The organism is Aquibacillus saliphilus, assembly GCF_020404745.1.
In the GTDB taxonomy this organism is placed as follows: Bacteria; Bacillota; Bacilli; order Bacillales; family Amphibacillaceae; genus Aquibacillus; species Aquibacillus saliphilus.
Genome location: NZ_JAIZAP010000019.1, coordinates 1 through 95,017, shown reverse-complemented (window position 1 = coordinate 95,017; position 95,017 = coordinate 1). Strand labels below are relative to the sequence as shown.

The following is a 95,017-nucleotide window of genomic DNA, read 5'->3' as shown; positions in this document are numbered from 1 at the left end:
TGAGTCAGAATGAATCCGGGGCGAGTGCGCATTCCGGGACGCTGAGTGAGAATAAAACCAGGGTGAGTGCGCATTCCGGGACGCTGAGTGAGAATAAAGCCGGGGTGAGTGCGCATTCCGGGACGACGAGTGAGAATGAATCCAAGGCGAGTGCGCATTCCGGGACGACGAGTGAGAATAAATCCGGGGTGAGTGCGCATTCCGGGACGCTGAGTGAGAATGAAACTAGGGTGAGCGCGCATTCTATAATTTTTGTGCCATAAGCAACAAATATTTCGGTGGGTCGAGTAACAGACATTTTCAAAAGACCATTCTACCATCAATGAACATCTTCATTGATGGTAGAATTATTGAATTTTGAAGTTGATTATTAGCTACGCTAGCCTGCGTTAATGAGGAAAAAGGAGAGAATAAGCTTTGACAAAATGGAATGTAGATGAGTTTGTTCAAGCAATTGTTAGTAAAACAGAATCCCAGTACGAAAAGAAAATTGATGAGGCAACAATAAATGAAGTTTACTACGCTGTCAGTGCAATTGTCAGTCAAGAAATAACTGGCAGCTGGACTAAAACAAAAGAAAGCTATCAAAAAAACAATCCTAAACAAGTTTACTATTTATCAATGGAGTTCTTAATCGGCGGGTTGTTAGAAAGTAATTTACTCAATAGTGGTATGTGGGAAAGTTGTAATCAGGCTCTGGTCAAGTTAGGATTTGATCCTGTTGAAGTGTACAGACAAGAACGCGATCCCGGTTTAGGTAATGGTGGTTTAGGCAGATTAGCAGCATGTTTTTTAGATTCGATGGCATCACTTCATTATCCTGGCCATGGTTACGGAATCCGTTATCGCTACGGGATGTTTGAGCAGCGTTTTATTAATGGTTATCAAACAGAACTTCCCGACTTTTGGTTGAAAAACCCCTATCCTTGGGAAACAAGACGTGATGAAGAAGCAGTATATATCGAGTTTGGCGGAACTGTACATATGCTTAAACGCAATGATGGATCACTTGAGTGTAAGTACGAAAACACCGATAAAGTTCTTGCTGTTCCTTATGACGTACCAGTTGTTGGCTATAAAAATCAAGTCGTCAACACACTACGTTTATGGAGCGCTGAACCTATTTTTGTTTCTAGTCAATCAAATACTGAAGACTACTACCGACATTTAGAACACAACCATTCAATCGAACAAATATCTGGAATTCTCTATCCAGATGATTCAAGTGAAGAAGGAAAACGATTGCGGATTAAACAGCAGTATTTCCTCGTCATCTCCAGTCTGAAAAGTATCGTTAAAGACTATAAATCAAACGTGCGTAAATCCTTAATTCATCTACCAGACTACGTTGTCATCCAAATTAATGATACACATCCAAGTTTAGCAATTCCAGAATTAATGAGAATGTTAATGGATGAGGAAGGTTTTGGCTGGGATACTGCTTGGCGTATTACCACAAAGGTTTTCGCCTATACCAATCATACAATTTTAAGCGAAGCACTCGAAAAATGGCCGATTGCGATGATTAAATCTCTTTTACCACGACTTTACATGATTATTGATGAAATAAATGAGCGCTTTTGTCAGGGAATTTGGTTCGATCATCCCGAGTTGCGTGATAAAATTCCGGACATGGCTGTCATCGCTGACAATCAAATCCATATGGCCAGACTTGCTATTGTAGGTAGCTTCAGTGTTAACGGAGTTGCTAAGTTACACACCGAAATTATAAAGACACAAGAAATGAAGGACTTTTACAAACTATATCCAAATCGTTTTAACAACAAAACAAACGGAATCACTCATCGGCGCTGGCTAGTGATGGCTAATCCACGTCTAGCAAATTTAATTACGGAGACAATTGGCTCGCGATGGATCAAACACCCTAGGGAACTAACGCATTTACTACGTTATACTAAGAACCGTCCATTTTTAGAAAAGCTCGGACAAATTAAACAACAAAACAAAAAAGATTTAGCGAAGTACATCCATAAAGCAACTGGAATTGTTGTCGATGAGCAGTCAATTTTCGATGTCCAAATTAAACGATTGCATGAATATAAACGTCAGTTACTTAATATATTTCATGTCATTTATTTGTACAACGAGTTAAAGGAAAACCCGCAACTAGACATTGTGCCAAGAACGTTTATCTTTGGAGCAAAAGCTGCACCTAGCTATTATTTTGCTAAAGAAGTGATTAAGTTAATCAACACAGTAGCATCAGTCGTCAATCATGACCCTTCAATAAAAGGAAAACTAAAGGTCGTTTTTCTTGAAAATTATAACGTCAGCTTAGCAGAGAAAATCATACCCGCAGCTGATTTGAGTGAACAAATATCAACAGCAGGCAAAGAAGCATCAGGAACAGGAAATATGAAAATGATGATGAACGGCGCCTTGACCATCGGAACCCTTGATGGAGCCAATATTGAAATTAAAAATTTAGTCGGTGATCCAAATATCTTTATTTTTGGACTTCGTTCCGAAGAGGTCTTCAACTATTATCAAAATGGTGAGTATAGTGCCAACGAAACCTATCAAAATGATGAAAGAATCAGCCGAATTTTACATCAGTTACGAGATGGAATATTTGGTCAACAAGACTTAGAGTTTAAGGATATTTATTACCATATTCTGTCTACCAATGATCCTTACTTTATTCTAGAAGACTTTGATGGGTATGTAGAAACACAACAACTCGTCGATCAAGCCTATCAACATGAATCAAAGTGGCTATCGAAAAGTCTTATCAACATTGCCCATTCCGGAAAGTTTTCAAGCGATCGAACGATTCAGGAGTATGCTACAGGAATTTGGAGGATTGAGAAGCAATAGTAAAGAGAACCTGCCCAAAAATAACAATGGAAACCTAGGGATAGCTGACCCTAGGTTTCCATTGTTTAGTTAACGAGAAATTTATTAATCAATAATTTCCCAATAAGCTGGTTTCACATTAAAGTTTTCATCAAAAACGAATGGAGCGTCTATTCCTAATCCATCATCACTGTACTCTTGTGCACGATCATCTAACCACGTATGATTGTCTGCAATACCCCAGAATGTCACACTACTGATTTTATCATCCAATTCCTCATATAATTCAAATAACTGGTTATAACGATCCGCCTGTTCTTCTAGAACTTCATTTGGAATTTCATCATAAGATTTATATTCACCAGTTGGCGGCCAGCCATAAAGACTAACATCTAACTCAGTAATCTGGTTATCTAACCCAAGGTCAGCAAACATGTTAATTGATTCTCTAGTGTCTTCAATTGAAGGCCAGCCTATTTGAACATGCCCCTGATGTCCGACTCCATCAATTGGTACGCCTTGTTCTAACATGTCCTTAACAAGGCCATACAGAGCATCTCTTTTATTTGGCACCTCAGTGTTGTAATCGTTGATGAAAAGTTTTGCATCCTCTCCACCGAATTTTCTAGCTGTTTCAAAAGCTGTTTTAATGTACTCTGTACCAGTAATTTGATACCACTTACTCTTACGTAGTTCTCCGTTATCATTAACTGCTTCATTGACAACGTCCCAAGCATCTATATCATCTCTATAACGCTTTACTATTGTTTTGATATGCTTTTTTAAGCGATTCAGCAAAATCCTTTTGTTCCTTTCACGTTTCCCAGGATTTGTTTCATTAATCATTTCATTACCTTGTTTGTCGATAAAGAACCATTCAGGCACTTGACTATGCCATACAAGGTTGTGAAAACGTACTTCCATATCATTCTCTTTAGCAAACTCGACAATTCTATCAGCTTCTTCAAAGTTAAACTTTCCTTCTTCTGGTTGAATTGAAATAGGTTTCATTACATTTTCAGCTACAATACTACTATAATGGTGTTTTAACATTTCGCCTTGAATTCCATCCAGTTGGTAAGGCTCAACAGCAGCTCCTATTGCGAAAGAATCTTGATATCTACTTTCTAACGGATTCACCTCCAATGCACTAACTGGTTTAGTCACCTCCTCAGCATAAGCTATATTAGCTCCGGCCGGTAAAATTAAGGATGCAGCTAGTACTGAAATAATGGGTTTTCGTAGAACTTTCAACATTTAAAAACTCCTTTTCTATTTTTGTAATGTTATATGACTGTTCTAACCAAACCTCCTTTTTTAAAAAAGTCACCAACAAACTAAAAGGATTCTATACAGTATAGAATCCGACCTCATTTGTAAGCACTTTCATTATAACTATCACAACTTCCTTTATCTACCAGATAAACTAAGTTTTTGCATATTTTGCTAATTCAGTAAATTAGCACCATTCGTCCATGCCTACTTATTAAAGTTTAAAAAACTGAACAGCCCTACCTATTTACTATATTCTCAATTTTTATCTGGTTATTATTTACCAGCACCTTTTTTTATTGATTTTCAAATGAAAATTGCATATAATTCCAATTAACTTTTTATTAGGGGAAATATTCAAAGAATAATTTTTTTCAAAAAAGAATAAAGAGCATTGTTAATTCTCTTCATGCTCTTTGTACTTTACTTTGCACCTATATAACCTCTATTATTTTTCACAATGTTACTAGCCTCTTCAAAATCAGTTTCTGAAACATCAAATTGAACTAGATAGGGGCTGAATTCATCTTCTCTGGATTCTGGTTTGAATATATCTATGATAATCTCTATTAACTCATGATGGTCAGTAGGAATTCTTTCAACAGACTCATTCTCGACGTGAATTGACTCAAGACTTGCCCTGACAGATTCTGCATCATTTTCTGTTTTAAAATATGCTTGGATATTTCTCATTTATCTTCCTCCTGTGATTTTTACTAGTATCGTTTCCTATTTAATAGCTTGGCATTCAGAAAATAGTTAAGAGAATATAATTGGATTAAAAACATGAATGCGCTTTTATTTAGCTTGTTAAGTTTAACCAGTTGCTTTCGAGTTTATCAACTGGCAAACTGGGGATAACAATAAAAATATAATAGAATCAGCAGGTGACTAAAATGATTGAGATAAAAACTTCTAAACTAAGCGACGGGGAATTCAATCGAGGTGTGTTTGCTACACGTGATATTAAAAAAGGAGAACTTATTCATGAAGCTCCGGTAGTTCCTTACCCGAATCACGAGCATGAATTCATTGAACAAACTGTACTTGATGACTACGTCTATGAATATGGAAAAAACCATACTGCGGTTGTCCTTGGTTATGGTATGCTCTTTAACCATTCCTATCAACCAAATGCTGATTATGATATTAGCTTTGAAAGCCACACATTTAAATTCTTTGCTCACACAGATATAAAGGCCGGCGAAGAGATATTAATTAACTATAATGGTGATGTTGATAACAAAGACCCACTATGGTTTAACATGGATGATCAGTAATTCTCGTTTTCGACCTAAGAATCGTGGTTGATACTGCATATTAATCTAAAAAACCACCTTATTGCATTTTATTGCAAAAAGGTGGTTTTTTGTTTACATGTTATATCAAAACCCGTTTCAATTTAAATACTTGATTGTTGTTCGTAATAATCTGCAAGAGTAATAATCATTGCACCCAACTTAGAGTTATTTGATTCTAATACACGTTCGACACCGTGTTTCTTTAGCTCATCTGCTGTAACTTGACCAATAGCGACTGCCAGGACATCTGTTCCAAATGCTTCTATTAAATCACTTTTCTCTGCCTCATTTAAAAACAGGTTTTGCACTTGTGTTTTACTTGTAAAAACAATTGCATCCAAAGTTTTATCCGTGACTAGTGTTCTTAAGTCCTCCACTATTGCCTCATCTGGTGGAAGGTAGAAATAAGGCATCGAGTGATACAAAGTTACCGGTAGTGCTGCAATTTGATTGACCACGTCTTGTTCATCTTTATTGTATGCCTGAAAGAAGAACTGATTTCCACTTATTTCATGACCATCTAAGTACTCTAATAACTCAGTCATCGTTCCACCTGGAGTAAGGAAAGTTGGTTTTAATCCCCACTTTTCCAACCAATTGTTTGTCTTATTTCCACGAATAGCTAGGTTAGCTTGTCTCAAAGCCTCGATAAACTCATTCTTTCGGCCTAGTCTTTTAGCGGCATGCTCCAATGCTTCTGCACCAATTCCCGTTGTAAGGATAACCCAATCAAATCGATTTTCAATTAAATGGTTAACATCTTGTTCTGCACTTTTTTTGTTCAATAATCTTTTTCCCTGAATCGATTTGATAACAGGATTTCCACCTTTGTCACTAATGATGATCCCGATTGCATCCGCTTGTTTATCTGCTGCAATACCAATCTGTTTACCTTTTAATTCACTCATAACTCACTACTCCCTATGACTACTAAATAATTAAATCTAACTCACATCTGTTACTACTAATTATGGCTGTGGACAGAAAACCTGTCCCCTTGTCCCACTTTAAGACAAATAGCCAAAAAGAACAAAGAAAACCGCCACCCTTTTATCATCTAGGTGACGGGTTTTCTACTTTGGATCAAAAGGCAAAAGCCTTAGGCGATGCACTCGCCCTATACCCGGTTTCGGATTAATTTAGCAATTTCCATCAGTACGACAGAGCCAAGAGCAATTCCTGTTGCAACTAACCACTCGTTAAAACCGAATGTCTCTGGAATAGAGAAAACGTCACGAGCGAATGGCAGGATTGTTATCGTGTAGAGTGCGAAACCAACAGCAACGGCTCCAATTACATACTTATTACTAAAGAATCCTGCTCCAAATACAGTCTGTGTAATTGAACGAGCTGCAAATGTTTGGAGTGTTCGTGACAGGATTAAAGTTGTAAACGCCATTGCGACACCCATTTCAGCTGAATGCTGCAGCCCAATGAAGTGCGAAACAATAACGGCAAGACCGATCAGGAGCCCACGTGTAATAACTGCTTGTAGGGTTCTCCCAGAGAAAATTCCTTCATCAATATCACGCGGTTTCCGGTTCATTACATCTGGTTCTTCTTTTTCCATACCTAGCGCAATCGCTGGTAAGGAATCATTAACAAGGTTGATAAACAGAAGTTGAAGCGCGGTAAATGGACTGGTCCAACCAGCAATTACTGCAAACAAAATTCCAATGATCGCACCCAAGTTACCTGCGAATAAATAACCAATCGCCTTTTTAATATTGTCGAATACAGTTCGGCCAACACCGACAGCATTAACAATCGAAACAAAATTATCATCGGTTAAAATCATTGCTGATGAATCCTTGGCAACATCGGTTCCACTACCCATCGCAATGCCAATATCTGCTTGCTTCAAGGCGGGCGCATCATTGACACCGTCCCCTGTCATCGCTGTTATCCGATCATTTTTTTGCCACGCACGGACAATTCTGATTTTGTTTTCTGGCGATACACGTGCGTAAACAGCGATTTGTTCTAGTTTCTCGTCTAGTTCTTCGTCTGACATTCCGTCAAGTTCCTGTCCTGTTAGTGCGATATCATCATCGTCCATTAGTCCTATTTGATGACCTATTGCTTCTGCAGTCGTTTTATGGTCACCTGTAATCATAACGGTACGAATCCCTGCTTTTCTTGCCTGTTCAATTGAACCATAAACCGCTTCACGTGGTGGATCCATCATTGCAGTTAGACCTACTAAGACAAGAACATTTTCATCCTCGTGATCAATTGTTGTTTTATCCTTTGAAAAATGCTTATATCCATATGCTAGTACTCGTAAAGCTTGCTTTGAGTAATCTTCATTCGCTTTTCTAAAGCGGTTCTTCCATTCATCTGTCATTGGTTGTTCTTCGCCATCAACCAATACGTAGCTAGCGCGTTCGAACATTACATCTGGTCCGCCCTTAGTTAGCAACAGCTTTCGATCATCAATCGTATGAAGTGTCGACATCAGTTTCCGTTCTGAGTCGAACGGCAGTTCAGCTTCGCGATCAAATTTTTCTCGAGTCTCATTATAATCTTGATTATTTTCATTCGAGAAATTAATTAAAGCAATTTCTGTAGGATCGCCTACCTCCTTGCCTTCATTATTAATATAAGAATCATTACAGAGCACTGCAATAGTAACGAGCAACTGTTCCGACTTACTCCAATCATCCGGACTATCCGGCAGACTCTCACTTGAGTCATTCCCGACAAAGTAATTCGTAACAGTCATTTTATTTTGCGTCAACGTTCCGGTTTTATCTGTACAAATCACACTAGTAGAACCTAACGTTTCAACAGCAGGGAGTTTTCGAATAATCGCATGTTGTTTTGCCATTTTATTGGTACCAACTGACATGACGATGGTAACAATTGATTGTAACGCTTCTGGTATTGCCGCCACAGCAACAGCAACCGCGAACATTAATGCATTTAGAATAGCTGTAGTTGTATCAACTTCCGTCTCACCAAACCATATACCTCCTACTTCGACCGCAAAAATCACAATACATAATAGTAGGATTCCAATTCCAAGCTTCTTACTAAATACATCTAATTTACGCTGCAATGGCGTTTGTTTTTGCTCAGCAGTTGACAGCATATCAGCAATTTTACCGACTTCTGTCTTTTCACCTGTTCCAGTAACAACAAACGTTCCTCGACCATAAACAACAAGTGAGCTACTAAACACCATATTTCTACGGTCACCTAGCACCGCTTCTTGTTCAATCTTTTCAGTGTGCTTTTCAACTGCTTCTGATTCGCCAGTAAGCATTCCTTCGTTTACCTTTAATGATCCACTCTCAAATAGTCGACCATCAGCCGGGATAAAGTCACCTGCTTCAAGTGAAACAATATCGCCAACGACAAGTTCTTTTGCAGCAATCGTTTGTTTCGTCTTACCACGGATTACTTTTGCTTCTGGTGCTGACATATCACGCAGTGCATCAAGTGAGCTCTCAGCTTTTCTTGTCTGTACAACACTAATAACCGAGTTGAGGAGAATGACAATAAAAATAATGATCGACTCAACCATTTCCCCGAGAATTAATTGCACACCAGCAGCAACTAATAAGACAATAACCATCGAATCTTTCAGTGTTTCTAAAAAAAGCTTCCAAACCGGAACTTTTTCCTTGTCCTCTATCTCATTATATCCATCTCGTTCGAGACGTCTTTTCACTTCTTCGGGTGTTAACCCCTCTCTTGATGATTCAGTCTGCCTTAAAACATCTTCAGTACTATTACGGTAAAAGTCCATTTGAACAACCCTTTCTTAAACTTACTGTTAGCTTTTTATCTAAAAATTAATCACGTATTTTTAAAACTCGGTATGTTCATTTAATATCAGGTTTTATATGTATTTTATACTACTACCCTAAAGTATGCAGGTAAAAAACACTCATTTTATGAAATCGACCGAAAACCACATAATTTTTTAACTAATAAATCAGATTTAAATTAATTTACTTTTCGGACTTTTTATAGATGTATTTAAATTTCGGTCAAACCGCTTTATACTATATTAATTGAAAAAAAAGAACCCTATTTTAACCTGAAATTATCAGAACATTTTTATTCTTATACTTTCTTTAGGACGAAAGGAGACTATATCTAATGAAAAAGAAACAAAACGGGCTACTCCAACGCGGTTTGGATGGTATCGAATTTTTAGGGAATAAACTTCCCCACCCAGTTACATTGTTTGCTATTCTGGCTCTGGCTGTTGTTTTACTTTCTGCTTTAATCTCTGCCACCGGAGTTAGCGTTGAACATCCTGGTAAAGACGGTGAAATGATCGAGGTAATGAACCTACTTAGCGTAGAAGGTATTCAATATATGTTCACCAGTATGGTTGATAACTTTATTAATTTCGCACCTCTTGGCGTTGTTCTTGCAACAATGCTTGGAATTGGACTAGCTGAGCGAACAGGCTTAATTAGTGCATGCTTACGCGGATTTGTATTATCGATTCCAAAAAGCTTAATAACAGCGGGCTTAGTTTTTGCTGGTGTTATGTCGAGTGTGGCATCTGATGCTGGATACGTAGTATTACCTCCGCTAGGCGCCGTTATTTTTGCCGCTCTTGGTAGACATCCGTTAGCAGGTTTAGCTGCAGCCTTTGCCGGTGTTTCCGCTGGTTTTAGTGCCAATCTGCTTTTATCAGCAACAGACCCGATGCTGGGCAATATGACAATTGAAGCAGCAAAAATTGTTGATCCTGCCTATGCAGAGACAATGAACATCGCGATGAACTATTACTTTATAATTGTTTCCGTATTTTTACTTACCTTCATCGGGGCTTGGGTAACAGAAAAAGTCATCGAACCACGGTTGGGTGCTTATAAGGGAGAATATAAAGAAGACTTAAAAGGCCTTGAACCACTTGAGAAAAAAGGACTAATCTATTCTGGCGTTGCCATCTTACTTGGATTAGTGGTGACAGCATTATTGATTGTTCCAGAAGGTGCTCCACTAAGAGCTGATGATGGCGGAATTATTCAATCACCATTCATGGATTCACTCGTACCAATTATTACGATTCTATTTTTCATCCCAGGACTAGTTTACGGAATGGTAACAAAGAATATCAAAAATGATAAAGACGTTGCCAATCACCTGACAGATACAATGGCCACCATGGGAATGTTTATTGTCTTAGCATTTACCGCTGGTCAATTTGTTTCCTTTTTTGCTGAATCAAATATGGGACTTTTAATCGGAGTTTATGGGGCCGAATTCCTTCAAAGCATTAATCTATCAGGGATACCGCTAATCCTTTTATTCATTGCAATCTCAGGATTTATCAACCTATTTATTGGTAGTGCTTCAGCCAAATGGGCGATGATGGCGCCTGTATTTGTTCCAATTATGATGCAGCTCGGTTACTCACCAGAAATGACACAAATGGCTTATCGAATTGCTGACTCAACAACAAATATCATCTCGCCACTCATGACCTATTTTGCGATTATCATTGCCTTTGCACAAAAGTATGATAAGAATATGGGTATTGGTACGTTAATATCAGTTATGTTTCCTTATACGATCTTCTTCACGATTGCTTGGACAATCATGCTCATAATTTGGATGCTACTTGGTATTGACCTTGGACCAGGATCGCCAATTTTCTATAATAATTAATAAGAAAAGCGCAGGGCGCCTTGTTAGCCTAGGGCAATAAGACGAACCTCTATGTGGCGTTCTTTGCCACAGAGAGGCTTGACTCAGGGACCTTAGGTGGGGGCATTCGAAATAAGCAAACCACTTATTTCCGGCTAGGCCCCGGAGCTAGACATTGAAGCGCAAAACTTTATAATTTATTACCATTAAACAAAAGTCCAGTAACCTATTAGCAGGTTACTGGACTTTTTACTTTCGATTTAATTTTGTGGAAATGGTTTTAACAATCTCCCTAACTAGGAATTACAGGTAGAACTACATGTGATGGATAGTCGGTTTGGTGATAAATCGTTTGTTTTGCTTTCACTAAAAAGGCGGTATCTAGTGTTGTATTTCCGGTATTTGGATTCACATCATATCTAGGAAAGTCGCTTGATGCAACTTCAATTCTGATTGAGTGCCCCGGCAAGAATACATTACTTGTTGCCCATAAATCAATTTCATACTTAACAACTTCGCCATTTAAGCTTGATTGTTCTTCTTTACCATTACGAAACTTCGCACGAACTACCCCATCGGTTAGATTATAAGCTCTACCATCTGGTAAAACATCAACTAATTTCGCAGTGAAATCAGTATCTTTCACATCTGTTGAGGCAAAGAGAACGACTTTAACCCAACCAGTTACCTCTAACCGCTCTTTTAATGGTTCCGACGTATATACTACGACATCATCTCTTTTTTCTAGCTCTGATTGGTCTAGTGGCCCTGCTCCTTTACCATTATAAAATAGCACGCCACCACCATTTGTTGGCACAGGGTGTTCTGGGTCATGGATATAGGTATCACGTTCATCTTTTTCAGGTAAGGTGGTCGTTAATTTTCCCGAAGTCATTTCAGTGTTTGCCTTTCCATCACTATCAAAATAGTAAGGAGTATAGACTGTCCGTTTAAGTGGCCACGCACTTTCAGAACGCCACACATTTTCGCCCATTACAAAGATTTTAACTGGATCCTCATCGTTTAAAAGCGAATCATTATCTGTTTTTAACCAGTGATCAAACCATTTTATGTGAAGTGATGTGATATCATCCTTGCCGTCAATCGAAGCCCCAGCGCTGTTGACACCAAAAGAACGTTCACCAAGCTCAGAGTTAAACATCCCATGACCCCATGGTCCGATAATTAACATTTGCTTCTTGTTAGCTTGGCTCATCTCTTGAAAATTTGTTAGTGTTTGCCCTAAAAAGTTATCATACCAGCCGGCAAGATGATAAGCAGGAACACCTAATCCAGCTCGATTGTCCTGACCAGCATTGGCCATTGCCTTTTTATTATATTGTTGAGTAATATAGTTGCTATATATTTCCTTCAGCTCTGGATGTTTCATAACTGGTGGCCATTCATTAATTGGTGTAAACCGATGCCAATCTTCAATTTGGTTCAAATCGTTGGTAATTTCTTTTAAAGTGTCCCCATATTCACTTCCTTGTTTTCGCTTTAAATAATCAGGTGCTATTGAATCCAGTATCCATGTTTCTGCTGCCGCTAATTCAAGTACACCATTTTTACCGAACGCTTCTTTAGAAATATTTCCCGTCATCGCTGGAAAGATTGCTTTTAATGAAGGTGGACGTTCAACCATCGCATATAGTTGTGTAAAAGCATAATAGGATAAACCAAACATTCCCACCATTCCATTAGAATAGGATAGGTTAGCAGCCCATTCTACCGAATCATAGCCATCTTTGCCTTCATTGGCAAACGGTTCAAACCCCCCTTCAGAAGCAAACCGCCCCCTGACATCTTGAATGATTACGACATAGCCCTCCATAGCCATTCGGATTGGATCTATGTAACGATGAGAGAAATCAGGGAGATTTTTATTATAAGGTAACCGTGTTAGAAGGACTGGATATTTACCAGTTGTGTTCGGACGGTAAATATTGGCATACAACGTAACACCATCCCTAACCGTACAAGGAACATCTCTATCAACCATTATTTGATTACGATCAGTCATCATCATCTTCCCTTTCGTTTATCTAATTATCAAAAAACATAGTATATAAAAATAGGTCTGTGCTGACATCTTTGTCAGCACAGACTAATTTAGACTTATTATTCATCAAGCATTTCATTTATTTTATCTTGATTGTTATCTATCCATTCCTGGGCTACTTCTTCTTTTTCCATACCTTCTTCTTCAATTTTCACAATCATTTTTTCCACTTCATCAATGGAGATATTCCAATTGCTTAAAAACTCATAGGCATCCGGAGCGTTTTCTTCCAATTCATTATTTGTAACAACATGAACGGAAGCTGTCTCAAAGTATCCTTGGTCCTCTTCAATTACTTTAATATCAAACTTGTTGAACATCGTGTGTGGACGCCATCCGTAAAAAACGACCGGCTCTTCGTTTTCCATTTTACGCATAGCTTGAGCAATCATTCCACCTTCAGAGGAGTTGACCTGCTCCATATCTAAACCATATCCTTCAATTAGTTCGTCAATAATCCCTGTCACACTTGCACCTTCTTCAATCCCGTACATTTCATTACCAAACTGATCTTCTTTACCTTTAATATCTGCAATGGAATTGATATCTTCCATATAAGTTGGAACTACCCAACCCGCATCAGCATTATCATAGCTCATTGCTGTATCTGCTATCGAGTCAGAATACTTCTCTAAATATACGTCATGAACAGGAAGCCAAGCATCCATGAATACATCAATATCACCACGTGAAAGACCAATGTAAACACTTCCTGCATCAGCTTGTGTTTGCTCTACCTCATAACCCATATCCTCTAGAACGATACTTGCAATTTCTGTTGGAGGTACAGTGCTTGTCCACGGAGTTACTCCCAATGTAATTGTCTGAGTTTGTTCCGTTTCTTCTTGACTGTCTTCTTTAGATGCTTCTCCATCTTGTGAACAACCAACAATTAATGCTAGTAATAATGCACTGATCGTACCAAATAATAGTTTTTTCATAATAACTCTCCTCATATATTTATTAAAATTTTTGTCCTAAACCTTGTGTGATTCGGTCTAATATAATTGCTATGACAACGATTGCTAATCCTGCAGTTAACCCAAGACCAACGTTAACCGTTGATATTCCTGCTAATACTGCCGAGCCAAGTCCTGGCGCTCCAATCATCGAAGCAACGACAGCCATAGATAGTGCTAGCATGATCGTTTGATTCACCCCAGCCATAATCGTAGGTACTGCGAGTGGAAGCTGAACTTTTAATAATAATTGCCATGGTGTTGATCCAAATGCTCTTGAAGCCTCGACTACTTCTTCTGGAACTTGATTGATTCCAAGCCTTGTCATTCGTACTGCCGGTGGAGTCGCAAATACAAAGGTTGCAATAACTGCCGGTACACCGCCAAGACCAAAAAGTAATATTGCTGGTATTAAATAAACAAAAATAGGTAATGTCTGCATAAAATCGAGTACCGGTCTTACAATTTGATCAACAACTTTATTCTTTGCACTAATAATTCCAACCGGAACTCCGATAATGACCGAAATAATTGTTGAAACAATTACAATGGCCACTGTTTGCATCGTCTCTGTCCAAAGTTCAACAGAACCAATATAAAGACATCCAACTAAAGTAAACAGCGCAATACCTTTACCAGCAAGCTTCCATGCTAGTAAAATTAATATAATAGCAAAAATTTCTGCCGGTATGGCAATTAGTAAATTCGTTACACCATCAATGAATGAGCTGAGTGCCACGCTGATGCTATCAAAGAAGCCACTCATTTCTGGGAGTAACCAACCATTGACAAAATTATTTGTCCACTCTTCTAAAGGGAAATGGAAGTAATTCATGGCGATACCACCTCATCTTTCTCTTTACCAAGCACTAATCCTGAAAGTATCGAAACACGCGAAATTATTCCAAGTAACTTTCCATCTTCTATTACGGTAATTGGATATTTTGCATCAACAGCAATTCCAAGTAAATCATTTAAGGCAGTGTCTGTCGTAGTTGAATAAATATCCTCAACAATTAGAACATCTTCCATTGGGATATTCTCTTTGTAAGCTCTAATCGCGTCATCAATCGTTAACAAGCCTTTGAAATTCTTTTCTTTATCGACAACGAAAATACTTGATGCGCCTACTTCTTCCATTTTTCTAACAGCGACACGTGGACCATCCTTAAATGTCGATAGTACTTCTGGTTTCTTCATCACGTGATGTGCTTCTAATACCTTAGAACGATCGACGTCCTTAACGAAATTAGACACATAATCATTCGCTGGATTCTCTAAAATTTGTTCAGGTGTTCCAATTTGAACAATTTTTCCATCCTTCATAATTGCAATCCGGTCACCAAGTTTTAAAGCCTCATCTAAATCATGGGTAATAAATAACACGGTTTTCCCTAATCTATCTTGTAGCTTTATCAGTTCATCCTGCATTTCTTTTCGAATAATCGGGTCTAAAGCACTGAATGCTTCATCCATTAACAAAATGTCGGTATCGTTGGTAAGCGCACGGGCAATACCAACGCGTTGTTGCATACCACCACTTAATTGGCTTGGATAACTAGATTCATAGCCTTTCAAACCAACATCGTCGATCGTTTGCATTGCTTTTTCTTCTCTTTCTTCCTTACTTACACCCTGGATTTCTAAACCATAGGCAACATTATGTAACACGGTTCTATGGGGCAATAAGCCAAACTTTTGAAAGACCATTCCTAACTTCTTACGTCTTGTTTCAATTAGGGTCGATTTATCCATCTTTGTAATGTCTTCTCCATCAATTAAAACTTCGCCATCGGTAGGCTCAATCAACCGATTAACTAATCGAATTAATGTAGATTTTCCACTACCAGATAGACCCATAATGACAAACGTTTCGCCAGCTTTAACAGTGAAACTTGCTTGGTTAACACCTACGGTCATCCCTGTATCGTTTAGAATATCGTCCTTTTGTTCTCCATTTCTCAATCGCTTAAGCCCTTGCTTGGGATGAGAACCAAAGATCTTCGTCAAATTATTCACTTCAATCTTATTCATCAACATTCCCCTCTCGTTACTGAAAATCCCTTTAACCAATAGTTCGTCATCTAAGACTATTGGATATGATGTTCCTATCTCTTTATTCCAATTCGTCTACCAACTTGCTTCGGAGACTCTAATTGTTTATCCTCATTCCAGATAGTTTCAATTGTTTCTGCAACAGATGCCGGAAAAGCAGCAGGTCTTTCCTGTTTCGTATCCATCCCCATTAACATCTGCTCACTCGTTGCAATTACATCACCCGAAGTATTTTTCATCGTGAAAAATACATGTAGACGTTTCTGATCAACATCGATTAGTTGCACAGTTACATCAAGCGCTTCATCCTTGTTTGCTTCTTGTAAATAACTTAGGTGCGTTTCTAACGTGTAAATGGTATAGGCATAATGATTGCGAGCCTCCGCATCTAAACCAATGAAACAGATCAATGAATCTACCGCTAGACTAAATACCTTTGCATAGGCTGCGTCATTCATATGCCCGTTATAGTCAACCCAATCACTTTGTACATGGTCTTGATAAAGAAACGGCTTGTTCTCCATTAGTTACGCCTCCTTTTTGAAAGTGGTTATTTTTTTACTAGACTGTTAGATTCTGGCCAGTAGTCTTCTACTAAATCAAGAAGTTTTACCAGAAATTCATTTCGTTTACTTTCAAGCTCAGAAATACTTGCATCTCCAGCATGACTTTCACAGCCTTCGATCACTTTTTCTTTTAAGTCTTCCGTTAGTTCAGGAGCCTCTAACTTCGTCCATGGAAGTTTAAGCGCCGGACCAAACTGCTCTAGCATATGACGCATGCCTTGGTCTCCACCAGCTAAATGGAAGGTTAAAAATGGTCCCATCTGGGCCCAACGTAATCCAGCACCATAAATGATTGCTGCGTCGATCTCTTCCGTTGTTGCTACTCCGTCATTAACAAGATGTAGTGCTTCACGCCACAATGCTTCCATTAAACGATCGGCAACATGTCCTTCAATTTCCTTATTTATAACAAGCGGCTTCATTTGAATTGATTGATAATAAGACTTTGCACGTTCCATCACACTAGCATCTGTTGCTTTGCCACCAACAAGTTCAACAAGCGGTAAAATGTAAACTGGATTAAATGGGTGTGCAACAATCACACGGCCTGGATACGTTAAGCCCTCTTGTAACGTAGAAGCCATTATTCCAGATGTACTAGAACCAATAATTGCTTCAGGTTTTGCGTATTGGTCAATGCTCGTTAACACGCTTTTTTTAACATCAAGACGTTCAGGTACATTTTCTTGAATCAAATCAGCATCTGCAACAGCCTCTTCAATTGTTTGAACAAACGTTAAACGATTCTGCGATGCACCCTTTTTAAGACCTAGTTGCTCGATAGATGACCAAACATTTTTAACAACTTGACGTGTTCTTTCTTCTGCTCCTTCAGCTGGATCAAAAGCAATAACGTCATATCCTTGTCCCAAGAACCTGGCAATCCAACCATTACCAATAACACCTGTACCTATCACTGCCACTCTTTTCATTTCATTCATTACTTATCTCCTCCACCTGGGATGTTTAAGCCATATTGTTGTCTAGCTTCTTTAGGTGTCATCACTTCCACACCGTTTCCATTTAACATATCAACAGCTTTATCAACGAGTTGATCATTTCGAGCAAATACACCTTTTGATAAATAGAGATTATCTTCTAACCCTACCCGAACATTTCCACCTAGCATTGCTGCTTGTGCCACGATTGGCATTTGCATTCTACCAATACCAAATGCAGACCAGTGGGCATCCTCAGGAAGTCTATCCTTCATATAAATCATGGTTTCCACGTCTGCTTCTGCTCCCCAAGGAATACCTAGACAAAATTGAAACATCGGATTATCATCAATTAATCCTTCTGCAATTAATTGTTTAGCGAACCGCAGATGACCTGTATCAAAACACTCAAGCTCAGGTTTGACACCACTTGCCTGAATTAACTTCGCTTGTTCTCTTAACCAATCGGTGGGGCTTATGTATATCATGTTGCCAAAATTAACTGACCCGCAGTCTAACGTACACATTTCTGGAAGTAGATCCCCTACCGGCTGATGTCGTTCTTCGGGCGTTTGGATATCGGTTCCATTTCCACCAGCAGCTGGTGTCGCTAAGCTAGGGATAAAGTCACCGCCACCTCCAGCTGTAATATTGATTATTACATCAGTTTCAAAGTCACGAATCCGGTCGACAATCTCGCGGTAGTGATTAACATCGTGGCTAATTCCCCCAGTTTTAGGATCACGAGCATGAACGTGAGCTACCGTTGCACCTGCTTTTGCTGATTCAATTGCTGCCTCTGCAATTTCTTTTGGAGTTACTGGAACATGAGAACTTTTTGCTGTTGTTTCTCCTGCTCCGGTAACTGCTGCCGTTAGTAAAACCTTATTTGCCATTAAATTCCTTCCTTTCATCTATCTATTAAATTAATTCGCTCTATAATTACTGTACCATCCGGACGGTCTTTTTTTACCACGTTTTAAACTATACCATCCAGACGGTAATGTTTGCAAACCAGATCCACCTTTGTGAGCGGTTTCTTAGGCTTTTTATTCAAAATTGAAGTAACCTGTAACTCTCTGATAGCAACGGATATAACTTTTTAAACAAAAAAAGTCGAAAAAATAAAAAAACATCATCCAAATAACGATAAAGGCGAATAGTTGTGAGTTTGGGGCGAATCTTTGCTGTTTTGAGGCGAATTAACGCAAGTTTGGGGCGAATAATCTGATATTAGAGGTGAATCCGCTAAAGTTTGAGGCGAATCAACGCAAAAAAGAGCCACATTATAGAGCGGCTCTTAGTCAGATATCTTATATTTTACATATATAATCATAATATCCTCAGTTTCAATATAAATCGTAACATTATATGGTAATCTTCAGCCTACGCTAGCTCAAATGGATACCGAACAGCTCCAGACTAACATTTGCATCATCGGAATCTATTTTTTCTGATGGTTCTTAGTTATTATTCATTTGCCCATTCTTTCAGTTTTTCATATACCAAATCTTTCGTGTCTTTTTCGATATGATATATATCAAATAACTCTGACAGCCATATTCCGTCAGTCGCTAACCGAATGATTGTTGCTTTTATTGGGTCAAGTCCATCATTTTCAATTTCATGTTGCCAATCCGTGTACAATTCTCGAATAGGATCCAGTAAGTTCGCATTGACTGCCTTGGCAGCGAGTAACCCTGAGTGCATATCTTTGTTTTGAAACGTCTGATTAAAAGTGACATCTACGTAAGCACGAACCCATTTCCCTTTATCAATTGGATCAGCTTCAGCGTTAGTAGCTATTTTTTCTCGGTAATTACCTGCTAAATGTTCAACCATACCTTCGACTAAAGCTTCTTTTGACGGAAAGTGATAGAGCAGTCCACCCTTACTTATTCCCGCTTCCTTTGCTGCAGCCTCCAACGTCAAATTGAAAATACCCTTTTCACTAACTATTTTTGATGCAGCATTAAGAATCTCAATCTTTCTAGAATTTCTGCTCATTCCAATCTCCTCTTTTACCAAATTATTAATTTTACTATACTACCTGGACGGTTTATTTTCAAATACTACCATAATTTTCAAATCTATGCTTCTTTGTAATTAAAAAATTAACACATTGCTACAGAGGAGATAGAATAAACTGCGCTATCTAATCATAGTGGGTAGCATATACACAGACTTATTGACACTACCAAATCAGGAGTGAATCCACTAACTTTTGAGGCGAATCAATTTAAAAAGGAACCAGATTCAGCGTTGCTCTTACTCGAATGGCTAATATTTTTCTGTAATTCTCTCAATTTCAGAATAAATCACAACATTTTATTCTAATCCTTGGCTACCACTTGTTCAAATTGATACCGAATAGCAGACTATCCTCTGCATCACCGAAATCTATCCTGGTTGTTCAGAGTTGTTATCTTTTCCCCAATCATTATACCTATTACCGGTCAAGACAATTAATTTTCCAAAACTTGATCCTTATCAATTTTTTAACTGCAGCTTCTTGTTAAAATTAGAGTGTGAAACTAGACGAGGAGTGATGACATGTTTCATGTTCTTTTGGTCTATACGAGTATGACTGGAAATACAGAGCAAATAGCAAAGCAACTTGTTTTCAACATCTCAGAATTTGAATGTATTAACTTAACTACAATCGATATTTTTGACTCCTATCCAGAGGAAATAGATGAATACGACGCGATAATAATTGGTAGCTATACATGGGGTGACGGAGACATACCAGATGAAATGTTGGATTTCTTTGAGGAGTTATCAGATTACAATATAAAAGGGAAAGCATTTGCCTTATTTGGCAGCGGAGAGCAATCGTATGAATACTTTTGCGGTGCTTTGGATACTTTTGAGGATCAATTAGATACGTGTGGTGCTTATCTCCCGCTTCCATCTTTAAAAATTGATATGGATCTTGACAAAGAAGATATCGAGGCATGTAAACAATTTACAAAGGACTTTTTAAATAAAGTTACTCTACTTGATAGTAAATTGGGTTAGAACAAAGATACAACCAACCGTCACAGGTCCAGGTGATGGTTGGTTGTTTTGCTTTTTCAAACAATGAATCGACTAAATTTCCAGTTTTTCTTCCATAGCTAGTTCATTTAATGGGCGACTAAAATAATACCCTTGAATGGAGTCACAGCCACTTTTCCTTAAGAAATGAACCTGTTCCTCTAACTCTACACCCTCTGCCAAGACAGATAAACCAAGTGATTTTCCTAATTGAATAATTGATAACAATAAGGCATTATCTCGCTCTGAGCTAGGAGTTTCTTTAACAAATGCCTGGTCAATTTTCAATGTGTCTATTGGGAGGTCCTTCAGATAATTAATCGATGAATAGCCTGTTCCAAAATCATCAATAGAAACTAATACCCCTATTTTTTTAAGTTCTTGAAGCTTTTCAATGATTACTGTCGGGTTAACTAACAGCGTTTCAGTAATTTCTAATTCTAAATATTGGGCAGATAGGCCCGTTTCCTGCAAAATCTTTTTGACAGATTGTGTGAAATGCGGATGCATAAATTGCACCCCAGAGACATTCACAGATACCGGAATATGTCGCAATCCTTTTTCTTGCCATTGCTTATTTCTTTTACATGCTTTTTTCAAAACCCACTCGCCAAGTTCAACAATAAAGCCGGTTTCTTCTGCAATCGGTATAAACTCAGCTGGGCTAATGACGCCTTTATCAGCATCCTGCCAGCGAACAAGAGCTTCCATCCCTACAATTTCAGCTGTATCTACTGCAACTTTAGGTTGATAATATATAAAGAACTCATCATTCTTAAGTCCGGTAGCAAAATTCTTCTCTATACTCATGCGCGTATTCAATTTATCCGCTAAATGATCATTGAAGTAACAATGGTTTACTAAGGAGTTAGTCTTAGCTTCTCTCATTGCAAGCGCAGCATAAGAAAGCAATTGTTCTGCATCAGTACAGTCAAAAGGATACTTACTTATTCCAATACTAAAATCAATAGCTACTTCTTCCCCAAGAATTACATAAGGTTTTGTAAGAACAGATTCAACTGCATATAAAACATCTTCTAAATTCACAGAATCAGATAGGGTATGTAGAACAATAAAATCATCAGCAAAACTTCGTGATATCGGGACATTTTTGAATACTTTTCTTAAACGATCGGCAACTTCAACAAGTACCGTATTGCTATCGGTTTCGCCATAGCTACTGTTTATATTTCTAAATCGATTGAGATTTATTCTGAAAACAGCACCTTGGGTTGAACCTTTATTTATATAAGTTTGTAGGGTCGATTTAAAGAACTCCAACTTCATTAATCCAGTTATTTGGTCAAAATTAGAAAGTTCTTTTATTTTTTGTTTGGCACCTTTTTCTTCTTCAATCTGTTTTGTAATGTCAAATTGTAGACCTATATAATAGAGAACTTCATTTCTCTCTCCCAAAATAGGACTTAGAATAAATTGATTCCAAAAATAACTTCCATCCTTTCGATAGTTTTTTAAGATAACCGTTTCTTGTTTATAGTCATTAATAGCATGGTGAATTTTATTAATTTGTTCTTTATCTGTTCCCGCGCCTTGAAGAAAGCGACAATTCTTCATTAACACTTCTTCTTTTTTATAACCGGTCATCTCGACAAAACCTTTATTGACATAGATTAGTGGTAAATCTTCTAAGTTCGCATCAACAATGGTCATGCCCACACCCATTGAATCAATTGTGTTAAGGAAATCAGATAACTTGATTACCGATTCGAAATCTGACATAAAGTTCATTTTATTCACATCCATTAACCCCTTTTTTTCATATCTATTTATTCAATTCTATTTTGGTTAACTTGAATATCCACATATTTTTTTAAAAGCGTTATGATTGACCTTATTTTATTTTAATATATTTTGACACATAAGGATAATTTACACGTCTAATAGGTGAAATCAAAAACGGAGGAATAATTTATGTCTAACATAAGATCAACAATATCCGACTGGTTTCATCAATATAGTCATGATGTTTATAATTTTTTGGTCTATTATACTGGAACGACAGATGTTGAGGATTTGGTTCAAGAGGTTTTTATTAAAGCAAGCAAAGGCATGGATTCCTTCGCAAACAAATCAAGTCCAAAAACATGGATTATTAGTATTGCGCGCAATGTTGCCATTGATGAAGCTAGAAAAAAGAAAAATAAGATTTGGAAAAATAGCCTGTCGTTTGATGAACAAATAGGGCAAGAAAAACAAGTAACTCCCGAAGAAATCCTTCTTAAAAATGAACAAAAAAAACAACTGTACAACGCGATTAATAAATCAAAACAAAGCTACCGTGATGTTCTAATTCTAAGAGGAATAAAGGGGCTCTCCGTTAGAGAAACTGCTGAGGTTTTAAACTGGAAAGAAACGAAGGTAAGAACAAATTACCGTCGCGCGATAAAAGCGTTAAAGCAGGAACAGTTGGGAGGATTTCAGAATGAATAAATTTGATCCAAATAATGTTGAGCAGGATCTAAGGGAATTCCCAGATCATAAACTGAGTCAATCTAGTCAAGAAAAAATTCATCAAAACGTAATGGCTTCTATTCAAAACGTTGAAAAAACGAAAAGGAGAGGAACTGTTATGAAAAAAACAATGGCTACAATTGCAAGTGTAGCAGCTCTAGTTTTGTTCATAATGTTAGGTGCGAACACATTTTTAAATAACAATGAAAATACTGGAGAAGGAAATCTAAATGCTAACAAGTCTCCCGTACAAGAAAATCAAGAAGAACAACAACCAACCGAATTTACTAAAAGTACAGCTAAAAAAGCTATGAAACAATACAGACAATCTTTTGTAACAATAGCTGATGCAGCAAATCAAGACGGTTTAATCACCGGCTTCGAATCAACAAGTGATATAATGAGCCATTTTACTGAAGTAATGTCAGAGGACCTTGCCTCATGGATGGTTGACTCTTATCTAAAAGAAGAGAGTGATGGCATCTATTTTATCGCTAAAGATGGACCCACCTGGTTGGCTGAGGATAAAGAATTTACAATCGAACAAGTAAACAACGACCATTATAAAATCATCCAAGAGCGTGATAATGAACTTCTAGGCAATATCGAAATGATTTTCCACTCTAAATTAAGTGATGGAGATTGGATAATTAGTGAAATTGACTCCAAAGAACTAGGGGCCAATGCTTCAACAAAGAAACAAGAACAAACCAATCCAGACACCTCCATTGAGGAAAAAGCACAAACCATTCTGCAAGCTATTAATAACAGAAATGCCGAGGTCCTAGCTAATCACGTCCATTCTGAAAAAGGACTACTCTTCTCACCTTATGTATTTGTAGAAGAAGATGCAGTCGTTATTAAGAAAACCAACGCCAGGACAATGCTAGATGATAATCAGGAATACCTCTTTGGACAGTTTGATGGTAGTGGGAAGCCAATCGAAATGACTATTAGTGAGTATTTTGAAGAATTCTTATCTATTGAAGCATTGCTTGATCCAGATGAAATCCTTGTTGATCAACCAAAACAACGTGGCAATACAATCAATAATATAAAAGAGGTCTTCCCAGATGCTAAAGTAGTAGAATTTTACCAATCTGGTTCAGAAGAATATGAAGGAATGGACTGGTCAAGTGTTAATCTTGTCTTCGAACAAAATCAAGATGGCGTTTGGAAATTAGTCGCAATCGTTAAAGACCAGTGGACAATATAGTTTAAATGTAATTAACCAAAGCATACAACGAGAAATCTCATTGTATGCTTTGATTTTTCAAGGAAACATAAATTATCCTTTTATTGATCCTTGCGTCATTCCTTCCACTATATACTTTTGACCTATAGCGAATAGTATTAATGTCGGGATAACGGAGATTACCGTCGCAGCTGACATAGCACCCCAGTCAATATCAAACTTTGTAATAAATGAATTCATTGCCACTGGTATTGTTTTAGCCTCTTCTTTGTCAATAAACATTATTGCCAAAAATAGTTCGTTCCAGCTTTGCACGAATGCAAAAATGAATGTTGCCGCAATACCAGGGAGCATTACTGGAAAGATAACTCTAAATAGTGCTCCAATTCGGCTACAGCCATCAATCATAGCCGCCTCTTCTAAGCTGGGCGGAATTCGTTCAAAAAAACTTTTCATGATAACCGTACAAAATGGAATCATCATTACAGTATAAATAAGAAATAATGAGGGTAATCGATTTAACAAATCCAAATTAGACATTAATAAATAGAGTGGTGCAAGTGCTATGAAGATCGGAATCATCTGTGTTATAAAAAAAGCAAAGATGACCTGATTTTTACCTATAAACCGAAATCGTGCAAGAACATATCCACCTAACATTGCTATAATTAATGCAAATATACCCGCTACTGTTGCAACGATTAAACTATTTACTATATAAACATTGAAGTTAGAGATCTGAAATATATTCGCATAGTTCTCAAATGTAATGGTTTCAGGCCAATACTTAATTGGAAATGTAAACATATCTTCTTTTGGTTTGAGTGATGTAATAAAAATCCAATATAAAGGGAATATCGAAAAAATAAGAAATACCCCTAAAAAGATAATCTTTGCAAGGCTTGGCCAGTTAATAATTTTCCGCATTTAAAAATCACCTGCTTTATCAAACTTTGTTGCCATTAAGTAGAAAATAGAGAACACGATTAAAAGTAAAATAATAATCAGCCCTGTAGCAGCTGCCTGTCCGTAATCTTGACCATAGATTATTTTCTCTAGCATAAAAGTGGAAAGAATATGAGTAGAACCAGCTGGTCCACCATTTGTCATTGCATAAATCAAATCAGGAAAGTTCAAAATCCAAATGACCCTAAGTAAAGCAGTCACTATAATGGTTGGTAAAATAAATGGTATAGTAATCTTTATTAATTCCTGCAGTTTATTTGCCCCATCCATTTTTGCAGCTTCATATAATTCTTCTGGAACCGATTGTAAAGCAGCCAAAATCATAATTGCGAAGAAAGTAATACCATACCAAATGTTTGCAATGATTACAGAAACCATTGCCCAATTTGGTTCTGACAAAAATGGTATTGGCGTTTCTATTAAATTCATTCTTATAAGTAAATCGTTTATTACTCCACTTTGTCCGTTATACATCCAACGCCAAATGATACCAATTAAAAATCCAGACATTGCCCACGGAAAAAAAACAAGGGCTTGATAAACACCGCGTCCCCTAAATCTTTTTTTAAGTAAAAGGGCCACAAAAAATCCAATTGACAATTGAAATATCAATGAAAAAAATATCCAATAAAAGCTATTAATTGTCGCCCTTCTGAATCCCGGATCGGCAAGTACTTGTTTGAAATTTTCAAATCCGATAAATTGAATGTTTGTCAAATCAAACAAGGAGTAACTTTGAAAGGCCATAATTGCTCCCTTTAATAAGGGATAGTAGATAAACAACGATACAAGAATAAGCGCTGGTAGCAGACTTAGAAAAATATATAATCCATGCTTATTCACTTTAAAAGTTGGTAAAACTCGAACTTCCTTTGGTTGAGGTTCTGGTTTCAAGTAGATAGCCTCCTTTATAAGAAAGGGTAGCAATTAAAATTACTACCCAAATTTCTCTTACTGTTGTTCCTTTTGATCTACCCAATAATCTGTCCATTTTTGTAAAGCATCTTCTATTGTTATATCTCCCAGTAATAGAGACTGGATATCCTTTTCAGCTACACCTCTATACTCACCCCAGCCCTTATAATCAACTGGACGATCGGCAATTAAGTATTCATCAGGCTTTGCATTCATCTCAATGTAAGAACTGAAATAACCCTCTTTAAAGAATGAATCATCCCCTGCACTTTTGTGAACTGGAATTAATGAATTGTTTTTAGCAAAATGCAAGTTTTGTTCTGGACTAGATAGGAAAGAAATCAATTTCCACGCCTCTTCTTTATTTTCTGAAAAAGCACCTATTCCCCAGCCTGCTGTTCCTGCTGTTTGTTGGGCAACCCCGGATGGTGTACCTTTAGGAAGTGGAGCAGTATCCCATGTACCTTCCTCCATATTTTCCTCTGCAGTAACAATAACTTCAGGATCTTGTATTAGCATAGCAGTCGTTCCAGAAGTAAAACCTTGAACCATTTCTGGATAACTCCAGCTAATTGAGTCTGGAGGAGAGGCGTCTTCATAGATTTTGACGAACATCTCAAGTGCGTCCACTGCCTCATCCGTAGTAAACATTGGTGAACCATCTTCTATGAAATAACCATCATCCTGCACTATATTTTCTCCGACATACGACCATGTCATAAATTCAACATAGTCCGATGATCCTGCTCCTCCTCTGAAGCTATACCCATAGCGATTTTGGGAAGGATCTGTTAATGTTGTAGCTGCATTATATACGTCCTCCCATGTCTCTGGAACGTCTAAACCAGCTTCTTCAAACCAATCTTTACGGTAAAATAATGTTTTTTCATAGATCCCATAAGGAATAAAATAGGGGATCTCATCAATTGATGTCGCTCCATGTTTTGCAATATCGTTCAATGAATCCCAGTTCTCCCACTCACTTGTATAAACAGATAAATCTTCAATAAAGCTGTTATTAGAAAATTGTTTAACTGTTTGGTCGCGTACTTCCAACACATCAATATCTTCTTCTGCCATCAGCATCTGAGAAATTTTTTCATCAGCGCTTTGCAATGGTGGCGAAATAAGTTCTACTTTTATCGTTGGATTTTCATCCTCAAAAGCTTCAATCATGCCTTTAAGCAATTCTGTTCTTGCCGGGCTAGTCAAACTTTCTACCATTCTTAATGTAACAGTATCGCTACCGTTATCCTGTTCAGTATCATCCTGATCATCACCTGTTGCATTATCATTACTACTACTGTCGTCACTACACCCAGAAATAATAATAAGAACCAAAATCATCGAAAAACATAGCACCAAACCTTTTGTAAGCTGATCCTTCATTCTAATTTTCCTCCTTTTTATGACTGATAAATTTATATAAAAAGAACATCCTTCTTATATCAGAGATTACGTAAGGCTTGATCGAGGTCTGCTATCAATTCTTCCTCATCTTCTAGCCCTACCGAAATTCTTATCAGGCCGGGATCAATGTTACTTTGTCTAAGTTGTTCGTAGTTCCGACCATTATTTGGGGACAATACTAAACTTTCAAACCCGCCCCAGGAGACGCCTATATTAAAATGCTCTAGTGCATTGATTGTTTTTTTGACATCTTCAAATTTACTAGAAACAAGTTCAAAACTAAGTAAGCCAGAATAACCTTTTAACATTTTCTTACCCAATTCATAATCGGGAGCTGATGTAAGTCCAGGATAGTTTACTTTTTTCACAGATTGATGATTTTCTAGAAAACGAGCTACCTTTAATGCATTTTCTTGATGCGCTTTCATTCTGATTGGTAGAGTTCGCATCCCTCGCATTAGTAACCAAGCTTCATATGGAGGCATAATACCTCCTAATAATTGGTATTCATTGTAAAAGATTCGTTCCATAAACGCTTCGCTTGTAATAAGTGCCCCACCAACAAGATCACTATGGCCACTGAGATATTTTGAAGCTGAGTGTACTACTACATCCACTCCTGATTCAATCGGATTCTGAAATATCGGGGTGGCCCAGGAATTATCAATAATGGTATTTAATTGTTTTTGTTTTGCCAATGCGGTCACTTCTGGAAGATCGATTATTTGAAAAGTCATCGTTGTAGGACTTTCTATGTAGATTAATTTTGTATTTGTTTTAATATGTGCTTCTATTTCTTCTATGTTCTTAGAAGTAACATTTGTGTGTGTTATCCCGAACTTTTCTAAGTAATTAAAAAGGTTTGTTGTCGGGCCATAAATGTTACTAATACTTAAAACATGTTCTCCCGTCTTCACAAACGATAAAATGGCTGCAGAAATAGCTGCCATTCCTGAAGAAAACAGCTTACACTTCTCTCCTTTTTCAAGAGAAGCAATTTTTTGTTCTACAATTTCAACGGTGGGATTTGTACCACGCCAATACAAATAATTGGTATGTTCAGATTCCATTGCCTCAAGGAACTTTTCATATGTATCATAGATAAAAAGAGAATTTTCATATATAGGAGGAACAACAGCACCATGGAATTTCTGATAATCATCACCTAGATGTGTAACTATTTGCTCATTTGACAACTTTTTCTTACTCACATTTATTCACTCCTCTCGATTAGAACAACTTTTCTAATATTTTCTTCTACAGAGTCAATAATCTTATTAAATTCTGCCAGTGCCTGTTCCTGATTTCTCTCTTTAATAGCTTCTAGCAATGTTTGATGAAAAGGAATAGAATCATCAAATATATCGTCTATTCCAAATGGTTGATTCCAGAATTTATTAAAAGTATCATGAACAGATTCAACTACACTTTCTAAAACAGGATTTTTAGAAGCCTTATAGATAGCTCTATGGAAGGCCAAGTCTACTTTGGAAGAATCCTCACCTAGTTTCTTTAGTCTAATTTGCTCATTCAAATGAATTTCTAATTCCTTTATATCCTCTTCATCAGCTCGAAAAACAGCAAGTTCAACAGCTTTTCCTTCAAGAGCTCTACGAAGTTCACTTGTATGTAACAAGAATTTCTTTTCATTTTCAACCTCAATTTTGGCTTCTATTCTCAATACGTCTCCATCTTTAACAAACACACCTTTACCATTGATGACCTCGACTATATTTAGGCCTTCAAGAAACCTCAATCCTTCCCTGACAGTCGACTTACTCACCTGAAATATATCTGTAAACTCAGCAACACTTGGTAATCGATCACCTTTTTTTATTTTATTTATTTTTATATATTTTTTTACTTCATCAACAATAATTTCATGAGAGGAAGCCCTCTTAATACTTTTCATTTCTTACTCCTTTCATTGGTCGCTTTTAAAACCAACCTATCACCTATCCACCTATCTGATAGGTATATTATATTCTTAGTTAATTGAATTATCAATAAATTTTTAAAATTGTGTTAATTTTAAATGAAATCTATTAACAACAAAAAAGGTACAAGTTATTAGGCGATGGTTCGCCTTTAACTTGTATCTCCGATAGAACCAATTTCAACTAGTAGATTTCTCCATAAAAATTTAACGTTTCAATTCCAACAACCGCTTCAACCCAACAGCCGGATCACCCTTTGGGAAATACTCTAATCCGACATAACCTTGATAACCTGTTTGATCAATTGCATGAAATATCTGATTATAATTTAGTTCACCATTATCTAGTTCATGTCTACCTGGGGTTCCAGCGGCATGAAAATGACCGATTAAATCGATGTTTTTTTCAATCGTTGCTATGATATTTCCTTCCGTAATTTGTTGATGATAAATATCGTAAAGAATTTTGATGTGCTTGGATCCTACCTGTTTGATAATATCAAAAGCTTCCTCTGATTCTGATAAAAAATAGCCTGGATGGTCTACCTCCAAGTTTAAAGGCTCTACCATTAAGGTTATATTTTCTTGTTCTAAAATAGGAACGCAAGCCTTTAGTCCATCAATCACGGATTGTTTTTGTTCTTGTCTGGACACATTAGGCAGTTCCTGTCCTACTTGAGAAATAAGTTTATGGCAATTTAATCTTTTGGCAGCTTCTATCGACTCTTTGAGTCCGTTTAGATAGTCTTGCCTTGCAGTTGAATCAACCAAACTAATAAATTTAGTACAAAATATAGAGACTTCCACTTCTTCTTCCTTCAGGATTTTCTCAAGCGACTCCAAATCCTTGTCCCACCAGCTCCAAAACTCAATGGTGCTATAACCTGATTCTTTACCATTGATTACGCTTTCATTAAAATCCTTATGATGGTAAAGTGCGTCAATACATACTGAAAATTTGATAACAAACATCCTCTCTTATTTTGTTACAATCGAATCAATTTCATAATTACCTTATGAAATTGACTAAATCTATTAATTAATTAGTTGACCGTTAATCATCGTCCATTGAATAGTGTAATTCGAATCTATCAATACGAGATCAGCATCTGCTCCGGTTAAAATGTTCCCTTTATCTTTTAATCCCAAAATACTTGCAGGCGTTGTGGAAGCCATATGAACGGCATCAACAAGTGAAATACCACTTTCGACTGTATTACACAAAGCTTGATCCATTGTAACCGTACTAGAAGCAAGGGTGCCATCATTCAGTCGCGCCACGCCATTTGATACAGTCACTTGATGTCCACCAAAGTCATACGTTCCATCGCCCATATACATTGCCTGAAGTGCGTCGGTAATTAAAGCAATTCCTGCTGGACCTTTGATACGATGCATCAACCGAACAACTGCTGGATGAAGGTGTACATTGTCAACAATTGCTTGCAAACTAACATGGGGTTCTTCAAAAGCTGCCACAACTAATCCCGGATCTCTGTGATGAATTGGCCGCATCGCATTAAAGCAATGGGTTACGTGACTCGCACCGATTGCAAACGCCTGTTTCGCCTGTTCATATGTAGCATCAGAATGTGCAAGTGAAACAATAATACCTTGCTCTTTTAAAAATTGAACCATTTCGATACCACCTGGTAATTCAGGTGCAATGGTTACCATTTTAATTAAACCATCAGCTTGCTTTAAAATCTCTTTCATTTCTGCTAGATCGGGATGTCGTAAATTATTTTCATCTTGCATCCCTTTTCTTTTGACATTTAAGTATGGACCTTCCAAATGGATGCCTACTATTTTAGCTCCTGGTTCTCTGCCAATTACCTTTTTTACATTGTTAATCATTTTAGTTAAATCCTCTAAGGAAGAAGTCACCGAGGTTGCCAGAAATGATGTACATCCCGTCATCGCGCATATCCGAGATACTTCTAAAATACTTTCCTCGGTCCCGTCCATCATATCGCAGCCACCTGCTCCGTGGATATGCACATCAACCATGCCAGGAATTAACAGCTGACCATCACCATCAATAATCTGGTAGTCATCAGGAATGTTACTACTTTTCTCATGTTCCACTTTTACTATTTTCCCTTGTTCTATCCAAATGCTTGATGGTGCTGTAATTTCTGTTGGTGTAAGAACTCGGCACCTGAGAATAACTTTTTTATCCATTTTAAAACCTCCAAGTGAAAGCAAACATTCATTTTCCGCATTACTTCAGCCATTGCCTCTAAAATTGTCTTAGCTTTACAAATGCTTGTTCATCAAATTCATTTGCAAATGACTGTTCTTTTCTCATTGCTGTCCCAAAATGATACTGCCTTGCGTTTACTATTTGATGAACAGACTCGAAATTGGATGGCGTTAACCCAGAACCCGGCATAATTTCAGGTCCGTTTGTTTGTTCTGCAAGCTTAACCAATTCGCTTAACTGATATTTACCAGTTTCGCAATTACTCTTCCCGCCTGAGGTTAAGACTCGTTTTACGTTTTTCTTATATTTCAATAAAGTAGCATAAGCATCGGTTTGTGACGGTACTTCATCAAACGCACGGTGGAAGGTTATATCAAGACGTGAAGATAGACTAACTAGTTTAGATAGTGTCTCTTCATCGACCGTATTGTCTTGATTAAGTGCTCCAAAAACAATTCGATTACCTCCAAGGTCCAGGATTTTTTTGATATCTTCTAAAATAATTTCCGAATCAGCTTTACTATATAGATAATGATAGCTATGTGGGCGAATCATTACTTGAACTGGTATTGTTACTTTAGACAGAACTTGTTTAATTGTGCCGTAACTTGGTGTTAATCCGCCTTCTGTTATTGCTGACACTAACTCAAGTCTGTCAGCACCTAGTTTCTCTGCTTTAATCGCCTCATCATGATTTTGAACAATTACCTCTATTAACATAGTTATTTCCTTTCCTTATTGTCGGTATGATTAATTGACATCATGCCTTTACATCATTCATTTATTTATTTATGATTATACATTTGATTCTATTATTTCTCTATCGACACCTTCATGTTATCAAGTTACAAAAGGGTGTAAATCAATTATACTAATAAGAAAAGCGCAAGCGCCTTGGTCACCCTAGGGCAATAAGTCGAGCCTCTATGTGGTGCTTTTTGCCACAAAGAGGATTGACTTAAGACCTCAGGCGGGATAGGCGCTGGAGCTAGACATCGAAACGCAAAACTTTATACTTTCTTACCTTCGAACAAAATAAGAACAAACACTAACTAATTGTTAATAATTAAATCTTACTTTAATCCAAATGTACAACCCAAAAAGGAGAATTTCCATGTTTGACTTACTATTGACTATGTTGGAGCGACTTGGAATTATTGTCACGATTGCATTTGTTCTGACGCGCTTTCGATTTTTCCAAGATATGATTTATCAGGATAAGTTACGTCATTCTCAACAGCTTTGGGCAATTTTATTTTTTGGCGTCTTTGGTATTATCGGAACATATTTAGGATTAACACTTAACACCGAAACATCAGACCTTTACCGTGGAGTTACCGATCTAACCTCTGATGAAGCAATCGCTAACTCTAGGGTGATTGGGGTTGTAATCGCGGGCCTTTTGGGTGGATATAAAATGGGGATTGGGGCCGGTTTAATAGCTGGTATCCATCGGTTTACTCTTGGTGGTTTTACCGGGTTTTCTTGTGGTTTAGCAGCGATAATTACCGGTATCCTGGCCGGTGCCTTTCACAAAAAAAACAAACAGATGAACCTTTTCTTAGCATTTTCTGTTGGGGCACTTGCTGAAGCCATTCAAATGCTGTTAATTCTAATCCTGTCTAAACCTTTCGAACAATCGTTGACACTTGTAGAAGAAATTGGCATGCCAATGATCATCGCAAATGGAATTGGTTCAGCACTTTTTATGCTTATTATTAAAAATGTTTTAAATGAAAAAGAAAAAGCCGGCGCACTTCAAGCACAAAAAGCGTTGCGAATTGCTGACCAAACCCTCGCATATCTCCGGCAAGGAATCACGAATCAATCAGCACTTAACGTTTGCCATATTTTATTCAGCGAATTAAAACCGAGCGCTGTTGCGATTACAAATAAAACGAATATCCTAGCTCACGTTGGACTTGCTGATAACCATCACCAAGCAAATAGCCCATTACAAACGAACATTACTAGGGAAGTTATTAAACATGGAAAGATGATTGTAGCAAATAATGAATCAATCCATTGCATCAATCAAAACTGCCCTCTAAAAGCAGCAGTTATTGCTCCACTAAAACAGAGAGGGGAACCAATCGGAACCATTAAGTTTTATTTTACAACAGAAAAGGAAATTTCAAATGTGATTAGAGAAGTGATCTCAGGACTGAGTGTTTTGTTAAGCAATCAGTTAGAAGTTGCCGAGGCTGATCGTGCCTATCAATTAGCAAAAGAAGCAGAAATAAAAGGATTACAAGCGCAAATTAGTCCACATTTTCTCTTTAATTCATTGAATACGATTGTTTCATTGATAAGAATTGAACCAATAAAAGCCCGTAAACTGTTAATTTCATTATCCCATTTCTTACGTCAAAATTTAGTAGGGACACAGGCCTTAAAGATATCTCTCGAACAAGAACTAAATCATGTCAAAGCCTATTTGGCAATTGAAGAAGCTCGCTTTGTTGATAAACTAACTGTCCATTACGATATTGATGACAAATTTTTATTTAAAATGGTTCCTCCGCTCACCTTACAGCCCTTGGTGGAAAACGCCGTTAAACATGGCATAAAGGACAAAGAACAAGATTGTATTATCAAAATTTCTATCCAGGAAAAACAAGGAAAAGTTGAAATTAAGGTGGAAGATAACGGCGTTGGAATAAGCCCACACTTGTTAACAGAATTAGGGTCGAAACAAATCGACTCTCAAACTGGAACTGGGATAGCATTATATAATGTTAACCGTCGATTATCTATCATGTTTGGCCAGGAAGCAGAATTAAAAATAAAAAGTGAAATCTCAACAGGGACAGAGATAACTTTTCTCATTCCTAAAATGGAGGAGATATAAATGGTTGAAATCCGAGCGTTAGTTGTAGATGACGAGCGGTATGCCCGTGATGAATTAAAGCATTTATTGAACGAATTCCCTTCTATCCAAGTGATCGGTGAAGCCGACTCAGGTGATGAAGCGATCCTAACCGCATTAAAAAAACAACCAGATGTCGTTTTTCTTGATGTCGAAATGCCTAAGATGAACGGAATGGAGACCGCCAAATCATTACTTGAACTTAAAAAAACTCCATTAATCGTGTTCGCTACCGCATATCCTCAGTTTGCTGTGGAAGCATTTCGTTATCAAGCAATTGATTACTTATTAAAACCTTATGATGAAGAACAGCTTCAACAGACAATTGACCGATTAGAAAAACGTTTCCTTTCTTCACCGGGCTCTTCCACTTCTAATCCATTAGCAAAGCTTGCTGTTGAAGTGGAAGGAGAAATCATCTACATCCTACCGAGCGATATTCTGTACATGTATCGCGAAGAAAAAGTTTCAAAAATCATCACTAAAACAAAAACATTTGATATTCATATCCCTTTAAAAGAATTAGAAAGACGCTTAACCTCCTCCTATTCATTTTTCAGGATACATAAGAGCTATTTAGTCAACTTAGATTATGTGTCTAAACTCAGTCCATGGTTTAATGGTGCCTATCAGTTAGAATTAAAAGGAAGCAATGACAAGCTTTCTGTCAGTAGAAATTATGTGAAATCATTGCGACGAGTTCTCGAATTATAATTTTTCATGTGAAAGAAACAGTTAATATTGTAAATGCTTTCAAAATTAAGTATGTTAATCATCCAAATAAGCATCTTACACCTCAAAATTGACATGTTAATCTAAAAGTCACATTTTCGCCACAATAGATTATATAATTTATGTACACGCTTACAAAAAAGTACTTGAGGAGGATTAAGATGATAACATTTTTGGTTGGCATTGTATTATTAATTGTTGGTTACTTCACGTATGGAAAGTTTGTAGAGAAAATGTTTGGAGTTAACGAGAAAAGATCAACTCCTGCTTTTACACATGACGACGGTGTTGATTACTTACCGATGAATACGACTAAAAATTCATTAATCCAGTTGCTAAATATTGCTGGAGTAGGACCGATTTTCGGACCAATTATGGGAGCGCTTTATGGTCCGGTTGCATTTTTATGGATTGTGTTTGGTTGTATCTTTGCAGGTGCTGTTCACGACTATTTAACAGGGATGATTTCCATCCGTAATCGCGGAGCACACCTCCCTGAACTAGCTGGAAAGTTTTTAGGAAAAGTGATGAAGCATGTAGTAAATGCTTTTGCTGTCCTGCTTCTTTTACTAGTTGGTACCGTGTTTGTGACAGCTCCTGCTGGATTACTTCATAGCCTAATGAACGGTTGGGTAACAATGGGGCTCATTCTTGCAGCAATTTTTATTTACTATACGCTCGCTACTCTACTTCCGATTGATAAGATTATCGGACGATTTTACCCTATTTTTGGTGCTTTATTATTAATAAGCGCTTTGGGAGTTGGAGCTGGTTTAGTTATTACAGGAGCACCGATTCCAGAAGTATCTTTCTCAAATTTCCATCCCGATAATGCACCTATCTTTCCGCTATTATTCTTGACGATTTCTTGTGGTGCTTTGTCAGGGTTTCACGCAACACAAACACCAATTATCTCTCGAACGACTCAAAGCGAAAAGCACGGTCGTAAAATTTTCTACGGAATGATGATTGCTGAAGGAATTATTGCGATGATTTGGGCTGCAGCTGCAATGAGTCTATTTAACGGACCAGTCGGCCTAAATGAATTACTTGCAAGTGGCGGTCCTGCAGCGATTGTAAGTGAAGCATCTACCTTAATGCTTGGGGCAATTGGTGGTACACTTGCCATCTTAGGAGTAATAATATTACCAATCACATCAGGTGATACTGCTTTTCGTAGTGCTCGCATGATCATAGCTGATTACTTCAAATTCTCTCAGAAAAAAGTTTTAAATCGATTATGGATTTCTCTTCCATTATTTGCACTGTCATTTGCATTAACAAAAATTGATTTCACATTATTATGGCGCTATTTCTCCTGGGCAAACCAGTCAACTGCTGTAATCGCACTATTTGTTGGAGCCATGTATTTATATATAGCCAAGAAGAATTATTGGGTGCCTCTGATCCCAGGGATGTTTATGTTGATGGCAACTACTACGTATATTCTAAATGCACCAATTGGCTTCAGGTTATCTTTAAGTACATCTTATCTAGGCGCGTCAATTATAACTGTAATTCTTGTTGCACTCTTTTTCCACGCTGCGAAAAAAGCAAGGAATAATAAGATTCCTCTTGAAGACGATGTATCAGGTTGGGACAATGTAGCATAACAGTGAACTTCAACCTTTGTTAAATTTGCGTAGAGATTAAACAAGATTTAAGATTGAGACTAAGGTTACTCATCAACCCAGATTTATTCTCACTCGGCGGTACGGAATGCGCACTCAACCTGGATTTTTTCTCACTCGGAGGCACGAAATGCGCGTTCTACCCGAGTTTATTCTCACCCGGCGGTACGGAATGCGCACTCAACCCGAGTTTATTCTCACTCAGCGCTACTGAATGCGCACTCAACCTGGATTAATTCTCACTCAGCGCTACTGAATGCGCACTCAACCCAGATTTATTCTCACTCGGCGGTACGGAATGCGCGCTCAACCTGGATTTTTTCTCACTCAGCGGCAATCGATTCAATCAGAGTGGAAGGTTACGTCGCATTTTCTATCAATAGCAACTACGCTGCGAAAAGAGTCTTTTTTTTAAACTAAAGTTTGTGCTAAATGAGGTGAATATATGAAAATATTAATCGTTGGAGCAGGTGCTGTCGGAAGTTATTTTGGAGCACGATTACAAGAAAAGGGCGAAGATGTGACCTTTCTTGTTCGTGAAAAGAAAAAAGAAATTTTAGACCAAAAAGGGTTAGTAATAGAAAGTGTACACGGAGATATCCAGTGCAAGCCAACAACAATTCGTGCAGGCATGAACCCTGAACCTTACGATGTTATCATTTTAACGACAAAGGCTTACCATATTCATGATGCGATAACGGACATTAAGCCTTATGTTGGTGAGAGTACAATGATTTTGCCACTTCTAAATGGAATTTCACATGTAAATCTTCTAACCAATTCCTTTAGCGATCATAATGTTATTGGCGGCCTTTGTTTTATCGAGTCTACATTAGCTCCAAATGGACATACTGTTCAATCAAGTCCGATTCACGAACTAGTCTTTGGAGAAAGAAGTGGTGAAAAAACAACTCGAATTCTCCAATTACAAAAAGCTTTCAGTGATACAAAAGCCGAATTTCGTTTATCAGAAAACATTGAACAGGATATGTGGCAAAAATATTTATTCATTACAACTTTATCTGGCGTAACTTCTCTGTTCAGGTCTCCAATCGGACCAATCCTTACAAGTGAACATGGTACCGAAACCATAAAGCAAGTACTCTTTGAAACAGCTACCATCATGAGAAATTTACACGCACCAATTCTATCAGATATTGAAAAGATACAATTCGATAAGATAAAACAAATGGATTTCACAATGAAATCCTCCTTACAAAGAGATATGGAGAAAACCCAAGCAATCGAAGCAGATCATTTATACGGATATTTGATAGAAGCAGCCAAACAACATAGCATCGATACTCCAATCTTATCTATGATTTATGCTAATTTAAAAATATATGAATCGATAATCTCTTAATTGATTCCAAGCAAATTTGAATCTCAAAAAGGAACAAAGGCGTAGTGCCAATTTGGACACTACGCCTTTGTTCTTTCTTTATTATAAATACAGTTTTCATTAATTTTTCCAAAAAAATTCTTGTCACCATAGAACAATTTGCTAATTGAAATAATAATTGAACAGGTACTCTGCGCACATTTAACTAGATTTTATCTTGTTAAGAAGTTTAATTTTCCCCGTTCCACCACAGGTTGGGCAAGCGTATTCACCCTCACCATCACACCTGGTACACTGATGAATCCCATAATCAATCCCTTCCCCTGCGCAGTTCTTACATTTAATTAAGCTTTCACCATTACAATCCTTACACTTCATTTAATTGCCCTCCTAGTTAATTTATTTTAGGAGCTAAAAGATAAGTGTGCTTGCTGGAATGCCAAATTTGAAGTAAGTACTTGCTCTGGAGTAAAGAATCAGGGAATCAGTATAAGTATCACTAAGGCCCTTACCGATCTGGCAAAGTGGAATGAACTTACACATACTGCACACCTAAGTTTTTATCAAACACCGGGTCAGCACTTCTTGTGAATTTTATAACCTTTAGTTCGTGTTGTCTGACAAACTATGCTGACTGCACTCGGATGTTTAATTTAACAAAGGGGAGTTAACTTAATAAACTAGCTAATTCCGGCTTTTGTGCCCCTATTAATATATATTAATTATATACTATATAATTACCCGGATTGGTTACAAACAAATTAAATATTGATTACACAAATGTTGCGCTGATTTGTTCACCTTTAAAATTCAGTAACTAGTCATAACAGATATTTTAAAATCAAAATTGCTCTTTATCAATAAAAAAATGACTACAAATTATAAAATAATTTGGTAGCCATTTTAATGTTAAGTAACAGAATCGGTTACCTATACGTTTTCTTCTACTAGTTACAGTATTAAAGTTTTTAGACTTAATTCGATGCCTGAATTACTTATAACTTCACGAATTCAGGGTCAGCCACTTTCACTAACTGCTTGCCCATGTTCGTTCCTTTGAATAATCCAAAGAAGGCATCAGGCGTATTTTCAAAACCCTCTACAATCGTTTCTTGATATTTAAGTTTGCCTTCTTGCAACCATTTTCCAAGTTCTAAAGCACCCGTTTGGAAATCTGCAGCGTAGTCACCAAGGGTAAATCCTTTCATCATCGAGCTTGTCTTGATAAATTTCCATTGCATTCTGGGACCGACATCTTCCCCCTCCGTATTATAAGAAGAAATGCTTCCGCATAATGAAATCCGCGCTTGATTATTCAGCTGTTGGATCACAGCATCCGATACATCTCCGCCAACATTATCAAAATAGACGTCGACGCCATCAGGTAAAGCCTTCTTCAAGTCTTCTTGGAAGCTTTCCTTTTTATAATTGACTGCCGCGTCAAAGCCGAGCTCTTTAATTAGATAGTCGACTTTTTGATCAGAACCTGCGATGCCAACAGCTTTTGCACCTTTAATTTTTGCAATTTGGCCTACGATTGAACCAACTGCACCAGCAGCACCCGAAACGACAACTGTTTCACCAACTTGCGGTTTACCGATATCTAACAATCCGAAGTAAGCCGTCAAGCCAGTTAAACCGAGCACACCCAAACGTGTGGTGATAGGTGCAATCGTTGGATCGACCTTCTGCAATTTCTTCTCGTTTGCTACATTATATTCAGCCCAGTTGAGGTTTCCATTTACGATATCCCCTTGTTTAAATAAAGTGGAATTAGAGTCAACCACCTCGGCAAGCACACCACCAGTGATTACTTTATTCAGTTCAAAAGGGGCGATATAGGATTTAACATCTCTCATTCGGCCACGCATATAAGGATCGACTGAAAGGTAAAGCGTTCGTAGTAAAACTTCATCTTCGTTTGGTGCAGGAACCTCTGTCTCGACAAATTTAAAGTCGTCGTTTGAAGGCATGCCTTCTGGCCGATTGACCAAGTGAATTTCTTTTTGAGTTTTAGCTATCATTTAAATTCCTCCTTACATTCTATTCAGGTGAGAAGCGTACCACCAAAAATGTCTACTGGTCAAAGAAACAAGCTTTGCTATTTAACAGTTGCCTGACTTCCTTTGACTTATAAATAGCTAGCTCTCATCTTGGAACCACGTATAATTTTGGAAACTACCTAGCTATGCTAAGTTTAGAACAGTATCATAAAGAACTTGCGCTCCCATCGAAACATCCTCTTTGTCAGCCCACTCCTCCGGTCTATGACTAATGCCATCCTTGGTCCGTAAAAAAATCATTCCAGTTTCAGTAAATGTAGCCATTACCATCGCATCATGACCTGCACCACTTGGAAGCTCAATCACTTCCAAACCTTGCTTTTCTATCGATGTATTTATCTCTTCCTTAATTTCATTAGAGCAAGAAACTCCTGATAACTTGTGCAGTTCTTCAATCGTATAAGTTATTCCCCGTTTAGAACAAATACTGTCTACACCACTACTAATACCAACTAATAACTGTTCAAGTAGTTCATCAGAAAGGTCACGCAAATCAATAGTGAACTCAACATCGCTAGGTATGATGTTTACTCCACCTGGATTAACAGATAGTTGCCCGACTGTTGCAACAGTTCCTTCTTGTACCTTGGCGAGATTTTCTACAACAGTTATCATTTCTGCTGCTGCAGCCAGAGGATCACGTCTTAGTGGCATTGGCGTTGTACCTGCATGCCCTGCCTCACCCTGCAATTTCACTCTCAACCATCTAACACCAACAATACCTGTTACCGAACCAACTGCAACGCTGTTAGACTCTAGTATTTTTCCTTGCTCAATATGGACTTCTAAGAAACATTTGATCGATTCAGGCTCTACCTTTACAGTTTCTAATTTATTCGGACTATATCCTTGACTAGTCATCGCTTCTGCAATCGAAATACCCTGTTTATCAAAGTTGTTCGTTAGATCGTCACTAGTAAGTTGACCGGTAAATGCCTTACTGCCAATCATTCCAGTCGAAAAGCGCGTTCCTTCCTCATCGGTAAAGGCAACAACCTCAACCGAGTTTTCAGTTGTTAGACCCTTTTCCCGTAACGTTTGCAATACTTCAATTCCGATTAGTACACCTAAAGCCCCGTCAAACATTCCTCCGTTTAATACGGTATCAACATGCGAGCCAATTAATACTGTTTTAGCGTTAGGATTATTACCTGGCAATTTTCCAAATAAATTGCCAATTTCATCTTCACGAATCTGCAAGCCCGCATCAATCATATACTTCCTTACTAACTGTTTCGCTGCTCTCTCCTCATCTGTGAACGATAATCTTGTTAGTCCTCCGTTTACGTCGACACCTACTCGACCTAATTCGTTTATTCGATTCCATAATCGTTGTTCATTTATATCCACTATAGTTGCCTCCCTTTAAAATGCATGCATAAAATTAGTTAGTTATCTGTTTCCTTATCTTTCCTTTTATCAATCTTTGGTAATAAAACTTTCAAACCAAATGGTAATACTAGTACAATCATCAGCATTCGAATCATTTGCAAGGAACCGACAATCGACGGATCACCACCGACACTTTCTGCAGTTAATGCCATTTCAATCAATCCACCTGGCGCAAGACTTAATATTGCTGTTACAAGGTCAACCGGCGTGATCAAGCTAAATAGATAGCCTAACCCAAACGATATGGCGATAAGAATAATCGTTAACGCAAAGTAATAGCCACAGTATCTCCCCGCTTTTACTATATCTTTTAATGAAACTGAAAATCCTAGATAAATACCTATCGATAGCTGTGCAAATATAAAGAAATAATTTGGCAAATGATAGAGCGGATAATCGATTATTTGAAAGCTGGCTACAATAAGCATTGGAATGATAACAAAAGCTGCCGGTATTCTTTCTTGAAGTAGTAATCCAAGTCCATAGACAAAAGCTAAAATAACGATTGTCCATAAAGGCCCCTGTGTTGCACTGTCTCCAGTTAATAATCCAATAGTTGTATCTGTATTACTAGAAGTGAACAAATGAGTTGCTAAAAATGGAATGATAAATAATACCGTCATTAACCGGATGGTGTGAAAAATTGTCACTAGTGCTGTGTTTGCATTTACAGATCCACTTAAGGCAATAATCACACTCAAACCACCCGGTACACTTCCTAGCATACTAGTCGGGACATCAACCTTGATCCACTTGGTTAGTAAATAGCCATTATATAAGCTAATAGCAATCAAAACTATCGTCAGTAAACTATATGGCAAAAGGTATGGTAAAACAAGATCAATTGTTGCCGCAGTAAACGTTCCACCGATTTGAATACCTGTAATTGAAAAGGCAAAGTTGCGAAGATTTAATGAAGATTCTCCCTTAAAGTTAAAAAAAGTTTTAGAAAGAAGAATTGCGAGTAACGGACCCAATATCCAAGGTATCGGCAAATGAATAAACGTAAATAATAGCCCACCAATTAAACCGGTTATGTATGAAATAGCAATCCGCATTGTATGAGTTAATTCCATATCTCGCCTTCTCTCATAAAGTGAAAATTCTTAACATATCTATTAATAGAATAACAGACCATTAGATAGGATTCCACAAGCTCTCAACCGCTTGTACTTAACTCGCACTTAAATGTTACCTATAATAGTACTTTTCTCCTGGGCTTACTAAAAATGAAATGTTAAGATATAGAAGGTAATTTCCTTAAGGAGGAATACACAATGGATACAATCATTTTTGATGTAGATGATACTTTATATGATCAAACTTTACCTTTTAAACTAGCATTTAAGAAAATGTTTACTGACAAATTCTCAGATGAAGAAATAGAAAAAATATACATAGCAAGTCGAAAATATAGCGATGCGTTATTTGATAAAAGTGAAAGAAGAGAGATATCATTACTAGATTTACAGACGTACCGGATAACGGCTGCTTGTAATGAATTTGATATTGCCATTAGCTACAATGAAGCAGTTGCCTTCCAGGATGCCTATTTAAAAGAGCAGCAAAAAATTACGTTATACGATGAAATGAAAGAGTTAATAGAAGCACTTTATCTTGAAAACAAACAACTGGCCGTCTTAACAAATGGTGAAACGCCGCATCAGTCGATGAAAATAAACCAGCTAAATTTAGCAAGATGGGTTCCAGAACAACACCTATTTATTTCCGGGGCAATTGGATATGCAAAACCAAAACAAGAAGCATTTCAAATCATCGAACAAAAACTAAAGCTAGACAAGAATAAAACAGTTTATATCGGTGACTCATTTGATAATGATATCGTCGGCGCAAAACAAGCCGGATGGCATGCGATCTGGATGAACCATCGAAAGAGAAAGATGCCGATAAATACCGTCAAGCCCGACAAAATAGTAGCCAATCCGAAACAACTGCTAGATTTTTTTCGAAACGAATTGTTAACAACCAGTAATCCCAAGGTTAAGAGCTAAAAATAATTAGGGTAGCGCATCCTACTGACACGCTACCCTTTACTTTATTCTTTTAACATTTGAAAAACCTGATCAACATCTTTATCCCCTCTACCAGAAAGATTGACAATAATAACATCATCCTTAGCTAGAGTTTTAGCAAGATTAATCGCATGTGCAATTGCATGCGAGCTTTCAAGCGCCGGAATAATCCCTTCAACTCTAGAAAGCTCTTGGAATGCCTCTAGCGACTCTTCCCCCGTTACCGCAACATACTCAGCTCTACCAATTGTTTTCAAATGACTATGTTCAGGGCCAACACCAGGATAATCAAGACCCGCTGCAATCGAATTAGTCGGTTGTGGTTCGCCATGTTCATCAAGCAATGTTAAACATCTAAACCCATGTATGACAGCCGGAACACCTTCAGACATAGTTGCCGCCTCAGCCGGTTCAACACCAATTAAACGGACATCTGTTTCTTCTATATAATGTGCGAACGCGCCAATTGCATTACTTCCCCCGCCAACACATGCAACAACCGCTGTCGGTAGCTTTCCTTCTTTGTCGATAATTTGACGCTTTGATTCTTCACTAATAACCGATTGGAAATGCTTCACCATCGTTGGAAATGGGTGCGGACCAACTGCGGACCCTAGCAAGTAAAAGGTATTCTCGAAGTTTTCTACTAAATCATTTAGTGCGGCATCTACAGCATCCTTCAATCGTCCCTGACCCTTGTCGACTGACACTACCTCTGCGCCTAATAATTCCATTCGAAATACGTTCAAGGCTTGTCTTTTGATATCAACTTTACCCATATAAATGATGCATTCCATCCCAAACATCGCACATGCTGTTGCTGTTGCAACCCCGTGCTGACCCGCACCAGTCTCAGCGATAACCCGCTTTACACCCATTCGTTTCGCTAACAGAATTTGACCAATGACGTTATTAATCTTATGTGCACCTGTATGATTTAAATCTTCACGTTTCAGATAAATTTTTGCGCCACCTACTTTGTCTGTAAGGTTTTTCGCAAAAGTTAATGGGTTTTCACGTCCGACATATTCCTTCAAATAATACCGAAACTCTTCATTGAAGTCCGGATCATCTCGGTACTTTTCAAATTCTTCAGCAAGAACTGCCAATACTTTTTTTAAATCCTCAGGAAGATAACTTCCACCAAATTCACCAAACATACCTGTCTCTGCTACACTATTTTCATTATTCATACCTAAGCTCAGCTCCTTTTATAACATCTCTATCATGTTTAGTTACTATTTTACCATTCTAGATAGATTTTCGAAATAATTATTTGAAATGTCTGACAATATTTACTCAGAACAAGTAAAACGTGCTGCTTGTTCTAAATCACTTCATTCCTTCTAAACTGCCTAAATTCAGAATATACTGTTGACAGCTACTGGCCATTTATTATAAGGTTATATTTAATTCCGATTAAATCGGTGTGAATTATAAGATTAGGTGTGATACTGTTGTTTATCTCAATAAATCAATTAAATAAGCACTTTTTAGATAAAAATCAACATGCTTCAATTGTACTAAAAGATATTGATTTACAGATTGAAAAAGGTGAATTCGTATCGATTTTAGGCCCTTCAGGCTGCGGAAAATCGACCTTATTATCGATTGTAGCAGGATTAACAGAAGCGACAGGCGGAGAGATCTTGGTTGACGGGAAAGAGGTTAAAAAGCCCGGAAAAGACCGAGGAATGGTCTTTCAAGAAGCAGCATTATTTCCTTGGATCAATGTCTTAGAAAATGTCATGTTCCCATTGAAAAAGGAAATGTCAAAAAAACAAGCGAACGAACAAGCAAAAACCTATTTAAAAATGGTGCAATTAACGAACTATTTGGACCATTATCCACATGAACTTTCCGGCGGTATGCAACAGCGGGTTGCGATTGCCAGAGCACTAGCAATGGACCCTGAGATATTACTAATGGATGAACCTTTTGGCGCTTTAGATGAACAAACGAGAACTCGATTACATCGTCAACTAGAGGACATTTGGATCGAAACGAAAAAAACAGTTCTTTTTGTCACCCACAGCATCTCTGAATCTATTAAACTATCCGACCGAATTATCGTTATGGGGACACAGCCTGGCACCGTATTAACTGATATTAAAATCGATCTACCACGCCCAAGAGATCACCATAAGGAAGAAATGCTGAAAATTGAAGACCATATCATGAGCTATCTCAAGAAAGAAATCGACAAAGTAGTTAGTGAGGAATTAAATCATGAAACCAATTTATAAACGCCTAATCTTTTTTGCAATTCTTCTAGGCATATGGGAATTAGGAGGGCAAATAGGTCTGTGGGCAGAAATCATTCTTCCTCCACCTACCAAAGTATTTACATCTCTTTATGTCGGTATCACTGATATGACATTAGTTTATGACCTAATCGCAAGTTTCAGACGATTAATCATCGGCTTAGTGATTGCGTTAGTAATCGGTACCAGTATTGGTGTATTAATAGCAAAATCCAAAACAGCCGACGATACAATTGGTTCCATGCTGCTAGCCTTTCAAAGTGTGCCAAGTATTGTTTGGTTACCACTTGCAATTATGTGGTTTGGCTTAAATGAACAGGCTGTAATTTTCGTAGTTATTTTAGGTGGAACGTTTGTCATGGCAATAAATGTTCGCACCGGGATAAAGAATGTTTCCCCTCTTTATATCAAAGCTGCCCAAACAATGGGCTCAAGTGGTATCGACTTATTCATTCGAGTTATCTTCCCGGCATCTATTCCACACCTAGTAACAGGATCTAGACTGGCCTGGGCATTCGCATGGAGAGCATTAATCGCCGGTGAATTATTAACAACCGGACCTGGACTCGGTTACACATTAAGCTATGCTTCAGATTTCGGTAACATGAGCTTAGTGATTGGCGTCATGATTATCATAGGCGTTATCGGGGCTTTTGTTGACCAACTAATTTTCCAACGAATTGAGAAGTCAGTTGCAAGACGATGGGGACTTTAAATTTGATATATGCTCTTACTAACGAGAGTTAATTTTTATTAGGGGGTTTTTACGAATGAAAAAAGGAATTTTATTTTTCAGTATGATACTAGCTTTAACAGCACTTTTAGCTGGATGCGGAAGCTCTTCTTCTACCAATGCAGAAGGTGTCGTTGAAAAAGTTACCATTGGTTATTTCCCAAACATTAATCACGTCCCAGCAATGGTCGCTAAAGCAGAAGGCTATTACCAGGACCAACTAGGTGACGATGTTGAAATTGAATATAAGACATTCCCTGATGGCTCAGCCTTCATGACAGCCCTAAAAACTGGTGAAATTGAAGCTGGTTTAGTAGGACCAGGTCCTGCAATGAACAACTATACAACTGGAACAGATGTTAACATTATCGCTGGTGGATCGACTGGCGGAACGGTAATCTTAGCACGAGAAGGTAGTGGCATTGAAACAGCAGAAGATTTAGAAGGAAAAACATTTGTTACACCACGAGTTGGGTGCACACACAACGTTCAATTTGAAACATACATGAAAGAAGAACTTGGCATGACGTCAGAACGTATTAACGGGACAATGATACACACAACTGGTCCTCCCGCTCAATACCAAGCAATGTTCGAAACTGGAAAAGTTGATGTTGCTGTAGCACCAGAACCATGGGCATCGGTTCTACAACAAGAAACAGGCGCAAAAGTAATTATCGATTCAACCGAAATCTCATGGGGTACAACATTACCTGCCTCTGTGTTAGTAGCATCAGGTGAAATGATTGATTCCAATCCAGAAACAATACAAAAAATCGTTAATGCACACAAAGATGCAACTAACTTTATCGCAGACAACCCAGAAGAAGCAAAAACAATCACAATCAACGATATTAAAGAAGAAACAGGTCAAGAATTAAGCAAAGAAGTAATTGATGGCTCATGGGAAAACATTGGCTTCACATACGAAGTTAACGAAGATGCAGTCCAATCATTTGGCGACTCATCCTATGACCTTAAATTCCTAAAAGAAGAACCCGACTTCTCCGACTTAATCGACACTCAATTTATCGACTAATGAAAAAGGTGCCAGCTTCACTTGAAGCTGGCACCTTTTTTTCTATAGTGAGCATAGCTCGCTCGTGAACGCTCATTCCCTGAGCCTAGACGCTCATCACTAAACCATAATGAGAAGTGAACCAAGTCCAACCAATAAAATGGAACCTATTACTCCTACAACGACTGCTTTCATTCCTACTTTTTTAAAGTCTGCAAAGTTAATACTTAGTCCTAGTCCAGCCATTGCCATCGATAATAATAAGATGCTGACAGCAATGAGAAAATCAATTAAACGATCAGGTAAGATTCCTGTTGAATTTACCATGCTCATTGCCAGAAAGCCAAAAATGAACCATGGAATCGGCAAATTCTTCAGCTCTCGTTTGCCCTTGTTTTCTTTGGAGCGATTCTTGTAAGCAAAGATACTACCTAAAATAATTGCGACTGGAATTAATAATGCGACACGACCCATTTTAACTAGAATTGCCATCTCACTACTTACATCGCCACCAGGAAGTGCTGCCGCAACAACGTGCGCCAATTCATGAAGTGTAGCACCAACAAGAACGCCATAGTTATAGGAGTCTAAATCGAACACTGCAAACAAAATCGAATAAAAAATAGTACCGATTGTGCCAAGGATAGCAATAAAAGCAACAGCAATCGCCACGTGTTCTTTCTTCGCTTTAATTAAAGGTGCTACAGCTACAATTGCAGCAGCCCCACATACAGCTGTTCCAACTGCGAGTAAGGCAGCAAATTTTTCATCAACAGCAAACCATTTCCCGAGTAAAACCATGACAATTAGCGTAAATCCGACAACGACTACATCAATCAAAACAATCGATGTACCAGCTGAAATAATCTGATCGAGATTAAGCCTTAGCCCCATTAACACAATTCCTGCACGAAGCAGGATCTTTGAGCTGAAATTCACCCCATCAGTTAAATCTTTTCGAACACCGATAACGCTTTTCCAACCAACCCCAAGAAAGATTGAAATAATCATGACACCCATGATTGAAAGAAATGGCAGCCTTGCGATAAATCCAGCAAGGAAAGCTAATACTAATGTTAACAGGACTCCACGCGCAAAACCCGTATTCTTAAAAAGATTATTCTCCCTTAATTCTGACACAGTAAATCCCCCAAGTTCGGTATACGACAAAATAGATGTAATCTAACTAACGATATAGTAAATTTAATAATAAGTAAAATGAATTCTATTCATAATCATGGTAAGATTCACTTAGATAGAAGGTTATCATGGACAGCAATTCTTTGGATTTGTTACTGTTGTTAAAATACAAACACTCAATACTAAAATTATAGTTAAAAATTCCAATTTGACAAAAAGGAGAATTCCCTTTGGACATTGCACAAATTATTTGGCTCTTATTAATTGGTTATCTTATTTTTTCGATTGATAAAAAACAAGAAAATTTCCCTGTTCCGACTATTCTAGTGTTACTGGGAATAGGGTTATCGTTTATTCCTTATTTTTCCTCAATAGAGTTAACTGGAGAGATTATTTATAACATATTCTTACCTTCACTACTGTTTGTTTCTGCTTATCAATTTCCACCGAAAGCATTTAAAGAGAATGCCGGAATCATTCTAATCTTAGCAACCCTTGGGTTACTTATAACTGTGGCATTAATGGGTGGAGTTATTTTTGTATTAGGAAATATTTATACATCTTTATCATTACTCGGTGCGTTGATTCTCGCTTCGATTTTAACACCTACCGATCCTGTTTCCGTTGTTTCAATACTTAAAAAATCTTCCGGTGGTGATGAAAAAACCGCAGCAATTGTTGAAGGGGAATCGATGATGAATGATGGAACAAGCATTGTTGTATTCACCGTGCTCACGGGTATGTTATCCAATCAGGAATCGGTTTCTGTGCTATCGTTTATTAATGAATTTTTATTTGTTTCCGTTGGTGGTGCATTACTTGGAGTAGTCTTTGGCTGGCTGATGAGTAAAGGCGTTCATTATACCCACCATAAAGAGTATCAGGTCATGCTTAGCATTGTATTAGCCTATGGTATTTTTCATCTCGCAGAATTTATCGGTGTATCTGGTGTACTTGCAACAGTATCCGCTGGAATAATATTATCTTTTGAGTATGGCCGTACAATAAAAGAAGATCATTTTAAGGAAGCATTAAATGGGTTCTGGGGAATTGTTGAATTATCTATTTTATCGTTAGTTTTTTTAATAATTGGAATTGAAGCAACCCAATATTTACTATTTGATGGCTGGTTGTTTGCGATTGTTATATTTATCGTTTCCTTGATCATTCGCTTCTTTCTTATTATTGGTACAACAAGACTCTTTCCACACTTACGCAAACAAATCCATTGGCAAAAATCATTACTCATTTCATGGGCTGGCTTAAAAGGAACGATGTCGATCTTTTTAATTCTAACTTTACATTCCAAATACACCAATAGTGCAGAAGTAGATTGGATTGTCTCGTTATCATTCGCAGTTGTTATGCTTTCACTAGTAATACAAAGCTTTGGGATTTACCCGTTATCAAAAAAATTAATCAAGTGAGTCAATTTCATAATTACACTATCAAGCCATATCCCCTGTTGGCGGTAAATAAGTATTATCAAATAAATTAAAGCAAGTCTATTAATCCAACAATTATTAACTACACCCAGCAGTTGATAAACCAATAAGTTGGGGATCGCCAACTGCAAATGGCCTGCTCGACCTGAGTTCGTTATCATTAGTTGACCCTATAGAAGTTCTAAAAAAGGCTACACCTGAATTTGTGTAACCTTTTTTTAGATGGGGCATCTATTCTATTTCATGCAGCTTCTACTAACACTCTTCCATATGATGAAACGATAGCTTAATTCACTAAATTGAGCTGGGTGAGAAGCTGAATCTAGCTTCTCCTCTATTACGCTCAACTCTTCCGCTATCAAAAATTTTATTCACAGGATAATATAGCCTTTGTTATCTTCAATAGTAATTTCTGTTCCAAACTGCTTAGACAAGGTCTGAAGGCGTTCTAAAACCGTATTATCTTCAGATAGAACTGGCCATCCTTTTTTGTATCTCGGTTGATCAAATCCTAATTCGATTGGTAGGAAAGTAATTTTCGTTACCTTTTCATCTTCCCAGTCCAATTGAACAATCACTGATTCCCATACAAATGGATTAACTCCCAATCCCTTTTTTCCATTATCACTTCGAGCATCGTAACCATCCGCTACAGATGCTTCTGGGTCGAGGCCATATTTAGTAAAAAAGTCTCTTGGTAAATGTTCTACTGAATCATTTTGGAATATAAAGTTTCCTAGACTATAAAAAATCGGTTTGCCCTGATATATTTCTACACCCCGCACAACATGTGGTCCATGACCAATAATACAGTGGGCACCTTCATCAATACATCTTCTAGCAGCCTCTTGAAAAAAATCAGCAGGCTGATTCTTATCCACTTCATTCATTTCATGAGAATGCAAACTTACCACGACATAATCGGATTGACGATTTGCTGTTTTTATCGACCGAACAAGTCTGTCCATATCTTCAGCTAACGGAACTCGTTTCTGATACGTCCTGTCAGCTACTTTAAATTGTTTACCCGCAAAGGAGAATTCATCTTCTTTTTGTTCAGTTGAGAATCCCTCTTTACGGTTTAGCTCTTCATCAGCATCAAGGTGAGTTTGTTCGGATATTGATTTTAATGTTTGGAATTGATGTTTAGTCACGTAATTTATCTCTTTATAACGAAGTGGATTTACTCCTGGTCTACCCTGAACATAGGGCGTGCCATCTGCAGCTATCCAATTGGATTGAAACGTAGAGGTAGCACCTATTAAGGAAACTCTAGCCTTGTTCGTTTCTATGTATCTAGGCTCTGAGGCAGCTGTTAGTGTCTGCCCCGTTCCAGCATGAATAAGACCGCGTTTATTTAACTCCCGTTCTGTTGCTAATAAACCACCATACAAGTAATCCATTGTATGATTGGTTGCCCAATTATACAGATTAAACCCGTAAAATTGTAAATCATCCAATACACCAGGATCAGCCATTGCCCATGTACCGCCGCTAAATGGGGATGGATATCCTTCACAGTGATGAGTAGTAATCTCCAAATTGGTAAATCGTACGTCACTTTGTTCAAATAACCGCTTCAGCTCTATTGCATTCTTGTTTTCGGCTGGTAATCTGCGTGCTATAAAACTATCACCAGTAGCAATCATTTTCATCTTTCGTCACTCCAATTCCACGAGGCTACCAAATTATTTTAAGGAGAAACCTTGATCTTTAATGAATTTAGTTAATTTGGCTCTCCGAACCTTCGAAAAGTAAACAGACATTTGTTTACCCCAACCATCCGTTTTTTTACCATTTGTTCTATTCGTATAGTAATCCTCAGTAATATGCTCATATTTGGCAAGGTCGACATTCAAATTGTCTGTTTGATAGTACTCTTCATGATAAATGGATGATTTGGTAATTCTCGGCTTTTGCCACGGGTGTTGATCTGGATAACCAACACACATACCCATAATCGGCAATGTCCATTTAGGAAGTTTTAATAGCTTGGCAACTTCTTCAGCCTCATTGCGAATCCCACCAATCATCACCCCACCTAGACCATGAGAACGTGCTGATAATAAAAAGTTTTCTGCTACTAATGCCGTGTCAACTGATCCTATTAACAGATTTTCTGTTTCTTCTATCTCGAAGCTTGTCTGATAAGCCGAGCTAATCACAGCGTGTCGATAAAAATCCATTACAAAAACAAAGAAGACTGGACATTGACTAATATAGGATTGGTTTCCACAAAGCTTATCTAATTTTTCTTTTGTTTGCTGGTTACGAATACAAATGATACTGTACGATTGAACGTTATGAGAAGACGGTGCCCACCTAGCACACTCCACTAAATCATCAATAATGGACTGGGGCACAACTTTAGACTGAAAACGCCTGATAGAACGATGACTTTTGATTAAGCTTCTTAGTTGTTCATTGGCATTCATGATGAGTGCACACCAGGCGAGTGATTTACCGGTGTTACGAGCTTACCATACCCTTTTTCACCTACGATAATGCCGTCTTTCATAATTGTTTTACCACGCACAATCGTTTGGATTGGCATACCAGTTACTTTAAAGCCATCAAATGCTGTTACCTTACTTTTACTATGAAGATTCTCCCGTTTAATTACAGACTTCTTTTTCATATCTACTATCGTGAAATCCGCATCAGCACCAATTTGGATAGCACCTTTTCTCGGATAGACATCAAATAGCTTAGCTGGTTCTTCAGCAAGTAGCCTAACGATATCGGTAATTTCAATTTTTCCTTCATTAACTGCATTTAACATAAGAGGTACCATCGATTCAACGCCACACATTCCAGCAGGGATAGACCACAAATCTCCATCTTTTTCTTCTTCTGTATGCGGTGCATGATCAGAGCAGACATGAGAAATCGTCCCATCAGCAATCCCTTTCCAAATAGCGTCTTGGTCTTTCTTATATTTCACAGGAGGATATACTTTCATTTGCGGTCCGACTTTCTCATAATCTTCATCAGATAAAAATAAATAATGTGGACATGTTTCTACTGTCACCGGAACGCCTTGTTGCTTGGCTTCTCTAACGGCCTCAACCGCTTCTTTTGAACTAACATGTAATACGTGGAATCTTACACCTGTAGCTTTCGCCATCTCAATTCCCTTTTTGACGGTAAGAACCTCTACTAAATTCGGTCTACCTTTTAGTAAATCTTGATAAGTTCTACCACCTTGTTTTTCTACACGAGCCGTAAGTTTCTGTATAAGTTCATTACTCTCTGCATGAACAGCAAAAATCTTACCAGTCTTAGCAACCTCTTCCATCATTTCATATACTTCACCATCATCAAACGGAGGAATAACATTGTCCATACCAGGTTTGTAATTATACATTAATTGAAAGGTTTCTTTATGAACTGCATAGCCCCAGAAGAATTTAAAGCCAATTACTCCTTTTTCATGTAATTCTTTGATGTTAGTGTTATTTAAAGAACCGATACAAATAGCCCATAATCCAAAATCAACATAGGCTTTTGCCTGAAGGTTTTCTTTTTGATTGTCAAAATTCTTCCCATTACTGACAGGCGGCGTTGTATTAGGCATTTCAAATATAGTAGTAATTCCACCCGCTGCTGCTGCCTGTGACGAATAGGAAAAATCTTCTTTGTACGTTGGTCCTGGATCCCTAGAGTGTACATGTGTATCAATTAATCCAGGTAATAGATAGTTACCACCTACATCAATCTGTTCGTTCACATCCCCTGCTAGGATTTCACTGGTTATAGCACCAATTTTCCCATTTTTTACATATACGTCCGCTTTGTATATATCTGTTCCACTTACGATTGTTCCATTCTTAATTTTCAAATCCCAAATCATGTTAATATCCTCCCAGCTGTTTTAAACGATTACTGAACCGACTAATTCGTTAATGTCATCAATATCATGCTCTATTAAATAAGTCTCAATTTCATTTAAAATATCCGTTAATGCAGTTGGATGAATAAAACTAGCAGTACCTACTTGAACTGCACTTGCACCTGCAATAATCATCTCGAGAGCATCTCTTCCATTCATGATGCCACCACATCCAATAATTGGAAGGGAACTAACTTGAGCCACTTGATAAATCATACGCACGATAATCGGTTTAACTGCAGGTCCAGAAAATCCTCCCATTACATTACCAATTAATGGTCTTTTCGAATCAACATCGATTGCCATCGCAAGCAAGGTATTGGCAACATTAAGCGCATCTGCTCCGCCTTTTTCAGCAGCTATTGCTATTTCTTGAATACTAGTTACGTTTGGAGTAAGTTTTGCTATTAAAGGCAGTTCGGTAACCTGCCTAACTTCAGAAATGAGTTTGTTCGTTACGCTTTTATCCATACCAAATGCGCTACCATCCCCTTTAAGGTTTGGACAGGAGATATTGAGTTCCAAAGCGCTTACGCTGCCGTTGTTCCCTAAAATTGTAGACATTTCTACAAATTCTTCAATTGAATCAGCCGATATACTAGCTATTAAAGGAGGTTCAAATGTATCAAAGGAAGGAATAATAGTACTTAGAAAATAATCGATTCCCTTACTCTGAATACCAATCGAATTAATCATTCCAGCTGTTGTTTCACATACTCGCGGTTTTGCGTTACCTGGTTGTGGGTATTTGGTTATACTTTTAGGAAGGATAGCACCTAATTGATTAAAATCAATCGCATCTTGCATTTCGACACCGAATGCACCTGATGCTGGCATAACAGGATTTTTTAATGTTAGCGTGCCAATTTTCACTTCTGTATTAAGTTTTTTCATCATTCGATGACCACCTTCCGTAATGGAAACACTGGCCCCTCGATACATACACGAACAGATTTAGTAACATCTCCATCCATCACATCACAGACACAGGCAAAGCATGCACCCATAGCACAACCCATGTGTTCCTCCAATGCAATTTGACCTGGAATATCATAATTGGTCGACATTTCTTGTGCCAGTTTAGATAGTCTTCGGGAACCACAAGTATAAATACAGTCAATTTTGTATTTTCCGAAAATTTCGTTAGTGATTATACTTTGTACATTTGTCACATCACTTGTTCCATCTTCTTCTGTCACTTTATAGACATCTGCTCCAAAACCCTCTAAGAACTCCGCCGCTAATAAATCCTCTTTCGTTCTTGCGGAAAGAATTGCAACACAATGAATTTGTTTATTATAAGCAGCTTGTGCGACGGCTGCTAATGTTGCAACACCAACACCTCTAGCAACAAGCAAAATTGTTTTCATTGATGAATCAATCTGAAATCCATTACCTAAAGGTCCCATTAAATCGATTGTGTCACCTTGTTCGATCGTTGTCATTTCAGTTGTTCCTTTACCCTTAACAAGATACAGAAATTCTGTTGTGTGTTCATTAATTCTATATACACTAAGCGGACGTCTTAAGAAAGGTGTGTACTTGTCTGCACACCTTATTTGAAAGAACTGTCCCGGTTCAACAGATTGGTCTAGCATAGACGTATTGACAATCATATGCCAATAGCGATTACTAACCTGCTGGTTTAAAAGCACTGGTGCCTTATATTGTTTCATTTTTGAACCTTCCCTTCCTTGACACTAGCGAGTCGGAGGACAGATTTTTCTAGTACATCCACCCCTCGTACGATATCACTAAGAGGTGTATATTCTGCCGGATTGTGACTAATTCCTTTTTGAGAAGGGATAAAAATTAAACCAGTCGGACAAATTAGTTGCATATTCATCGCATCATGCCCTGCACCACTAGGCATGCTTAACGGTTCAATGGATAAATCTTCACAAGCTAACTCTAATACTTGTTGAATATCTTTATCTAAAAGAATTGGGGTTTCATCACTTAGAATTTCAGTAGTTGTAACGATACCTTTATCTTGTTCTAACTGTTTAATTTTTTTATCTAATTTGGATATAATTCGCTTTTTCGATTGCATATCTAATCCTCGTATATCCACTTTATATAAAACACTGTCCGGGACAACATTCATTGCGCCCGGAAAAACATCGAATATTCCTACCGTTGCGACCGTTTTGTATTTCATTTCTTTTTTAGCAGCTTCTTCGATGGTTACTATCTGTTTTGCAGCAGCAACTAAAGCATCTTTTCTGTGTTCCATTGATGTTGTTCCAGAGTGAGAAGCCATTCCTTTAACCAAAACATTTAGCCTTGTAGGCGCAGCAATTCCTGTAGCGATTGCGATTTGTTTGTTTTGTTGTTCTAATTCAGGTCCTTGTTCAATATGCAATTCAATAAAAGCTCGAAGCTCATCCTTGTAGCGTTTCGCTTTAGCTAGTTTTTCTATTTGATATCCTGAGTTTTTCATCGCATCGGTTAAATAGACACCTTTTTTGTCTGTTACCTTCGCGATTGATTGTCGGGATAACTCTCCTGCCATTGCCTTGCTGCCAATCGTCGAGATCCCAAATCGAGAAGATTCTTCAGAAACAAAACAAATGACTTCAATTGGATATTCCGTTTCGATACGGCTATCGTTCAAACGACGAATTACCTCTAATCCAGCTACTATACCTGCTGTTCCATCATATTTCCCACCGTTGTAAACCGTATCTAAATGTGAGCCTATGGCAATAGCAGGGGCATCTTTAATAGAACCCTCTCTTCTAGCAATGACGTTACCAACCTCATCAACTCTTACAGACATTCCCTCTTTTGAACAGAATTCCGCAAAGAGATCTTGAACTTGTTTTTCCTCAAATGTATAGGCCAATCGTTGCATCCCTTCACTTGTTACCCCAATAGAATTAAATGCTTCTAATGTTGCTTGAATTCTATTCATTGATTGCTCTTGCATAACACTCACCCTTTAGTTTTTCTTCTATCTATTTTCTCAAATATTCCATTCACTTTCTTTGTCTGGTGAGACATTAATGCTTTTAGTTTTTCATCTAAATCGATAATCATTTTTTATGAAATTATGAATTTTTAAACCTATTTGTAAATTTAGTTTATCTTCCGAGTTTCTAATATTAAGATTCGATAATGTTTTAATTCTTTGCAAACGATACTTCATCGTATTTATGTGAATAAAGAGTTCCTTAGCCGTTTTTGATAAGGATTCATTATTATTAAAATAAGTCTGCAGCGAGTGTACTAATTCCAAATCGTGATAATTATCATATTCAATTAAATTACCAATTGTTTCTTGATAAAATTCTTTAATTTCAGAAGTACTCTGCACTTCAGCTAATAAACGGTAAAAACCTAAGTCTTCATAATAGATGATTGATTTGCCGCCATATAAGGTTCGTCCTAAAATTACAGCTTGATTTGCTTGTTGATGACCAATTCGAATGTCGTTAACACTATTGGCTACACGCCCTATACCTAAATATACATCAGGAACCTTTCTTTTCATTTCCTTATAGATGGTCTGGAAATCTTGGTCGATTCTTTCTTTGTTCTTATTTGCTGACGGATAAAGCAAGAAGACATTATTTTGCATCGCACCAACAATGACATCTTTGTCAAACTTATAGCATAACAACTCTAAATAGCTAACTAAGTCAGCAATAAATGTTATGCCTTTTTCACCTTTACTAAATTGAATCGAAAGGAAAATGTATTTTTTGTAAATATCAAAGCCATACATCTCCCCTTTTTCTAGCATAGATGGTTCGTGTTGAATCTGAGAAAACAATAACTCTCTAAAAAAATCGCTTTTGTATTGTTGTTCCAATTCATAAGCTGCTTTTTTTCTCATGAATTCAAAAGATAGAATCGTTGTAGCCCTTGCTAAGATCGCTAAATCAACCTCAACAAATTCTGTCTCTGTTCCAATACTTGTGATTGCTCCAAATATTCTTCCCTCCATCATTACCGGTGCAATGATACAGTCTTGTTCTACATTTAATGTATTGTTCCATCTTTTCATTCGAATAGGTCGTTGAATCATTTCTAGTTCTCTCTGCTGTTCTTCAGTTAAAGGTTCTAAGTCATAACTAGGAGGTGCCGTTTCAAAATACGGGACAAAGCTTTCTATGTTTATATCACATTTCATTAAATGCGTAAGGGTTTCAGTGAATTGCTGCGTTCCCCATTTATTCAGCTTAAGTTCATCAAGTAATTTATAAGCTTGATCTAGGTCCTCTTGCAATACGACCTTTTCATCAAAAATTACATTCATTACTGGTGACAAAATGTCTAAATAACTAACCTCTTCTGGTATTTCAATAATTGGAAATTCATACTTATTCGCTTCATCCAGAATTAATTGAGGAATATCATCAATAAAACGATGTGGTTTTATCGCTAAAGCTGATGTTCCCTTTTCGTGGAGACTCTTTACTAAATTGTTCATTGCTTTTTCGTCATCTTTTATCGGGTATAAACTTGTTATTAATAGCTCTTGACCCTTTAACCAATGAACAATATCAGGAACTTCCATAATGGTAACGTATCTCAACGAACAATCTAACCCTTGATGTCCCGCAACAACCCTACACTTCCTAAGGCCTCCAATTTTCAATGCTTGTCTCAATGTAATTGTCATTTATACCCCCACCAATGATTACTCAAGTAAATTAACTAGAAATAAAGAACTTTCCGGAATATACGTAATGATTAATAAAGCAACGATGTTAACTGCGAAAAACCGCATTAATCCCGGTAACATCTGAACCATATTTAATTTTGAAATCGTTTGAGTTACAAAGATATTTATTCCAAACGGAGGTGTGTACATCCCGATAGCTAAATTAGCAATCATTATTACACCTAAGTGTACTGGATCCACTCCCATCGACATAGCTGTAGGAAAAATTAATGGCGCGAGAATTGTAATGGCCGCTACCCCCTCCATAAACATCCCAAGGACAAGTAGAACAACGTTGATAAGTAACAGAAATAGCACCGTAGACTCAATATTTTCAGTTATAAAGGTTGCGATTTGCTGCGGCACGCCGCCACGAGTCAAAATCCATCCAAGCACCTGAGCTGCAGCAACTAAAACTAACACTTGTGCCGTAGTAGTTGCCGAATCAACTAATACTTTATAAAAGCTTTTCCAATTCATTTCTTTATAAATAACAACACTAACAAATAGTGCATATACCGCAGATACCCCTGCCGCCTCAGTAGGAGAGAAAATACCTGAATAAATGCCGCCTAGTATAATGACTGGAATCAGTAACGCCCAGAATGCACTAGTTGTAGCGTCAAATAATTCTTTACCTGAGGCCCGTTGATCTTTTTCGATATTATTTTTCTTCGCATAATAATAGATATAAATAATGGAAGAGAGACCATATATCACTCCAGCCCCAATTCCTGCTATAAATAGACTACCAACCGAAACACCTGTTACCGACCCAAATATAATTAATGTTATACTCGGAGGAATGATGAGGGAAACTGCACCAGCCGATGCTAGCAACCCTGATGCGAATGCTTTATCATACTTCTTCTTAATTAATTCTGGATACATAATTTTACCGATTGCGATAACCGTTGCAGGACTTGAACCCGATAGAGCACCAAAAAACATACTAGAAACCTGCGTAGTCATGGCAAGTCCACCGGTAATATGTCCGACTAAAGCACTTGACCACCTAAGAATTCGCTTAGAAAGTCCGCCAACATCCATAATATTTGCAGCTAAAATAAAGAATGGTAGAGCCATTAGCGCAAACTGATCTAACCCTCCAAATAAACGCTGAATTAAGATCATTGGTTGAATATCCGTTGTAAGTGTAACCGCCATAAATGATGATAAACCTAACGCAACGTAAATGGGGGTACTAACGAATAGCAAGATGATTATTAAAATAAGTAATACCGAAACCATAATATCTGCCCCCTATTCTTCAACCACATTGGGTTTTGAGTTGAATTGTTTATTTCTTATAAGCTGGATGGTTTGAATCAACAAATGGACTAAGGATAAGGCTGAACCAACTGGTATTGCTAGATAAACGTAATAAAGTGGAATTTGTAAGGAAGGCGTAATCTGTCCTGTATTTTGAGTGAACAACACCAATTCGATGCTGTACCTGATTAAGAATACCATAAAGACAATACAGATCAGATTAACGAATAGTTGTAACCCTTTTTTTGTTTTTCCTTTTAAAAGATCCATCAAAAAGTCTACACCTACGTGCATCCCTTTCCTAAAACATACACTGGCGCCAATAAAGGTAATCCAGATCATCACGTAACGAATGAACTCTTCCGCCCAACTTCTATTCGCTGAAAAACCAAACCGAAGGACAATATTGACAAACAACAGTACCGTTACAACTAGTAACCCCATTGCGATGATAACTTCCTCTACTTTTTTTAATCGTTCCATAGGATCCTCCCTAACATTTTACTCAGTAAAAGAGAAATAATAGGTAGTATAAGGGACCACCCAGAAGGAAGCCCCTTAACTTTTTCCCTATTATTCTGTTACTTCATCCACTTTATCGTAGATTTTTTGTAGCAATTCTTTTTGTGAGTCTGTATTATAATATTCTTCATGGACAGGGTATGATGCTTCACGGAAAGCTTCAATTTCTTCTGTTGTCAATTGATAATAAGTGACACCTGAGTCCTTGATCGCTTGTCGGTATTCATCCTCAGTAGACGCTAATGCTTCACGCGCTGCATTTCTTGCATCTAACTCAGACTCAACAATGACATCTTTTACAGAAGCTGGCAGTCCGTCGAACCAAGACTGATTTGCCATTAATGCGTATGTCATCCCCCCGTGGTAACTCTCAATAATTGTATTTTGAACCTCATGATAGTTATTCAAGAAAATTGTTTGTAATGGGTTTTCTTGACCATCAACGATTCCTTGTTGTAATGAATTGTATAGTTCTGCATAAGGAACAGGAATTGGATTTCCTCCCCAAGTTTCATATTGCGCCAATAGAATTGGCGATTCCATCGTTCTCATTGCAACTCCTTTAAAATCAGAAGGTTGATGAATTTCAACATCATTTGTTGTGAATAATTTATATCCTCCTGGCCAGAAGCCTAACCCTTTAAATCCTCCTTGCTCTAACGTTCCTAACAACTCATCTCCGACTTCACTATCAAGCACTTCATACATATCTTCTGTATCGACAGGAAATATGTATGGAAGGTCAACAGCCTTAATATCATCAACAAATGGAGAAACAACAGCAGTAGGCTGCATCGTAATATCAATTTCACCAATTTGCGTTCCCTCAACTTGCTCTCTCAAACTTCCAAGCTGTAATGCAGGAAATAGTTCAACTGTTACTTTCCCATCTGTTTTTTCTTCAACGAGCTCTTTGAACTTTAAAGCACCTGTATGTTCTGGGCTGTCAATCGGTTGGTTATGACTAAATGTTATCGTTACCGGATCATAGCTCTCTTCTTCTGAAGAACCCTCACTCGCTGCGTCATCATTAGATTCATTAGCATCACCAGCACTGTCATCTGAATCACCACACGCCGCAAGTACTAATACTAAAAGGATAGAAATAAAAAACATCGACATAAACTTCTTTTTGAACATGATAAGCCCCCTAATTTTTATGTTTACATAATTTTTTAGTGCGTTACTCTTTGTTCCTATTAATCTATTTTACCTAAATTTTCAGACAATATCTTTGTCCGTTTAGACTAAAGGTTTATAAAAAAATTTATAGATTACAACAATGACAGATGGAAAATCATCTTTGTTTTCGTGTTAGGTTTCCTGACATCCAAAGTTAAATTATTAAGGAACCTTGTTATAGTGGTGTTTTATCAGTTTCGTTTTATTACTAATTCTAGTTGAAATATTCTGAAAACCGAATTATACTATTTATTGTACAACAAGTTCGTCGAAAAGAGACATATTTTTTATTGTCTTTTTTGACAATAGCGTCTTTTTTCTCTTCAGACTTTTTAACATCTCCTATTATAGGAGCTAAACAAAGACTTTAAAATAATAGGAAGGATTGATTATATGGGTGCAACTAATAAAGTTAAAGCATTTAAAGAACTATTTGAACTCGTTATTTTTTATTCTGAAAATAGAGATCTACCTGTCGATCCCGATTTCAACTTTTTTAAAGAAGTCGAATTTTACTGTAACCAGTTAGATTTAAACTACGAAGAATTTAAAGAAACTTTTGAATTGAAGGATTTCTTTTAACCCTATCCACACAAGTCTACGTTCAACGAATCATTTTTAAAAATAAAACTAAAAAGTAGTAGCTAGCACTCCGTGTGTTGGCTACTACTTTTTAGTATGGAGCTATAATTATATTTGACAGCACCTTAATCAAGAAACTGATCTATTTTCACGCATAAGGAAGAACAACTATAATCAGTAAAATATCTCCGCTACTTCAGTAACAAACCGTAAAACACTTTATATATCAGGAAGTTTTATTAATTTAAAAGATCTTTGTCCTAGGAACCCATTTATTTTTCAAGAATAGGATAGGTTACCAACCAATAAGGGTGATTTACTATGTCTACGGATTTACCAGTCTGGATTGAAACAGTTAAGATTAGCTACGGACCTAATAAAACAGTACGATTCCCCAGGGTAATTGGTATGCATGACCAACAATTTGAAAGATATATTAATCAGGCCATTATTAATCAAACGCAGCAATTGATAAACGAACAAGTCGGGAACATGCCCACTACTGTAGAGGAAATGATTGGATCCTATCAAATTAAGAATAACCAACGCCAGGTTCTGAGCTTATCACTCTCCAATTACACATATCATCACCAGGCTGCTCATGGGATGACGTATATTAAGTCGTTAACATTCGACCTACAAAAAAGAACGAAGGTTGAACTAAAAGATTTATTCAAACCAGGAAGTGATTATATCAACCGAGTTTCCACATTAATTCGTGCGCAAATCGAGCAACGAGACATTCAACTTCTCGACACTTTCACAACCATTGAACCCAATCAAGATTTTTATATCGCCGACAAAACGCTTGTGATCTACTTTCAACTCTACGATATAACTCCTTATGTATTTGGATTCCCGATGTTTCCAATTTCTGTATATGAATTACAGGATATTATTGACGAAAAAGGACCACTCGGCCGACTGGGTGTAAATAATTAATCAGCCTCATTAATAGAAATTATGTGAAATGATCTATTATTGTCTCATGCAGGCTAACGACTGCTATAAAGGCGAAAAGTTACGTGTTTGGGGCGAATCTTTGCTCTTTTGGGGCGAATAAATGTGTGTTTGGGGCGAATCATTTACTATTAGGGTTGAATTCATCCATTTTTCAGGCGAATCAACTTGGGGAGACTCACTTTCTATCAACTTTGAATCACTCACAGGTTATACTTTCAGTTAAAACCTATCAAACTTCAAGTATCTCCCACCCAAACCCCCATTTTTTTGTCCATTTTGCAATTATGGACAAAATTTCGCACCTAAAGACCCGAGAAACTTAAAGTATCTCGACATGAATTTAGCTCAGGATTAAACTATTCTAAATCTACCGACGGAATACATGATAAAGGCGCCCTTATAAAAAAGAGGCAACAATGGTAGAGATCAAGTCAAATTATTTCAATGATATATTAAAAGCACACGAAAAGATCATCTTTCATTTAATTAACAGACTAGGAATTCGCGACCCCGACAAAGAATTTTACCAAGAAGGCGTAATCGCAATGTGGCGAGCAGTTGAAACTTACGATGAAACCCGCGGCAAATTTTCAAGTTATGCCTATTTTCTAATTGAAAAAGCATTACTTAGTTTAATACGGCAACGAAACCGGCAATCGGAAAAAGATAACCTATACTTGGACAACCTTTCAAACTATGACAGACAAGTATCATCCGCTCTTGAACTAGAATTTGACCCATATCTACTAGAAAGAATTAAACGCGTTCTAACTGACAATCAAATGAAATGGTTTACCTTATATGTGCTGGAGGATTTACCGGTTAAAGAGATTGCAATGAAAGAAGATGTGACTGAAGATGCAGTTAAAAACTGGGGAAGACGAGCAAAACCAAAGCTTAGAGTTTTATTGAAAAGCGATCAAGACGAATTACAGCTTAATTAATAAGAAAAGCGCAAGCGCCTTGTTAGCCCCGACAAGCTTAAGTCGAACCTCTATGTGGCGATTCTTGCCACATAGAGGTTTGACTTAAGACCTCGAGGGGCTAGGCGCTGGAGCTAGACATTGAAGCGGAAAATCTTATACTTTCTTACCTCTGAACAAAAGGAAGAGCACCATAAACGATGCTCTTCCTTTTATTCTATCTATTTACTTATTCACGTACCAACAAGCTGGGATCAAGGTCAGAAATTGTTCTCTTTCCTGCTGTTGCAAGTGAGATGTCGATGTCAGTCAGAAAATGATCAAGCACTTCTGCTACACCTTCTTCGCCGTTTATGCCGAGGCCATAAACGTATGGGCGGCCAAGTAGCACAGCATCAGCGCCTAAAGCAATCGCTTTTATCACATCGGGACCTCGACGAATACCACTGTCAAGAAGTACAGGAATCTGACCGTTCACTTCCTTAACTACTCCCGGTAGCGCGTCTAGTGAAGAGATCACACCATCTAGTTGCCTGCCACCATGATTTGATACAATCAAGCCTTCAACGCCATATTCCATTGCCTTTTTAGCATCGTTTGGATGCAAAACCCCTTTTAGAATAATTGGTAGATTGGTATGTTTTTTAATAAATGCAAGATCGTCCCATGATAGCTTCGGCTGAAAGGTAATCTTAAGTAGCTCTTCAATTGCAGCTGCCCTATTTTGTTCTGGCGATTCCTCAAGACGACTTCGAAAGATCGGATCTTTAAAATAATTTCCAGAGCCGAATCCCTCACGGACAGGGAAAAATTGATTCGTTAAATCTGCTTCCCTGAACCCTAATACGGGCGAATCAATTGTAATGACTAATGCAGAATAGCCAGCTTTTTCTGCCCTTTGCACGAAACTAACCGTCAACTCTTCGTCCGTACTCCAATACAGCTGGAACCATTTAGGTGAATCGCCAAGCTCACCTGCAATCTCCTCTAACGAATAACTTGAAACAGTGCTCACGACATAAGGCACTTGTCTTTTTTTCGCGGCTCTAGCAACGGCTAATTCCCCGTCTGGATGGGCTGCACCCAAATGACCAACTGGCGCGAGCAAAAATGGCATCTTAAATGTATCGCCTAATAGTGATACAGATAAATCACGCGTTGATACGTCATTTAAAAACTCGGGCAGTATTTTCCATTTTTTAAATGCTTGCTCGTTACTAGTTAGCGTTTCTTCGTTGCCTGACCCACTATTGATATACGTAAAAACATGATGACTAAGATACTTTTTAGCTTGTATTTCTAAATCAGAATAACGATAGATGGGTGAAATTAAACTGCTATTTTCACTAGATGAAATTGGACTTTTAATTTCATTCGACATCAAAATCCACCTCTAATCCTTCTTAAGTTTCGCAGCAGCAAAGTTACCAATTGATTGCAGACCTTGAACAAGGATAATCAATATCGCTACAGTTACATACATAACGCTAGGCTCGTAGCGCAGGTGTCCAAAACGATATGCCAAGTCTCCTAAACCGCCTGCCCCAACTAAACCTGCCATTGCTGTGGCACCAATTAAACCAATCGTGGCAATCGTTAAACCTAAGATAATGGACGGCTTTGCTTCACGAACCATAACATTCCAAATAATATCCTTCGTTTTAATTCCCATTGCTTCATAGGCCTCGAGTACTCCTCGATCAACCTCAAGCAGAGAATTTTCCATCAGTCTGGCAATGTATGGTGCCGTAAACACAACGAGCGGAACAATTACACCTTGGACTCCGATGGTTGTGCCGACAATAAATTTAGTAAATGGAAGAATGAAGAACAATAAAATGATAAAAGGTACAGATCGAATAATATTAATGATGACGTTTAAAAATCCGAGTAAATACTTGTTATCAAGACTCTTGCCTGGTCTTGTTAAAACGAGTAACACACCAAGCGGTAGTCCAATAAGCACTGAAATAATTAGCGAAATCGAAACCATTTGAAACGTTTCAATAAGTGCTTCCCATAAGTACGGAGTCCATTCCTCAAGAAATGCGTTTATCTTGCTCATACTTCATCACCTCTTCTGTTTGAATCCCTTGATTTTCTAAGAAGTTAATTGCTTTTTGTGTTTCACTTTCTTCTCCTTTAAAATGAACAAGCAAACTTCCAAAAGGCTCACTTTTTAATTGCGTAATATTTCCAGATAAAATATTGGGATAGACATCAAATTTCTTAGCAACCACAGCTAATGCTGGTTCTTCTGAGGAGTGCCCAGTGAATTTGAGAGAAATAATTTTGCCAGTCTCGCTTAAAGACCCAATCACGTCATCTGAGAGTTGATGATTGAAGATACTGTTAACAAATTTTTTGGTTGTTCCATGCTTTGGAGCTGTGAATACTTCAATTGTTTCCCCTTGTTCAACGATTTCCCCATTTTCCATTACAGCAACACCATCACATATGCGTTGGATAACATGCATTTCATGTGTAATTAACAAAATCGTGATACCAAATTCCTTATTAATTTTTAACAGTAAATCTAGAATCGAATCCGTTGTATCCGGGTCAAGTGCACTGGTTGCTTCATCACTTAACAATACATCCGGTTCATGAGAAAGTGCTCTTGCAATCGCAACACGCTGCTTTTGTCCACCAGATAATTGTGCTGGGAAAGCATCTTGTTTATCGGTAAGACCTACAATAGCCAAGTAACGGTCAACACGTTCCTTTATATCACTTTTTGGTACACCTGTTAGCTTTAACGGAATCGCAATATTATCATAAACAGTTGCTGTTTTAAGTAAATTGAACCCTTGAAAAATCATGCCAATTTTCCTTCTTGCTTGTAATAATCCAGCAGCAGATAGTGAGGTAATGTCAGTTCCATCAATACTTACCGTACCAGAGTCCGGTTTTTCAAGTAGATTGACACAACGAATTAATGTACTTTTCCCTGCCCCACTATAGCCAATCACGCCAAAAATTTCACCTTTTTGAACCTCAAGCGAAACATCTTTTAAGGCATCAATTTGACCATTTTTAGTTTTATATGTCTTTGAAAAATGATTGATTTTTATCACTTTAATCTCTCCTCTCCTAAAAAAGAAGGAAGAGCCGCGATTCGCGACTCATACCATATCTTATTACCAAGATGTAACTACTGATCCTCCAAAGTTATCTTCAACAAACTGTTTAACTTCATCGGAATGGTACGCATTTATTAACGTGTCGACAACTGGATCATCTTTATTTTCAGAGCGAACAACTATCAGATTTACCCATGGTGAATCTCCTGGCTCAATGACAATCGCGTCTTCTGTTGGAACATATCCTGCTTCCATTGCATAGTTGGTATTAATTGCCGCAGCTGTTAATTCACCGAGCTGACGAGGAATTTGAGCAGCTTCTAGTTCAATAAACTCTACGCCTACCTTATTTTCTTCAATATCCTTTATTGAAGCATTTGCACCCACATCTTCTTTCAATGTAATCAGGCCTGCTTGCTCGAACAAGATTAGCGCACGTGCACCATTAGTAGGATCATTTGGAAGTCCAACCTTATCGCCTTCTTGTAATTCACTTACTTCAGTAATCTGTTCTGAATAAAAACCCATTGGGAAGTTTACTGTAGGAGCAACATCGACAAGGTCAAGCTCACGATCACTTACCATTTGGTCTAAAAATGGCTTGTGCTGGTAACTGTTAACGTCAAGATCACCTTCAGCTAACGCTGTATTTGGTGTAATATAATCACTGATTACTTCAATTTCAATTTCCAAACCATCTTCCGCTGCAACTTCCTTCACTTTTTCCATAATCTCTTCATGCGGTCCAGCAGTTACACCAATTTTTAATTTATCTTCACTTAATGCTTGTGTTTCTTCATCCCCACCACACGCTGTAATTATTGTTAATAAAAGAACTGCTGATAATAACCCTAGTATTTTTTTCATTATTTATCTCCCTCTACTGTTTTATTTTTTATCTGTTTCATTTACAAATAGGATAAATACAAATAATTGCTAATCGCCTTGACCCTTACGCTTATTACACCCCCTTAGGATAGATGAATAAAATAAAAAGCCTCTCCGTAAAAATGGAGAGGCTTTATCAATTAAAAAAGACAAATTATCCTCTCTCATCTTTCAAAACAACTTAGTTGCTTTGCAGGAATTAGCACCTTTTTTCACATAAGTAAAAACGGTTGCCGGGCTTCACAGGGCCTGTCCCTCTGCCACTCTTTATAAGAGATTTATTTATTAAATTATCAAACAATTATAGCTATAAATTAAATAGTTAATTATCTTTCTGAAAGACTAGTGTAATTCTAATGGATTATATCCAAAGTGTCAACAGATTATTTAGATAATTCTTTCTTTTTTAAAAAGTTTTTAAAAATCCTGCTAAACATTCCTTAATTAAACTCCCCTTTAGCCTACAGCCCCATCGCACGGTTAAAATACTTTTAGCGAAAAACTAAATGTAGCTCCGGATCCTTCTTTACTATTAACCCAAATTTTTCCGTTATGGGCTTCGATAATTTCCTTAACTATTGATAGTCCTAACCCATGCCCTTGTTGTTTTTTTTGATTATAGTTCGTATAAAAACGATCAAATACATAAGCGATCTCAGATGCTTTAATTCCACTACCTTGGTCTTCCACTGAAAATATCGCTTCACTAGTATTTTCTAATGACAAGCTAATTTGGATTGTACCTTTTTCGGAATTTTTTATTGCATTTGATACTAAATTATCCAACACTTGCTCAATCCGTTGAATATCTACTTCGACCACTGGAAAGTCTTCTTCACTATAGGGGTCAATTTCGAACTGGTAATTTAGACCGGCTTTATTTATTTCTAATTCAAATTGGCTGCATAACTGGTTGAACAACTGATCAACTGGTACAATTTCCATTGAAAAAGAAGTATTTCCAGATTCCAACTGAGCTAAATCAAATAAATCTTGAACAAGATTATTTAATAATGTGATTCGCCGTTTAATCACATGTATATAATTCATTTGCTGCTCAGAGTTATCGACTAATCCATTTAAGATAGCATCAACATATCCTTGTATAGTCGCAATTGGCGAACGTAGATCATGGGAAATATTGGATAGTAACTTACTTCTTAGCTGTTCCGATTCAAACAGCGACTTATTCACTTCGGTAAGATTTCGATTTGCCTCATTTAACATCATTGTTCGACTACTTATTTTATCTTCTAAATTGGCATATAAATAGGCATTCTCAATCGATGTTGCTGCTTGTGATGCTAACATGGTAAGAAGGGCAATACTATCGTTTGTAAATACATCAGTGGCCTGATTGTTCTCTAAGTATAATACCCCAGTTACATTTTGCTGGTAGATTATCGGCAGACAAAGTACTGATTTAGCCAGTTTCTCACTAATATATCGATCCTCTGTAAACACACCTTTTCTCGCCGCATCAGCTAACACAATTGCTTCTTTCGTATGAGCAACATAATGAACAAGTGGTTCAGAATAATTCCTTAGGTCACTAGACTGTTCGTTGTTCTCATGAACTAGCACATCCCCGTTCATATAACTTGATGCAGCGAGTTGAAGTCCCCCGTCTCTTGTTAGGAAAAGATGAGCATGCTCCCCTCCAGCACTTGTTAGCACAATATGCATTAACTTCTTAAGCAACTTAGTTAAGATTATCTCTCCAGAAATAACCCCAGCTGCCTCGAAAATAGTATTAATATCTAATGATTGGTTTTCCATTTCAATCGTTGCTGCCGTTTCTTGGTTAGATTCTCCGAGGAGTTCTGGATGCTTTTGACTAATATCATAAGCAATCCGTTTTGCTCCCCAAAACCGGTAGCTATGATAGGCATCGACCAAATAGGTCTTAGCTGATTTTGGTAAGTTTTTATCTAGGTAATAGTTTGCTGCACACTCACTCGCTAGTGCTGCATCCTGCATGTAACCATTCTCTTCCGCCAAACGAATGGCCCTGTTGTATAGGTGAATCGCCTCGTTATTTCCTTCAACACGTGCCAATTCACCTTTTACTAGTAAATACTTATGCAAATAGTTAGTTGGCGAATGATTTGCCCAATTTTCCAATTTGGCAAGCTTTTTTTTGATTTTCGCTTTTCCTTGGTTGATTGATAGCGATCCTTTTTGCATAAATTTTGCCAACCACAATGCATGATAAAAATAGTAGTCAGGTGCAATCACAAGAATGAGTATGTCGTCAACTAGCGATTCTAGTTTCTCCATAATAGTCAACGCTTGTTCTTCATTCTTAAACAAATAAGTCATTTGCAGTCTAATTGTATAGTGAATAATAACGGCGGATGGGTCGTCAGTAAATGTTGGAAAGTTCCAGATCACCTTTTTATCTTTATCAGCTAAAACTTCAATCCAGTTGATTACTTCACCGAGAAAATCATTGGATAGTGCGTATTCATTTTGATTTGCAAAATCAATTTGGCGTTTAATTCCATCTGATACATCTTCTAAATTTTCTCCTTTAATAAAAAGAATCAAACCGATAAATGCACTACTTGCGCCTGCAAGGTGAAGGTTACCCGACTCAATACATAACTTCTGCGATCGTTCTAAATACTCAAGATTATAACTAATGTGCTTTTTCCAATGATTTACAAAGCTAGCAAATACAAAATATACTCTTGCCTTTAAGCTATTATCCTGATATTTTTCAACATGCTCAATTGCTAGTTTGCCAAATTGATAACTGACATCATAATCATTAAATCCTGCACTCAATGTCAGCGCATAATTATTGTAAACAAGAGCAGTTATATCCATATCCCCATGCCTAAGAGTCAACCTGAGTGCCCGTAACATTAAGATCGTTGCTAGGTTTTGATTGAAATGATACGTTGGTGCATTTGTATTAATTAAAGTTCGCATAATTAACTTTAAATCCTTATCTTTTACCGTAGGGAGTTTTAGTAAATCCACATTCTTCTTCTGCTTAAGCGCAATTTGCGTCAGCATATATTCTTTTGCAATATCCAGCTTGTTTGGGTTTCGTTTGAAATTCCAATTGAATAGGCTTAATCCGTCAAGTCCAGCCTCTGTTGCTTTTTCAACCTGATGAATGTGGGTATATAACATAATTTTCAAATCATAAATACGTAGCTTTTCAAGATTTGAGTTCGCATGTCCAAGTGTTTCATCAAATGTCGCTTCCGCTTCTTCAAATAGATGGTTCAAATATTGTGACTCTCCAAGTCCAATCATAATTTTAAATGTTGCATCATAATGGACTTTATCCCATTTCGCTTCTGGTAGTAGCTCTTTTCCTATTGTAAAAAAATGTAGTGCTGACTCCTTTGCCGCTCTATTTTTCGCCCTTTCTCCCGCTAAGTAATTCCATTTAACTAGTTCAAGCTTTTTTTGGTTAGGTAACAGGTGCCGGCTATAGTTCAAATGGTTAACAAAATCAAAAATATGTTCCTCAATTTCTTGGCTATCATAATGCTTTAAAAGTTCCAAACCGATCTGCAAATGATTTTCTCCCCGGTCCTTGGTAGATAAACGCATATAAAAGGCTTGTTGAACCTTGTCATGTAAAAAATAATAGATTGGCGGATGTTCATCCAAGAGGGTCAAGTTTTCATTTGGATAGACCCATTTGTAACTTGCATCTAGCGGAACAATTAACCCTTCCTCTAACCCTTGCCATAGATTTACAGCTAGTTGATGATAGCTTTTTCCGGTAATTCTTGCTAGCGAGCTAAGGTCAAACCGATTACCAAAACACGAAGCAAGTTGCAGTGTAACGATTGTTTCTTCAGGCAATCTATTAATTCTTTTTAATATAAAATCAATGATTGTTTCATTAATAGGAATCTGTTTTAAAGATTCTATATGAAGGTTCCATTTTTCTTCAACCGAGTCATAAGAAATAATCCCCTCATGTTGAAGTGACTGAAATACTTGTGTAATAAAAAATGGATTTCCTTGTGTTATCCGAAAAATGAGATCCTCTAAAAATACCGCTTCTGATTCTTTAATAGACAGCGTCTCTTTAATCCACTCACCTATGTGTTGATTACTCAAATGATCAACTTGAATATGAGAAACTGCTACTTCTTTTGACTTTAAGTTTTTCAACATTAATTCAAGGGGATGACCAAGATAGATTTCGTTGTCACGATAGGAGCCAATAACAAGTAAATGTTGTTTGTCTGTGGTTGTTACCAAGTGTTCAATTAAATCAAGACTAGCATCATCCGCCCACTGCAAGTCATCAAGAAACAAAACGAGGGGATGTTCCTCTTTTGCAAAGATGCCGACAAATTTTCTAATGGCTTGTCTAAACCGATTATGTACGCCACCAGGTGGTAACTCAGGCACCTCAGCTTGAGGACCAATTAACCATTTCACTTCGGGAATAAAATTAGCAATTACTGCCGAATAAGGAGCTAACTCCTGTTTAACCATTCGACCCCATTTTTCAACACTCTCTTCGCCTTCAGACATAATATGTCTCATCAACCCTTGAAACGCTTGAATTATCGGGGCGTACGGTATTTCTTTCTCTAACTGTACAAACTTACCGGAAACAAAATACCCTTTTTCACGAACTAATGGTTTATGTAGTTCATTTATGAGCGCTGTCTTGCCTATACCTGAAGGACCATTTACAAATAAGCACTCCGATCCGTTATTTCTAACACGGTCAAATTGTTCGATTAGTTGATTAACTTCTGTTTCTCTACCATATAACCTACTTGCTCTTTCATCGAATCTTACAGTGTCTTTTTCTTTTAACTTAAATGGACTAATCTCTCCAAACTCGTTAACCTGACGTAAACATGTATCTAGATCTTCCTTTAAGCCCCCAGCACTTTGATACCGAGATTCTGGCATTTTCTCTAAAAGTGTCATAATTATAGTTGAAATAGTTGTTGGAATGTTGTCATCTATCTCGCTAGGAGCGATTGGTACTCTAGCTAAATGGGCATGAATTACCTCAGCAGGGTGCTCAGCTTGAAATGGCAGCCTTCCTGTTACAAGTTGATAGAAAATAACTCCCAACGAATAGAGATCAGCTCGATTATCCAGAAATCTATTCATCCGGCCTGTCTGTTCTGGTGCCATGTAAAAAACACGTTCTTTTAACTGAAAAGGACTTTCATTTGGATATTGTGTCTCTGTTGAAAGATGCGTAGATTGATGGAATCCTGTTAATTTAACGTCATCCATTTTATGATTTAGGAGAATATTCTGAGGTTGAAGGGATTTATGGATAACATGTGCTTGATGTAGCATCGATACAATACTAGAAATTCGAATTGCTACCTTTAAAAAGTCCTTTACATGTAAACTCGATTGCTTTAGCAAATCTGCTAAAGTTACCCCAGTAAACAATTCCGTCACTAAATAGATCTGATTCCCGTATCTCTCCAGTTTTATCGGTTGAAGCACAAAGTTACTTGCCAATTCTTTTGTAACATGGAAATCATGGACAACTTCAGCATGATTTTGGGGTCGTTTTGTATCTTTGTTTATTTTCTTAATACCTACTACTTTCTGATCGCTTATTGAGTAAGCCTTATACAGTGTCCATAATTTATTTTCAATCAGCTTATCTACTACTTGATAACCTGGTAACTTAAGCAAAGAATCACCCTCTTCTTATTTAAATTTAATGTGAAATTTAACAAAACTTTAACTCGACTTTAAGTTGATCGGCTATGATTGGGATAGGAGACAAGGGGGAATGAAATTGAGTAATAAAAATTCAACTAATCCTCACCGCCATTATGATGAGGATTGGCTAGATTTAATGTTGTTGGCAAAAAAAGCTGGATTAACTACTACTGAAGTACGTCGTTTTCTAGAGCAAAAAGAACTAAAAAAGAAATCTACTGATCTAAAAGTCCATTAAATTTGTAACCGATTCCACGCAGTGTTTGTAGATACTTGGGATTTTCTGGACTTATCTCAATTTTTTTTCGAATATTGCTAATATGGACCATTACCGTACGATAATCTCCTAGACTATTTTCATCCCAAATTAAGTCAAACAATTGCTCCACATTATATACACGCCCAGGGTTACGTGCCATTAAGCACAATAAATGGTATTCTTTTGCAGACAATTTCACTTCAAAACCGTTTACAAAAACCTGTGCACTTTCTAACTTAATTACTAAACCAGGGTAGATAATTTCATGTTCTGACAGTTTAGAAAATGGTCGCTCGTGTTGGTGTACACGGGCTCTACGTAAATGTGCTTTTACCTTCGCAACAATTACAGGCATGCTAGTCGTTTTAGGTATGTAGTCGTCTCCACCAATTCCAAGACCCACTATTTCATCGATATCTTCATTCTTTGAACTAAAAAACAGGATTGGTACCTCTGTTTTTTTTCGAATGATTTGGCACAACTCAAAGCCATCTAGATTAGGCATCATTATATCTAAAATAATCAGATCAATTTCATTTTTATCGACGATATCGATTGCCTCAATCCCGTCCCACGTTGCAAAAACAGTAAAACCATTCTTTTTCAAAAAAAGTTCCAAAAGGTCTCGCATATCTTTATCATCATCAACAAGTAATATCTGCTCACTCGCCATACTCTTCCTCCTACATAAAATTCCAACTAAAGGGTAAATCTATGAAGTGTATTGTATAAAATTCATAATTTTGTAAAAATTCAGAAATAAGTTAATTGGTGACTATTATACTATATATTTACATTATATTACACTTATCCGACAATTCTACACACTTATCTAGTTATTTTGCATTAAACTTTCACCCAAAATTTTCAAATAAGAAAAGCGCAGACGCCTTCTTATCCTCGACAAGCTTAAATCAAGCCTCTATGTGTTGCTTTTTGTCACAAAGATGCTCGACTTAAGACCTCAGGAGGATAGGCGCTGGAGCTAGACACCCGAGCACCAATTCCGATTGACTACTCCACCCTTTTCACATCTTATTTTTTCAGGCCACTATCTATTTCCCTCATGTTTTTTGAGTTCAACTAACTGCAACTATTCCTTGTTTTTCGTCGATTTAAAGTAGCTTATTGTAACCGTTACCTGCTTTTTATCTTCATCAGGAATAATGTTGATAGTAATCACGTCGTTCTCATTTTGCATACTCAAGGTGTTATAGCCATCTGTTATCATTTCACTAGTGCTTTCATACCCGCTCTCATCAACAAAACCTTTGTACAATAAAACGAGCTCATCGACTGACAATGTCTCAGTTAGGTACGAAACAGTTACCGCTTCATCGCCGTTGTCACTCATTTTCATTGCATTGATTAATTCGTAGTCATCAGGAAGAGGAATCTCAGCTGGAAATTCTTCAGGTATTTCAGTTGATGAATTGAGCGAAAAGTTCTCCCCATCCGCATTCTCAGCCTCAAAAGAAAAGCCTTCTTCTTCATTGCCACCAACAGAAATACTTTCTCCATCTTCACCAAGCGGAATAGAAATACCATCGTCTCCACCAAAACAGCCACTTAAAAAAAGCGTAACAATAAATAAACCAATAGCTTTTATCATTCACTAGTCCTCCAAAATTTTAATGTATTTTTTGGCTACCTACAGTCAATTGTATCGGGTAGACTAGCATATCGACTATTATACCTAGGGATACTTTTTTCCACTTAGAGAACCTCGTGGTTAAATTCAAAAACTACACATGATACTAGTTTACTCATCATAAATATAAAGTAGATGTGTTTGGACAAGTAGTTAAAACAATTCCAAATCCATCCTAGAATCTGTAGAGGGTGATTAAAATTGTGGAAAATAGGTTACGTTCTTTTTCTACTTCCAATTCTATTTACGCTAGTTAGCTGTTCGAATAAAGATAACTCCTTTACGATCGATGATGTAGATATTCAGGCGCAGATTGCCGAAGATGGAACAATCCATGTCAAGGAGCTATACAGCTATACATTTAATGACTCCAATCAAAAGGTAACTCGGCAGATGGCATCAAATATAGAAAATTTCCAAGCATACGTGGCATCAGACCGACTTGAAAATGCAGAGGTGAAAACAGCAAACCTAGAACCATTAAAAGTGGATAAAGATCACGAAGAGTACCACGTCAATTTCGTTTCAGACTATCAACCAAAACAGATTATATATAGTTATACCATTGACGGGGCAGTAACAAAACATAATGACATGGCTGATTTTAGCTACTCTTTCTTCGACACAACCCAGACTGATTTACACAATGTAACGGTGAACCTTTACACACCTTCAAATCAGCTATCTGATGATACGCATTTCTTTTTTCATAGTCACAAACAACCAAGCCAAAAGAAAACGGATGGTCGTATTCATTACCAGCATGATCTCGTGTCACAATCAGAGTCCTATCCATTCAGACTGCTTTTTCCAGCAAATGAGTTAACCAGCCGCCCAGTGGATCAAGCAACCAATATAAAAAACGTACTAGTTTCAGAAAGTTCCTTGCAGTGGCGTTATCAAAATATAGAGGAAAACTTTAATAGCAAAACCTGGTTAGTGGTTATCAGTATGATACTTACTTTATTAGCTGGTTTTGGACTATTTTATTTTCGTCCTAATAAAAAGAAAGGAACAACACTGAAAGAGGCTCTTCTGTCTTCGATGGAAAAGACCGATCCATTGCTTGTTAAATATGTGGATAATGATGGAAAACTGGCAGAAGAAGACGTCATTGCCGGCGTTTTCTCCTTACACCAACGCGGATTGATTTCTATTTCTGATGTCCCGTCGGAGCTAAATGCAGGAAATACGTTTCGCTTCACCTGGAGAAGATCACAAGCGAAACTTGCCGAAAGCGACCAATACTTAAAAAACTGGCTCTTTACTAATCAGGATGAAGACGGAGCTTACTTTCTACTCGAATCAATGGCAACTCCTAACAAAAGAAAATCGATAAAAACATTTAACCAGAACTTTGTAAAGTGGCGTCAGCTTGTCGAAGAACAACCTCCCTTTAAAGAGGTTAACAGCCCATATCTTCCGTATCATTTATTTTCCTTTTCACTCGTGCTCATAACACTGGGGTTGTTAACTTATTTTGTCTTCTTCGACGTATGGAGCCGTGGTATTCAATATTCGGTAATTACGTTCTTCACCATTTTTGGGAGCATTGTCTTATTTTTCAAATGTCATAAAGTCCTAATGGCTATTCTTTTTGCTGAAATATTTTTATTAAGTGTGTTCCTGTCCATGACGACAGCGACAGCACTATTTCTAGTTTTCATCATCATTGCTGGTAGCCTATCGTTTCTAATTCCAAGCTCCAAATACAAAAGCGGCACAAACGAATTACAAATAGCAATTAAGCTAGCTAAAAAACTGCTAAAAACAAACCATTATCCAATGGGCAATACGGCAAGAGAGATCCAAAAACAAATGCAATATGCAATTATCCTCCAAGAAGAAAATAAGTTTGCAAAAAACTGCTCATCAATTCCACCAACTCTTTTAAAAAGTGGGAATTATCCATTGCTTAATGATCCAAGACATACTGCTTCTGCATTTGATGCGAGCCTGTTACTAACAGGACCCTTCATCGACCGTAATGGAGCTAGAGGGAAATTTCATGGAAAGGATACTAGTGGTGGTGCAAACGCGATTTAAGAATACCGCCTTGCATCTCAGACAGTTAAATTCTTTAAAACAATTTAGCCATAGCAGTATATTTATTTAGTAGTAAAGGGATGTAATTACTGCATAAATACCCTCCCTAGAGAAACACTTTATATGAGGAGATTTTTATATGAAGTGGAAAATAATAGTAACAACGATAATCGTAATTTTTCTAACCAGCATCATTTCATTAAATCAATCAATCATGCTTAAGAATTCAGCAGTGCTGACAAAGAACTCCACACTTGAAATGAAACAGCTCAGTAGTAACTGGTTTAATAATCAACCAAAACCAGTCGCAACTGCAGCACCGACTATACAAGAAATCAAAGACGATTATCAACATCAATTTAAAAAGTTGGAAGTGGACGTAAACAACAAATTAGATAACCTGATGGACGAAGCTTACAACGAGTACAAGCAGAAGAAACAAAATGATGAAAAAATATCCTTTTCACATTTTTACACTAAATACAAAGACATCGCCGTCCAATTAGAGAATAACACCGACAAGCATTTTTATAAATTATATAATCAACTTCAACTGGAGCTTAAATCACATGGTTACAACAGAAATGAAGCAGAACAATTTAAAACCATTTATGAAAAGTCAAAGTCCAAGCAAAGAAACCAGATGCTGAAGAGATTCTTACAAGCACTAGGTTAATTAGTTTTGATGAATGGCTGCGTTTTGTCGATATGCTCTATTAAATCTAATTATTATTGTAAAAAAAGGGGAGCAGATTGCTTAACTGATCCTCTTTTTGTTCTTTTGTTCATCTAATAGGAATTTCACACCAAGCGAATCAGTGCCTACTTTGGCATTCGCCTGAAAATTTGTCGGATTCGCCTTAAAGTGGCACTTATTCGCCTCAAACATCGACTTATTCGCCTCAAAAAGGCAAAGATTCGCCCCAAATTCCAGCTTATTCGCCTAAACTCCGAAATCCAGGTACTATTGAAGTAGCGTTCTACCTTTTTGGTATGCCTCTTCCATATCTTTTGTAGGAACGAGTGCTCCTCCTGTTGCCCAAGCAATATGTGTTGCTTTTTCCGGTAAATCCTTTTGCTTGGCGACTAGAATAGGACCTAGCAATCCGGCGGTTGCAGATGGTTCTAATTTTACCTGTTCGGAATCACTCAGTAGTGTTAATAGCTTGAAAAAGGTGTCGTCTTCAATCGTGTAGATCCCATCAACCAACCGTTCAATAACCTTTGTAGCAAATTTCGATGGCCTGCCAACCGCTAGGCCGTCCGCTTCCGTCAAACCATCAATCCCAAAATCATTCACGCTAACTTTTTCATGTTCTCCTGTTAACAATCCTAAAAGAACAGAGGGAGAATGTGTTGGCTCGACTAAATAGCAATGTACGTTTTTCCCGAAAATAGTTTTCAAACCAAACGTAATACCACCTGGTGCTCCGCCTACTCCACATGGTAAATAGACATACAAAGGGTTTTGATCATCAACCGTTATTCCTTTTTCGGTTAACTGTTCTTTAAATTGAAGGGCAGCGGTACTATATCCCAAAAATAGATCCTTTGAATTTTCATCATCAACAAAATACGCTTTTGGATCCTCGTTGGTTCGTTTTCTACCTTCCATAACCGCTGCACTAAAATCACCTCTGGATTCAAAAACGTTTACTCCCTTTGTACGAAGAAGGTCTTTTTTCCACTGCTTAGCATCTGCTGACATATACACATTGACGTTGAAGCCCATCTTAGCACTAAGAATACCGATACTTAGAGCAAGATTTCCGGTTGAGCTAACCCCTATTGAATATTGCCTAAAAAATTCTTTGAACTTAGGTTCACTTAATATCTGATAGTTATCTTCAACAGACAACATGCCATTCTCGATTGCAATTGTTTCGGCATACTTTAAAATTTCATAAAACCCACCTCGTGCCTTAATCGAACCTGCAACTGGTAGCTCATTATCACATTTTAAATACAAATCACCTAGGAATGGTTGATGATAGTGACCGGCTAAGGTTTCTTTCATCGAATCAATCTTTTTTAAAGGAGAGTCAATCATGCCCTCTGTTTCTACTAGTTCCGGAAAAACAGCACTTAAATAAGGAGCAAATCGTCGCCATCTCCACGTTGCATCAAGGATATCCTCTTTAGTTACATCGACAGTTACTAAGTTATCCATGTTTACCAAGGGATTGTTCCAAACAATAGGCTTTAATGCGATGATGTCCTTTAGCACTGGTATTTCCTTTGTCCACTCTGTTAAAGGTTTTCCTAATGGATCTAGGTTTTTTTCCATGACACGAACAACCACCCTTCTTTCAATGTTGTTTCCATTCAGGATTATTATTATCCATATATTTTGAAGTTAAAACGATCCACTGACATCATTAATTCTAGTAAACAAAAAAGGCAATGGAGAACCGGTATCATCTCCTTGCCCTCCTAAATTAGGCTTTAGCACTATAGTCTACTAGTAATGAAATCTCTAGTACTTGAATACGCCGCAGCGTCTCAGCTTCTGTTGTCGATTCCAATCCATTTGTTACTACATGATCTACTGCATCAATAAAGCGACTTGGATCCCACTTTCCCCATGACTTCACATCTTTCGAGAATTCACTTGCTTGTTCATAAAGGTAAGGATAAATAGACTGGTTACCAGCTTGTCGAAACCAGTGTTTCGCATTGCCAAAATCCCCTTCCCTCCGGTGCATAATTCCATGCCAGTAACTCCCTAATTGATTGGACATACGTTGTGATATGTTATGGGATAAATCCAACTCATCATTCCAAAGCAATAGACCTGATTTAACAGCCTGATTAGCTAATTGAGACCGGCTTTCTTGTTCTTTTAAATCATTAATTTCCTTTGTTATCTCCGCATCCCAACCTTCTTTTGGGCAAAGAGCTGGCAACGGATTCCTATCTTTAAGATGTTGGATAATTTGTGATTCTGACATCATTAGAAAACACTCCTTTACTATTAGACTTTACTATCCTCTAATTATTGACAGCGTTACCATGAGTTATATTAACATTAACAATCAATTGTCCGTTTGGCAAAAAAATAGGCTAATGAAAAAAGAATGCTTCCTATTTCTCAGACATTCATCTTCAGCAAAAATTCTTTAAGCATTTCACTACTTATTCACCTTTGTAATCGTTTACAATTAAATTGAAACTTAAATAGGAGGAATGGTGCATGAGTATTACTGACTATACAGTATTAAATAATGGTGTGCGTATGCCATGGCTCGGAATGGGTGTCTTTCAAGTCGAGGATGGCGAGGAAGTAATTCAATCTGTCCGCTATGCGCTGGATGCAGGTTATCGCTCCATTGATACCGCAGCGGGCTACCGAAATGAAGCCGGTGTGGGCACCGCTATTAAGCAAAGCGGAATCCGCCGGGAAGAGCTGTTCATCACGACGAAACTCGCCAATCCGGATCAAGGCTACGAGTCCACGCTTCGTGCTTTCGAGGACAGCCGTCAGAAGCTTGACCTTGATTACATTGACTTGTATCTAATCCATTGGCCCGGCAAAGATAAATTCAAGGAGACTTGGAGAGCCTTTGAAAAGTTACAAAAGGACGGCTACATTCGTGCAATTGGAGTAAGTAACTTTAAAATTCACCATTTAGAAAGCCTTAAGCAAGACAGCGACACGATTCCCGCTGTTAATCAAGTCGAGTTCCATCCTTTGCTCAACCAACAAAAGCTACTGGACTATTGCAAGAGTGAAGGAATTCAATTGGAAGCCTGGACCCCGTTAATGAAAGGCAACCTGAATCAGCCAGAAATTACTAAGCTAGCCGCAAAACACAAGAAAACTCCTGCCCAGATTGTCTTACGCTGGGATCTACAGCACGGAATTGTTACCATACCTAAATCTGTTCATCAAGAACGGATACAGGAAAACGCTGATATTTTTGACTTCACTCTTTCTGAAGAAGACATGAAAACAATCGATCAAATGAACCAAGACCACCGACTCGGTCCAGACCCAGACGAGCTACTCTTTTAAAATACTTAATCAATAGAATGGCAATCCGAAATGTGATGCTACATTTTGGATTGCCATTCTACTTTCATTTAGGAGCGTAAAATGAGAATGGCAATCTGAAAATGTGATGCATCCAGATTGCCATTCTACGTTGTACAACTATTCAAACATTTTTTCCGCTTTTCATCACTCTTGATTAGCAATCAAGAAAAGAGGAACGGCTGTTCATACTAAATCATGCTAAACGAACAGCCTCTAACTACTTATTCGTACTTCGGTAACCAGTCTCCATGCGCCTCAATTAGCTCGTCACACATCGAAACGATATCATCAATCGATAGCTCACTTGACGTATGTGGGTCTAACATAGCTGCATGATAAATATGTTCTTTCTTTTTAGTCATTGCAGCTTCAATCGTAAGTAATTGTGTATTGATATTCGTTCGGTCTAAAGCTGCTAATTGTTCGGGTAATTCTCCCACATAGGTTGGTGTCACTCCACTCGCATCTACTAGACACGGAACCTCGACACATGCCTTTTCTGGTAAATTACTAATTAATCCGCCTGTGTTTAAAACGTTACCACCTATCTTGAATGGTTTATCTGTTTCGATTGCCTCAATGATATAGGAACCATATTCATGGGTACGTTCATGACTCAGGTTCTTGTCATTAACTAGATCTTCGCGCATCTGTTTCCAGCGCTCAATCTGATTGACACACCGTCGCGGATATTCATCTAACGGAATATTAAATCTGTCGATTAATTCTGGATATTTTCTCTTGATGAAGTAAGGATGGTACTCTGCATTATGCTCTGAGGATTCAGTCACATAATAACCAAATCGTTCCATTAGTTCAAAACGAACCATATCGTCGTGCTTTGTTTTTTGTTTTTCTTTCGCTTTTCTTTTTATTTCTGGATATAAGTCTTTGCCATTTCGATTAATTTCTAGTAGCCAAGCCAAATGGTTAATCCCTGCTATTTTCCATTGGACATTGTCTGTTGGCATGTCCAATGATTTTAATAAATCTTGGGCACAACCTTGGACACTATGGCATAATCCAACAGTCTTTATTCCGGTATAACGATTCATAGCACCTGTTAATGCAGCCATTGGATTCGTATAATTCATCAACAAGGCATCAGGACAAACTTCTTCCATATCTTTAGCAAAATCCATCATCACTGGAATCGTTCTTAAGCTACGAAAAATCCCACCGATTCCGATTGTATCCGCAATGGTTTGTCGTAAACCATATTTCTTTGGAATTTCAAAATCTATGATTGTACTCGGATCATAACCTCCTACTTGAATAGCATTAATAACGTATTTCGAACCTCTTAATGCTTCCTTTCGATTAGTGTATGATACTATTTTCACAGTTGATCCAAGGCTTTCCTTTAGATTTTTTAACATCATCTCTGAATCTTTTAATCTGTTATGATCAATATCAAACAGTGCAAACTCAAATTCTTGTAATGCAGGAACTGTCATACAGTCACCCAACACATTTTTTGCAAAAACCGCACTTCCCGCTCCTAAAAACGTAATTTTAGACATAATATATAACCTCCACCTATATTTCTATAACTATTAGCCCATCCAAATCGGTATTAAACTGGCCATCTCAGAAGTTATATAAGCTAAACGATATACTTCCGTGCTCCTACTACGGGCATTGCATTTACTTTCAACATCTTTTTGTTCTGTTGACTTTTCCTAGCACGTACAGTCTTGTAATCTAGCCCTTCTACTGCTTCTAATATACGATTAAAAGTTTCCATAGTCACGGAAATAATTTGATCGTTATTAATTACTCTAGTAACTGTCGAAGCAGAAACATTAAAATGTATAGCAATATCGTTTATAGTAGCCATTATACCTAATCCTCATAATAAAAATATCAAGTATAATTTCCCAAAAAGATTCACTCGTTTAAATAATACTAACAAACAATTAAAACGTTTACAGTATAACTTTCTTTTCCGACAAATTTTGATTGCAACTGCAAGAAAATATTCACATTCTTGTTCACCTAGGTACTTTCTCATATAGGTAATTATTTACTAAATAAATAATAAAGAGTTTGGTGAAGATGTTTAAGGTCAAATAGAACCGAAACCTGCTAATACAATCTGTGATAACCTTTTAAAAATTAGAACCTTATATCCGCATATGTCATATGGTAATATGGAAGAATTTATTAACTTCACTATACGCACCTTAATGAAACTAAAATACGTTAGATCAAATTTTAGATGGATAAATAATTATAAAGCAAGGAGGAAACAAACGATGTACGATCACTATAACTATCCTTACGGCGATCAACCTGGATATAGAGGTTTTCCGTCGACAGGCTTTCCAGGGACACCCTTTCAACCAGGTGGACCTAGTCCGGGCGTTCCACCAAAAGGATCGCCAACTAGTCCTAGTCAACCAACTCAACCAGGTCAAACTCCAGCGCCAACTAGTCCACCACCGTCATTCATACCTCAACAGCAGCAGGCCGGACAGCCACAGCTTTACGCAGTAGACCCAGGAGCTATCCAAGGTTGTTTATTTCGCTTCACCTATATTTGGCTAGACCGTGGATATGGATCATTTTGGTTTTATCCAACATTTGTTGGGCGAAGATCTGTTTCTGGATATAGATGGATTGGGTTTACCTGGGTGTACTTTGGCATTGATTTAGATAGAATAGAATCTTTTCAGTGTTTTTAAATAAATAGATACAAGAAGAGTTCATTTTATTTACAACAACTCATTTCAATTTTCTTATTTTATATTAAATTAAGGGATTAAGAGATTATTTAATTTCTTAATCCTTTTTTGTTGATTTGACTTAACTCTCACCACAGTAAATCCCGACACTTCACAAATGAGTGATAAACAAATGATACAATTACACTTACGGGGCTTCTGGAATATTAATAATAGATTGAGTGTTTAAAAAGGGTTATTGCTTATTAAAAATTTAGGGCAACTAGTTACATCAGTTCTACTAGTATCTGATCAAACAGATTGCCCAGCACGCTATCACCTAAAATGAATAATATGATTGAAATTGCGATAATCGTAAGAATCAAGCCGTAGTAAAAATCTAATCCCACTGTGGAATCTTCCATTACTGAGAAAATTGTTAAAAAACTAGAGACAAAGAATAAAAAGACAGCGAATCCGAACAGAATAAAACTAAACGTCGTAGCGGAAATAAGATAAAATATAATAGCGAGTACAAGCAGAACTACTGGAATTACAATAAATACCCCTAATCGAACCATCACTTGTGTGTAACTGGTATCTACTTGCATAATTTTTGCGATCCCAAAGACAATCCCTGTATATACAGCAAGATAGATTAATATAAAAAAGAACAGTGTTACAACAACAAAGATAAATGGTATCTGCGCAAGTCCTAAGAAGGTATCACCAAAGCTATTAGACATAAAATAAATAAATAACGATAGAGTTATCGCAAATAGGACATGTGTAATAAGTACACTGATTAAATTATCCTTAGTTACTTTTCTACTAGCTCTCATTGGACCTTTGACACTCTCAGCGACAAAATTTAGAAACCGCTCTGCAACTGTGTTTCCATCCTCGATCGATTCACTTTCAAAACTCAAACCTTCTGCCGGCTTACCAGATTTTTGATCAGATGAATCTACCTGATTGTCGTCTGTCTTACTCTCTATTGAAACTAATTCAGTGCCACACTCACCACAAAATTTAGCAGATTTATTATTAGTAGAACCACATTGGTTACAATTCAATTTACATCTCTCCTTTTGATTTTTATACCTTTACCTGAATCTATGTAATAGCTTCTGATTGTATAACCAAAATAGGACAAGTATTTTACTAAATCTAAAAACCTCTCCAAGCATAAAGAAAAGGATGATAACTTTTAAAAGTCATCATCCTTGCTTTGTCTATCAATAATAAATGTTGTGTTGGCGATTTAAACATAAAGTATGAACACCCTAACGACATGATGCTAAAACAGTAGTGGATAATCGGTGAAATTTGCATTATCAATAAGCACTGTACTCAAAACCTTGATTTAGATCAAGGTTTTCGGATTTGTTTTCTTTTATAATAGAAGAAATAAAATAGGGGGTTAGAAAATGGTCTTCAAAAAACCACAATTCTATTACTTAGTTTTTATCACCCTTTTCTCCCTTTTCTTTATCAGTGCCTGTCAGCAAGAAGAATCAATCTCAGTTTTACAAGAGCCAGCACCTTCCCAGGAGCGAAATGCTTCATCAAATGGAATTCAATTTACTTTAACAAAAACTGAATTCGAATCATCACCATCAACTATTTCGACAGTGATTAAAAATACAACGAATCATTCATGCTCTTATGGTGACTTTTTTGGCATTGAACTAAATCAAACAGGGTTATGGTACCAAATCAGCTTCTCAGAAGAAGTGTTCCAAAAATATCCTGACTTTATCGATATCGGACTAATTTTAGATGCGAATGATACAACTTCACAAAATTTTTCGCTAGAACGTTTAAACATGACACTTCCACAAGGAGAATACCGACTTACTAAAACCTTGCTCTGCCCCTCCCCACAAGGCAAAGAAATCACTTTATCTGGCCCATTTAAAATAGGTTAAATCTCTCCTAACGCAAAAGAGGACGATAACGTTATAAAGTTATCATCCTCTCATCTAATTTGCCCTCATTCTATTTAACTGATTCAGGGAATTTAGCAGACCCATCAACCATCTAAATCACAATCAACTAACATGTAGTGACAGGCAGGAAACTTTCACTAAAGGCTAGTTTCCTTTTCGATTGCCTTAGGGTTGTTAAACGTATTTAAATTTAATTTCTTCATGATTCTGGATGTTAACGTACCAGATAGCATTGCACCATTAACATTCAAGGCTGTACGACCCATGTCAATTAACGGTTCGACGGAAATGAGTAGACCGGCTAGAGCAACTGGTAGATTCATAGACGAAAGTACAATTAACGCTGCAAATGTAGCACCGCCACCAACTCCAGCAACACCAAACGAACTAATTCCTATAATAAGAACTAACTGGACAATAAATCCAGGTGCGAGTGGATCGATCCCTTGTGATGGAGCAATCATAACTGCTAGCATCGCAGGATAAATTCCAGCGCAACCATTTTGACCAATCGTAGCACCAAATGATGCAGACATATTGGCAATTCCCTCGTGAACTCCTAAACTATTCTTTTGCGCCTGGATATTAAGTGGGATGGTACCAGCACTCGAACGAGAAGTGAAAGCAAAACCTAGTACAGGTAATACTTTACGTAGGAATGTTAATGGATTTAGTCCAAATATCCCAATAACAATTAAATGGATAATAAACATAGCTAGTAGCGCTACATAAGATGCTCCAACAAATTTACCAAGTTCGATAATTCCAGCCACATCTGTTCTAGCTACTGTATTAGCCATTAAACCTAAAATACCATATGGCGTTAAGCGCAGAATCATTGTCACAATTCGCATAACTACAGCATAGACAGCATTAACCCAATTGACAAATACAGCAGCTTGCTCTGGTTGTTTTCGACGCACACCAAGAACAGCAATACCTACAATCATAGAAAAGATTACTACTGCTATCGTCGATGTAGCACGAGCACCTGTCATATCTTGAAAGGGATTACTCGGAATAAAGCTTAGTATTTGTTGAGGGATTGACATGTCTTCTACGGAACCTAATCGTTCCTCCAAAGCAAGCCCTCGATCACTTTCCGCTTCACCAGCCTCTATTTGACCAGCATCAAGATCAAATACGGAAGCAGCAGTAATACCTACGAGAGCTGCGGCCATTGCAGTTGCAACCAAAATACCGATAATCCAAGCTGACATTTTTCCTAATTCAGCTGATTTCTCCAAATTAATAATCGATTGAATAATCGACACCATAATCAGTGGAATAACAATCATCATTAACAAACTTACATAACCTCTGCCGACAATATTTATCCAATCGGTCGTTGTACCAACAATTACTGAGTCAGCATGATAAGCAAGTTGTAAAAAAGTTCCGAGTAATATACCCAGCCCCAAACCTGTAAATACCCGCTTACTAAAAGAAACGTGCTTTTTTTGCATGTAAAATAGAATACCAATAAGTGCGATCATGATAATGATATTAACTAATATAAATAAAGTATTCATTTCTTCTTTCCCCCTATCATTTGTTATATAACCCTATAACCCCAAAATAACTATTCCTTATTATCCCGATTAACTTACTGAGATTTAGGTTACAATTTTTATTATTTTATGTCAACACTATTTTATAAATAACTACGAGTTATAAAACATTTAACAATAATGGAATGCCTAAGGAGACCGTCAATAATACATTCAGTGTCTTTCTTGTTTTAAAGTCATTAAATGTTAAAAAAGTAGTGCGAAACATCGTATTCGCACTACTTTTCTTATTCAATTAAACTATTTATTTAGCACCTAAGAAGTCTTCTCTTTTTTCTGCAATAGTACAGCAGCAATTACAATCAAGCCCTTAAATGCTTCCCTTAGGAACGGTGGCACCCCGAATAGATTAAGTAGGTTGTTCATAACGGCGATGATCAACATGCCATAGACGGTTCCTAGGATAAATCCTCGTCCACCACTCATACTGGTTCCGCCCACGACAGCTGCGGCTATCGCATCCATTTCCATTCCCCTTCCAGCATTTGAAAAGTCCATCGAACCAATCCGAGAAACTTGGATAATAGCTGCAATCGAAACAAGGAGTCCCATTAGCGCATAAACCCGAACCTTAACTTTTTCGACATTGACACCAGATAGTTTTGCCGCTCGTTCATTCGATCCGACAGCAATGATTTGCCTACCAAACGTGGTTCGCTTGGACACGTAGTAAAGAATATAAGCAATGATCGCCCAATAAATAATAGGCATAATCATATAATCTCCCATTCTAAAACTAGCAATCTGCAGAAACTCGGCAGGGACAGTCGTATTATACCCCTGTGTGAAATGCTGTGTAACACTTCTAAAAATCATCATCGCCGCCAATGTGGCGATGAATGGGGGAACCTTACCTTTTGTAATGGATACGCCTATTAGTGACCCTAACAAATAGCCAAATAGTAGCACTAAGATAACCGTAACAACAAAGGCCGGGAGCCCTGACATTCCTACCATGCCCAGTAACCCTCTTGTGCCAGTGTCAAGCAGCAACATCGCAAAAGCACCTGTTGCAACCAAAGTGGAACCGACCGCTAGATCAATCCCGCCAGTCATAATTACAAAAGTCATCCCAAGAGCGACAATTCCAATACCCGCATTATTTCTTAAGATATTAATCCAGTTATTGGTCCAGGATTGAAACCAACTACCAACTGAATCATAATCAAAACCCAGTACTAACGTTTGTAATATAACCATAATTATCAGTGCAATTGCTGTACTAAAAAGTGGTTCATTCGACCATTTATATTTAAACCATGCAAAAAAGTTTTTATTATTTTTTAGACTGGTATTGTTAACCGGCTTCATTTCCATAATTGGTTTTCTCTCCCTTACCTAAGTCAGTTGCCCACCAGTAGCAAGACTCATGATATTATGCTCATTCATTGTCTCTTTTTTGACTTCTCCTTGAATAACTCCGTGATACATGACAAGCGCACGGTCACATACGCGGATGATTTCATGCGCTTCACTTGAAAGCACGACGATTGCAATATTTTCATCAGCAAGTTTCAAAATAATGTCATAAATGTCTTCTTTTGCTCCCACATCGACACCTTGGGTGGGATTGTCTAAGATTAGCAGTTTCGGATTCGATGCTAACCATTTAGCTAAGACTACCTTTTGCTGATTTCCACCAGAAAGACTCGTGATACTGTCGGTCAGCTTTCCCATTTTCAATCGTAATGTTTTGCGTTGTTTTTCAAACGTGTCCTGTTGTTTTTTCTGGTCAATCACACCTCGTTTTGAAAATTTAGGCCAAGTGACAATCGATGCGTTCTCCATGATATCCATATCGCCAATGATTGCATTTTCTTTCCGATTACGCGGTAGATAGGCAATTCCTTCATTTATCGCCTGTGTCGTACTAGTTATTTTTACTTCCTTTTCATTTAAATATATTTTTCCAGATGAAATATCATCTGCCCCGAAAATCGATTGAAACAGTTCACTACGACCATCGCCAAGCAGTCCGGTAACTCCGACAACTTCACCCGCTTTGACGGAAAAATTAATATCTTTAAAAGTATGATTGTATGTAAGTGCCTCTACCGATAAGACCTCTTCTCCTAATTCCTTCTCTCTTAGCAACGATTCCGTTCTGACATTATAGCCCACCATAAAATGCGCGAGGTCGTTCGTCGTTACTTCACTAACGTTTCCTTCTGCTACCAGGTTTCCGTCTCGAAGCACAAGGTACCTGTCGCAAACTTGCAAGACCTCATTCAACTTATGAGAGATAAAAATGATACCAACATTGTGATCCTTCATCGTTTTCATCATCGTAAATACACGTTCAATTTCGCGGTCAGTTAAGGAAGTGGTTGGCTCATCCATAATGATGATGGATGCATTCGTCATCATCGCTCGGCATATTTCAACGATTTGTTTATAGGAAGAATCAAGATCGCGAACCATCGTTTTTGGATCTAAATCAACGTTCATTTTCTCAAACATCTCTTTTGTTTCTTGAAACATTCTTTCTAGATCAAGGCTTCCTCGTTTTGTTTTAATTTCTCTACCTAAGAACATATTTTCATAGATTGGTAAATCGTTGATCAAATTCAGTTCCTGATGAATGAATGCAATTCCCGCTTCCTGCGATTGCGCTGGGGTGCTGAACTGCTGTGATTTGCCGTCAATAGTAATCGAACCTTGATCCATTTGATGGACTCCGCCAAGTATGTTCATTAGTGTTGATTTTCCAGCACCATTTTCTCCTAACAACGCGCATATTTCACCGCCTTCAAGTGACAACGATACATCTTTTAGCACATCATTACTTCCAAAGGACTTCCTAATACTGTTCATCTCAATTATCATGCAATCACATCCAAAGATTTGATTAAAAGAGAGGCTACAGCTTTGCCATAACCTCTCTTTTTTCTTTCCAACCTCAAACAATACTTAGTACGGCGAGTTTTCGTCAGCGAATTCTTGATAATTTTCTCTATCGACAACAGTTGTCGGGATAATCGTCACATCTTCAACTTCTTCACCTTTTAAGACTTTAAGCGCTACGTCGACAGCATCTTTAACCATCGCTGGGCTGTAGGTTGCAGATTGAATCCAGATATCCTCATTTTCAGGCATCATATTGAAGTACTCCTGCATACCGCCACCACCAGTTACCACCTGAACATCATCTCTACCTGCTTCTCTGATCGCTTGTAGTACACCGATAGAAGTTTCGTCATCCATTGAGTAAACTGCGTCAATCTGATCATTACTTGTTAAAATATCAGCAAAATCCTTCAAGCCATCTTCTCGCGTAAACTGTGTCGCATAAGTAAGAAGATTCATATCAGGCGCGATTTCTTCCATCGTCTCAACAAAACCTTTTAATCTTAACTCAGAAACGGAACCCGCAGAAGGAACTTCTAGTACAGCAACATTACCTTCTGTACCAATCTTGTCTACGATATACTTGGCTCCTTGAACCCCCATGTCCTCGTTGTCTCCAGAAACACGGTAAACACCGTCAGCTTCGATTGCAATATCAAAGTTTACTACCTCAATACCAGCATCAAGTGCCGCCTGAATCGGAACTTCCATACCTTCCCACTGTGGAAATGCGACAATAGCCTCCGCTCCCCATGTCATCAAGTCATCCAATTGTGCGGTCATTTCTTCCGCATTCGTACTTGTTTGAATCTGGTAATCAATCTCGTCGGACAGTTCCTCAGCACGTGCTTCAGCATGGTAAGCAACTGCCGCTACCCAACCGTGTGTAACAGCCGGGGCTAGAATACCAATCTTTCGTTTTTCAGCACTTTCATCTGCATCTGCATCAGTTTCTGCCTCCGCGTCTGTATCCGTTTCAGTTTCAGTAGTATCTTCTGAATCGTTACTTGTATCATCACTTGCTGTCTCATCTGCACCACATGCACTAAGAACTGGTACCATGAACAATGCGAGTAACATAACTAAAAATAAAGCTTTTTTCATTAAAAGAACCCCCTATTTATTTGTTTGAAACTATAATGCCATTGAAACCTCCAGTAAAATCTCTGTAAAATTGTTAAAGCTTATCCACCTAATATACGTATGCTTCACTTGGACAAATTATGTCTTTTTATAAAAGCGCTTTCATAATTAGCTATAAAATGACTTGAAATTATCATCCAAGTTCTTCCTTATATATAATCTATTTATAGATTAGTAATTCGTAAATTTTGTAGTAGCGTAAAAATTCTTCACACATGTCTAACACTGCGCCTCCACACTTACCTACTAAACAAAAACTTCTCGCTTGGTTTCCAAGGAGCTCTTGATTGCATTTAACAACTCCAACGTATAAACGACCTCATCAAGCGGAATCACACTGTTGTTACGGCCTGTTTCTAAGCAATCCACAAAATAGTCAAGTTCATTTTCGAATGCATCGCCTTTGTCGATTTCAACCGAAGATTTTTGCTCATCAGTATAGTAAATAAATGAATGATCACTCTGATCAAGATTCTCAATGTTCTCTCCAGCAATCACATTAAAATCAAGTGTACTTTGATTCGCTTGTGCCCTAAAGCCAATCGTGAACGGGTATCCCAACGGCATTCGCCCTGATGCTTCGACAAATGCTTTACTGCCATTTTTAAATGATAGTGTAGTCATCACATGGTCCCATGCACCGTACTTGTTTTTGTTTCCAACCGCATAAACAGAATCAACCTCACCGAGTAAATAATAGACGAAATCAATATCATGAATATGAAGATCAAACAGGGCACCACCACTTTTTTCTGGATGTTGAAACCAACTACTCCATTTAGGTACTTGACTTAACCGTTTGGCATGAACGATTTCGATATCTTTTAATTTGTCGCTTTCACTATATGATTTTATCAGCTGATACTCTGGCCAAAACCGTAGCAGATGCCCGACAAATAAGTTCACTTGATGTTTACTTACTTCATTAACGATTCGATTTGCTGATTCAACCGTTAAGGTCAATGGTTTTTCACAAATGATATCTTTCCCAGCCTTTGCTGCCTTGATAATATATTCCTCATGTAAATAGGTCGGTAAGCAAATATCAATGACGTCTATTTCCTTATTACTAAGTAACGTATCATAGTCTGTCACAAACGAGCCCTTGTAATTACTTATTATTTCCTGGTCAACTTCACTTCTTGTGCAGATTACAGTTACCTGGCTATTTTCAATTCGCTGATACGCATCTAAGTGAGTTTTACCGATAAAGCCTAAGCCAACTAGCCCAATCTTCTTCATTTACTGCCTCCTTCCAACTTAATAGTTTTGAAGATAGTTGAAGGATCTTTTCACAGAATTATTTACTTCATCAAGGTCTGCGGGGCCTTTTGGGGTGAATTCGACCTCAACACTAATTGGACCCTTGTAATTTGCTTTTTCAAGCGTTTTAAATAATTTACCGTAATCTAACTCCCCGTCTCCAATTGCTGGAAAGTTCCATTCATTAAATGGACCAAGCTTATCCTTTAAATGAATGAATTCAACGTAATCAACAGAAGCTTCTAAGTCATCGTAAGGCAAGATATTGCCATACATAATCACATTACCGGTATCGTAATTTATTTTGACTCGATCATTTAGTCGTTTGGCTAATTTTTTCAAACTAGCACCTGTTGCATAGTTATTTCCGTGTGTTTCAAGTACAAGTACCTTATTTAACCTCTCACACTTTTCGATAATCGGTTCTAGGTTTCTGGCTAATAGCGTTTCATCCTCAATCACATCTTTATCGCCATGCGCATCACCTGTTGCTGTTACGACATACGTACAATCAAACCAGACTGCAAGGTCAATGCTTTTAAGTAAATTCGCTATTCCTTCTTCTGTCATCACATTACTGTGTGCACCAATCCCTACACAAGTCATCTCATAATCCAGAAGCAATGCTTTAATGTCATCAAGTTGTTGCTGCGACATGTCTGGTAAAACATGAGCGGTATGGTCTTTCACTGCAGCCAATTCGATTCTTGTGAATCCTGCATCACTTGCTCCTTTTACTGCATCCTCCAAAGAGTAACCGTGATACGTATTAGAATTAATCGCAAGCTGTTTTAACATGCCAACCCTCCCGTCAAAAAATGTAATAGATTACATATTTTCAGATAAAATAGTTATAACTAGTTTAACAACAACATTAATTATAAAAATAAGTATGTAATCCGTTACATATATAGTATAATATATTTAATATTCCGTCAATTGTTTATCTTTCGACAAAAATTGACTTACTTAGCTTCATTTATATAAAATAAAGGAAGTTTACTAAACTATTGGGACTGCGATTACTCGTCCCACCGAAAATATTTGTTGTTTTTGAATGCAAACTATAGAATACCCCACAACTGCGGTCAAATCGCACCAGGTATTTCTGTTTGAAAGACAGATGATGAGAGGACTATTCCAAAAGTATTTTCTGGTAATGTCGGTTCCATTACTGCATTAACGGATGTTGTTACCAAGCTAAAATAATTTATAACTGTCTAGAGGCCAAATAGCGATAAAGGCGAAAAGGTGCGAGTTTGGGGCGAATCTTTGCTCATTCTTTTAAGCCCCCTTATTCCTTTGGACACCTAAATCGATTAAGAGTAGAATGATTTTAATAAAAAATCAATCGATAAAGGTGGTGATAAGATGCCAAGAGAAGCAGAAATCATTGAGGATCTAAAAAAACGTTATGTCCGAATGGCGTTAGAAACGAACAAATATGCGAGCACAGCACAAGCTGCTGGAGTTGACCGCAAAACGCTTCGAAGTTGGATGAATAAATATGAAACAGAGGTTCGAGATCA

General features: G+C 37.5%; 80 protein-coding genes and 1 riboswitch. Of the genes, 25 read left to right on the top strand and 55 right to left on the bottom strand.

Translation table 11 applies throughout. From position 1 onward, the window contains the following. Window positions 1-417 precede the first annotated feature (417 nt). Window positions 418-2,838, top strand: coding sequence for a glycogen/starch/alpha-glucan phosphorylase (locus LD272_RS17440; protein WP_226037887.1), 2,421 nt, complete (start codon window positions 418-420; stop codon window positions 2,836-2,838). Window positions 2,839-2,922: 84 nt separating this feature from the next. Here the strand turns inward: LD272_RS17440 and LD272_RS17435 are convergent, their stop codons facing one another. Together LD272_RS17435 and LD272_RS17430 are read right to left on the bottom strand one after the other, a co-directional pair. Continuing rightward, window positions 2,923-4,074, bottom strand: a complete 1,152-nt coding sequence (locus LD272_RS17435) for an endo-1,4-beta-xylanase (RefSeq protein WP_226037886.1) — start codon at window positions 4,072-4,074, stop codon at window positions 2,923-2,925. Window positions 4,075-4,512: 438 nt separating this feature from the next. Further along, window positions 4,513-4,782, bottom strand: coding sequence for a hypothetical protein (locus LD272_RS17430; protein WP_226037885.1), 270 nt, complete (start codon window positions 4,780-4,782; stop codon window positions 4,513-4,515). A gap of 203 nt (window positions 4,783-4,985) precedes the next feature. On the opposite strand from LD272_RS17430, the gene LD272_RS17425 reads away from it, so the two are divergent. Next, on the top strand, window positions 4,986-5,369 hold the full coding sequence (locus LD272_RS17425; RefSeq protein WP_226037884.1) for an SET domain-containing protein: 384 nt from the start codon (window positions 4,986-4,988) through the stop codon (window positions 5,367-5,369). A gap of 122 nt (window positions 5,370-5,491) precedes the next feature. On the opposite strand, the gene LD272_RS17420 is transcribed toward LD272_RS17425, so the two are convergent. Both LD272_RS17420 and LD272_RS17415 read right to left on the bottom strand, forming a co-directional pair. Then, window positions 5,492-6,298, bottom strand: a complete 807-nt coding sequence (locus tag LD272_RS17420; RefSeq protein WP_226037883.1) for a uroporphyrinogen-III synthase — start codon at window positions 6,296-6,298, stop codon at window positions 5,492-5,494. Window positions 6,299-6,507: 209 nt separating this feature from the next. Then, window positions 6,508-9,144 (bottom strand): cation-translocating P-type ATPase, encoded by a 2,637-nt coding sequence (locus tag LD272_RS17415; protein WP_226037882.1) that lies wholly within the window; start codon window positions 9,142-9,144, stop codon window positions 6,508-6,510. 356 nt (window positions 9,145-9,500) lie between these two features. Between LD272_RS17415 and LD272_RS17410 the strand changes: the two genes are divergently transcribed. Further along, window positions 9,501-11,027, top strand: coding sequence for an AbgT family transporter (locus LD272_RS17410; protein WP_226037881.1), 1,527 nt, complete (start codon window positions 9,501-9,503; stop codon window positions 11,025-11,027). 271 nt (window positions 11,028-11,298) lie between these two features. On the opposite strand, the gene LD272_RS17405 is transcribed toward LD272_RS17410, so the two are convergent. The 8 genes from LD272_RS17405 to LD272_RS17370 all read right to left on the bottom strand — a co-directional run bounded on the left by LD272_RS17405 (window position 11,299) and on the right by LD272_RS17370 (window position 19,593). Beyond that, entirely contained in the window at window positions 11,299-13,029 is a 1,731-nt protein-coding gene (locus LD272_RS17405) for a CocE/NonD family hydrolase (protein WP_226037880.1), read from the bottom strand. 98 nt (window positions 13,030-13,127) lie between these two features. Continuing rightward, a complete protein-coding gene (locus LD272_RS17400) occupies window positions 13,128-14,009 on the bottom strand; it encodes a glycine betaine ABC transporter substrate-binding protein (RefSeq protein ID WP_226037879.1) in 882 nt (293 codons plus the stop codon). A 22-nt stretch (window positions 14,010-14,031) separates the two neighbouring features. Further along, entirely contained in the window at window positions 14,032-14,862 is an 831-nt protein-coding gene (locus LD272_RS17395; protein ID WP_226037878.1) for an ABC transporter permease, read from the bottom strand. Further along, a complete protein-coding gene (locus tag LD272_RS17390; protein ID WP_226037877.1) occupies window positions 14,859-16,061 on the bottom strand; it encodes a quaternary amine ABC transporter ATP-binding protein in 1,203 nt (400 codons plus the stop codon). Before LD272_RS17390 ends, LD272_RS17395 begins: the two co-directional genes overlap by 4 nt. 74 nt (window positions 16,062-16,135) lie before the next feature. Next, entirely contained in the window at window positions 16,136-16,606 is a 471-nt protein-coding gene (locus LD272_RS17385; protein WP_226037876.1) for a thioesterase family protein, read from the bottom strand. 26 nt (window positions 16,607-16,632) lie between these two features. Then, window positions 16,633-17,580 carry a 3-hydroxyacyl-CoA dehydrogenase NAD-binding domain-containing protein gene (locus tag LD272_RS17380; RefSeq protein WP_439647409.1) on the bottom strand — a complete coding sequence of 316 codons (948 nt, stop codon included), beginning with the start codon at window positions 17,578-17,580 and terminating at the stop codon, window positions 16,633-16,635. An 8-nt stretch (window positions 17,581-17,588) separates the two neighbouring features. Beyond that, window positions 17,589-18,482 carry a beta-keto acid cleavage family enzyme gene (locus LD272_RS17375; protein WP_226037874.1) on the bottom strand — a complete coding sequence of 298 codons (894 nt, stop codon included), beginning with the start codon at window positions 18,480-18,482 and terminating at the stop codon, window positions 17,589-17,591. Between the two features lie 574 nt (window positions 18,483-19,056). Next, the gene (locus tag LD272_RS17370; RefSeq protein WP_226037873.1) at window positions 19,057-19,593 is read right to left on the bottom strand and encodes a TetR/AcrR family transcriptional regulator; all 537 of its coding nucleotides are present in this window, start codon (window positions 19,591-19,593) and stop codon (window positions 19,057-19,059) included. Window positions 19,594-20,139: 546 nt separating this feature from the next. Between LD272_RS17370 and LD272_RS17365 the strand changes: the two genes are divergently transcribed. Next, window positions 20,140-20,607, top strand: coding sequence for a flavodoxin (locus tag LD272_RS17365; protein ID WP_226037872.1), 468 nt, complete (start codon window positions 20,140-20,142; stop codon window positions 20,605-20,607). A 72-nt stretch (window positions 20,608-20,679) separates the two neighbouring features. Here LD272_RS17365 and LD272_RS17360 read toward each other — a convergent pair whose 3' ends face one another. After that, entirely contained in the window at window positions 20,680-22,389 is a 1,710-nt protein-coding gene (locus LD272_RS17360) for a bifunctional diguanylate cyclase/phosphodiesterase (protein ID WP_226037871.1), read from the bottom strand. Window positions 22,390-22,557: 168 nt separating this feature from the next. Here LD272_RS17360 and LD272_RS17355 point away from each other — a divergent pair, with 168 nt between their 5' ends. Together LD272_RS17355 and LD272_RS17350 are read left to right on the top strand one after the other, a co-directional pair. Beyond that, on the top strand, window positions 22,558-23,076 hold the full coding sequence (locus LD272_RS17355; protein WP_226037870.1) for an RNA polymerase sigma factor: 519 nt from the start codon (window positions 22,558-22,560) through the stop codon (window positions 23,074-23,076). Then, a complete protein-coding gene (locus LD272_RS17350; protein WP_226037869.1) occupies window positions 23,069-24,313 on the top strand; it encodes a hypothetical protein in 1,245 nt (414 codons plus the stop codon). Before LD272_RS17355 ends, LD272_RS17350 begins: the two co-directional genes overlap by 8 nt. A gap of 72 nt (window positions 24,314-24,385) precedes the next feature. On the opposite strand, the gene LD272_RS17345 is transcribed toward LD272_RS17350, so the two are convergent. The 8 genes from LD272_RS17345 to LD272_RS17310 form a co-directional block, all read right to left on the bottom strand. Continuing rightward, entirely contained in the window at window positions 24,386-25,219 is an 834-nt protein-coding gene (locus LD272_RS17345) for a carbohydrate ABC transporter permease (protein ID WP_226037868.1), read from the bottom strand. Then, window positions 25,220-26,152: a carbohydrate ABC transporter permease gene (locus LD272_RS17340; protein ID WP_226037867.1), complete on the bottom strand. Its 933-nt coding sequence runs from the start codon at window positions 26,150-26,152 to the stop codon at window positions 25,220-25,222. It lies immediately after the preceding gene. 57 nt (window positions 26,153-26,209) lie between these two features. Continuing rightward, window positions 26,210-27,562, bottom strand: coding sequence for an ABC transporter substrate-binding protein (locus LD272_RS17335; RefSeq protein ID WP_226037866.1), 1,353 nt, complete (start codon window positions 27,560-27,562; stop codon window positions 26,210-26,212). Window positions 27,563-27,621: 59 nt separating this feature from the next. Next, the gene (locus tag LD272_RS17330) at window positions 27,622-28,794 is read right to left on the bottom strand and encodes a trans-sulfuration enzyme family protein (protein WP_226037865.1); all 1,173 of its coding nucleotides are present in this window, start codon (window positions 28,792-28,794) and stop codon (window positions 27,622-27,624) included. A 2-nt stretch (window positions 28,795-28,796) separates the two neighbouring features. Further along, on the bottom strand, window positions 28,797-29,495 hold the full coding sequence (locus tag LD272_RS17325) for a FadR/GntR family transcriptional regulator (RefSeq protein ID WP_226037864.1): 699 nt from the start codon (window positions 29,493-29,495) through the stop codon (window positions 28,797-28,799). Between the two features lie 231 nt (window positions 29,496-29,726). Beyond that, window positions 29,727-30,491 carry a hydroxypyruvate isomerase family protein gene (locus tag LD272_RS17320; protein WP_226037863.1) on the bottom strand — a complete coding sequence of 255 codons (765 nt, stop codon included), beginning with the start codon at window positions 30,489-30,491 and terminating at the stop codon, window positions 29,727-29,729. A 63-nt stretch (window positions 30,492-30,554) separates the two neighbouring features. Continuing rightward, on the bottom strand, window positions 30,555-31,703 hold the full coding sequence (gene nagA / locus LD272_RS17315; protein WP_226037862.1) for an N-acetylglucosamine-6-phosphate deacetylase: 1,149 nt from the start codon (window positions 31,701-31,703) through the stop codon (window positions 30,555-30,557). Window positions 31,704-31,761: 58 nt separating this feature from the next. After that, entirely contained in the window at window positions 31,762-32,445 is a 684-nt protein-coding gene (locus LD272_RS17310; protein ID WP_226037861.1) for a copper homeostasis protein CutC, read from the bottom strand. Between the two features lie 394 nt (window positions 32,446-32,839). Between LD272_RS17310 and LD272_RS17305 the strand changes: the two genes are divergently transcribed. From LD272_RS17305 to LD272_RS17290, 4 genes are all read left to right on the top strand, one after another. Continuing rightward, window positions 32,840-34,576 carry a sensor histidine kinase gene (locus tag LD272_RS17305; RefSeq protein WP_226037860.1) on the top strand — a complete coding sequence of 579 codons (1,737 nt, stop codon included), beginning with the start codon at window positions 32,840-32,842 and terminating at the stop codon, window positions 34,574-34,576. Beyond that, window positions 34,577-35,308 (top strand): LytR/AlgR family response regulator transcription factor, encoded by a 732-nt coding sequence (locus LD272_RS17300; protein WP_226037859.1) that lies wholly within the window; start codon window positions 34,577-34,579, stop codon window positions 35,306-35,308. It abuts the gene before it with no gap. 179 nt (window positions 35,309-35,487) lie between these two features. Beyond that, window positions 35,488-36,939: a carbon starvation CstA family protein gene (locus LD272_RS17295; RefSeq protein ID WP_226037858.1), complete on the top strand. Its 1,452-nt coding sequence runs from the start codon at window positions 35,488-35,490 to the stop codon at window positions 36,937-36,939. Window positions 36,940-37,402: 463 nt separating this feature from the next. Beyond that, on the top strand, window positions 37,403-38,320 hold the full coding sequence (locus tag LD272_RS17290) for a ketopantoate reductase family protein (protein WP_226037857.1): 918 nt from the start codon (window positions 37,403-37,405) through the stop codon (window positions 38,318-38,320). A 180-nt stretch (window positions 38,321-38,500) separates the two neighbouring features. On the opposite strand, the gene LD272_RS17285 is transcribed toward LD272_RS17290, so the two are convergent. The 4 genes from LD272_RS17285 to LD272_RS17270 form a co-directional block, all read right to left on the bottom strand. Beyond that, the gene (locus tag LD272_RS17285) at window positions 38,501-38,677 is read right to left on the bottom strand and encodes a hypothetical protein (protein WP_226037856.1); all 177 of its coding nucleotides are present in this window, start codon (window positions 38,675-38,677) and stop codon (window positions 38,501-38,503) included. Window positions 38,678-39,294: 617 nt separating this feature from the next. After that, window positions 39,295-40,323, bottom strand: coding sequence for an NADP-dependent oxidoreductase (locus tag LD272_RS17280; protein ID WP_226037855.1), 1,029 nt, complete (start codon window positions 40,321-40,323; stop codon window positions 39,295-39,297). Window positions 40,324-40,485: 162 nt separating this feature from the next. Next, window positions 40,486-41,712: a Zn-dependent hydrolase gene (locus LD272_RS17275; protein ID WP_226037854.1), complete on the bottom strand. Its 1,227-nt coding sequence runs from the start codon at window positions 41,710-41,712 to the stop codon at window positions 40,486-40,488. Between the two features lie 38 nt (window positions 41,713-41,750). Further along, entirely contained in the window at window positions 41,751-42,830 is a 1,080-nt protein-coding gene (locus tag LD272_RS17270) for an AbrB family transcriptional regulator (protein ID WP_226037853.1), read from the bottom strand. A gap of 201 nt (window positions 42,831-43,031) precedes the next feature. On the opposite strand from LD272_RS17270, the gene LD272_RS17265 reads away from it, so the two are divergent. Beyond that, window positions 43,032-43,766 (top strand): HAD family hydrolase, encoded by a 735-nt coding sequence (locus tag LD272_RS17265; RefSeq protein ID WP_226037852.1) that lies wholly within the window; start codon window positions 43,032-43,034, stop codon window positions 43,764-43,766. Between the two features lie 44 nt (window positions 43,767-43,810). On the opposite strand, the gene trpB is transcribed toward LD272_RS17265, so the two are convergent. Beyond that, window positions 43,811-44,980, bottom strand: a complete 1,170-nt coding sequence (gene trpB / locus LD272_RS17260) for a tryptophan synthase subunit beta (protein ID WP_226037851.1) — start codon at window positions 44,978-44,980, stop codon at window positions 43,811-43,813. Window positions 44,981-45,244: 264 nt separating this feature from the next. Between trpB and LD272_RS17255 the strand changes: the two genes are divergently transcribed. From LD272_RS17255 to LD272_RS17245, 3 genes are read left to right on the top strand one after another with little or no spacing between them, the layout of a single operon-like run. Continuing rightward, window positions 45,245-46,033, top strand: coding sequence for an ABC transporter ATP-binding protein (locus LD272_RS17255; RefSeq protein ID WP_226037850.1), 789 nt, complete (start codon window positions 45,245-45,247; stop codon window positions 46,031-46,033). Continuing rightward, a complete protein-coding gene (locus LD272_RS17250; RefSeq protein ID WP_226037849.1) occupies window positions 46,017-46,766 on the top strand; it encodes an ABC transporter permease in 750 nt (249 codons plus the stop codon). The genes LD272_RS17255 and LD272_RS17250 overlap by 17 nt, the downstream gene beginning before the upstream one ends. Before the next feature lie 55 nt (window positions 46,767-46,821). Beyond that, window positions 46,822-47,823: an aliphatic sulfonate ABC transporter substrate-binding protein gene (locus LD272_RS17245; RefSeq protein ID WP_226037848.1), complete on the top strand. Its 1,002-nt coding sequence runs from the start codon at window positions 46,822-46,824 to the stop codon at window positions 47,821-47,823. A 99-nt stretch (window positions 47,824-47,922) separates the two neighbouring features. Here the strand turns inward: LD272_RS17245 and LD272_RS17240 are convergent, their stop codons facing one another. Next, the gene (locus tag LD272_RS17240; RefSeq protein WP_226037847.1) at window positions 47,923-48,942 is read right to left on the bottom strand and encodes a YeiH family protein; all 1,020 of its coding nucleotides are present in this window, start codon (window positions 48,940-48,942) and stop codon (window positions 47,923-47,925) included. Window positions 48,943-49,172: 230 nt separating this feature from the next. Here LD272_RS17240 and LD272_RS17235 point away from each other — a divergent pair, with 230 nt between their 5' ends. Then, complete coding sequence (locus LD272_RS17235; RefSeq protein ID WP_226037846.1) at window positions 49,173-50,369, top strand: cation:proton antiporter; 1,197 nt, start codon at window positions 49,173-49,175, stop codon at window positions 50,367-50,369. A gap of 389 nt (window positions 50,370-50,758) precedes the next feature. Here the strand turns inward: LD272_RS17235 and LD272_RS17230 are convergent, their stop codons facing one another. The 10 genes from LD272_RS17230 to LD272_RS17185 form a co-directional block, all read right to left on the bottom strand. Then, window positions 50,759-52,042 (bottom strand): CapA family protein, encoded by a 1,284-nt coding sequence (locus LD272_RS17230; RefSeq protein WP_226037845.1) that lies wholly within the window; start codon window positions 52,040-52,042, stop codon window positions 50,759-50,761. Between the two features lie 33 nt (window positions 52,043-52,075). Further along, entirely contained in the window at window positions 52,076-52,822 is a 747-nt protein-coding gene (gene nfsA / locus LD272_RS17225) for an oxygen-insensitive NADPH nitroreductase (RefSeq protein WP_226037844.1), read from the bottom strand. Beyond that, on the bottom strand, window positions 52,819-54,240 hold the full coding sequence (gene allB / locus LD272_RS17220) for an allantoinase AllB (RefSeq protein WP_226037843.1): 1,422 nt from the start codon (window positions 54,238-54,240) through the stop codon (window positions 52,819-52,821). The genes nfsA and allB overlap by 4 nt, the downstream gene beginning before the upstream one ends. Before the next feature lie 21 nt (window positions 54,241-54,261). Further along, entirely contained in the window at window positions 54,262-55,176 is a 915-nt protein-coding gene (locus LD272_RS17215) for a dihydroorotate dehydrogenase (RefSeq protein ID WP_226037842.1), read from the bottom strand. Continuing rightward, window positions 55,173-55,955 carry a dihydroorotate dehydrogenase electron transfer subunit gene (locus tag LD272_RS17210; RefSeq protein ID WP_226037841.1) on the bottom strand — a complete coding sequence of 261 codons (783 nt, stop codon included), beginning with the start codon at window positions 55,953-55,955 and terminating at the stop codon, window positions 55,173-55,175. Before LD272_RS17210 ends, LD272_RS17215 begins: the two co-directional genes overlap by 4 nt. Beyond that, window positions 55,952-57,211: a M20 family metallo-hydrolase gene (locus LD272_RS17205; protein ID WP_226037840.1), complete on the bottom strand. Its 1,260-nt coding sequence runs from the start codon at window positions 57,209-57,211 to the stop codon at window positions 55,952-55,954. Before LD272_RS17205 ends, LD272_RS17210 begins: the two co-directional genes overlap by 4 nt. Before the next feature lie 90 nt (window positions 57,212-57,301). Further along, window positions 57,302-58,909, bottom strand: coding sequence for a PucR family transcriptional regulator (locus LD272_RS17200; protein WP_226037839.1), 1,608 nt, complete (start codon window positions 58,907-58,909; stop codon window positions 57,302-57,304). 18 nt (window positions 58,910-58,927) lie between these two features. Further along, on the bottom strand, window positions 58,928-60,202 hold the full coding sequence (locus LD272_RS17195) for a TRAP transporter large permease (RefSeq protein WP_226037838.1): 1,275 nt from the start codon (window positions 60,200-60,202) through the stop codon (window positions 58,928-58,930). Between the two features lie 12 nt (window positions 60,203-60,214). After that, window positions 60,215-60,706, bottom strand: a complete 492-nt coding sequence (locus LD272_RS17190; protein WP_226037837.1) for a TRAP transporter small permease — start codon at window positions 60,704-60,706, stop codon at window positions 60,215-60,217. 90 nt (window positions 60,707-60,796) lie between these two features. Beyond that, on the bottom strand, window positions 60,797-61,885 hold the full coding sequence (locus LD272_RS17185) for a TRAP transporter substrate-binding protein (RefSeq protein ID WP_226037836.1): 1,089 nt from the start codon (window positions 61,883-61,885) through the stop codon (window positions 60,797-60,799). Between the two features lie 435 nt (window positions 61,886-62,320). Between LD272_RS17185 and LD272_RS17180 the strand changes: the two genes are divergently transcribed. From LD272_RS17180 to LD272_RS17170, 3 genes are all read left to right on the top strand, one after another. Beyond that, window positions 62,321-62,509 carry a hypothetical protein gene (locus LD272_RS17180; RefSeq protein WP_226037835.1) on the top strand — a complete coding sequence of 63 codons (189 nt, stop codon included), beginning with the start codon at window positions 62,321-62,323 and terminating at the stop codon, window positions 62,507-62,509. Between the two features lie 321 nt (window positions 62,510-62,830). Next, window positions 62,831-63,451 (top strand): DUF3298 and DUF4163 domain-containing protein, encoded by a 621-nt coding sequence (locus LD272_RS17175; RefSeq protein ID WP_226037834.1) that lies wholly within the window; start codon window positions 62,831-62,833, stop codon window positions 63,449-63,451. A gap of 437 nt (window positions 63,452-63,888) precedes the next feature. Further along, complete coding sequence (locus tag LD272_RS17170; protein ID WP_226037833.1) at window positions 63,889-64,416, top strand: sigma-70 family RNA polymerase sigma factor; 528 nt, start codon at window positions 63,889-63,891, stop codon at window positions 64,414-64,416. A 208-nt stretch (window positions 64,417-64,624) separates the two neighbouring features. Here LD272_RS17170 and LD272_RS17165 read toward each other — a convergent pair whose 3' ends face one another. The 5 genes from LD272_RS17165 to LD272_RS17145 all read right to left on the bottom strand — a co-directional run bounded on the left by LD272_RS17165 (window position 64,625) and on the right by LD272_RS17145 (window position 74,024). Then, a complete protein-coding gene (locus LD272_RS17165) occupies window positions 64,625-65,776 on the bottom strand; it encodes an alpha-hydroxy-acid oxidizing protein (protein WP_226037832.1) in 1,152 nt (383 codons plus the stop codon). 12 nt (window positions 65,777-65,788) lie between these two features. Next, window positions 65,789-66,460, bottom strand: a complete 672-nt coding sequence (locus tag LD272_RS17160) for a methionine ABC transporter permease (protein WP_226037831.1) — start codon at window positions 66,458-66,460, stop codon at window positions 65,789-65,791. Beyond that, the gene (locus tag LD272_RS17155) at window positions 66,435-67,472 is read right to left on the bottom strand and encodes a methionine ABC transporter ATP-binding protein (RefSeq protein WP_226037830.1); all 1,038 of its coding nucleotides are present in this window, start codon (window positions 67,470-67,472) and stop codon (window positions 66,435-66,437) included. Before LD272_RS17155 ends, LD272_RS17160 begins: the two co-directional genes overlap by 26 nt. Before the next feature lie 63 nt (window positions 67,473-67,535). Then, on the bottom strand, window positions 67,536-68,345 hold the full coding sequence (locus LD272_RS17150; RefSeq protein ID WP_226037829.1) for a MetQ/NlpA family ABC transporter substrate-binding protein: 810 nt from the start codon (window positions 68,343-68,345) through the stop codon (window positions 67,536-67,538). Window positions 68,346-68,527: 182 nt separating this feature from the next. Next, window positions 68,528-68,642, bottom strand: a riboswitch (SAM riboswitch). 204 nt (window positions 68,643-68,846) lie between these two features. After that, the gene (locus LD272_RS17145; RefSeq protein WP_226037828.1) at window positions 68,847-74,024 is read right to left on the bottom strand and encodes an ATP-binding sensor histidine kinase; all 5,178 of its coding nucleotides are present in this window, start codon (window positions 74,022-74,024) and stop codon (window positions 68,847-68,849) included. A gap of 106 nt (window positions 74,025-74,130) precedes the next feature. Here LD272_RS17145 and LD272_RS17140 point away from each other — a divergent pair, with 106 nt between their 5' ends. Beyond that, complete coding sequence (locus LD272_RS17140) at window positions 74,131-74,292, top strand: anti-repressor SinI family protein (protein WP_226037827.1); 162 nt, start codon at window positions 74,131-74,133, stop codon at window positions 74,290-74,292. On the opposite strand, the gene LD272_RS17135 is transcribed toward LD272_RS17140, so the two are convergent. Next, window positions 74,270-74,986 carry a response regulator transcription factor gene (locus LD272_RS17135; RefSeq protein WP_226037826.1) on the bottom strand — a complete coding sequence of 239 codons (717 nt, stop codon included), beginning with the start codon at window positions 74,984-74,986 and terminating at the stop codon, window positions 74,270-74,272. The genes LD272_RS17140 and LD272_RS17135 overlap by 23 nt on opposite strands. 420 nt (window positions 74,987-75,406) lie before the next feature. Then, a complete protein-coding gene (locus tag LD272_RS17130) occupies window positions 75,407-75,925 on the bottom strand; it encodes a hypothetical protein (RefSeq protein WP_226037825.1) in 519 nt (172 codons plus the stop codon). A gap of 240 nt (window positions 75,926-76,165) precedes the next feature. On the opposite strand from LD272_RS17130, the gene LD272_RS17125 reads away from it, so the two are divergent. Then, window positions 76,166-78,010: a DUF2207 domain-containing protein gene (locus LD272_RS17125; protein WP_226037824.1), complete on the top strand. Its 1,845-nt coding sequence runs from the start codon at window positions 76,166-76,168 to the stop codon at window positions 78,008-78,010. Between the two features lie 139 nt (window positions 78,011-78,149). Further along, window positions 78,150-78,686 (top strand): hypothetical protein, encoded by a 537-nt coding sequence (locus tag LD272_RS17120; protein WP_226037823.1) that lies wholly within the window; start codon window positions 78,150-78,152, stop codon window positions 78,684-78,686. Window positions 78,687-78,974: 288 nt separating this feature from the next. Here LD272_RS17120 and dsdA read toward each other — a convergent pair whose 3' ends face one another. After that, window positions 78,975-80,297, bottom strand: a complete 1,323-nt coding sequence (gene dsdA, locus LD272_RS17115; protein ID WP_226037822.1) for a D-serine ammonia-lyase — start codon at window positions 80,295-80,297, stop codon at window positions 78,975-78,977. 151 nt (window positions 80,298-80,448) lie between these two features. Further along, window positions 80,449-80,964 (bottom strand): hypothetical protein, encoded by a 516-nt coding sequence (locus LD272_RS17110; protein WP_226037821.1) that lies wholly within the window; start codon window positions 80,962-80,964, stop codon window positions 80,449-80,451. A gap of 239 nt (window positions 80,965-81,203) precedes the next feature. Here LD272_RS17110 and LD272_RS17105 point away from each other — a divergent pair, with 239 nt between their 5' ends. After that, complete coding sequence (locus tag LD272_RS17105; RefSeq protein ID WP_226037820.1) at window positions 81,204-82,025, top strand: aldo/keto reductase; 822 nt, start codon at window positions 81,204-81,206, stop codon at window positions 82,023-82,025. A 242-nt stretch (window positions 82,026-82,267) separates the two neighbouring features. On the opposite strand, the gene LD272_RS17100 is transcribed toward LD272_RS17105, so the two are convergent. Beyond that, entirely contained in the window at window positions 82,268-83,569 is a 1,302-nt protein-coding gene (locus LD272_RS17100; protein ID WP_226037819.1) for an alpha-glucosidase/alpha-galactosidase, read from the bottom strand. An 83-nt stretch (window positions 83,570-83,652) separates the two neighbouring features. Beyond that, on the bottom strand, window positions 83,653-83,886 hold the full coding sequence (locus LD272_RS17095; protein ID WP_226037818.1) for a LacI family DNA-binding transcriptional regulator: 234 nt from the start codon (window positions 83,884-83,886) through the stop codon (window positions 83,653-83,655). Window positions 83,887-84,304: 418 nt separating this feature from the next. Here LD272_RS17095 and LD272_RS17090 point away from each other — a divergent pair, with 418 nt between their 5' ends. Then, on the top strand, window positions 84,305-84,733 hold the full coding sequence (locus LD272_RS17090) for a hypothetical protein (protein WP_226037817.1): 429 nt from the start codon (window positions 84,305-84,307) through the stop codon (window positions 84,731-84,733). A 266-nt stretch (window positions 84,734-84,999) separates the two neighbouring features. Here the strand turns inward: LD272_RS17090 and LD272_RS17085 are convergent, their stop codons facing one another. After that, entirely contained in the window at window positions 85,000-85,788 is a 789-nt protein-coding gene (locus LD272_RS17085; RefSeq protein WP_226037816.1) for a zinc ribbon domain-containing protein, read from the bottom strand. Between the two features lie 354 nt (window positions 85,789-86,142). Here LD272_RS17085 and LD272_RS17080 point away from each other — a divergent pair, with 354 nt between their 5' ends. Continuing rightward, on the top strand, window positions 86,143-86,643 hold the full coding sequence (locus LD272_RS17080) for an immunoglobulin-like domain-containing protein (protein WP_226037815.1): 501 nt from the start codon (window positions 86,143-86,145) through the stop codon (window positions 86,641-86,643). 158 nt (window positions 86,644-86,801) lie between these two features. On the opposite strand, the gene LD272_RS17075 is transcribed toward LD272_RS17080, so the two are convergent. The 6 genes from LD272_RS17075 to LD272_RS17050 form a co-directional block, all read right to left on the bottom strand. Then, window positions 86,802-88,196 carry an L-cystine transporter gene (locus tag LD272_RS17075; protein ID WP_226037814.1) on the bottom strand — a complete coding sequence of 465 codons (1,395 nt, stop codon included), beginning with the start codon at window positions 88,194-88,196 and terminating at the stop codon, window positions 86,802-86,804. A 294-nt stretch (window positions 88,197-88,490) separates the two neighbouring features. Beyond that, window positions 88,491-89,552, bottom strand: coding sequence for an ABC transporter permease (locus tag LD272_RS17070; protein WP_226037813.1), 1,062 nt, complete (start codon window positions 89,550-89,552; stop codon window positions 88,491-88,493). A gap of 21 nt (window positions 89,553-89,573) precedes the next feature. Continuing rightward, window positions 89,574-91,061, bottom strand: coding sequence for a sugar ABC transporter ATP-binding protein (locus LD272_RS17065; protein ID WP_226037812.1), 1,488 nt, complete (start codon window positions 91,059-91,061; stop codon window positions 89,574-89,576). An 84-nt stretch (window positions 91,062-91,145) separates the two neighbouring features. Further along, on the bottom strand, window positions 91,146-92,186 hold the full coding sequence (locus LD272_RS17060) for an ABC transporter substrate-binding protein (RefSeq protein WP_226037811.1): 1,041 nt from the start codon (window positions 92,184-92,186) through the stop codon (window positions 91,146-91,148). A gap of 285 nt (window positions 92,187-92,471) precedes the next feature. Then, window positions 92,472-93,467 (bottom strand): Gfo/Idh/MocA family protein, encoded by a 996-nt coding sequence (locus LD272_RS17055; protein WP_226037810.1) that lies wholly within the window; start codon window positions 93,465-93,467, stop codon window positions 92,472-92,474. 18 nt (window positions 93,468-93,485) lie between these two features. After that, a complete protein-coding gene (locus LD272_RS17050; protein ID WP_226037809.1) occupies window positions 93,486-94,286 on the bottom strand; it encodes a sugar phosphate isomerase/epimerase family protein in 801 nt (266 codons plus the stop codon). 573 nt (window positions 94,287-94,859) lie between these two features. Between LD272_RS17050 and LD272_RS21690 the strand changes: the two genes are divergently transcribed. Then, the coding region (locus LD272_RS21690; RefSeq protein ID WP_226034999.1) for a helix-turn-helix domain-containing protein at window positions 94,860-95,017 on the top strand (158 nt) is incomplete at its 3' end.

Excerpts from the sequence above, each read along its gene's own strand:
- LD272_RS17295 (WP_226037858.1), top strand. The coding sequence starts at position 35,488 with ATGATAACATTTTTGGTTGGCATTGTATTATTAATTGTTGGTTACTTC.
- LD272_RS17120 (WP_226037823.1), top strand. The coding sequence starts at position 78,150 with ATGAAGTGGAAAATAATAGTAACAACGATAATCGTAATTTTTCTAACC.
- LD272_RS17380 (WP_439647409.1), bottom strand. The coding sequence starts at position 17,580 with ATGAAAAGAGTGGCAGTGATAGGTACAGGTGTTATTGGTAATGGTTGG.
- LD272_RS17150 (WP_226037829.1), bottom strand. The coding sequence starts at position 68,345 with ATGAAAAAAATACTAGGGTTATTATCAGCAGTTCTTTTATTAACAATA.
- LD272_RS17200 (WP_226037839.1), bottom strand. The coding sequence starts at position 58,909 with ATGACAATTACATTGAGACAAGCATTGAAAATTGGAGGCCTTAGGAAG.
- LD272_RS17250 (WP_226037849.1), top strand. The coding sequence starts at position 46,017 with ATGAAACCAATTTATAAACGCCTAATCTTTTTTGCAATTCTTCTAGGC.
- LD272_RS17130 (WP_226037825.1), bottom strand. The coding sequence starts at position 75,925 with ATGATAAAAGCTATTGGTTTATTTATTGTTACGCTTTTTTTAAGTGGC.
- LD272_RS17185 (WP_226037836.1), bottom strand. The coding sequence starts at position 61,885 with ATGTTCAAAAAGAAGTTTATGTCGATGTTTTTTATTTCTATCCTTTTA.
- LD272_RS17305 (WP_226037860.1), top strand. The coding sequence starts at position 32,840 with ATGTTTGACTTACTATTGACTATGTTGGAGCGACTTGGAATTATTGTC.
- LD272_RS17365 (WP_226037872.1), top strand. The coding sequence starts at position 20,140 with ATGTTTCATGTTCTTTTGGTCTATACGAGTATGACTGGAAATACAGAG.
- LD272_RS17170 (WP_226037833.1), top strand. The coding sequence starts at position 63,889 with ATGGTAGAGATCAAGTCAAATTATTTCAATGATATATTAAAAGCACAC.
- LD272_RS17385 (WP_226037876.1), bottom strand. The coding sequence starts at position 16,606 with ATGGAGAACAAGCCGTTTCTTTATCAAGACCATGTACAAAGTGATTGG.
- allB (WP_226037843.1), bottom strand. The coding sequence starts at position 54,240 with ATGATTTGGGATTTGAAAATTAAGAATGGAACAATCGTAAGTGGAACA.
- LD272_RS17405 (WP_226037880.1), bottom strand. The coding sequence starts at position 13,029 with ATGACTGATCGTAATCAAATAATGGTTGATAGAGATGTTCCTTGTACG.
- LD272_RS17360 (WP_226037871.1), bottom strand. The coding sequence starts at position 22,389 with ATGGATGTGAATAAAATGAACTTTATGTCAGATTTCGAATCGGTAATC.
- LD272_RS17205 (WP_226037840.1), bottom strand. The coding sequence starts at position 57,211 with ATGCAAGAGCAATCAATGAATAGAATTCAAGCAACATTAGAAGCATTT.
- LD272_RS17395 (WP_226037878.1), bottom strand. The coding sequence starts at position 14,862 with ATGAATTACTTCCATTTCCCTTTAGAAGAGTGGACAAATAATTTTGTC.
- LD272_RS17420 (WP_226037883.1), bottom strand. The coding sequence starts at position 6,298 with ATGAGTGAATTAAAAGGTAAACAGATTGGTATTGCAGCAGATAAACAA.
- LD272_RS17175 (WP_226037834.1), top strand. The coding sequence starts at position 62,831 with ATGTCTACGGATTTACCAGTCTGGATTGAAACAGTTAAGATTAGCTAC.
- LD272_RS17270 (WP_226037853.1), bottom strand. The coding sequence starts at position 42,830 with ATGGAATTAACTCATACAATGCGGATTGCTATTTCATACATAACCGGT.
- dsdA (WP_226037822.1), bottom strand. The coding sequence starts at position 80,297 with ATGGAAAAAAACCTAGATCCATTAGGAAAACCTTTAACAGAGTGGACA.
- LD272_RS17285 (WP_226037856.1), bottom strand. The coding sequence starts at position 38,677 with ATGAAGTGTAAGGATTGTAATGGTGAAAGCTTAATTAAATGTAAGAAC.
- LD272_RS17165 (WP_226037832.1), bottom strand. The coding sequence starts at position 65,776 with ATGTCGAATGAAATTAAAAGTCCAATTTCATCTAGTGAAAATAGCAGT.
- LD272_RS17355 (WP_226037870.1), top strand. The coding sequence starts at position 22,558 with ATGTCTAACATAAGATCAACAATATCCGACTGGTTTCATCAATATAGT.
- LD272_RS17135 (WP_226037826.1), bottom strand. The coding sequence starts at position 74,986 with ATGGCGAGTGAGCAGATATTACTTGTTGATGATGATAAAGATATGCGA.
- LD272_RS17425 (WP_226037884.1), top strand. The coding sequence starts at position 4,986 with ATGATTGAGATAAAAACTTCTAAACTAAGCGACGGGGAATTCAATCGA.
- LD272_RS17375 (WP_226037874.1), bottom strand. The coding sequence starts at position 18,482 with ATGGCAAATAAGGTTTTACTAACGGCAGCAGTTACCGGAGCAGGAGAA.
- LD272_RS17350 (WP_226037869.1), top strand. The coding sequence starts at position 23,069 with ATGAATAAATTTGATCCAAATAATGTTGAGCAGGATCTAAGGGAATTC.
- LD272_RS17265 (WP_226037852.1), top strand. The coding sequence starts at position 43,032 with ATGGATACAATCATTTTTGATGTAGATGATACTTTATATGATCAAACT.
- LD272_RS17195 (WP_226037838.1), bottom strand. The coding sequence starts at position 60,202 with ATGGTTTCGGTATTACTTATTTTAATAATCATCTTGCTATTCGTTAGT.
- LD272_RS17400 (WP_226037879.1), bottom strand. The coding sequence starts at position 14,009 with ATGAAAAAACTATTATTTGGTACGATCAGTGCATTATTACTAGCATTA.
- LD272_RS17230 (WP_226037845.1), bottom strand. The coding sequence starts at position 52,042 with ATGAAAATGATTGCTACTGGTGATAGTTTTATAGCACGCAGATTACCA.
- LD272_RS17345 (WP_226037868.1), bottom strand. The coding sequence starts at position 25,219 with ATGCGGAAAATTATTAACTGGCCAAGCCTTGCAAAGATTATCTTTTTA.
- LD272_RS17050 (WP_226037809.1), bottom strand. The coding sequence starts at position 94,286 with ATGTTAAAACAGCTTGCGATTAATTCTAATACGTATCACGGTTACTCT.
- LD272_RS17410 (WP_226037881.1), top strand. The coding sequence starts at position 9,501 with ATGAAAAAGAAACAAAACGGGCTACTCCAACGCGGTTTGGATGGTATC.
- LD272_RS17190 (WP_226037837.1), bottom strand. The coding sequence starts at position 60,706 with ATGGAACGATTAAAAAAAGTAGAGGAAGTTATCATCGCAATGGGGTTA.
- LD272_RS17180 (WP_226037835.1), top strand. The coding sequence starts at position 62,321 with ATGGGTGCAACTAATAAAGTTAAAGCATTTAAAGAACTATTTGAACTC.
- nagA (WP_226037862.1), bottom strand. The coding sequence starts at position 31,703 with ATGGATAAAAAAGTTATTCTCAGGTGCCGAGTTCTTACACCAACAGAA.
- nfsA (WP_226037844.1), bottom strand. The coding sequence starts at position 52,822 with ATGAATGCCAATGAACAACTAAGAAGCTTAATCAAAAGTCATCGTTCT.
- LD272_RS17290 (WP_226037857.1), top strand. The coding sequence starts at position 37,403 with ATGAAAATATTAATCGTTGGAGCAGGTGCTGTCGGAAGTTATTTTGGA.
- LD272_RS17095 (WP_226037818.1), bottom strand. The coding sequence starts at position 83,886 with ATGGCTACTATAAACGATATTGCTATACATTTTAATGTTTCTGCTTCG.
- LD272_RS17430 (WP_226037885.1), bottom strand. The coding sequence starts at position 4,782 with ATGAGAAATATCCAAGCATATTTTAAAACAGAAAATGATGCAGAATCT.
- LD272_RS17160 (WP_226037831.1), bottom strand. The coding sequence starts at position 66,460 with ATGAGCAAGATAAACGCATTTCTTGAGGAATGGACTCCGTACTTATGG.
- LD272_RS17110 (WP_226037821.1), bottom strand. The coding sequence starts at position 80,964 with ATGATGTCAGAATCACAAATTATCCAACATCTTAAAGATAGGAATCCG.
- LD272_RS17080 (WP_226037815.1), top strand. The coding sequence starts at position 86,143 with ATGGTCTTCAAAAAACCACAATTCTATTACTTAGTTTTTATCACCCTT.
- LD272_RS17320 (WP_226037863.1), bottom strand. The coding sequence starts at position 30,491 with ATGTTTGTTATCAAATTTTCAGTATGTATTGACGCACTTTACCATCAT.
- LD272_RS17075 (WP_226037814.1), bottom strand. The coding sequence starts at position 88,196 with ATGAATACTTTATTTATATTAGTTAATATCATTATCATGATCGCACTT.
- LD272_RS17100 (WP_226037819.1), bottom strand. The coding sequence starts at position 83,569 with ATGTCTAAAATTACGTTTTTAGGAGCGGGAAGTGCGGTTTTTGCAAAA.
- LD272_RS17210 (WP_226037841.1), bottom strand. The coding sequence starts at position 55,955 with ATGAAACAATATAAGGCACCAGTGCTTTTAAACCAGCAGGTTAGTAAT.
- LD272_RS17415 (WP_226037882.1), bottom strand. The coding sequence starts at position 9,144 with ATGGACTTTTACCGTAATAGTACTGAAGATGTTTTAAGGCAGACTGAA.
- LD272_RS17055 (WP_226037810.1), bottom strand. The coding sequence starts at position 93,467 with ATGAAGAAGATTGGGCTAGTTGGCTTAGGCTTTATCGGTAAAACTCAC.
- LD272_RS17335 (WP_226037866.1), bottom strand. The coding sequence starts at position 27,562 with ATGAAGGATCAGCTTACAAAAGGTTTGGTGCTATGTTTTTCGATGATT.
- LD272_RS17310 (WP_226037861.1), bottom strand. The coding sequence starts at position 32,445 with ATGTTAATAGAGGTAATTGTTCAAAATCATGATGAGGCGATTAAAGCA.
- LD272_RS17060 (WP_226037811.1), bottom strand. The coding sequence starts at position 92,186 with ATGAAAAAAGCTTTATTTTTAGTTATGTTACTCGCATTGTTCATGGTA.
- LD272_RS17090 (WP_226037817.1), top strand. The coding sequence starts at position 84,305 with ATGTACGATCACTATAACTATCCTTACGGCGATCAACCTGGATATAGA.
- LD272_RS17065 (WP_226037812.1), bottom strand. The coding sequence starts at position 91,061 with ATGATAATTGAGATGAACAGTATTAGGAAGTCCTTTGGAAGTAATGAT.
- LD272_RS17105 (WP_226037820.1), top strand. The coding sequence starts at position 81,204 with ATGAGTATTACTGACTATACAGTATTAAATAATGGTGTGCGTATGCCA.
- LD272_RS17435 (WP_226037886.1), bottom strand. The coding sequence starts at position 4,074 with ATGTTGAAAGTTCTACGAAAACCCATTATTTCAGTACTAGCTGCATCC.
- LD272_RS17390 (WP_226037877.1), bottom strand. The coding sequence starts at position 16,061 with ATGAATAAGATTGAAGTGAATAATTTGACGAAGATCTTTGGTTCTCAT.
- trpB (WP_226037851.1), bottom strand. The coding sequence starts at position 44,980 with ATGAATAATGAAAATAGTGTAGCAGAGACAGGTATGTTTGGTGAATTT.
- LD272_RS17245 (WP_226037848.1), top strand. The coding sequence starts at position 46,822 with ATGAAAAAAGGAATTTTATTTTTCAGTATGATACTAGCTTTAACAGCA.
- LD272_RS17300 (WP_226037859.1), top strand. The coding sequence starts at position 34,577 with ATGGTTGAAATCCGAGCGTTAGTTGTAGATGACGAGCGGTATGCCCGT.
- LD272_RS17370 (WP_226037873.1), bottom strand. The coding sequence starts at position 19,593 with ATGAGCAGAAATTCTAGAAAGATTGAGATTCTTAATGCTGCATCAAAA.
- LD272_RS17280 (WP_226037855.1), bottom strand. The coding sequence starts at position 40,323 with ATGATAGCTAAAACTCAAAAAGAAATTCACTTGGTCAATCGGCCAGAA.
- LD272_RS17215 (WP_226037842.1), bottom strand. The coding sequence starts at position 55,176 with ATGATGAAAAAACTTAATACAGAAGTGAAAATTGGCACGCTAACATTA.
- LD272_RS17325 (WP_226037864.1), bottom strand. The coding sequence starts at position 29,495 with ATGAAAAGTATTAAGAGGGCTTCCTCTCATGAAATTATTGTTGATGAA.
- LD272_RS17070 (WP_226037813.1), bottom strand. The coding sequence starts at position 89,552 with ATGGAAATGAAGCCGGTTAACAATACCAGTCTAAAAAATAATAAAAAC.